Below are 83,092 nucleotides of genomic sequence, written 5' to 3'. Positions count from 1 at the left end.
TGAACGCAGTGAGCGGGCTGCCCGCAGGGCGAGCGAAGCGAGTCAATCCCCCCCTCACCGCCATATTTAAAGAAGAGCTCGTACGAAAGTACGGGCTTTTTTTTCGTATATTGCACACACCGGGGGGATGAGAAGCCCCGACCGGGGTCGACAACTGGCGACAGCCAGTTGGACAGACCGTGAACGCAGTGAGCGGGCTGCCCGCAGGGCGAGCGAAGCGAGTCAATCCCCCCCTCACCGCCATATTTAAAGAAGAGCCCGTACGAAAGTACGGGCTTTTTTTTCGTATATTGCACACACCGGGGGGATGAGAAGCCCCGACCGGGATGCTTAGTTAATGCACCGGTTCACTCTTTGTCGCCGCGACTAATGGGCGAATTTTGTCACGAGTCTCCCAGACCGGAGGAATTTCCTCCAATTTAGTGACAGAAGCTCGTACAAAAGGCACCCGTGCAAGAGTCATAATTGTATCCAACCAACGGTCACGAATAATGCGATCCGCCCTTTCATGACTCGGGTCATCCAGCTCAATAACACAGACTATTTTATTGTTCTTCTTTGAAACCAGAACATAATCCATTGCCATGCCATTATAAATTGCAAAGAAACGCTTTCTTTCTTCTTCGCTAAACTCAGGTTGTTCTGGAAAGTTGATCAAGCGCCCCAGAGAGACCTGGCAATGGATATGACAATAATGTCCAAACCATTTTTCCAGATTATCGAAATACATTTTTTCACAACGCGTGATTAACCACTCTTTTCTTTCCAATAAAATACCTTCGGCAACCATTCCCTGAAATAACTCATCTCGCTCTTGCCAACGAGAGTCACGATAGGTTTTCTGCGGTATATAGCTCCTTGTCGACGCCTTAGCGGCAGGGGAAGTTGCAGATGAAGGGACGGGTTGCGATTTAGCGATGATTACCGATGAGGCAACTTTTCGGAGTGTCAATTTTCTGGCAACAGCAAAACCGGCGATAAATGCAATTGTCAAACAAGTTACAAAAGCCATAAAGCTCATAATTAATTTTCACCTATCCATGTTGATTATATTTCATTACCAATGTTACTCGCTGCAGCGTGTTACATGCCAACAATGCAACGATCAATATATAGTTAGTATCATGTTTTGATTATTACAACCATCCCTATTTAGCCATTGCGGCTTGCCTTCCACAAAAAAATAACAACACACAATATTAGCAAAGAATTAATTAAGATTAACCTTACATTTATAATATTATCCCTAAAGAATAAATCAGAGGAATATATTCGGTGTTAAACAGTCAGTCAAAGTATAGCCCATTGTTGATTAAACCTCATAAGCAAAATTGGCACCAGATCTCCTGTACAGGTTGAATGGCCGAAAAAAGATAGGCAGATGCTCATTTTTTTGGCTTCTGGAAGAAAAACTCTCCGCGCTGGCAGTATTACACTGGTCTGATGCTATGACGAAAAATGCCTGGTAAGAGTATCTAAACCAGACTCCAGTTCAGCTTATCAACACGCTCAAAGTCGCCCCCCTGAACGCTAACCTGAAGTGAAAATCTGTTGAAATAAAACAAAGCCCGGTTCGCCCGGGCTCTGCACCGATAATACACTTAACTGTATGCATGCAGCGTACGTTGGCAAAGTGCCGAACGTACGCAATCCTCTTTTCCGAACCGGACGATCCCAACCATTTCATCTTCTTCGAAACGTTCCAGCGCGTCACTTAATCCGGAGCACACGCCGCGAGGCAAATCGCATTGCGTGATATCACCGTTGACGATAACCGTCACGTTCTCCCCGAGGCGGGTTAAAAACATTTTCATTTGCGCGGCAGTCACATTCTGCGCCTCGTCAAGAATGACGACTGCATTTTCAAAGGTACGTCCACGCATATAGGCGAACGGCGCAATTTCCACCTTCCCTATTTCCGGTCGCAGGCAGTACTGCATAAAGGAAGCCCCTAAGCGCCGGACCAGCACGTCGTAGACCGGGCGAAAATAGGGAGCAAACTTTTCTGCGATATCTCCAGGTAAGAAGCCAAGATCTTCATCGGCTTGCAGAACTGGACGGGTGACGATAATCCTGTCGACATCCTTATGTATCAGGGCTTCTGCCGCTTTTGCTGCGCTGATCCAGGTTTTTCCGCACCCGGCTTCGCCCGTGGCGAATATCAGCTGCTTACTCTCAATAGCCTTCAGATAGTGCAATTGCGCTTCATTTCGCGCGAGGATGGGCGAAGTATCGCGACTGTCGCGGGCCATACCAATGGCTTCTACGCCGCCCATCTGCACAAGCGAGGTGACCGATTCTTCTTCACGCTGCTTATGGCTGCGCGAATCCCGTCTCAGCACACGTTTTGCCTCGCGACGAGCTTTGATCACTGCTTTTTGTCTTCCCATGGAGAGCACCTTGAGTTGTTTGTATTCATCACACGCGCCGTTGGCAGCGCGATTATGCGCACGAACATCAGAGGGTTGGCTTCCTTGTAAGCCATAGTTTGCTTTTGGATAAAATGCCGAAAAACGGCTACGCGCACCGTTTACGGCCTCGGTAACACATGAAAAGAAAGGATGAGGTTGAAAATGCAAAGTGACGAGATGACTACCGGAGGAGAAAACTCCGCGAGTGGTGGCGCGTTGATTATCTAAAACATGTCCAGTACAGGACGTTACCATCCGCGATCTCCATAGTGACTGACTATCACTGCCGGGAACTTCCGCTGCTACTTAATAAGTACAACAGATCTCGCATTTATTGCAACAATATATTTACTTATATTTAACTATAAAACACCATTTCAGTGACATTAGTTTCTACTGGAAAGATGACAGAGTGATGACAGATATGAAAAAAGCTGTGTGCTTTCAGCAGGATTTGCATCAGGCATCAGTGCACGATCGCCGTATGCGGCGTGAACGCCTTATCCGCCTACCGAACCCGCACCGATTGTAGGCATAAGAAGACGCGCAAGCATCGCATCAGGCATCTGCGCAAGAACGCCTTATCCGTCTAAAAACATTAAACCCGCAATAACGCGCTTCCGAGATAATCGTTCGCGTCCTTCACTCCCGGCAGCGCAAAAAAATAACCGCCGCCGATAGGTTTAACGTATTCCTCCAGCGCTTCGCCATTGAGCCTTTTTTGTACTGTCAGGAAGCCTTTTTCCAGATCGTGTTGGTAACAGACAAACAGTAGCCCCATATCCAGTTGCCCGGAGTTGGTGACGCCCAGTGAATAACTGTAGCCACGACGCAGCATCAGGCTGGACTCACTCTCCGCCGTGCGGGGATTCGCCAGCCGGATATGGCTGTCCAGCGCAATCACCTTCCCTTCCGGATCGCTGGCGTAATCGGGAACATCATGCTCATGCTGCATTCCCAGCGGCGCACCGGTTTGCTTATCACGACCAAAAATCGTCTGCTGTTCTTTCAGCGGAGTTCTGTCCCAAAATTCCACTCGAAACTGAATCAAGCGTACTGCCTGATAGCTGCCACCGATTGTCCACGCTGGCTCCTGCTGATCTGCCGTTACCCACACCACTTTTTGCATCAACTTATCATTCTGGCTATCGGGATTGGCAGTGCCGTCTTTGAAACCCAGCAAATTAATCGGCGTCTCTTTGCCTTTACTACGCGCCGCGTGATCGGAAATAAACCCTTCCCGCTTCCAGCGCACGCTGAGCAAATCCGGCGTATGTTTGATGATATCGCGCAGTGCATGGATCACCGTGTCCTGGGTGTTGGCGCAAATTTGTAGCAACACATCACCATGACATAACGCCGCATCCAGCGAGTCGTTGGGAAAACGCGTCATCTTCTGCAACTTTTTCGGCATCTGTGGCGCAAGGCCAAAGCGCTCATCAAACAATGAGTGACCCACCGATAACGTGATGGTGAGATTATCGGGCGCAATGTAGCCGCCAAGAATGCCGGAATCGAGTGGTGGCAGGCGCGGATTTGGCGTTTCTGGTGCCGCTCCGCCCTGAGTCAGAAAAGCAAAACGCTGAGTCAACAAGCGAAACAACCGTTCAAGATCGGCTTTATCGCTGGCAAGCACATCAAACGCCACCAGCATCATTGCGGCCTGTTGTGGCGTCAGGATCCCTGCCTGATGCTCACCATAAAACGGCTGTTTCTCATTGCGTGCATCCGGTGAAAGCGTACCCGGCGCACTTTGCGTTTTTTGTGCATGAGCGACCGGACAACTTCCCGCCAGCGCCAGCGCACCAATGCCTTTCAGTAAACGTCGGCGTGACGGTTCATTCACGCCGTTTTTATCTTCATACTGCATAATGCTTAATCCAATCCCAGCACACCGCGAAGTTGCGCCAGATCTTCCGCCAGCGCAGTAATCGGTCCTTTCAGTGCATTCCGGTCGGCATCGGTCAATTTGTCGTAGGTTTCAAAACCGTCTTTAGTACGGTATTTCGCCAGAATGGTATCGACCTTTTTAAAGTTGGCATCGACTTTTGCCAACAGTTCCGGGTTGGCTTTTTGCAGTTGTGGACGCAGCAGATCGACAATTTTCTGCGAGCCTTCAACGTTAGCCTGGAAATCCCACAGATCGGTGTGGCTGTAGCGATCTTCTTCACCGCTGATTTTGCTGGCTGCCACTTCCTCAATCAGTCCGGCTGCACCGCCGACCACTTTTGAAGGTGGGAAAGCCAGTTCACTGATGCGTTTTTGCAAATCGACCACATCGGTATAAAGCTGGTCAGCGTACTGATCCATGCCTTTGGTGGTGTTGTCGCCAAACAATGCTTTTTCCAGACGGTGGAAACCGGTGAATTTTGGATCAGCGGCTTTTTGCTCGTAATCATCTTCACGGGCGTCAATGCTGCCATCCAGATCGGAGAATAGTTCAGCAATCGGTTCAATGCGCTCATAGTGCTGGCGCGTCGGCGCATACAGTGCTTTCGCTTTTTCGATATCGCCTGCTTTAATCGCGTCGGTAAAGGCTTTGGTGTCGGTCACCAGCTGCGTGGTTTCCGCCATGACATACGCTTTATATGCAGTAATTGCACCACCAAGACTTAACAGCGCATCACTTTGCGCCGCATCCGCCGTTGCCTCACCTTTGACGATCAACTTCCCTTTCGGGTTAATCAGCAGACCGCAGGTCATATCGTATTCGCCAGGCTGTAAATTCGCCGTCATTTTCTGGCTAAAACCAGGGGCGATATTTTCCCGCTCTTCCACCACCATCACGCCTTTGAGGATCTCCCACTCCAGCGCCTTCTGGCTATGGTTCTGAATAATGAACTGTGTTTTCCCGGCGTTAACCGTAATGGTCATCGGTTCGCACTGCTTATCCGTCACGGTCACTTTGACCTGCGTCACATCAGCGGCGTTAGCCATAAAAGCAGAAGAAAACAGCGCAGCCACGCTCAACTGCAATGCGTTACGGCGGAAGTTAATGGTCATGACGAGACTATCCCTTTAAAGTATGTTGTAACTAAGCAAGAGTTTGCGTCGTATTTGTTACGCGGAGCGAGACGCTGTCGCCCCTGCGCGTGGTGGCAGAGCAAATGCCACCAGCGCCGGGATGAGATAAATAAACCAGACGGCGACTTCGCTGACGCTCGGCGCTTCCTGATAGCCAAAAAACCCTTCCATCAGCGTGCCAAACAGCGAGTGAGTTGAGAGCACCGCACTCATATCGAAGGCGATTTCCTGAAAGTGGTTCCACAATCCGGCTTCATGAAATGCGCGAATGGCACCAGCTGCCAGCCCTGCGGCGACGAAGAGAATAAACAGGCTGGTCCATTTAAAAAATGCACCAAGATTGAGGCGAATACCGCCCCAGTAGAGCAAGAAGCCTAGCACCACGGCAGTAGCAAGACCGAGCATTGCACCCAGCGGCGGCCAGATCCCGACATCTTGTTGAAATGCCGCCAGCAGGAAAAAGACCGACTCCAGCCCTTCCCTTGCAACGGCAAAAAAGACCATCATCACCAGCGCCCAGCCATGATGATTTCCACGCTGCAATGCGCTATCGACTGCCTGCTCCAGTTGTACTTTGACGTTGCGCGACACTTTGCGCATCCAGAAAACCATCCAGGTAAGGATCACCACGGCGATCACCGCCACGATACCTTCAAACAGTTCCTGCTCTTTTTGCGGAAATTCGCCGGTGGTTTCGTTAATGAAGATCCCCAAGCCCAGGCACAACGCAGCGGCAAGCAACACGCCAATCCACATCACACCAATCCATCGGCCTCGCTGGGTACGCTTAAGATAGCTGGCAATCAAACTGACAATCAGCGCGGCTTCAAGTCCTTCGCGCAACATAATGAGAAACGGAACAAACATGCCACCCACCCTTAAACGTTTTTCTGAGTCAATCTATGCAAAGAAAAGTAAATCGCAGTGATAGCGATTATCATTACGGTAAAGAAAAATACAAGCGGAATGTTTATAAAATGATGTTGAAATGTAAACAAAGAGAGGTAATGTCAGGGGATATAAACGATTATTCCAGGTACAAAGATGGGATTGTTTACAACGAGCCATGTGTTCTTGCCGGATGCCGCGTAAACGCCGTATCCAGCCGACAAAACCGTCCTGACTCAATACATCAAAACTTCCATGTAAAACTGATAAGCGGGTGTATCAAGCAATTTCGTCCATCCTCGATTATCAAATCTAACTTTTTGCCCGGAACATAAGAACAGCGCGGGTGTTGGTGGCGTCAAAATCGCTGAAACGTTCCCCGAAGGCCGGGGCAGCAGGGGGCGGCGGCGATTGGCCGCCCCCTGCGCGCTCCCTGCACCATTCAATTTATATGGCGAGGCACATTAAGGGAGCGCAACCCGCTGCTGAAGCCAAACAAAACCGCCGCAGGCTAAGTCCCTTAGCTTTCCTGCAACCGTGACGGCGGAGCCGAATGATAGTGCGCATCGGCCTCGGCAAAGCGTTTTTGCATCGCCGCTGACGGCGCTTTACCCAGCAAACTAAACACTACAATCCCGATACTGCCGAAGATGAAGCCCGGAATAATTTCGTAGAGTCCCAGCCAGCCGAACTGCTTCCAGACGATAACCGTCAGCGCACCGATGATCATCCCCGCCAGCGCACCGTTGCGCGTCATGCGTGACCACATCACCGAGAACAGCACCACCGGACCAAACGCCGCGCCAAAGCCTGCCCACGCGTAGCTCACTAAGCCCAGCACGCGGTTTTCCGGGTTTGCCGCCAGCGCAATCGCCACCAGCGCCACCACCAGCACCATCACACGCCCTACCCACACCAGCTCTTTCTGGCTGGCATGTTTACGCAGAAACGCTTTGTATAAATCTTCGGTAATCGCACTGGAGCACACCAGCAGCTGGCAACTTAAGGTTGACATTACCGCCGCCAGAATTGCCGACAGCAGAATCCCGGCAATCCACGGGTTAAACAGAATTTGCGCCAGTTCGATAAACACGCGCTCAGCATTCTGGTTTACCGCACCTGCTACCGCCGGGTGCTCATTAAAGTAAGCAATACCAAAGAAGCCGACAGCTACCGCCCCTGCCAGGCAGAGGATCATCCAGGTCATACTGATACGACGCGCATGGACAATGCTGTGGTGAGAGTCTGCCGCCATAAAACGCGCCAGGATGTGCGGCTGCCCGAAGTAACCCAGCCCCCAACCCATCAGTGAGATAATGGCGACAAAGTTCAGCCCTTTGAGCATATCAACGTTTTCGATGCTCTTTTGTTTGATCACTTCCAGCGAGTCACCAAAGCCACCGACACTGATAATGACGATAACCGGCGTCAGGATCAGGGCAAAAATCATCAGGCTGGCCTGTACAGTGTCAGTCCAGCTCACCGCGAGGAAACCGCCAATAAAGGTGTAAAGGATCGTCGCCGCAGCTCCCGCCCACAGAGCCGTTTCGTAGCTCATGCCAAAGGTACTTTCAAACAGACGCGCGCCTGCCACAATGCCCGAAGCGCAATAAATGGTGAAGAACAGCAAAATCACCAGCGCGGAGATAATGCGCAAAATGCGGCTTTTATCTTCAAAGCGCCCGGTGAAATAATCCGGCAATGTTAAGGCGTTATTGTTGTATTCGGTATGCACACGCAACCGCCCCGCCACCAGCTTCCAGTTGATCCACGCGCCTAATGTCAGGCCAATGGCGATCCAACTTTCGGAAATCCCGGAAAGAAAAACCGCGCCCGGCAACCCCATTAACAGCCAGCCGCTCATATCCGACGCACCCGCCGATAATGCCGTCACGAATGGCCCAAGGCTACGACCGCCCAGAATATAGTCGTCAAAGTTTTTCGTTGATCGCCAGGCGATAAACCCAATCAATATCATGCCAAAGATATAGACACAAAATGTCACCAACATCGGTGTGCTAATAGCCATCTAAAGTCTCCAAAAAATTATTATCGGCAATGTCGAAACTTGCCGTTATATCTGCCACCGGAACGGGGTAACAGAGTTTATGTTTTACCAGGGCGACCGTATCCTGCCGGAAGCGCTGGTTATTCACAATCGATTTAACACACCATTTACATTAAATTTTAGTGCTCAGCGACACTATTTTTCATCAGGTTGCACTCTCTCACATTTTTTGCGGTTGCACCTTTCAAAAATGTTAACTGCCGCAGAGAAAAAGTCTGAGTTATTTTTTTAATCCCTGTCATATCGATTTCTTTTATTAACATTTCATTCATTTTTAAGCTTGCTACGCATGTCACATTTAACATGGTTGCACAAAGTTGCAACATCATGGATATTTCACGATAACGTTAAGTTGCACCTTTCAGAACAACAGGAGTAATGGCATGGGAACCACCACCATGGGGGTTAAGCTGGACGACGCGACGCGTGAGCGTATTAAGTCTGCCGCGACACGTATCGATCGCACGCCACACTGGTTAATTAAGCAGGCGATTTTTTCTTATCTCGAACAACTGGAAAACAGCGATACTCTGCCGGAGCTACCTGCGCTGCTTTCTGGCGCTGCCAATGAGAGCGATGAAGCACCGACTCCGGCAGAGGAACCACACCAGCCATTCCTCGACTTTGCCGAGCAAATTTTGCCCCAGTCGGTTTCCCGCGCCGCGATCACAGCGGCCTATCGCCGCCCGGAAACCGAAGCGGTTTCTATGCTGCTGGAACAAGCCCGCCTGCCGCAGCCAGTTGCTGAACAGGCGCACAAACTGGCGTATCAACTGGCCGATAAACTGCGTAATCAAAAAAACGCCAGTGGTCGCGCAGGTATGGTTCAGGGGTTATTGCAGGAGTTTTCGTTGTCATCGCAGGAAGGCGTGGCGCTGATGTGTCTGGCGGAAGCGTTGTTGCGTATTCCCGACAAAGCCACCCGTGATGCGTTAATTCGCGACAAAATCAGCAACGGTAACTGGCAATCACACATTGGTCGTAGCCCGTCTTTGTTTGTTAATGCCGCCACCTGGGGGCTGCTGTTTACTGGCAAACTGGTTTCCACCCATAACGAAGCCAGCCTCTCCCGCTCGCTGAACCGCATTATCGGTAAAAGCGGTGAACCGCTGATCCGCAAAGGTGTGGATATGGCGATGCGCCTGATGGGCGAGCAGTTCGTCACTGGCGAAACCATCGCGGAAGCGTTAGCCAATGCCCGCAAGCTGGAAGAGAAAGGTTTCCGTTACTCTTACGATATGCTTGGCGAAGCTGCACTGACTGCCGCAGATGCACAAGCGTATATGGTTTCCTATCAGCAGGCGATTCACGCCATTGGTAAAGCGTCCAATGGTCGTGGCATCTATGAAGGTCCGGGCATTTCAATCAAGCTGTCGGCGCTGCATCCGCGTTACAGCCGCGCCCAGTATGACCGGGTAATGGAAGAGCTTTACCCACGTCTGAAATCACTCACCCTGCTGGCGCGTCAGTACGATATTGGTATCAACATTGACGCCGAAGAGGCCGATCGTCTGGAGATCTCCCTCGATCTGCTGGAAAAACTCTGTTTCGAGCCTGAGCTGGCAGGCTGGAACGGTATCGGTTTTGTTATTCAGGCTTATCAAAAACGCTGCCCACTGGTGATTGATTACCTGATTGATCTCGCCACCCGCAGCCGTCGCCGTCTGATGATTCGCCTGGTGAAAGGCGCGTACTGGGATAGTGAAATCAAGCGTGCGCAGATGGACGGCCTTGAAGGCTATCCGGTTTATACCCGCAAGGTGTATACCGACGTTTCATATCTCGCCTGTGCGAAAAAGCTGCTGGCGGTGCCGAATCTAATCTACCCGCAGTTCGCGACGCACAACGCCCATACGCTGGCAGCGATTTATCAACTGGCAGGTCAGAACTACTATCCGGGTCAGTACGAGTTCCAGTGCCTGCATGGTATGGGCGAGCCACTGTATGAGCAGGTCACCGGGAAAGTTGCCGACGGCAAACTTAACCGTCCGTGTCGTATTTATGCTCCGGTCGGTACCCATGAAACGCTGTTGGCGTATCTGGTGCGTCGCCTGCTGGAAAACGGTGCTAACACCTCGTTTGTTAACCGTATTGCCGACACCTCTTTGCCACTGGATGAACTGGTCGCCGATCCGGTCACTGCTGTAGAAAAACTGGCGCAACAGGAAGGGCAAACTGGATTACCGCATCCGAAAATTCCCCTGCCGCGCGATCTTTACGGTCACGGGCGCGACAACTCGGCAGGGCTGGATCTCGCTAACGAACACCGGCTGGCCTCGCTCTCTTCTGCCCTGCTCAATAGTGCACTGCAAAAATGGCAGGCCTTGCCAATGCTGGAACAACCGGTAGCGGCAGGTGAGATGTCGCCCGTTATTAACCCTGCGGAACCGAAAGATATTGTGGGCTTTGTGCGTGAAGCCACGCCGCGTGAGGTAGAACAGGCGCTGGAAAGTGCGGTTAATAACGCGCCAATCTGGTTTGCCACTCCTCCGGTTGAACGCGCGGCGATTTTGCATCGCGCTGCCGTGCTAATGGAAAGCCAGATGCAGCAACTGATTGGTATTCTGGTGCGTGAAGCCGGAAAAACCTTCAGTAACGCCATTGCCGAAGTGCGCGAAGCGGTCGATTTTCTCCACTACTATGCCGGACAGGTGCGGGATGATTTCGCTAACGAAACCCACCGTCCATTAGGGCCTGTGGTGTGTATCAGTCCGTGGAACTTCCCGCTGGCTATTTTCACCGGGCAGATTGCTGCCGCACTGGCGGCAGGTAACAGCGTGCTGGCAAAACCGGCAGAACAAACGCCGCTGATTGCCGCGCAAGGGATCGCCATTTTGCTGGAAGCGGGTGTACCGCCAGGCGTGGTGCAGTTGCTGCCAGGTCAGGGGGAAACCGTGGGCGCGCAACTGACGGGTGATGATCGCGTACGCGGGGTGATGTTTACCGGTTCAACCGAAGTCGCTACGTTACTGCAGCGCAATATCGCCAGCCGCCTGGACGCTCAGGGTCGCCCTATTCCGCTCATCGCTGAAACCGGCGGCATGAACGCGATGATTGTCGATTCTTCAGCACTGACCGAACAGGTCGTCGTGGATGTACTGGCCTCGGCGTTCGACAGTGCGGGTCAGCGTTGTTCGGCGCTGCGCGTGCTGTGCCTGCAAGATGAGATTGCCGACCACACGTTGAAAATGCTGCGCGGCGCAATGGCCGAATGCCGGATGGGTAATCCGGGTCGCCTGACCACCGATATCGGTCCGGTGATTGATAGCGAAGCGAAAGCCAATATTGAGCGCCATATTCAGACCATGCGTAGCAAAGGCCGTCCGGTGTTCCAGGCGGTGCGGGAAAACAGCGAAGATGCCCGTGAATGGCAAAGCGGCACCTTTGTCGCCCCGACGCTGATCGAACTGGATGACTTTGCCGAATTGCAAAAAGAGGTCTTTGGTCCGGTGCTGCATGTGGTGCGTTACAACCGTAACCAGCTACCAGAGCTGATCGAGCAGATTAACGCTTCCGGCTATGGTCTGACGCTTGGTGTCCATACGCGTATTGATGAAACCATCGCCCAGGTCACTGGCTCGGCCCATGTTGGTAACCTGTATGTTAACCGTAATATGGTGGGCGCAGTGGTGGGTGTGCAGCCATTCGGCGGCGAAGGGTTGTCCGGTACCGGGCCGAAAGCAGGCGGTCCGCTCTATCTCTACCGTCTGCTGGCGAATCGCCCGGAAAGTGCGCTGGCAGTGACGCTCGCGCGTCAGGATGCAGAGTATCCGGTCGATGCACAGTTGAAAGCCGCATTGACTCAGCCGCTAAATGCACTGCGGGAATGGGCAGCAAATCGTCCAGAATTGCAGGCGTTATGTACGCAATATGGCGAGCTGGCGCAGGCAGGAACACAACGATTGCTGCCGGGGCCGACGGGTGAACGCAACACCTGGACGCTGCTGCCGCGTGAGCGCGTGTTGTGTATTGCCGATGATGAGCAGGATGCGCTGACTCAGCTCGCCGCCGTGCTGGCGGTGGGCAGCCAGGTACTGTGGCCGGATGACGCGCTGCATCGTCAGCTAGTAAAGGCATTGCCATCGGCAGTCAGCGAACGTATTCAACTGGCGAAAGCGGAAAATATAACCGCTCAACCCTTTGATGCGGTGATCTTCCACGGTGATTCGGATCAGCTTCGCGCATTGTGTGAAGCCGTTGCTGCGCGGGATGGCGCAATTGTTTCGGTGCAGGGTTTTGCCCGTGGCGAAAGCAATATCCTTCTGGAACGGCTGTATATCGAACGTTCGCTGAGTGTGAATACCGCTGCCGCTGGCGGTAACGCCAGTTTAATGACGATCGGTTAAACAGGTAGCCGGAGGATGTTACAACCTCCTCCGGCATCTTTAACGTGGTCGAATCCCCTCAATAATAATCCGCTGCACGTTTTCAACCGTTTGATTGAAAAATACCTCATCGCGCAACGTCGCGCCTGTCACCGCCTCCACCTGAGGGGCAAAATCGGCGTAATGTTGAGTGGAAGCCCAAATCATAAAAATCAAATGCTGCGGATCAATCGGCGCGAGTTTGCCGCTTTTGACCCAACCGGCAATCAGCGCCGATTTCTCATCAATTAATGCCTTCAAATCGCCCGTCAGTTCATCCATTAACAGCGGCGCGCCTGCCAGCATCTCCATACAGAACAGGCGCGAAGCCTGCGGATAATCGCGGGAGACTTCCAGCTTCAGACGGATGTACTCTTTGATCGCCGCCAGCGGGGCGAAATCTTCTCGAAACGCTTTTAACGGTGCCAGCCAGATATCGAGAATCTGCCGCAGCACGGCAATATACAGCGCCTCTTTTGACGGAAAGTAATACAGCAGATTGGTTTTTGAAACACCCGCCAACTCTGCGATCTGCTCCAGCCTTGTGCCGTGAAAACCGAATTGTGAAAAAGTGTCCAGTGCTGCGCTAAGAATCGCTTTTTTCTTCGCGCTTACTGCGCGCGAACGTTTACCCGTTGTTTTCACTGCGCCTTGCGTCATGCGCTCTCCCCTCTTGTAGATTGGCAACAGGATAGCAAAACCCCCGCCCGGCCTCGACCTTCTGCACTCTCATCGCGCACAGATGCATGTTTTATGTGCAACTGTTTTGACCGTTTAGTCCACTTTTTACCAGATATTTTAGATAACGCATTGTTAACATATTAACAACATTAACTTTTTAAAAACTGGCATCCGCTTTGCAAACAAGCCAATACGCGGCTGAAAAGGATATGCAGGATGCAGCGCCCCGTCTGACTTTCACTTTACGAGACGAAGAGAGGTTGATGATGAAAATTGGCGTATTCGTACCTATTGGCAACAACGGCTGGCTCATTTCGACCCACGCGCCGCAGTACATGCCGACCTTTGAACTGAATAAAGCCATTGTGCAAAAAGCGGAGCACTACCATTTCGATTTCGCCCTGTCGATGATCAAACTGCGTGGCTTTGGCGGCAAAACTGAGTTCTGGGATCACAACCTTGAGTCGTTCACCTTGATGGCGGGGCTGGCGGCCGTGACCTCGCGCATTCAGATTTACGCCACTGCTGCCACCTTAACGTTACCTCCGGCAATCGTCGCCCGTATGGCCGCAACCATCGACTCCATCTCTGGCGGGCGTTTTGGCGTCAACCTCGTGACTGGCTGGCAAAAGCCCGAGTATGAGCAGATGGGTATCTGGCCTGGCGATGACTATTTCTCCCGTCGTTACGACTATCTCACCGAATATGTTCAGGTGCTGCGCGACCTGTGGGGCACGGGGAAAAGCGATTTTAAAGGCGATTTTTTCACCATGAATGATTGTCGCGTCAGTCCGCAACCGAGTGTCCCCATGAAAGTGATCTGCGCCGGGCAAAGCGACGCTGGCATGGCGTTCTCCGCTCAGTATGCCGATTTCAACTTCTGTTTCGGCAAAGGCGTAAATACACCCACGGCTTTCGCCCCGACCGCTGTGCGGATGAAACAGGCCGCAGAGCAAACCGGGCGCGACGTTGGCTCTTATGTGTTGTTTATGGTGATTGCCGATGAAACCGACGATGCCGCTCGCGCCAAATGGGAACACTACAAAGCGGGCGCGGATGAAGAGGCGTTAAGCTGGCTAACCGAACAAAGTCAGAAAGATACCCGCTCCGGTACTGACACCAACGTCCGTCAGATGGCCGATCCCACTTCGGCGGTAAACATCAATATGGGGACATTAGTCGGTTCTTACGCCAGTGTCGCGCGCATGTTAGATGAAGTCGCAAGCGTGCCTGGTGCCGAAGGCGTGCTGTTGACCTTCGATGATTTTCTGTCGGGAATCGAAACCTTCGGCGAGCGCATTCAACCACTGATGCAGTGCCGCGCCCATCTCCCTGCGCTGACTCAGGAGGTGGCATGATGACAACCTTAACCGCTCGACCGGAAGCCATTACCTTCGATCCGCAGCAAAGTGCGCTGATCGTGGTGGATATGCAAAACGCTTATGCCACGCCAGGCGGCTACTTAGATCTCGCCGGGTTTGATGTCTCAACCACTCGCCCGGTCATTGCCAACATTCAAACCGCCGTGACCGCAGCGCGAGCGGCAGGGATGCTGATCATCTGGTTTCAAAATGGCTGGGATGAACAGTATGTCGAAGCTGGCGGACCCGGCTCACCGAATTTTCATAAATCGAACGCCCTGAAAACCATGCGTAAGCAGCCGCAGCTGCAGGGGAAATTGCTGGCGAAAGGCTCCTGGGATTATCAACTGGTGGATGAACTGGTGCCGCAGCCTGGCGATATTGTGCTGCCGAAGCCGCGCTACAGCGGTTTCTTCAATACACCGCTGGACAGCATTTTGCGCAGCCGTGGAATACGCCATCTGGTTTTCACCGGTATCGCTACCAACGTCTGCGTCGAATCGACGCTACGCGATGGCTTTTTTCTGGAGTATTTCGGCGTGGTGCTGGAAGACGCAACACACCAGGCGGGGCCTGAATTTGCACAGAAAGCCGCGTTGTTCAATATCGAAACCTTTTTTGGCTGGGTCAGCGACGTCGAAACATTCTGCGACGCGCTTTCTCCCACGTCCTTTGCTCATATCGCTTAAGGAGTTTAACGATGCCAAAATCCGTAATTATTCCCGCTGGCAGCAGCGCACCGCTGGCCCCCTTCGTTCCCGGCACGCTGGCTGATGGCGTGGTGTATGTCTCCGGTACGCTGGCTTTTGATCAACATAATAACGTGCTGTTTGCCGATGACCCAAAGGCGCAAACCCGCCACGTTCTGGAAACTATCCGCAAGGTGATCGAGACGGCGGGTGGCACGATGGCGGATGTGACCTTCAACAGCATCTTTATTACCGACTGGAAAAATTACGCCGCGATTAACGAAATCTACGCCGAGTTTTTTCCGGGTGATAAACCGGCGCGATTCTGCATTCAGTGCGGACTGGTAAAACCTGACGCGCTGGTGGAAATCGCCACAATTGCGCATATCGCCAAGTGAGGCCGCGATGAAACTTTCACTCTCACCTCCCCCTTATGCTGATGCGCCCGTAGTGGTGTTGATTTCGGGTCTTGGCGGTAGCGGCAGTTACTGGTTACCGCAACTGGCGGTGCTGGAGCAGGAGTATCAGGTAGTCTGTTACGACCAGCGCGGCACCGGCAATAATCCCGACACGCTGGCAGAAGATTACAGTATCGCCCAGATGGCAGCGGAACTGCATCAGGCGCTGGTAGCCGCAGGGATTGAGCATTACGCGGTGGTCGGCCATGCGCTCGGTGCGCTGGTGGGAATGCAGCTGGCGCTGGATTATCCCGCGTCGGTAACTGTGCTGATCAGCGTTAACGGCTGGCTACGAATAAACGCCCATACGCGCCGCTGTTTTCAGGTTCGCGAACGATTACTGTATAGCGGCGGCGCGCAGGCATGGGTGGAAGCGCAGCCGTTGTTCCTCTATCCCGCCGACTGGATGGCGGCCCGCGTACCTCGCCTGGAGGCAGAAGACGCGCTGGCACTGGCACATTTTCAGGGCAAAAATAATTTACTGCGTCGACTTAACGCCCTCAAACGCGCTGACTTTAGTCACCATGCGGATCGCATCCGCTGCCCGGTGCAAATCATCTGCGCCAGTGATGATCTGCTGGTGCCAACAGCATGTTCCAGTGAACTTCATGCCGCCCTGCCCGATAGCCAGAAAATGGTGATGCGCTATGGCGGACACGCCTGCAACGTGACCGACCCCGAAACGTTTAATGCTCTTTTACTCAACGGGCTTGCCAGCCTGTTACATCACCGCGAAGCCGCCCTGTAAGGAATTGCTATGAACGAAGCCGTTAGCCCAGGTGCGCTTAGCACCCTGTTCACCGATGCCCGCACTCACAACGGCTGGCGGGAGACACCCGTCAGCGATGAGACGTTACGGGAGCTTTATGCCCTGATGAAATGGGGGCCGACATCAGCTAACTGTTCTCCGGCACGGATCGTGTTTATCCGCACTGCAGAAGGAAAAGAACGTCTGCGCCCGGCGCTTTCCATCGGCAATCTACAAAAAACCCTGACCGCGCCCGTCACCGCTATCGTTGCCTGGGACAGTGAATTTTATGAACGGTTACCACAACTGTTTCCTCACGGCGATGCCCGCAGTTGGTTTACCTCCAGCCCACAACTTGCGGAAGAAACAGCGTTTCGCAACAGTTCCATGCAGGCGGCCTATCTGATCGTCGCCTGCCGTGCGCTGGGACTGGATACCGGCCCGATGTCGGGTTTTGACCGTCAACACGTTGACGACGCCTTTTTTGCGGGCAGCACGCTGAAGAGCAATCTGCTGATTAATATCGGCTATGGCGATAGAAGCAAACTTTTTGCGCGCCTGCCACGTCTGTCCTTTGAAGAAGCCTGCGGGCTGTTGTAAGGAGCAAACTATGAACATTGTCGATCAACAAACTTTTCGCGATGCGATGTCCTGCATGGGCGCGGCGGTCAATATCATCACCACGGACGGTCCAGCCGGGCGCGCCGGGTTCACCGCCAGCGCCGTCTGCAGCGTGACCGATACGCCGCCCACATTACTGGTGTGCCTGAATCGTGGGGCGTCCGTCTGGCCGGTATTCAATGAAAATCGAACGCTGTGTGTAAATACACTTAGCGCCGGGCAGGAGCCGCTTTCCAACCTTTTTGGCGGCAAAACGCCCATGGAACACCGCTTTGCCGCCGCCCGCTGGCAGACAGGTGTGACCGGATGCCCGCAACTGGAAGAGGCACTGGTTTCGTTTGACTGCCGTATCAGCCAGGTGGTGAGCGTCGGCACCCACGACATTTTGTTTTGCGCCATCGAAGCTATTCATCGTCACGCCACACCCTACGGGCTGGTGTGGTTCGATCGCAGTTATCACGCGCTGATGCGCCCTGCTTGTTAACCTCCTTAAGGAGACAGCTGATGGCAATGTTCGGTTTTCCTCACTGGCAGTTAAAATCGACCTCTACAGAGAGCGGCGTGGTCGCGCCGGATGAACGATTGCCGTTTGCTCAGACGGCAATAATGGGCGTTCAACACGCGGTGGCGATGTTTGGCGCGACGGTGTTAATGCCGATTCTGATGGGGCTGGATCCCAATCTTTCCATTTTAATGTCGGGGATCGGCACGTTACTGTTTTTCTTTATTACCGGCGGGCGCGTCCCCAGTTATCTCGGCTCCAGCGCGGCTTTTGTCGGCGTGGTGATTGCCGCGACGGGCTTTAACGGTCAGGGCATTAACCCGAATATCAGCATTGCGCTGGGCGGGATTATCGCCTGTGGGCTGGTTTATACCGTCATTGGCCTGGTGGTGATGAAAATTGGTACACGCTGGATTGAACGACTAATGCCGCCGGTGGTGACGGGTGCGGTGGTGATGGCGATTGGCCTGAACTTAGCGCCTATCGCAGTGAAAAGTGTATCGGCTTCGGCCTTTGATAGCTGGATGGCGGTAATGACGGTGCTGTGTATTGGGCTGGTGGCGGTGTTTACCCGTGGCATGATCCAGCGGTTATTGATTCTCGTAGGTTTAATTGTCGCCTGTCTGCTGTATGGCGTGATGACCAACGTTTTAGGGCTGGGAAAAGCCGTCGATTTTACTCTCGTCAGCCATGCTGCCTGGTTCGGTTTGCCACATTTTTCCACTCCTGCTTTTAATAGTCAGGCAATGATGCTGATTGCGCCCGTGGCGGTGATTCTGGTGGCGGAAAACTTAGGTCATCTCAAGGCGGTCGCCGGGATGACCGGACGCAATATGGACCCGTATATGGGGCGGGCATTCGTCGGTGATGGGCTGGCGACGATGCTTTCTGGTTCTGTCGGTGGCAGCGGCGTAACCACCTACGCCGAGAATATCGGTGTAATGGCCGTGACAAAAGTCTACTCGACGCTGGTGTTTGTCGCTGCTGCCGTCATCGCCATGCTGTTGGGCTTTTCACCGAAATTTGGCGCGCTGATTCATACCATTCCGGCCGCGGTGATTGGTGGTGCATCAATTGTTGTGTTCGGGCTGATTGCCGTCGCAGGCGCAAGGATATGGGTACAAAACCGTGTCGATTTAAGCCAGAACGGTAATTTGATTATGGTCGCAGTAACCTTAGTGCTGGGCGCGGGTGATTTTGCTCTCACGCTGGGCGGTTTTACGTTGGGAGGGATTGGTACAGCAACCTTTGGCGCGATTTTACTCAATGCGTTGTTAAGCAGAAAGTTGGTTGACGTTCCACCGCCAGAAGTTGTTCATCAGGAGCCATAAACAGAAAACCGCCGGGATTACCGGCGGTGATGACTTTTTGACGAGCCTAAGAAAAAAATGCATTCGTCATTGATTAGCCCGGCTAGTTGTCGCTTTTGCCGTGACTGCTCTTGCCACCTTTTTTACCTGCTTCAGATGCGCGCTGCGGGTCATTCTTGAAATTACCCCCGCTGTGCTGTCCACCTTTTTTACCTGCTTCTGATGCTCTTTCGCGGTCTTCTGCAAAATTGCCGGAACCGCCTCGATGGTTTGCCATTACTGACCTCCGTCTGGGTATAGACATCATATTGCATAGAATTAACGCGGCGTATGGCGGCTGCCATATTTTCGCTACGTGGGACTAAGCTTAGTGAACTGACGCGGGCAGACCCGCGTTTGGTAATATCCTGCAACAGCTTCTTAGCGAGAATAGATATCATCTCAAATAATTATCCATAAGCCGCTCTTATGATTAAAAAACGCGATGAGATAAAAATGTGTCATTTTGCGACAAAATTACGTGCTTGTGAAAGTTGTTATAAATCAAATAAGTGGTTGTGAAATTTGCACTCTGAAAAGGACGTCTTATCTTTAAATAAGTGGTAGCGAATCGCTACGGAATAGAGATAACACGAGGAGTGGTTAGAAATGGCTAAAGTTCTGGTGCTTTATTATTCCATGTACGGACATATTGAAACGATGGCACGCGCAGTCGCTGAGGGTGCAAGCAAAGTCGATGGCGCAGAAGTTGTCGTTAAGCGTGTACCGGAAACCATGCCGCCGCAATTATTTGAAAAAGCAGGCGGTAAAACGCAAACTGCACCGGTTGCAACCCCGCAAGAACTGGCCGATTACGACGCCATTATTTTTGGTACACCTACCCGCTTTGGCAACATGTCCGGTCAAATGCGTACCTTCCTCGACCAGACGGGCGGCCTGTGGGCTTCCGGCGCACTATACGGAAAACTGGCGAGCGTCTTTAGTTCCACCGGTACTGGCGGCGGTCAGGAACAAACTATTACTTCAACCTGGACGACCCTTGCGCATCACGGCATGGTAATTGTCCCCATTGGCTACGCAGCGCAGGAATTATTTGACGTTTCACAGGTTCGCGGCGGTACGCCGTACGGCGCAACCACCATCGCAGGCGGTGACGGCTCACGCCAGCCAAGCCAGGAAGAACTGTCTATTGCTCGTTATCAAGGGGAATATGTCGCAGGTCTGGCAGTTAAACTTAACGGCTAATCTTCAACAGGAGGATACGCATGCCAACTCAAGAAGCGAAAGCTCATCACGTCGGTGAATGGGCATCTCTGCGCAATACGTCGCCGGAAATAGCCGAGGCCATTTTCGAAGTCGCCGGGTACGACGAAAAAATGGCGGAAAAGATTTGGGAAGAAGGTAGCGATGAAGTGTTAGTCAAAGCCTTTGCTAAGACCGATAAAGATTCGCTTTTTTGGGGCGAACAGACCATCGAACGTAAAAACGTTTAACCAGCGACTCCCCCGCTTCTCGCGGGGGAGTTTTCTGTTATTTCACCGCTTCATTCAACACGCTATCAAATTTATCCATCGGGCAGAAACCGTTGGCATCTATCGGGCAACCGCTTAATTCCAGCGTCACACGCTGAGCAGGTGCCTGCAGGGTTAACGCATCGGCATTACGTAACTGTTCCGCACTCTGATACACATATTCAATTTTCATCAAATCGCGATTGGCTTTGCTGTCATGCCAACGCTGGAAAACGATTTTGCCGCCAATCGGCGTGCGTTCGTTCTGGTCATGCAACTGATACGGTTTGAAATCCAGCGCCGTTAACAGAGAGGCAATGTTGGAGTCGTGCCCAACCAACACTGTAATTTTCGGTGCGCTGGTGCGATCGGTGACCAGAGCTTTGTCGATATAACTGACCAGCGGTTTCGCAACATTGCGCGCCACTTCCGGTGAGGTAAACAGGCTGTCCTGGTAGCCGTTTTTAAGCTTCGACAACACCTTCCACTGCTGGTCAGATTTGATTTCTCCCCAGGCCACCTGATCCATCGGAAAACCTTCGTAATATTGCAAAGTAAACGCATCTACCAGCGAGTTGCCGACTTTCAGCGGCCCGGAAACACCTGGTTCTTGTTGATACTTGGCGCTAAAGGTATTTTTGCCATCCACCAGCGAACACTGTTGTTTCTCTTTACAGGCAGGGGAATCTTTATAGTTAACGATTTTTTCCAGTAGCTGGTAGCTGTCGGTAAGCTGGAGTTTGCTGAGCTCTTTCTCCATTGCCGCCACCGCCTGTTCACTGAATGCGGCGGAATCATCGGTGATCACCGGGTTAAAGGTTGGGTCCATAGTGCCCATTTTTTCCTGGTGATGCACAGGAATATCACACCCCGGGAATGCGCCGGTAATAAAGAACTGTGCGGTCGCAACGGTACGTTGCAGACTATTGGCATAGGCATAAACGGTGTACGGCGGTGGGCATTCCCCCGATTTCACCATCCCCTGCTCTGCCAGCCATTCACGCATGTAATGGCCCATATACACTTCGAGCACGCCACCTTTGGTGGTGAGTTGCCCACCGGGGACGTCCCATTCTGGCCATTTATTCGGCGTCGACTGCTCCAGCACACTGCCATTGTTCGCCAGCGGCGCACGTAAGTTATGGCGGCTCATCATGAGCACTTGCTGTAGCTGATAGCCTTCCGGTACGGTTTGTGCCTGAGCGTTTGAAGCGAGTAAAACTATCCCTGCCACAGCTGCGGCGATTAGCGTTTTGTTCATTCCTGGCACCTCTTTTGTTATCAATCACTAAAGAGTGTGACAGAAATATGACTTTTTTCCGGGAACAGGTTCGCAAAATGGCTTGTTGAACGCCTGTTTTTCTATATACATCTTCAAAAACAGGCAAGGTTTGACGCAAACTATGCCTGATTAGCCCCTGCCTCGCGTACGCCGCTGATAATTGCACCTGTGGCTAAACAGAATATCTGCGGCGTTACCAATACAGAGACAATATTTACCAATAAAAAAGTGTGAGACTAATAACAATGGTTTTTAGCATATGCCTTTGCCATTAAATTGCATAACGATTTAAATAGTCGAGTTGCGCATTCATTTCCTTATTTTTTAACTTGTAAGCCTGAGCAAAAAGTTCAGGAGGGAGGTAAACATCATAATGATTGCCAGTGTTTATTAAATAACCATACTCAAGATCTTCATCTGTTGAAAAGGATTCATTCCCTAAGGAGATTGATGCCACATTACTATTAACAATAAATAATGAGCAAATGCTATCTGAAAGAGCAGTGAGGAAATTTTTCACCTCATTAATCCTCTTCTCTGGGTCGGTGTCTAAAACAAGGCGTGCCTTGTTATCATTAAATATAAACTCGGGTAAATGCAGTATGCATTTTTTGTCATTCAAGCAACTATCAATAAATTATTTTTTAAAAAACAGAAAGTTCCATGACATAAGACTACCCTCCCCCTGAATTTTGTTGTCAGATTGTAGATCAACGCCAAATAACGTCTTTACATCTTCCCTGAGATTATAGAATGCCGTATCAACAAGAGCCTCGATCGTTTGTTTATCAACAATTTTAATAAACTCTTCGTATACTTGCTTTTGCGTCTTATGGCTGCCCAGCGCCCATGAATACTCATGTTCTTTTAAAACCAGTATGGCCCTTAACAGACAATAGCCATCGCCATCTACTGGAGCGTATTTTAATCCATAAGTTTTATTAATTTCACTCTGAATAAAAGATATACCAGACAAATCAATACCAGTATCTAAATCAGATATTCCCGGCGTATTTATCCATTCTGGCTGGATACTCATATTTTCATCATCTAAACAATACTCAGAAAAAACATCATCACACGCATTAATGTTTTCAATATATTCCATAAAGCCATACCAATAATAACCTTTAAAATCTGTGATAGACTCTGAACCTCTGCCCGGCAAGGACACTCTAACAATATCAATATCTCGAACATATTGTATAGTATATGTAATACCTTCTGAAACCCCTGAATAAGTTTCTGTATCATTAGTACGCAATGTTCTCAAAAATAATGATAAATCATTATCATTCTGCATTTCCTCAAATTCTTTTTCTAGTGAATCGCATTCCAGGCATGGAATGTAGTCTTCAGCTTTTTGACGTCTGATTTCTTTATACAACCGCATAAAACACACCAGTGTGTTTTCAAAAAGCGTGATTGAATATTTTTGATTTTTTTTCGTGCTCATTTTTTATATTGTTCCAGGCTTGTTTCAAATAATTATTTGCAGTGCAACTAATTCCATGTATATTACTACTCATATATAGCGCCTATAAAATTTAATAAATAATGACGCCCCAGTTAAACTTAAAGTGCCTGGTTCCACTATCAAAAATCGCTCACCCTTTTTCACCTGTTTAAAATATGTTCAGCACCCCACCTTGAGGCGACCTCCTCTCCGCGATGATTTCAATAACATATTCTGTGTTGGCATATGAAATTTTGAGGATTACCCTACACTTATAGGAGTTACCTTACAGGGGTTCCTTCAATTTGTGTTGATTTACGCGAGATAACGCTATGGAATTAAAGGATTATTACGCCATCATGGGCGTGAAACCGACGGACGATCTCAAGACAATCAAGACCGCCTATCGTCGACTGGCCCGCAAATACCATCCTGATGTCAGCAAAGAACCGGATGCCGAAGCCCGCTTCAAAGAGGTCGCTGAAGCCTGGGAAGTGTTAAGTGATGAACAACGTCGCGCTGAGTATGATCAGATGTGGCAACATCGCAACGATCCGCAATTTAACCGTCAGTTCCATCATAGCGACGGTCAGAGTTTTAACGCCGAAGATTTTGACGATATCTTCTCGTCAATTTTCGGTCAGCATGCCCGCCAGAGCCGTCAACGCCCCGCCACACGCGGCCACGATATTGAAATCGAAGTGGCGGTATTCCTCGAAGAAACGCTTACTGAGCATAAGCGTACCATCAGCTATAACCTGCCGGTTTATAACGCCTTTGGCATGATCGAACAGGAAATTCCGAAAACGCTGAATGTCAAGATCCCGGCGGGCGTCGGCAATGGTCAACGCATCCGTCTGAAAGGCCAGGGGACGCCGGGCGAAAACGGCGGTCCAAATGGCGATTTGTGGCTGGTGATTCATATTGCGCCACATCCGCTGTTCGATATTGTCGGCCAGGATCTGGAAATTGTGGTGCCGGTTAGCCCGTGGGAAGCGGCGCTGGGTGCTAAAGTCACCGTTCCAACACTGAAAGAAAGCATTTTGCTGACTATCCCGCCAGGCAGCCAGGCCGGGCAACGATTGCGCGTTAAAGGCAAAGGTCTGGTGAGCAAAAAACAGACCGGCGATCTGTATGCGGTACTGAAAATCGTGATGCCGCCGAAACCGGATGAAAACACTGCCGCGCTGTGGCAGCAACTGGCAGACGCCCAGTCGTCTTTTGATCCACGTAAAGATTGGGGGAAAGCATAATGGCTAATGTTACGGTGACTTTTACTATTACCGAATTTTGCCTGCATACCGGCATCTCTGAAGAGGAGTTGAATGAAATTGTCGGTTTGGGGGTGGTTGAACCGCGTGAGATCCAGGAAACAACCTGGGTATTTGACGACCATGCCGCCATCGTGGTGCAACGCGCAGTACGCCTGCGTCATGAACTGGCTCTGGACTGGCCTGGGATCGCGGTGGCGCTGACGTTAATGGATGATATTGCGCACCTGAAGCAGGAAAACCGCCTGCTGCGCCAGCGACTTTCCCGGTTTGTAGCTCATCCGTGATGTGTGTTTGCCGGATGTGATGACGCATCCGGCAACTGCCCCATAATGCCTGATGCGACGCTAAACGCGTCTTTTCAGGCGCACAAACGACGTTATCTGTTTTGGTGGTCGCTCTCCACTAACACCAGCAATAACTGGCTTAGTGCCGCGTAAAAACCAAAGCTGTCATACTGACGACAACGCACAACAAACTCTGGTAACCATTGCCACAGCGCCGTCAGTGTTTTTTGCCGCAAACTGTCGATTCTTCGCGCAGGAACGGTCCCCTCTCCCAGCGAAAAATGCAGATGGCTGAGCAATTCGAGATAGATCGCCAGATGATCTGCCGGTTCGTTGAAATTGCCGCTGGTTTCCATCCCTGCCTCAACTAACAAGCGTTTAATCTCTTGCTCGTCCTGTTTGTAGGCCGATGCATACGGCAGCGCCGCTTGTTTGTCGGTCATCAGAAACAGGCCGCAAAAGTCAGCGGCCAGTTCCAGACGGGCATCGTCACGTACTGTCAGCGTGGCAATACAGTTTTCCAGCTCATTCACCGCCGCAGCCAGCGGCGGTTCGCTTTTCAGCAACGAAAACCATTCAGCCATCTGCGCACTGGCGATTTGCGTCAGTTGTTCATCGTCCAGTTCACGGGAGAACAACTGCGCCAGCCAGGCGTAAACACAGGCAATCTGTTGTGCTGTCAGCGTGGTCATGATTTCACCTGCGACGCGGGAACATATTCGCACTGCGCCACCATCTCCACAGGGCCGTTAAACGCCGTCACCTGCTCCACTGCTCCATTGTACTTCTCAATTTCCACCAGCGTAGTGTGCGCACTGGTCGCCTGCGCCAGCTGCGAAGTACCGATGTCGATGGTCAGCACGTTGGGGTTACCGTATTTGCACAGCGCACCAGGCTCGCCGCCTTTATCTGGATCGTACCATGCCCCTTCGTGAATTCGTGCCACGCCGGGTGCATAGCGGTCAGAAACTACTGCCCCTGCCAACACCTGACCGCGAGCGTTAAAGACGCGTACCACATCACCGTTACGAATACCGCGCGCGCTGGCATCCTGCGGGTTAATGAACACTGGCTCTTTACCCGCTACCGTATATTGCTGACGCAGAGTTTCCGACTCACATAACTGCGAGTGAAGTCGGAAATCCGGATGCACAGATTGCAGATGCAACGGATACTTCTGCGAGCCGGGCCCACCGTGGGAGCGTTCGATTTTCTCAAACCACATCGGATGCCCCTGACAATCGTCGTAGTTCATATCGGCGATGGTTTTCGAGTAGATCTCAATCAGGCCACTCGGCGTGCCCAGCGGTTCGAGATCCGGATCTTCGCGGAATGCCTGGTGGCGAACAAACATCTGCGGATGGTCAAACTCGACGTACTCTTTGTTATTCCAGAAGTCATCAAACGCTGGCAGATGAACGCCGCGTCCTTTGCCTTGTTGTACACCTTCCTGCCAGATGCGTTTCAGCCAGCCCATTTCGTCCAGCCCTTCGGTAAAGGCTTCTTCGCGATTAAAGCGACGGCACAGCTCGCGGAAAATATCAAAGTCGTTGCGCGCCTCGAACTGCGGCGGCACCACCTGTTTCATGGCGATAATGCCACGGTTGGAGTGGTTGCCGTACTGGTCGAGATCGTTACGCTCAAACTGCGTGGTCGCAGGCAGCACGATATCGGCAAAGCGGCAGGTTGAGGTCCACTGGTTATCTATGGCGATAACCGTTTCCAGCTTGCGCCAGCCTTCAATAATACGGTTGATCTGCTGATGGCGATGGAATGGGTTAGTTCCGGCAAAAATACACATTTTCAGCGGCGGCAGTTTTACCGATTTACCGTTCCAGTTGATCACTTTCCCCGGTTCGAGGATCGCATCGATAAAACGGGCAATCGGAATGGTGCTGCTGTAGCCTTTGTAATCACTGTTGTCGTGAACAGGCGGAATCGACGTAGAGCCGGAGAAACCACTCAGAATAACGCCTTTACGCCCCGGCGTGCCTGCGCCGTTATAGTGCCAGCCAAAACCAAAGCCACCACCTGGCAGGCCAATTTGCCCCAGCATCGCCGCCAGAACCACAATCATCCACGCCCACTGTTCACCGTGCTGCATACGCTGCACGCACCAGCCAGCAATAATTTGCGTTCTGTTCGCCGCCATCTGCCGCGCCAGCCCACGAATGGTTTCGGCATCAATGCCGGTCAGTTTTTCAGCCCATGCGGCATCTTTCGGCTGACCGTCTTTCTCACCCAGCAGGTACGGCAGGAACTGCTCAAAACCCACACAGTAGTTAGCGAGGAAGTTTTTGTCGTACAGGTTTTCACTGTACAGCGTATACGCCAGCGCCAGTTGCAGCGGCACATCAGTTTGCGGGTTAACCGCAATGTGCTTCACATGCTCGCGCCCCAGATACTCATGGGTGGATGTGACAACCGGATCGATGCTGATGACCTCAATTTCACCGGCGGCGACTTTCGCTTTTAGCTGCGCGTAATATTCATAAACATCGTGATCCGGGCACCACCAGTTCGCTTGCTGGTTTTTCAGCAAATCAGAGCCCCACAGCACAATGGTTTTGCTGTTCTGCAATACCAGCGGCCAGGAGGTTTGCTGTTCATACACTTCCATTGAGCCAACCACGCGCGGCAGGATCACCTGCGCAGCACCGGTAGAGTAATCTCCGCCCGTACCAACGCTATTACCATGCAAGGCAATAGCTTTCGCCAGCATCCCCGAAGCGTTATGGAACATCCCCGTCGATTGCCAACCACTGGCGGTCAGCAAGGCACTCGGCCCGTGAGTTTTCTGCACGCGTTCCAGTTCTTCATAGAACATGTCGAGGGCTTCATCCCAGCTCACGCGCACAAAACGGTTATCACCGCGCTGGGAGGTATCGCTGAGATGGCGCTTACGCAGCCAGTCCACGCGTACCATCGGATAACGAATACGCGCCGCGTTGTGTACGTGATCCGGCAATCCGGCAATCATTTTCGACGGATATTTATCCAGTTCGAACGGTTTTGCCGCCACAAAGCGACCATCCTTCACCGTCGCGCGGATAGCCCCCCAGTGCGACCCGGTAAGAATGCCCTCTTTCGAGATGACAGCGTCAGTCGCCGCTTGCGCCGCAGTCGCACGGCGCGGCGTTAACAATGACGGCCCCAGCATCCCGGCGACGGTTAAGCCGCCGAGTTGTGCCAGAAAACGCCGACGTGATGCCTGAAAGAGATCGTTATTGTTCATTATTTTTCTTCCTTCTTATCGCCGTGAGCCTTACCTGCGGTGTCAGACGCATTCATTTGCAGATATTTCAACAAGGTGCGTTCTTCACGTTTATCGAGACTGGTAAAGCCAATCATGCCGTTGAGCGTGCCGATCCAACCGTTAGCGTCAAAGTGGGCGATTTCCGGTGCGCCGTGGCACTGGTTACAGGTGCCGTTGTACAACGAATCCGCATAAGCCCAGATCGGTTTGATATCGTTCACCATGTCGCCTTTCTTCATCCACGCAGTGGCCTGCAACTTGCTCCACTCGGTATTGGTGTCGGCAACGGTGGTTTTCTCCAGCGTTTTTACCTGCTGCTGCACATCACCACGAATCGAGGCAACAAAGATGCGTTTACCTGGGAATTGGGTGAGCACACGCTGACGTCCGGCGCTTTCCGTCCAGCCGGTAATTTCAATTTGCAGCCAGTCGCCGTCACGTTTAAGGACTTTCACTTCCGAAGCAGGCAGCAGAGAACCAGAGGCTTCTTTATCGCCTTTCGCCGCATAAATTGGCTTAATATCAATAGAGTACAGCGTGTCACCACTGTCATTAGCACTGGCGCGCAGCTCATCGAACTGCTTACGGAAGCCGCTACTCATATCCGGTAACTGGTGGGCAATACCTTTATGACAGTCGATGCAGGATTGATTATCTTTCGCTGCCACCTTCATCTGACGTGCCGCTTCAGGATGCTGCTTCGCATGATCCATCGCATCGTAGTTATGGCAGGAGCGGCAGGTTGCCGAGTTGTTTTCTTTCATTCGCGCCCATTCACGCTCGGCAAGTTCCGCGCGTTTGGCTTCGAATTTTTCAGGTGTATCAATGGAGTGAGCAATAAAGGTCTGGTAGATATCATTGCTCGCTTCCAGTTTGCGCTTCACCATGCCTGGAATATCCGGCGGGATATGACAGTCATGGCATTCAGCTCGCACGCCGGAGGCGTTCTGGAAATGCACCGACTGTTTATATTCTTCATACACCGGTTGCATACTGTGGCAACTGACACAAAATTCGGTTGTGCTGGTGACTTTGATCCCAACGTGTGGCAATACAATCAGCGCAATGCCAATCACAATCCCAATTGCGACCAGCGCCAGTACCGACCAACGAGCACTGGGTCGGCGTAGCGCGTTCCAGAGTTTCCGCATAATAGCCCCTGTAAAATTATGGTTTAGTGAAGCGATCTTAATGAGCAAATATGAACAGCGGCACTGGTCAGGATGAACGGCTTACGGCAGAATATGAACAGATATGAACAGAATGAGTAAAACCCTCTGATGCCACATCACATTGTTATTGTTGAAGATGAGCCGGTTACCCAGGCGCGATTACAATCTTACTTCACTCAGGAGGGGTATACCGTTTCCGTTACAGCGAGCGGTGCCGGGCTGCGGGAAATTATGCAGAATCAGCCGGTAGATTTAATTCTGCTGGATATCAACTTACCCGATGAAAATGGCCTGATGTTAACCCGCGCCCTGCGAGAACGCTCAACGGTGGGGATTATTCTGGTTACCGGACGCAGCGATCGGATTGACCGTATTGTTGGGCTGGAAATGGGCGCAGACGATTACGTCACCAAACCGCTGGAACTGCGCGAACTGGTAGTACGGGTGAAAAATCTGCTCTGGCGAATCGACCTCGCGCGACAAGCTCAACCGCACACTCAGGACAACTGCTATCGCTTTGCCGGTTATTGCCTGAATGTGTCGCGCCATACGCTGGAGCGGGATGGCGAGCCGATTAAACTGACCCGCGCAGAGTATGAAATGTTGGTGGCATTTGTGACGAATCCGGGCGAAATTCTCAGCCGTGAACGTCTGCTACGTATGCTTTCTGCGCGTCGGGTGGAAAACCCTGACCTGCGCACCGTCGATGTGTTAATTCGTCGTTTACGTCATAAACTCAGCGCGGATTTACTGGTGACGCAACATGGTGAAGGTTATTTCTTAGCCGCTGATGTGTGCTGATAAAAATAGACCGGACGAAATCCCCCCGGTGACAGCGAGCGGCGGATATGTTCTCGGTCGGCATTTTTCGGCGTCAGAACTAAAATCGGTGGGCTGACATTATCAGACACCGATTGCCCCTGTAATTGCCTGATGGCCTGCTCAACTGCCAGTTCCCCCTGCCAGACCATTTGATCGCTGGCAGCCATAATCACTCTTCCCCGCTTCAGCCCGCGATACACCTGATGTGAAAGATAAAACGACACCACGGTAAGCGGCGTTTTCAGGTTACGCCCTTCCCCCATTGCCGCCTCTGCCGCAATGGCCGTTCCGGCAACGACGTCGATTTCTGGATGGCGTTCCAGCATCTCCTGCAACAGGTTACGCTGGATTTCAATATCGTTATCACCAAGCGCAATATCAACAATACGCACCGGGCTTCCGGCAATGGCTGCGCGAAAACCCTCGACCATCTCCTTACTGCCCCCGGCGTTATCGGGTCCGGGCATCAACAGCACATTCAGTGGTTTACCGTGCGCCCATTGCACCAGATATCGCCCCGGTTGATAGCCCATCTGAAACCAGGGCACACCAACGCGGCTTTTCACCTGGGGAGCATCAATAGCATTTACCAGTTCGATCACCGGCAGACTTGCTACCTGCTTTTGCAGGTCGGGAAATGAGGTCGTGCTACTACCGAGCAAAATGGCCTCTGCGCCCCACTGTTTACACTGGTCGATTTGTGCTTGCTGGGTAGCCAACTGGCTGTAGCCGCCTGCCTCCAGCACTTTTAAATCCACACCGTAGCGGCGAGCAGCCTCCTGCATACCATAGTTCAACGATAACCAATATGAATCTTTCAGGCTGGGATAAAGCGCGCACAGTTTCCATGCGCGTTTGGCTTTAAGCGGCGTAGAGGCTTGCACCGTGAAATGCTGCGCATCATGCCAGCGCAACAGGTTATCAGCCGAAAATGCCGGCAACATGAAAAGGGAAAGAAGTAAAAATAGCAGTACGCGCATGATAGCCTCATCAATAATAAGGCTTTATGCTAGATGCATTCCGCTTTGCGACTCAACCTTTTTCACCTAAAGTGCACCGACCGTGAATTTAACCCTGACCCGAAGACTCTGGATGGGCTTTGCCCTGATGGCGCTGTTAACCCTGACCAGTACCCTGGTGGGATGGTACAACCTGCGCTTTATCAGCCAGGTGGAAAAAGACAATACTCAGGCATTGATTCCTACCATGAATATGGCGCGCCAGTTGAGCGAAGCCAGCGCCTGGGAACTTTTCGCCGCGCAGAACCTGACCAGTGCCGATAACGAAAAGATGTGGCAGGCGCAGGGGCGAATGCTCACCGCACAAAGCCTGAAGATTAATGCGTTGCTGCAAGCGTTACGGGAACAAGGTTTTGATACCACCGCTATTGAACAACAGGAGCAGGAGATCTCCCGTTCGTTACGTCAGCAAGGGGAACTGGTGGGGCAGCGTTTGCAACTGCGCCAGCAACAACAGCAACTCAGTCAGCAGATAGTCGCTGCCGCCGATGAGATCGCACGCCTGGCGCAAGGTCAGGCGAATAATGCGGCAACCTCCGCCGGAGCGACCCAGGCCGGGATTTACGATTTGATCGAACAAGATCAGCGTCAGGCCGCAGAAAGTGCACTCGATCGGCTGATTGATATCGATCTTGAGTATGTTAACCAGATGAATGAACTGCGCCTTAGCGCCCTGCGGGTGCAGCAAATGGTGATGAATCTGGGGCTGGAGCAGATCCAGAAAAATGCGCCAACGCTGGAAAAGCAGCTCAATAATGCGGTGAAAATTCTGCAACGTCGGCAAATACGCATTGAAGATCCGGGTGTTCGTGCGCAGGTCGCAACAACGTTAACTACCGTTAGCCAATATAGCGATCTGTTGGCGCTGTTCCAGCAGGACAGTGAAATCAGCAATCACCTGCAAACTCTCGCCCAAAATAATATCGCCCAGTTCGCGCAGTTTAGTAGCGAAGTCAGTCAGCTGGTCGACACCATTGAGCTGCGCAATCAGCATGGACTGGCACATCTGGAAAAAGCCAGTGCACGCGGGCAATACAGCCTGTTATTGCTGGGGATGGTTTCACTTTGCGCACTGATTCTGATCCTCTGGCGCGTGGTTTATCGCTCAGTCACGCGTCCACTTGCCGAACAAACGCAGGCGCTGCAACGGCTGCTGGACGGTGATATTGACTCCCCTTTCCCGGAAACCGCTGGCGTACGGGAGCTGGATACCATCGGGCGGCTGATGGATGCGTTTCGCAGCAATGTTCATGCACTGAATCGCCACCGCGAACAGCTGGCGGCGCAGGTCAAAGCGCGTACAGCTGAATTGCAGGAACTGGTGATAGAACACCGACAGGCACGGGCGGAAGCAGAAAAAGCCAGCCAGGCAAAATCGGCGTTTCTGGCGGCGATGAGCCATGAGATCCGCACACCGCTGTACGGTATTCTCGGCACCGCACAGCTACTGGCAGATAACCCCGCACTTAACGCCCAGCGTGATGATTTGCGGGCAATTACCGACTCCGGCGAATCGTTGCTGACCATCCTCAACGATATTCTCGATTATTCCGCTATCGAAGCAGGTGGCAAGAATGTTTCGGTCAGCGATGAGCCCTTTGAACCGCGCCCGCTGCTGGAAAGTACCCTGCAATTAATGAGCGGACGGGTGAAAGGTCGCCCGATTCGCCTGGCAACGGCAATTGCCGATGATATGCCGTGCGCGTTAATGGGCGATCCACGACGTATTCGTCAGGTTATAACCAACCTGTTGAGCAACGCCCTGCGTTTTACTGACGAAGGGTACATTATCCTGCGTAGTCGCACTGATGGCGAGCAATGGCTGGTCGAAGTGGAAGACAGCGGCTGCGGTATTGATCCCGCGAAACTGGCAGAAATCTTCCAGCCATTTGTGCAGGTAAGCGGCAAACGCGGCGGCACCGGGCTGGGGCTGACTATCAGTAGCCGTCTGGCCCAGGCGATGGGCGGCGAACTGAGCGCCACCAGCACGCCGGAGGTTGGAAGCTGTTTTTGTTTACGCTTGCCGTTACGTGTTGCCACGGCACCCGTGCCAAAAACAGTCAATCAGGCGGTGCGTCTTGACGGTTTACGTTTGCTGTTAATTGAAGATAACCCGCTAACCCAGCGAATTACCGTTGAGATGCTGAACACCAGTGGTGCGCAGGTTGTTGCTGTTGGCAATGCCGCGCAGGCTTTAGAGACACTGCAAAATAGCGAACCGTTTGCTGCCGCACTGGTGGATTTTGATCTGCCGGATGTCGACGGCATTACGCTTGCCCGACAACTGGCACAGCAATATCCGTCGCTGGTTTTGATTGGCTTTAGCGCCCATGTCATTGACGAAACGCTGCGCCAGCGTACCAGTTCATTATTCCGCGGGATTATCCCTAAACCGGTGCCGCGTGAAGTGCTCGGTCAGTTACTGGCGCACTATCTCCAACTGCAAGTCAATAACGATCAATCGCTGGATGTATCGCAACTCAATGAAGATGCTCAGTTAATGGGGACGGAGAAGATCCACGAATGGCTGGTATTATTTACACAACATGCCCTGCCGCTTCTCGATGAAATCGACATTGCCCGCGCCAGTCAGGATAGCGAGAAAATAAAGCGTGCCGCGCATCAGCTAAAAAGCAGTTGCTCGAGTTTGGGAATGCGTATCGCCAGCCAGCTATGCGCACAACTGGAGCAGCAGCCATTATCTGCCCCCCTTCCACACGAAGAAATTACACGCAGTGTTGCCGATCTGGAAGCATGGTTGAATAAGAAAGACCTGAACGCGATTTGAATCAATATCAGCCAGTTAAGAACAACTAGAATAGTGGCATTTGGTATGCAACTTAACGGACTGGCAAAATCATGGCAGAGAAAAAAAGAACCCGCTGGCAGCGGCGGCCAGGCACGACGGGCGGCAAATTACCGTGGAATGACTGGCGCAATGCCACGACCTGGCGTAAAGCGACGCAATTATTACTGTTGGCAATGAATATTTATATTGCCATCACGTTCTGGTATTGGGTGCGCTATTACGAAACGGCAAGTAGCACGACATTTGTCGCCAGACCGGGAGGTATCGAAGGCTGGCTACCGATTGCCGGGCTGATGAATCTGAAATATAGCCTTGTAACAGGTCAGTTACCGTCCGTCCACGCCGCCGCGATGCTGTTATTGGTCGCTTTTATCGTCATCAGTCTATTACTCAAAAAGGCCTTTTGCTCATGGTTATGCCCGGTTGGTACGCTTTCTGAATTAATCGGCGATCTCGGTAACAAACTGTTTGGTCGGCAATGTGTCCTTCCCCGCTGGCTGGATATTCCTCTGCGCGGCGTGAAGTATTTGCTGTTGAGTTTTTTTCTCTATATCGCGTTATTGATGCCCGCTCAGGCGATTCACTATTTTATGTTGTCGCCCTACAGCGTGGTGATGGACGTTAAAATGCTCGATTTCTTTCGTCATATGGGGACCGCGACATTAATCAGCGTGACCGTTTTGCTGATTGCCAGCCTGTTTATTCGCCATGCCTGGTGTCGTTATCTTTGCCCATATGGCGCGCTGATGGGCGTGGTTTCGCTATTGTCGCCGTTTAAGATTCGTCGCAATGCCGAAAGTTGTATCGACTGTGGCAAATGCGCAAAAAATTGCCCATCACGGATCCCGGTCGATAAATTAATTCAGGTACGAACAGTGGAATGTACCGGCTGTATGACTTGCGTAGAGTCATGTCCGGTAGCCTCAACATTGACCTTTTCACTGCAAAAACCTGCGGCAAATAAAAAAGCCTTTGCGTTGTCTGGCTGGTTAATGACGCTACTGGTTCTGGGGATTATGTTTGCGGTGATTGGTTACGCAATGTATGCGGGAGTATGGCAAAGCCCGGTACCGGATGAATTGTACCGACGCTTAATTCCACAAGCGCCAATGATTGGTCACTAAATTAGCAACAAGCGGAACATCACCTCGCACGGGTGATGTTCACAAAATCACATTATTTTGATTTTGACATCATAACTTTCAAGCCCGGTCATTTTTTCTCGTGCGGTGAAGCGAATTTCAGAGACTTCTTTCCCTGTATTCTTGTTCAGCTCGGCGATTTTTTGCGCGATAAAGTCGGCGATTTCCGTTTCGGCTTGTTTTTTTAACTCTTCAATATTCACTGTTAACCTCTTCTGGTCTTGAAAGACAGCAACACGCCAGTAAGGTGTTGGTTCCCGGTACCCTGGTCAGGTAAGAAATGTTATAAGCCATCTCCCCGAAAGATTCAATAATCAACAGGTTATCGCTTACTATACATACAGCGTTGAAGAAAAATAAGGCAGATATAAAAAAGGCTCCACGAGGGAGCCTGATATTATTTTGTGAAATCCAGCGGCGCATGGTCCGTGCGTATTTGCAGCGCGACGTTATCAAAGGTGATCATCGTCGATTTACAAAAAATACACTTAGCGCCCAAAGGGTTTCGCTCCGTCACATCGAATGCCGATGTACGGTACTGTGAACCATGACAACATGGACAGCGGAAATGGAGATGTTGAGTAATAACGGCAACCTTAGAGCGTAACAACGTTCGCTGCCGCGGGGCCACGTTGCCCCTGCTCAATAGAAAATTCAACTTTCTGATTTTCGTTCAGCGTGCGGAATTCATTGCTCTGGATGGCAGTGAAATGGACGAAAACGTCTTTGCTGCCATCATCAGGAGTGATAAAGCCAAAACCTTTATCTGCGTTAAACCATTTTACTAAACCAGTCATTTTATTAGACATATTTTACTTCCTTCATTTTGGGCCTTTCGGCAAACAGGGCTTTAATACAGAAACTACTTAGTGTTCAGGAGAGAGACTCAAAAGAAGGGGATAATGCCTGATAATGAGAACTGCTTTAGTAAACTACTTTGTATGCTGTCTGTCTTTCAAACCGACGCAGCTATTAACGCATGATAATTGAGATTAAGCAAATTTTATTTTAGCCGTCCGGCGGTCTTAAATATCGCTGGCTTTATTTTATTAACCCCGTATAGTGCAGCGCAGTATTTTCAGTAAGGAATTTGTTTGTCCCGTAAAATGACAGGAATTGTCAAAACCTTTGATCGCAAAAGCGGCAAAGGATTCATTATCCCCTCCGACGGTCGTAAAGAAGTTCAGGTCCATATTTCCGCATTCACTCCCCGCGACGCAGAAGTGCTTATACCAGGATTACGTGTGGAATTTTGCCGCGTAAATGGCCTGCGAGGACCAACAGCGGCAAATGTTTATCTCTCTTAATATGACGCTGCTTGTTTAAAGCTGACTGGTTTTATTGGAATAGTGCAATAGTCAACATCATACATTATAACATCAGTTACTTTTCCACAAAGAAACTAATCCATTTAAGCGAATATCTCTGCACCTAATAGTTATAAATGCCATTTAACAGCCAGTTATAGTACCACTTGAAACTATATTACCAACAATAATTAATAGCTTTCGTAACAATTTCCTTATCTTTAATTTGTATTTTGCTAAGATTTATCTTATGCTCACAAGTCGTATTTCCAGAGGGGGATAGTTAACAATCTTATATTTCCCTCTGCGCGCCTTTCCTACCCGCAGTATATAGTGCAAGCGGTATGAGGAAAGGGAGATTTCACAAGGATGTTATACTCAAAGTAGACAATCCTGATCTCAAGCGTACGTATTGTCCATGCGATGAATAAAGGAAAAGTTATGAAACACAAGCTTTCTGCAATCCTTATGGCCTTCATGTTGACGACGCCAGCTGCGTTTGCTGCCCCTGAAGCAACAAACGGGACCGAGGCAACGACGGGTACTACTGGCACCACAACGACCACTACCGGCGCAACCACGACTGCTACTACCACTGGTGGCGTGGCTGCTGGCGCTGTCGGCACGGCGACAGTTGTCGGTGTGGCAACGGCTGTTGGTGTGGCGACGTTGGCAGTTGTTGCAGCAAATGACAGTGGCGATGGCGGTTCTCATAACACCTCAACCACCACGTCCACTACACGCTAATACTGCTTTAACGCGTCGAAATTAAAGTTAAATGATACCCGGTTGCGATATTCGTACCGGGCTTTAGAGATTTGCATTTTTTTAATTAACCTTTCAAGGATTAAAGGTGCGCCCTCTTATTTTATCGATTTTCGCACTATTTCTTGCGGGATGTACGCACAGCCAGCAAAGTATGGTCGATACATTTCGCGCCAGCCTTTTCGATAATCAGGATATCACCGTAGCGGATCAGCAGATCCAGGCGTTGCCTTATTCCACGATGTATTTACGCCTTAATGAAGGGCAACGAATCTTTGTGGTACTGGGATATATAGAACAAGAACAAAGCAAATGGTTATCCCAGGATAACGCCATGCTGGTTACCCACAATGGACGTCTTTTAAAAACCGTCAAACTTAATAATAATCTGCTGGAAGTGACAAATTCCGGGCAGGACCCTCTGCGTAACGCGCTGGCAATAAAAGATGGCAGCCGCTGGACGCGCGATATTCTCTGGAGTGAAGACAACCATTTTCGCTCTGCGACCCTGAGTTCTACTTTTTCCTTTGCTGGATTAGAGACGCTGAATATTGCGGGTCGCAATGTGCTGTGTAATGTCTGGCAGGAAGAGGTGACTTCCACGCGGCCAGAAAAACAGTGGCAAAACACATTCTGGGTCGATTCGGCTACTGGCCAGGTTCGTCAAAGTCGGCAAATGTTAGGCGCAGGGGTTATTCCCGTAGAAATGACGTTTCTTAAACCCGCACCATGAATAAATTACAGTCGTATTTCATTGCCAGCGTACTTTACGTAATGACACCCCATGCCTTTGCGCAAGGAACGGTGACTATTTATCTGCCTGGCGAACAACAGACACTTTCCGTTGGCCCCGTGGAAAATGTTGTCCAGTTGGTGACACAACCGCAACTGCGCGATCGCCTCTGGTGGCCTGGTGCCTTGCTGACCGACTCTGCGGCGAAAGCTAAAGCGCTTAAAGACTACCAACATGTCATGGCACAGCTTGCTTCCTGGGAAGCAGAAGCTGACGACGATGTGGCGGCAACGATTAAATCCGTGCGCCAGCAGTTACTCAATCTCAATATCACTGGTCGCTTACCGGTCAAACTGGACCCTGATTTTGTTCGAGTGGATGAGAACAGCAATCCCCCGTTGGTCGGGGACTATACGCTCTATACCGTACAGCGTCCGGTGACTATTACTCTGCTGGGTGCGGTTTCTGGGGCTGGGCAATTGCCCTGGCAGGCAGGCCGTAGCGTTACCGATTATCTGCAAGATCACCCCCGCCTTGCAGGCGCGGACAAGAATAACGTTATGGTGATTACGCCTGAGGGTGAGACTGTCGTCGCCCCTGTTGCCCTGTGGAATAAAAGACATGTGGAACCACCGCCTGGCAGCCAGCTTTGGTTGGGCTTTTCTGCGCATGTACTGCCCGAAAAATATGCTGATTTAAATGACCAGATTGTGTCTGTTTTAACGCAACGTGTTCCTGACTGATGAAGAAGAATTCTTATCTTTTAAGCTGCCTGGCCATTGCCGTCTCCAGTGCCTGTCATGCTGAAGTATTAACCTACCCGGATCCGCTGGGTTCGTCGCAATCAGACTTTGGCGGCACAGGATTGTTGCAGATGCCAAATGCGCGCATCGCACCGGAAGGTGAATTCAGCGTCAACTACCGGGATAACGATCAATACCGGTTCTACTCCACCTCCGTGGCGCTGTTCCCATGGCTGGAAGGCACCATTCGTTATACGGATGTGCGCACACGCAAATATAGCCAGTGGGAAGATTTCAGCGGCGATCAGTCATACAAAGACAAATCATTCGATTTTAAACTTCGCCTGTGGGAAGAAGGTTACTGGCTACCGCAAGTGGCGTTTGGTAAACGTGATATTGCTGGTACGGGTCTGTTTGACGGTGAGTATCTGGTGGCCAGCAAGCAAGCGGGGCCATTTGATTTCACCCTCGGGATGGCATGGGGCTACGCCGGTAATGCGGGCAATATTACCAACCCGTTTTGCCGGGTGAGCGATAAATATTGTCATCGCGCAGAGTCTCACGATGCGGGCGATATCAGCTTTAGCGATATCTTTCGTGGCCCGGCTTCCATCTTTGGCGGCATTGAGTATCAAACGCCGTGGAATCCCCTGCGTCTGAAACTCGAATACGATGGCAACAATTACCAGAATGATTTCGCTGGCAAACTGCCTCAGGCAAGCCATTTCAACGTCGGCGCAGTTTATCGCGCTGCCAGCTGGGCAGATCTCAACCTGAGTTATGAACGCGGTAACACGTTGATGTTTGGCTTCACGTTACGGACCAATTTCAACGATCTGCGCCCTGCCCTGCGCGATACGCCAAAACCGGCATATCAACCTGCGCCTGAATCTGAAGGATTGCAGTACACCACAGTAGCGAACCAACTTACCGCGCTGAAGTACAACGCAGGTTTTGAAGCACCGGAAATTCAGCTGCGCGATAAGACGCTGTATATGTCTGGTCAACAATACAAATACCGTGATTCTCGCGAAGCGGTCGATCGTGCCAACCGGATTCTGGTGAATAACCTGCCGCAAGGCGTTGAGAAGATTAGCGTGACGCAAAAGCGCGAGCATATGGCGATGGTGACTACCGAAACCGACGTAGCCAGCCTGCGCAAACAGCTGGCTGGTACAGCGCCTGGTCAATCAGAGCAACTTCAACAACAACGTGTTGAAGCAGAAGATCTTTCTGCCTTTGGTCGGGGCTACCGTATTCGTGAAGATCGCTTTAGCTACTCTTTCAACCCAACACTTTCACAGTCGCTGGGCGGCCCGGAAGATTTCTATATGTTCCAGCTGGGGCTGATGTCCAGTGCCCGCTACTGGTTTACCGACCACCTGCTGCTTGATGGCGGTATTTTCACCAATATTTACAACAACTACGACAAGTTTAAGTCTTCGCTGTTGCCCGCGGACTCTACCCTGCCCCGCGTGCGCACGCATATCCGTGACTACGTTCGCAATGACGTTTATCTCAACAACTTGCAGGCGAACTATTTTGCTGACTTAGGCAATGGTTTCTATGGCCAGGTGTATGGCGGTTATCTGGAAACGATGTATGCCGGTGTCGGTTCCGAGCTGCTTTATCGCCCGCTAGATGCCAGCTGGGCGCTGGGTGTGGACGTTAACTACGTGAAGCAGCGTGACTGGGACAACATGATGCGTTTCACCGATTATTCCACGCCAACAGGTTTCGTGACGGCTTACTGGAACCCGCCGACGCTCAATGGCGTACTGATGAAACTTAGCGTTGGGCAATATCTGGCAAAAGATAAAGGCGCAACGATCGACGTCGCCAAACGCTTTGACAGCGGCGTGGCGGTAGGGGTATGGGCGGCAATCAGTAACGTATCTAAAGATGACTACGGCGAAGGCGGCTTTAGTAAAGGTTTTTATATCTCGATTCCATTCGACTTGATGACCATTGGACCTAACCGCAACCGCGCGGTGGTTTCGTGGACACCATTGACGCGTGATGGTGGACAAATGCTGTCACGCAAATACCAGCTCTATCCAATGACGGCAGAGCGAGAAGTACCGGTTGGACAATAACCTGACGTAATTCATAACATTACATTGACTGATAAATATAAACCAATGAAAAAGAACATTTTTAAGTTTTCGGTACTGACATTGGCTGTTCTGTCTTTGACAGCATGTACCCTTGTTCCTGGTCAGAATTTATCGACCAGTAACAAGGATGTCATTGAACTACCTGACAATCAGTATGACCTGGACAAAATGGTCAATATCTATCCCGTCACGCCAGGATTGATTGATCAGTTGCGCGCCAAACCGATTATGTCGCAGGCTAACCCGGAGCTGGAGCAGCAAATCGCAAACTATGAATATCGTATCGGCATTGGGGATGTGTTGATGGTTACGGTCTGGGATCACCCGGAACTAACCACCCCCGCAGGGCAATACCGTAGCGCCAGTGATACCGGCAACTGGGTTAACGCCGATGGTGCGATTTTCTACCCCTATATTGGTCGCCTGAAAGTGGCCGGGAAAACACTTACCCAGGTACGCAACGAGATTACAGCGCGTCTGGATTCAGTCATTGAAAGCCCGCAAGTCGATGTCAGCGTCGCGGCGTTCCGCTCGCAAAAAGCGTACGTCACCGGCGAAGTCAGCAAATCGGGTCAGCAGCCGATTACCAATATTCCTCTGACCATCATGGATGCGATTAACGCCGCGGGCGGTCTGACCGCAGATGCAGACTGGCGCAACGTGGTGCTCACCCAGAATGGCGTAAAGACCAAAGTGAACCTCTATGCGCTGATGCAGCGTGGCGACTTGCGCCAGAACAAACTGCTGCACCCGGGCGATATTTTATTTATTCCGCGCAACGATGATCTGAAAGTCTTCGTGATGGGTGAAGTGGGTAAACAGAGCACGCTGAAAATGGACCGCAGCGGTATGACCCTGGCGGAAGCGCTGGGTAACGCTGAGGGTATGAATCAGGATGTCGCTGATGCGACGGGGATTTTTGTTATTCGTGCAACGCAAAACAAGCAGAATGGCAAAATCGCCAATATTTATCAGCTGAATGCGAAGGACGCATCGGCAATGATACTCGGAACGGAATTCCAGCTTGAACCTTACGACATTGTTTATGTCACTACTGCGCCGCTGGCTCGTTGGAACCGTGTGATTTCTCTGCTGGTACCGACGATTTCCGGGGTGCATGACCTGACAGAGACTTCACGGTGGATTCAAACATGGCCCAACTAAAATTTAACTCAATCCTGGTGGTTTGTACCGGCAACATTTGCCGTTCGCCCATTGGCGAGCGCTTGCTGCGTAAACGTCTGCCAGGCGTAAAAGTCAAATCGGCAGGTGTTCATGGTCTGGTAAAACACCCTGCAGATGCGACAGCAGCAGATGTTGCCGCTAATCATGGCGTATCTCTTGAAGGACATGCCGGACGTAAGCTCACTGCTGAGATGGCACGAAATTACGATCTGATTCTGGCAATGGAGTCAGAGCATATTGCTCAGGTTACCGCAATCGCTCCCGAGGTCCGCGGGAAGACAATGCTGTTTGGGCAATGGCTGGAACAGAAAGAGATCCCGGATCCCTATCGTAAAAGTCAGGACGCATTTGAACATGTCTACGGTATGTTGGAGCGCGCCAGTCAGGAATGGGCGAAGCGCCTCAGCCGGTAATTTGAGTTTATAAAATACGATGACAACTAAAAATATGAATACGCCACCAGGCAGCACTCAGGAAAATGAGATCGATCTGCTTCGTCTGGTCGGCGAGTTATGGGATCACCGTAAGTTTATTATCAGCGTGACCGCGTTATTCACGCTGATCGCTGTCGCTTACTCGCTGTTAAGTACACCAATTTATCAGGCAGATACTCTGGTCCAGGTTGAGCAAAAACAGGGCAACGCCATTCTCAGCGGCCTGAGCGATATGATCCCTAACTCATCGCCCGAGTCTGCACCGGAGATCCAACTGCTGCAATCGCGCATGATTCTCGGTAAAACCATTGCTGAACTGAATCTGCGCGACATAGTTGAGCAGAAGTATTTTCCGATTGTGGGTCGCGGCTGGGCGAGATTAACCAAAGAAAAACCAGGTGAGCTGGCGATCAGCTGGATGCATATTCCACAACTGAATGGTCAGGATCAGCAACTGACACTCACGGTTGGGGAAAACGGCCACTATACACTGGAAGGTGAAGAGTTCACCGTCAATGGTATGGTCGGCCAGCGTCTGGAAAAAGATGGCGTTGCGCTGACTATCGCGGACATTAAGGCCAAACCAGGAACACAGTTTGTCCTGAGCCAGCGTACCGAACTGGAAGCGATTAACGCATTGCAGGAAACCTTTACCGTTAGCGAACGCAGTAAAGAAAGCGGGATGCTGGAACTTACCATGACTGGTGATGATCCCCAGTTGATTACTCGTATTCTGAACAGCATCGCTAACAACTATTTGCAACAGAATATCGCTCGCCAGGCGGCGCAGGATTCACAAAGCCTTGAATTCTTACAGCGCCAGTTACCTGAAGTGCGCAGCGAGCTGGACCAGGCGGAAGAAAAACTCAACGTTTATCGCCAGCAGCGCGATTCGGTTGACCTTAACCTGGAAGCCAAAGCCGTTCTTGAGCAGATTGTGAACGTTGATAATCAACTCAATGAGCTGACCTTCCGCGAGGCAGAGATCTCCCAGCTGTATAAGAAAGATCACCCAACTTATCGTGCGCTGCTGGAAAAACGCCAGACGCTGGAGCAAGAACGCAAACGCCTGAATAAGCGGGTATCGGCAATGCCTTCCACCCAACAGGAAGTGTTGCGTTTAAGTCGTGACGTAGAAGCGGGCCGTGCGGTATATCTGCAATTACTTAACCGCCAGCAGGAGTTGAGTATTTCGAAATCCAGTGCCATTGGTAACGTGCGGATTATCGACCCGGCAGTCACTCAGCCGCAGCCAGTGAAACCGAAAAAAGCGTTGAATGTGGTGCTTGGTTTTATTCTTGGCCTGTTTATTTCTGTGGGTGCCGTGCTGGCGCGTGCGATGTTGCGTCGTGGTGTAGAAGCCCCGGAACAACTGGAAGAGCACGGCATCAGCGTTTATGCCACTATCCCAATGTCCGAGTGGCTGGATAAACGCACCCGTCTGCGTAAGAAAAATTTATTTTCTAATCAGCAGCGCCATCGTACTAAAAATATCCCCTTCCTGGCGGTGGATAACCCGGCGGATTCTGCTGTGGAAGCCGTACGTGCGCTACGAACCAGTCTGCATTTCGCTATGATGGAGACGGAGAATAACATTCTGATGATCACCGGTGCGACGCCAGACAGTGGTAAAACGTTTGTCAGTTCAACTCTGGCAGCGGTGATCGCCCAGTCCGATCAAAAAGTGTTATTTATTGATGCCGACTTACGCCGTGGTTATTCGCATAACCTGTTTACCGTGAGTAATGAACATGGCTTGTCGGAATATCTGGCAGGTAAAGATGAGCTCAACAAAGTGATCCAGCATTTTGGCAAAGGAGGCTTTGATGTGATTACTCGCGGTCAGGTGCCACCTAACCCGTCTGAACTGCTGATGCGCGATCGGATGCGTCAATTACTGGAATGGGCGAACGACCATTACGATCTGGTGATTGTCGATACGCCGCCGATGCTGGCGGTGAGTGATGCCGCGGTCGTGGGGCGTTCTGTTGGCACCAGCCTGCTGGTTGCGCGTTTTGGCTTGAACACCGCCAAAGAGGTGAGTTTGTCAATGCAGCGTCTGGAACAGGCAGGCGTCAATATTAAAGGCGCTATCCTCAATGGTGTGATTAAACGCGCCAGCACCGCTTACAGTTACGGCTATAACTATTACGGTTATAGTTACTCCGAGAAAGAGTAAAACTGAAAGTGGCCGGATGCGGCGTGAACGCCTTTTCCGGTCTACGCATTAGACAGTTCTTCGTTTGTCATCAGCCTCAGAGCATTCAGGTAACTGAATGCTCTTTTTTATGCATTACAAACTGCACGCCGGTATGCGTGCTTCATTCACGATTTGCGTAAAACCTGCCAACGAACACATGCCCTGCGCATTTCGCTCTTCACATCCTGCCAGGGTCAGTTTCACCTCTCCGGGCGGCGTATTTAATGACAGCGGCGTTTTATCACGCATCTGCTGTAAAGTCTGGAAGACCAGCGAAACCTGAATCCACTGGCTGTTATCGCTTAGCCGACGCCAGCGTTCAAACACCAGTTCACCACCTGGCGGCGTGTTATCCGGCTGACCGGGAAGCGTCCAGTTGAGCTCCAGTGCGCCGCCGAGATTTGCCAGATTAGTATCGTGTCCGGCGATAAACAGCACTGAAGTGGGTAATGTCACACCATACGCCTGTTTTTGCGGTGGATGGGGCGTCAACGCTGCCATGATCAAATCCAATAACGGGGTGGCGCGGCTGCGGGCAACCTCTGGCGTGCGTTGTAGCAAATAAAATTGCGCGTTATGCAAACTTAGCAAGGTGTTCCACTGGTGTGAATCGGTGATCCTTCCCCACCCCGGCTCCGGCATTCCCTGTGCTTGTTGCAGGAGAAATATCTCCGTCAGCATTGATGCGAGGCTTACCGCACCGGTTAATGAGACATTGTCGGCGCTCACCTTGAGTTCCGATGGTAATGCCTGCGTTAATGAACAGCTTTCGTCCTGTTTCTCACGTTTAAGGCACAAGTTTGATTGCGGAAAATTAAGCACCCGTTCCAGTTCGCGAAACGCCGTTTGCCGATGCCCGGTAAAGTCAGCAATTGACCCTCCTGCCCTGCTGAGGATCGCGTCAGTCACGTTCGCGTTATCCAGTTGGCAAACGCCAGTTTTTAGAGGATTAAATAACGGATCGGGACTGGACGTATCTGCCTGGGTATGTACGGTTATTGCACAGTCAGGTGCCAGCCCGGCGGCGAAGGCTTCGCCTGTTTTACGGGTACGCTCGTCGACATCAGCAATAATCGCGACCTGACCAGACTGCGGGCAGCCCTTTTTCGCCAGCAATCCGTCGGCTACCAGACGCTGGCGTTGGTAATGTCCGAGATAGGCGATTAGCTCACCACCGCGCGGTGTCAGCCAACCCAGTTTTACCGGCCAGGTTGGCCATGCGTCTGGGGTGACATCCTGCATCAGTTGCGTGGCCTTGGTTGGAGCACGCACACCATGACGACTGACAATCACCACACTTTCCAGCTTCAGCTCCGGCTCACTCTGAGCGAATGCAGATTGCGGGGTTAACGGAATCAGAAGAGATAAAAATGGGATTAAGATCGCTTTCATCGATATGTTTCCGCTTTTCATATCTGACATTATTGATTGCCTGATGCGATGCTAATGCGCCGCATCAGGCCTACGTTCGTTAACTTTTCAGACGCGGGTCCAGCCATACCAACACAAGGGTGGAGAGCGAACACATCAACAAAATGCCGACGAACCAAAGTAAATACCACATTGTTCCTGCTCCTTAGTACAACTCGTTTTCGTTACGGCGGAGAGTTTCTGTTGTCATGCGTCCCCACATTTTGTAGTAGCTCCAGAGAGTGTAGAGCAACACAATGGGCAAAAATATCAGCACGATTACCAACATAATGCTCAGCGTCAGCTGACTGGAAGTGCTGTCCCACAACGTCAGGCTGGAGATTGGACTCACGCTTGACGGCATGACAAAGGGGAACAGCGTGATGCCTGCCGTGAAAATCACGCCAAATTGCATCAATGACGCCATTAAAAATCCCCAACCCGGGCGACCACGATAAATCGCCATCACCGTCAGCAATGGGCAGAAGAACCCCAGCAGCGGGAAGATCCACAAAACGGGCGATTCGACGAAATTATTCATCCAGGCACCAGGTAGCACTGCCACCAGTTTCATTAACGGATTGGAAGGACCGTTAGCATCCTGGGCGAGCAGTACAAAGCCATCAATACCGACCCACAGCCAGTAACCCGCCAGCAAAAAGCACAGCATCACCAACAGTGCAGCGCGTTTGGTGGCCAGCTGTGAACGCAGATGAATCACACCAACAGTTTTCAGTTGTAACCAGACGCCACCTTGCAAAATCACCATCCCAAGGCTGAGCAATCCGCACAATAAAGGGAATGGCGTCAGCAGTTGCCAGAAGCTGCCAAGATACTCCACGCGTAATTGCGGTGTGAAGGCAAACGGCACGCCGAGCAACAAGTTGCCGAAGGCGATACCGAAGACTACCGGCGGCACCAGACTGCCGATGACCAGACCGGCGTCCCACATTTTACGCCAGCGTGCATCGGCGATTTTTCCGCGATAATCAAAGGCCAGCGGGCGGAAGAACAGTGAGCACAGCACCAGGATCATCGCCACATAAAAGCCGGAAAACGCCGCTGCATACACTCTGGGCCAGGCGGCAAATAATGCCCCACCAGCGAGGATCAACCAGACCTGGTTGCCTTCCCAGTGTGCACCAACGCTGTTTATCACTATCCGGCGTTCATCATCATTACGCGCCACCAGCGGCAGCAGACAGCCGATCCCCATGTCAAATCCGTCGGAGATCATAAAGACCACCAGGATCACGCCAATCAGCAGCCACCAGATGAAGCGCAATGTTTCATAATCAAACATGATTTTCTCCTTTACCCCTGTTGCTGCGTCGGTTGTTCACTCTGCATCGCGCTCGGCCCCAGACGGGCATATTTCTGCATCAGGTAGACTTCGGCGATTAAGAACAGGGTGTAAAGCCCTACGATCATGATCAGTGAGAAAGCCAGTTGTCCTGTGGTTAAAGCGGAGTGCGCGGAGTATGTCGGTAAGATGTCCTGTATCGCCCACGGCTGACGACCAAACTCGGTCATAAACCACCCGGCTTCAATCGCAATCCACGGCAACGGCAAACTCCAGAGCGCCATTTTCAGCACCCAGCGATGCTGGTCGATTTTGCCACGCAGCGTCTGGACAAGCGCAATCAGCATCACCAGTAGCAGCAGGGAACCACAGCCCACCATGATGCGGAAACTCCAGAATACCGGCGCAACCTGAGGTATCGCGCCACGCATCGCCGCCTGGTACTGTGCGGCTGTGACATGATTCATATCCGGCGCATAGCGGGAGAGCAACATGCCGTAGCCCAGGTCACCTTCCAGTTCCCGGAATGCCTGCAACACATGCGGCTCACGATTGCCTTGCGATATTTCCTGCATTAACAGCCAGGCCATACGTCCGCGTTGCAAGCGTGGGTAGGTTTCAGCCATCAAATTCTTCAGACCCGGCACGGGTTTATCTAATGAGTGAGTGGCGAGGATCCCTAGCAGCGCGGGAATTTTGATGGCAAAGGCGTTACGCTCTTGATCCTGTTCCGGCCAGGCAACCACATGGAACGGTGCAGGTGCAGGTTCCGTTTGCCACTCCCCTTCCATCGCCGCCAGTTTTACCGGTTGTACTTGCGCGACTTCATACGCAGAACTGTCTCCGAGTTGCAGGGTACCGATAATCGCCAGAGTACCGAAGACGGAACCGATGGCAAACGAACGTAATGCGACATCGCGCTCCCGTCCGCGCAGTAAATACCAGGCGCTGATCGCCATAATAAACATGGCCCCGGTCACGTAGCCCGCCATTACGGTGTGCACAAATTTCACCTGGCTGACCGGGTTAAAGACCAGCTCGCTGAAGCTGGTCATCTCCATACGCAGGGTGTCGATATCAAAATGCGCACCGGTCGGGTATTGCATCCAACCGTTGGCATTCAATATCCACAATGCAGAGAGATTTGAACCGAACGCCACCAGCCACGTCACCAGCAGGTGCTGGTATTTATTCAGCCGCTGCCAGCCGAAGAAGAACAGCCCGACAAAGGTGGATTCGAGGAAGAAGGCCATTAATGCTTCCATCGCCAGTGGTGCGCCAAAAATATCGCCCACATAGTTGGAATAGAATGACCAGTTAGTACCAAACTGAAACTCCATGGTCAGGCCGGTAGCCACGCCAAGAGCAAAATTGATACCGAAGAGCTTACCCCAGAAGCGCGTCATATCGCGGTAGATTGTTTTGCCGGTGACCACGTAAATGGTTTCCATGATAGCCAGCAAAAAAATCAGCCCCAGGGTAAGGGGTACAAATAAAAAGTGATACAGCGCGGTCAGAGCAAACTGCCAGCGCGATAAATCAATGACATCCCACATGCGCACTCCTGTAGGCGAAGAGAGAAAAATAACCCGATAATGGTAGATCTCCCTCTTTATCCTGAAACTCTACGACCAGAGGTATTCGCCGATTGCGATATTCATAAGACTGAAAGCGATACTTACCGTCTTTTTACGTCGGTGCAGCTTCCGCCAGCCACTGACATACCTCGCTAAGCCGCTGCGCAGAGTCGACCAAATCTTCTGGCGCTGCCAGCACCACTTCCGGTATTGGGCAGATTTCATAACTTTCCAGTAACGGGCCTTTTAAGGTGTCCGTACAGCGTAAATGCCAGACATGGCGTAACCCCGTGGCGTTGATATAGCTCTCGCCATAGCCAATGGTACGAATCTGAATATTTCCCGGCCCACAGAGACGTGAGAGAAAAAGCCGATCAGCCTCGCTGATGGGTAATTGCGTCAGATTAATGCTGTGCGGCTGCGCGTCGGGGTTACGTACATGTGCCAGTAACTCATGCGCCAACGGTAGGCCATTCATCAGGCCATCAATGGGCGGCGGTAACAGCGAATCTGTCGGCAAGAGATTTTGCGTTGCCGCCTGCCACAACGCCAGCGGCGCGCAGCCAGCCTCCAGTTTGTCCTCCAGCAACTTTTCGCCGCGACGTCTGCGCACCCGCCATAATCCGCAGAAGATCGCCTCCTGTATTTCACTTTCACTGTCGTCAGCCTGCTGAATGCGCACTGACACTTCCCCTTCCCCGAGAAGCGTATTGATAAAGTGACGATCGTCGGCGTTGAGATTTAACAGATCGACTGCCAGCACCTCGCCCAACGGCGGTTGGCGTTCGCTTAGTTGATGTTGTAACTCGTTTAACAGCGCAATCACCTGCGGGCTGTGAGCACATTGCTCCAGGGCCGCCATACTCGGTTCATCATTCACCTGACAGGTGATCGGCAGTGGATTCATGCTGAAACTGTCATCGTTCGGTTGCGTTCCTGGCCCCAGCAGATGGAAAAAAGTTTCGCTCATGAGGCACGCTCCTGCTGCGATTCGACAAGCCCGCGCATCAGGTTTATCAGTTCCGCCCACGGGTGAATACCATTCAGCACGCCGCGATAGTTTCCGCCGGTAAACACTAAAGTGGCAGGAAAGCGAAAGACGCCAAAGCGATCGCCGATGGCTTCGCTCTGCTCAAGGTCAGCAATCGCCACCTGCCATGTATAGTCGGGAAACTCGCGCAGTAATTCGCCAATCATTACCGGATTATCGCTGACCTCTGGCGTGCGTTTCGGGTCACTGCTTAATAACACCACGCCGTCTGGCGCTTGCGTAAGCCAGTCGTCAAGACGGGATTCACTGACTGGCGTCCAGCCGCGCGCCAGCATTCGTTGCCACAACGCATCAAATGGCGTGTCGTTGCTCATCCCTGCTCCTCCTGTGTCATCCGGTACTGGCGCAAGCGAACGCCTTCGTAATTTTCCATCGACAGACAGTCATAATTGAGACAGCGCGATTCATTAGCCGGTTGCGGCACAATTCCCCACGCAGCCAGCTGCGCCAGCGCCGCCTGTTCCGCAGCGGGCAGTTGCTCCCGTGCCAGTTCGCTCAGGCTACCGCCGTAGTCGTCGAGCATTGCGGGTTGCAGACCGACGAGGGCAATATGTGCTGGCAGATGTCCGCGGATATCCGCCAGCGCCAACACTTCGGAGAAACTGTTCTGATGCAGGCTCATTTTCTTCGCGCTGAGATAAGCCGGAATGCGTTCTCCGGCATAGGTTCGCAGCGTTCCAGGTTCCAGCCCGTAGTCAATGGCATCGAGAATCAACAGATGGCTGGCGCTTTCGACATACCCCAGCAAGTTCAGTCCCTGAGTACCGCCATCGACAATCTCCACATACTCGGGCCAGTGGTAATGGGCATACAGCCGTTCCGCCACCCGCACGCCGAAGCCTTCATCGGCCCACAGCAGGTTGCCCAGCCCCATGACCACCACGCGTTGCTCGCTCATGAACGCTCCTTGTTACTTATTTTGCCAAATTTGTGGCTACGGTAGCCGTTGACCATGGTGGAGATCACCGTGTCGTCGGACATGATGTCTTCACGCAGTGCCATGTAGACATGACCGATCACAAACGCGCCAATCAGCCACATCCCCAGCCGATGCCAGCTGTGAATGTCCATTGAGTTGCCACCCGTCCAGTAGAAAAATTCCACCACATAACGGAACGGCGCAAAAATAGCGTACTGGCTGTGTTCGCTGTACAGCGCAAAACCAGTGATGATCATAAAGACCGACATCAGGAAATAGCCGAACATCGCCGCCTGGGCGATGGGATTATGGCCTATATCGGCACTCGGACGTTTTGCCAGAAACAGATACCAGCGGATTTCATACCACACGCCCTGCCACCAGCTTTTACGCCATACCGGCACGATAAACAGCTCGCGGGAGTATCGATTGCCAACAAAAGCCCAGTAGATCCGCATCAGCAAAACCACGGTAAAAACCATCCCGGCGCTGAAGTGAATTAACCTGATGTAGCCCATATAGAACAGATACGTCGCCTCACCGCTGACGGAAGGTAGCGGCTTGCCGATAAAGTATCCGGTGACCATCAACACCGCCATGCATAACACCGTCAACCAGTGCCAGATGCGGACTGGCGCTTCAAAGACATAGTGGCTGACAACGTTGTCGCTTTTCTGTTGCATGATGATTCTCCTTCGCTGTTAACGCACCTGCACGGAGATCAGCTCGCTACCGTCGTCGCCCAGCACGTGTGTTGAACAGGCGAGGCACGGGTCAAAGCTGTGCAGAGTACGCAGGATCTCCAGCGGTTGCTCGGGGATCGCCATTTTGGTGTTCATCAGCGCCGCTTCATAAGCGCCAATCTGCCCTTTGGGATCGCGCGGGCTGGCGTTCCAGGTGGTCGGCACCACGCACTGGTAGAGATCAATCTTGCCATCGCGAATGGCGGCCCAGTGGCCTAACGCCCCGCGCGGCGCTTCGGTAAAACCGACACCACGGCACTCTGTCGGCCAGGTTGCAGGTTCCCATTTTTCCGTGGAAGCAGTGGCGAGATTGCCGTTTTTCAGGTTGGTCATCAGCTTGTCGAAGAAATACTGCAACTTACCTGCGGCCCACTGCGCTTCGTGCGCGCGGCACAAAATGCGGCCTAACGTTGACTGGATACCGGAAAGCGGCAGGTTCAACGCCGACATCATGCGATCGACCGACTCAACGGTCGCAGCATCGCCTTTGTGATAAGCGATTAACGTGCGTGCCAGCGGCCCCACTTCCATCGCGTTACCGCGCCAGCGTGGCGCTTTGATCCACGAGTAGCGTTCCTGTTCATTCAGCTGCTGAATGTTGGTATCGCTGCCTTTGACATCGCCGGGGTTGTACCACGGGTCGGTAATGCCATCGAATGGATGACGCCCGACCTGATCGTTGGGATAACGATACCAGGCGTGATCGACAAACTCCTGCACCTGCTGCGGATCAACCAAATCCACTGGCAGCACATTGTTGAAGTCGCCGTTAATCACCGCGCCGCCAGGCATCAGCAGACTTTTCTCACCAAAGTCGTTGGCAATATCCGGGAATGCGCCGTAGCTGAGGACACATTTATCAGAAAGACCCGTGCCGATTTCGCTCCACGGTTTGTTGAACTGACCGATGGCTAAGGCGTCGGGGATCATCACGTTGTTAATGAAGTCTGCCGTGCGGGTGATAATCGACTGCACCAGGTTCAGGCGTTCCATATTGACCGCCCCGACCGCGCCGCTTTCGTCAATGTTAATGGCGCAAGGCATCCCGCCGACAATCCAGTTTGGATGCGGGTTTTTACCGCCAAAGACCGCGTGGATTTTCACAATTTCACGCTGGAAATCGAGAGCTTCGAGATAGTGGGCAAAGCCCATCAGGTTAGCTTCTGGCGGCAGTTTGTACTGCGGGTGCCCCCAGTAGCCATTGCGGAAGATCCCCAACTGCCCGCCTTCAACAAATTTTTTCAGGCGGTTTTGTACGTCGAAGAAATAGCCAGGGGATGATTTCGGCCAAGAGGAGAGACTTTGCGCCAGTTCGGAGGTTTTCCGCGGGTCGGCTTTCAGCGCATCTAACACATCGATCCAGTCCATCCCGGCAAGCTGATAGAAGTGCACCAGATGATCGTGGCACCAGAGCGTTGCCAGCATAATGTTGCGGATGATATTGGCGTTGTCCGGCACTTTAATACCGATAGCATCTTCGATGGCGTAAACCGAAGCCAGGGCGTGTACGCCAGTACAGACGCCGCAGATACGTTCAACGAACGCCCACGCATCGCGCGGGTCGCGCCCTTGCAGAATGATCTCCAGCCCGCGAAACATGGTGCCGCAGGAGACGGCATTGGTGATCACATTCTGATCGTTAATATTCACTTCGCAGCGCATGTGGCCTTCGATGCGCGTAATCGGGTCGACCACCAGGCGGCGTCCGGCATTATTGATGGTGTATCCCTGAGTTTCGTACTGAGTGCTCATGCCTGTTTATCCTCATTGCCTGGCTGATGTTCGGTTTCTGTAGGTTGCTGGTTATGACGTCTGCGCTGGTCAACGGCGCTGGCGACTGCGTGCACACCAACAGCCGCTGCCACCACGCCAAGCGCGGTTAAACCGACGGTATCGGCGGTGGAATGAGTACCCATTTGCGGAATATCGACCACGCGGCTGTAGAACGAACCGCGATCCCAGAAACCATTTTCCGCACAGCCCAGGCAGCCGTGACCAGACTGGATTGGGAAAGAAACGCCATCATTCCAGCGTGTGGAGGAACAGGCGTTATAGGTGGTAGGCCCTTTGCAGCCCATTTTGTACAGGCAGTAACCTTTGCGGGCAGCGTCATCATCCCAACTCTGGACGAACTCTCCGGCGTCGAAGTGGGCGCGGCGATAGCATTTATCGTGGATTCGCTGACCATAGAACATCAGCGGACGGCCCATTCTGTCGACATCTGGCAAGCGATCAAAGGTCACCATGTAAGTAATGATGGCGCTCATCACATCCGGGATCGGCGGGCAGCCAGGTACTTTGATAATGGGTTTGTCGGTGATGACTTTGTCGATAGGCGTTGCCTGCGTCGGATTGGGCCGCGCGGCCTGCACGCAGCCCCAGGACGCGCAGGTTCCCCAGGCGATAATCGCGCTGGCTCCGGCAGCGGCACGTTTGAGTTTCTCAATAAACGGTCGACCGCTGCTGATACAGAACATCCCCTGCTCGCCCAGCGGCGGATTACCTTCTACTGCGAGGATATATTTGCCATTGTATTGCGTGATGATGTCTTCGAAGACTTCTTCCGCCTGGGTTCCGGCGGCAGCCATCAAAGTATCGTCATAATCGAGGGAAATCAGGGAAAGGATGACGTCCTTCGCCAGTGGGTGAGCGGAGCGGATAAAAGATTCGGTACAGCAGGTGCATTCCAGACCGTGGATCCATACCACCGGAATGCGGGGTTTGTTCTCCAGCGCCCAGGCAATCTTTGGTGCCATTCCCGCGCCTAATCCCAGCGACGTGGCAGCCAGACTACAATATTTGAGAAAGCTGCGCCGGGTAACGCCCTGACGCCGCATGGCCTGGTAAAATGTTTCCTCGTTATTCATATCGCACGTCTCTTCTCCTTGCGACACCGGCAGGACACCGGGCGCTTATGGTCGGCAAGCGACGTCCCTGTAGCAAGGCAAACCATCGCTTCACGTGAGATGCTGAAAACGAAAGCTCATCCTTCTGCACTGGCACACGTCGCCAGAAAGTATTGTTAATAAAGCGTAGTGAAACTTTTGCACAAAACAATACAAACTGTGTGGATTTATCTTTTAGCGATAAAAATGGACCTATTTTTCTTTTGGCCGGGCGGTGGGGATGTTTAGCCGGTTGCTAAACGAGTAAAAGAGAAGGAATTCATGGTGATGAAATGATCAATCTGCTGTTATTTCACGCTATCAATGCACTTTTGGCTGTTTTTCAGGCAAACAAACAAATTAGGGGTTTACACGCCGCATCGGGATGTTTATAGTGCGCGTCATTCCGGAAGTGTGGCCGAGCGGTTGAAGGCACCGGTCTTGAAAACCGGCGACCCGAAAGGGTTCCAGAGTTCGAATCTCTGCGCTTCCGCCAAATAAGATAAGGGGTTAGCTAAATGCTAACCCCTTTTTCTTTTGCCTGTCGAAATTCTCAGGGCGTTATATTTGCTTAATGACCTGATAATCCGCTGTTAAACCTGTTCCAGATCAAATGCGTAAAGATGGGTAAAACTTCTGGGTGCCCTTACGCATTATCATTATGCTGCTTAATTAATTACATCTGTCATAGAGAGTGACTCAATGGATCGTATTGTTAGTTCTTCACATGACCGTACATCACTGCTTAGCACCCATAAGGTGCTGCGTAATACCTATTTTCTGCTGAGCCTGACGCTGGCCTTTTCGGCGATTACCGCAACTGCCAGTACGGTGCTGATGCTGCCATCTCCGGGTCTGATTCTGACGCTGGTGGGTATGTATGGTTTGATGTTCCTGACCTATAAAACGGCGAATAAGCCGACCGGGATTATCTCCGCATTCGCCTTTACCGGTTTTCTGGGTTATATCCTCGGACCTATTCTGAACACCTATCTGTCTGCCGGAATGGGTGACGTAATCGCTATGGCACTGGGCGGAACGGCGTTAGTGTTCTTCTGCTGCTCTGCATATGTGCTGACCACCCGCAAAGATATGTCGTTCCTCGGCGGTATGCTGATGGCGGGTATTGTGGTGGTGCTGATTGGTATGGTTGCTAATATCTTCCTGCAACTGCCTGCTCTGCATCTGGCGATCAGCGCGGTCTTCATTCTGATCTCCTCTGGCGCTATCTTGTTTGAAACCAGCAACATCATTCATGGCGGTGAGACGAACTATATTCGTGCCACGGTTAGCCTGTATGTTTCGCTGTACAACATCTTCGTCAGCCTGCTGAGCATTCTGGGCTTCGCTAGCCGCGATTAATCTCACCCGCTAACACTTTCATAGCCTCGCTTTATGCGGGGCTTTGTTTTTTGTTACACTGCCGCCAGTCTGATTAAGGTAGTAATAATTATGCTGATCTTCGAAGGTAAAGAGATAGAAACGGATACCGAAGGCTATCTCAAAGAAAGCAGCCAGTGGAGTGAGCCGCTGGCTGTGGTGATTGCAGAGAACGAAGGGATTTCGCTGTCGCCAGAACACTGGGAAGTGGTGCGTTTTGTGCGTGATTTCTATCTGGAATTCAATACTTCTCCGGCGATTCGTATGCTGGTAAAAGCGATGGCGAATAAATTTGGCGAAGAAAAAGGTAACAGCCGCTATTTATATCGACTGTTTCCGAAAGGTCCGGCTAAGCAAGCCACCAAAATTGCTGGCCTGCCAAAACCGGTAAAATGTATTTAACGGATACGAAAATCGGCTAATTCCCCCGAGGGATGATGCGGCTCGCTAAGCACCCGTTCCACACGCGCAGAACGCGGGCCGCCACTCTTTAACCACTGCATTAATTTTTCCACCTGCCCTTCTTCACCGCAGGCAACCACTTCCACGCTGCCATCGTCAAGATTTTTGGCGTACCCGGTTAAACCCAGTCTTTTCGCTTCATACTGTGTGGTGTAGCGAAATCCTACGCCCTGAACTCGCCCGTAAACCCAGGCAATTATGCAGACTTTCGACATTGCTGCTCTCCTTATCCTTAATGGACGCGTTGCAAATCCATGGAAAACTCCGGACAATGACGCCCATTTCTTTGCATCGACAGAAAAGTAAATTATGAGTGTACGTTTAGTGTTAGCCAAAGGGCGCGAAAAATCATTACTTCGTCGCCATCCGTGGGTCTTTTCCGGGGCCGTTGCCCGCATGGAAGGTAAAGCCAGCCTCGGTGAAACCATCGATATTGTTGATCATCAGGGAAAATGGTTAGCACGCGGCGCTTATTCACCAGCTTCGCAAATCCGGGCGCGCGTCTGGACGTTTGACCCGTCTGAGTCTATCGACATTGCTTTTTTTTCCCGCCGTTTGCAACAAGCACAAAAATGGCGTGACTGGCTGGCGCAAAAAGATGGCCTCGACAGCTATCGTTTAATCGCCGGAGAATCTGATGGCCTGCCGGGTATTACTATCGATCGTTTCGGTAATTTTCTGGTGCTGCAACTGCTGAGTGCTGGCGCAGAATATCAGCGCGCGGCATTAATTAGTGCCCTGCAAACGCTGTACCCGGAATGTGCGATTTACGATCGCAGCGATGTTGCGGTACGTAAAAAAGAAGGGATGGAGCTGACCCAGGGCCTCGTCACCGGCGAGTTGCCACCTGCCCTGCTGCCGATTGAAGAACACGGCATGAAACTGCTGGTGGATATTCAGCACGGACACAAAACGGGCTACTACCTGGACCAGCGTGATAGCCGCCTGGCTACCCGCCGCTACGTTGAAAATAAACGTGTGCTGAACTGTTTCTCCTATACCGGTGGTTTCGCCGTATCGGCACTGATGGGCGGTTGCAGCCAGGTTGTCAGCGTTGATACCTCCCAGGAAGCGCTGGATATTGCACGGCAGAACGTTGAGCTGAACAAACTGGATCTGAGCAAGGCTGAGTTTGTCCGTGATGATGTCTTTAAATTGCTGCGTACTTATCGCGATCGCGGTGAAAAATTTGACGTTATCGTGATGGACCCGCCGAAGTTTGTTGAGAATAAAAGCCAGTTGATGGGCGCGTGTCGTGGCTATAAAGATATCAACATGCTGGCGATTCAGTTGCTGAATGAAGGCGGTATTCTCCTGACTTTCTCCTGTTCCGGTCTGATGACCAGCGATTTATTTCAGAAAATCATCGCGGATGCCGCAATTGATGCCGGCCGTGATGTACAATTTATAGAGCAGTTCCGTCAGGCAGCCGATCATCCGGTGATCGCTACCTACCCGGAAGGGCTATATCTGAAAGGGTTTGCCTGTCGCGTCATGTAACTTGAAATGTGGAATTTTACCCTTATATCAAAGGTAAAGATTTCCCGGGAGGTGACTATGATTGCCAGCAAATTCGGTATCGGCCAGCAGGTCCGCCATTCCCTGTTAGGTTATCTCGGAGTGGTCGTGGATATCGACCCGGTTTATTCGCTCTCTGAACCGTCGCCTGATGAGCTGGCGGTGAATGACGAGCTTCGCGCCGCTCCGTGGTATCACGTGGTGATGGAGGACGATAACGGCCTACCGGTTCATACCTACCTGGCTGAAGCCCAGCTAAGTAGCGAATTGCAGGATGAACATCCTGAACAGCCATCCATGGATGAGCTGGCGCAGACCATCCGCAAACAACTCCAGGCCCCGCGTCTGCGTAACTAATCCCTGAACGAATCCCCGGAAGGTTTTTGCCTTCCGGGGATTTTTTATTTGGCCAGGCCCAGGCGAGGGATCTCAATAGCCGGGCAGCGATCCATCACCACATTTAACCCGGCATCCCGTGCCAGTACTGCCGCTTGCTCATTAATCACCCCCAGTTGCATCCAGAGGGTTTTCGCGCCAATGGCAATAGCTTCCTGTGCCACGCCCCACGCCGCTTCTGAATTACGGAAAACATCGACCATATCGACCTTTTCCGGAACGTCTGCCAGCGTGCCATACCCCTGCTGGCCCAGCAGCGTTTTGCCGGCAACTTTTGGCGAAACCGGAATGACGTGATACCCCTGGTCGAGTAGATATTTCATCACGCGATAGCTGGGACGATCGGGTTTGTCGCTTGCCCCCACCAGCGCAATGGTGTGAGTGGACGTTAAAATGCCTGCAATATCGGTTTCTTTCATTATTTCCTCCAGACTGTTTAACAAAGTGTACGACAAAGCCGACATGCCAACCATGCAGCTAATACGAATGAATGAGAGCAAAAGCGGGAAATATGTCTATATGTTAGTAAGTATGATTAAAGAAAAATTTTGACACATTATTATTCGGGCGGTCTTTTGACAGGAGCTACCTATGAAAACCGGCATCGTGACCACCTTGATTGCATTATGTTTGCCGGTATCCGTTTTTGCCACCACGCTGCGGCTTTCAACCGATGTCGATCTTCTGGTACTCGACGGCAAGAAGGTTTCCAGCTCTCTGCTGCGCGGTGCGGACAGCATTGAACTGGATAATGGACCGCATCAGTTAGTGTTTCGCGTTGAGAAGACGATTCATCTTTCCAATAGTGAAGAACGGCTGTATATCTCCCCACCGCTGGTGGTCAGTTTTAATACCCAGCTCATCAACCAGGTCAATTTTCGCCTGCCTCGCCTGGAGAATGAGCGGGAAGCTAACCATTTTGATGCCGCGCCGCGCCTTGAATTGTTGGATGGCGATGCGACGCCGATTCCGGTAAAGCTGGATATTCTCGCCATTACCTCAACGGCAAAAACGATTGATTATGAGGTCGAGGTTGAACGCTATAACAAATCCGCGAAACGCGCTTCACTACCGCAATTTGCCACGATGATGGCAGATGACAGTACGCTGCTCTCGGGTGTTTCCGAGCTGGATGCTATTCCACCGCAGTCTCAGGTGCTCACAGAACAACGGCTGAAGTATTGGTTTAAACTGGCTGACCCACAAACGCGAAATACTTTCCTGCAGTGGGCGGAAAAACAACCATCTTCCTGAGATTTTTGTGCCTGTGCGCAGGCTTTTTCGGTCTTTATCTTGCAGCGATAAGTGCTTACAGTAATCTGTAGGAAAGTTAACTACGGATGTACATTATGGAACTGACGACTCGCACTTTACCTGCGCGGAAACATATTGCGCTGGTGGCACACGATCACTGCAAACAAATGCTGATGAGCTGGGTGGAACGGCATCAACCGTTACTGGAACAACACGTACTGTATGCAACAGGCACTACCGGTAACTTAATTTCCCGCGCGACCGGCATGAACGTCAACGCGATGTTGAGTGGCCCAATGGGGGGTGACCAGCAGGTTGGCGCATTGATCTCAGAAGGGAAAATTGATGTATTGATTTTCTTCTGGGATCCACTAAATGCCGTGCCGCACGATCCTGACGTGAAAGCCTTGCTGCGTCTGGCGACGGTATGGAACATTCCGGTCGCCACCAACGTGGCAACGGCAGACTTCATAATCCAGTCGCCGCATTTCAACGACGCGGTCGATATTCTGATCCCCGATTATCAGCGTTATCTCGCGGACCGTCTGAAGTAATATTGCACAGGTGGCAAACGCCACCTGTTTCTTACGGTTTTCTCGCCACCGGCACATCCAGATTTTTCAGTATTTCCACAAAGGGAGAGGGATTCTCTTTGTTAAACAGTGCCCATACCCGATGGCGTGCCCGGGTCAGCGCCACGTACATTAACCGCCGTTCTTCAGCGTCCGGGAAATCCTCAACCGGTGGCAGTAGCGCCTCTTCCATAATCGACTCCCGCGCCGCAGCCGGAAAACCATCACTTCCCTCCTGCAAGCCAACGATGATGACGTAATCCGCCTGTTGCCCTTTGCTGGCATGAATGGTCATAAAGTCGATTTGCAACTTCGGCCAGCGTGTTGCCGCTTTTTCCAGGCTGGCAGGCCTCATGTGATGGTAACGCGCCAGGATAAGAATGCGCTCTTCCGGTTTGGCATAACCAGAGAGCTTATCCAGCAAAGCGTCAAGTTGACTCTCATCCAATAACGTGACGGCTTTTTCGTCTCCATTGGTTAAGCTGTTTAGCGGCTTTTTCAACTGGCCTGGGTTCTGCTGAATAAACCGGTTTGCCACCTCACCGATACGACTGTTAAAACGGTAAGTCGTGTCTAAATCACAGCGATCGCCTTCACCAAAGTTTTCATGGAAAGCGGTGGTGAGCGACATTTGCGCACCGCTGAATCGGTAAATCGCCTGCCAGTCATCACCAACGGCGAACAACGTCGTCTGACTGTTTTGCTTGCGTAATGCCGCTAACAACGCTGCCCGCTGCGGCGAGATATCCTGAAATTCATCAACCAGAATATGCTTCCACGGGCTGATAAAGCGACCTTTCTCCAGAATCACAATCGCCTGATGAATAAGGCCCGAAAAATCGACAGCGTTTTCTGCCTTCAGCGCACCTTTCCAGGCTTTTAATAACGGGGCCATCAACTTGATACGTTTACTGAACAGATCGCGAATCTCTTCGGGTGCACTGGCAATCATTTCTGCCTGTGCACCACCGTGCATCCGCATCAGACTTACCCAACGATCGAGGCGTGAGGCAAGACGACGCTGTAATTTTTCATCATCCCAGAAGTTACCTTCTGGCACTGACCACTGCATTTCTTCCGTCAGCCATTGCCGCCAGCCCTTCGCCTGCGCTTTCTTTTCGCTGCATTGCTTGCGCCACTCAGCAATAAAGAGTTCATGACGGGCAGCGGTATCATTTTCCAGTTTGCTGACTATCGGAACTTTTTTGCTGCCCTGCTGAATAATATGCAGCGCCAGCGCATGAAACGTGCGTGCGGTAATGTCTTCGGTATGTAGCCGTTCGCGAATACGCTCGTCCATCTCTTCAGCGGCTTTGCGACCAAACGCCAGCAATAAAATTTGCTCAGGGGACGCTTCACCACGCGCCAGCAACCAGCCTGCACGGGCCACCAGCACCGACGTTTTTCCGCTTCCTGCACCTGCCAGCACTAACAGAGAATGCTCGCCATTAACGACTGCCCGGGCCTGCGCCGGATTCAGCGGTGAAGACTCGACCTGGCGGAAAAAATCCGCATACTCGGTAAGCATGGCTTCGGTATACGCCTGGTTATGCTGCAACCGAGCGCTTTCAATATCTTTCAACCAGGCCTGACATTTACGCCACGCCTCACGGCAGTTATCGAATTCTTCCAGTCGGTTAACCGGCAACGGCAACGCCGACATAGCCTGGCGGATTTGTTGCTGAACGCCAGAGGTTTGCTCACGCGTCAGCCATTTATTTTCTCCAGTGCGCGTGGCAATCAAATCCAGTTGCTGGCGTAAAACACCAGACGCAATTTCGCTCATCTCGCCACTCCACCGCCGCCAGTGAGCATCAAGATGATGGTAAAAACGCTGCGTCTCGCCCCATTCGGTGCCGTGCAGACGCACCACTTTTTCGTCCGGCAGTACAAATTCCAGCTCGCCCCATACCAGACCGCGCTTACAGTGAATCGCCAGTAATTGATTGAAAGGAATAAGGTATTCGTGGCGATCGCCGGAGACTTTAATCCCGGCATTGAGGATCACCGCCCGATCGTAAGGGTGCTGTGCCAGACGTTTTCCAAGCGTTGTCGCTTTCAGTTCCATGACTCTGTAGATCCACACGAAATTATTTCTTATCAGTGTAACCGTCAGAGAAAACGTGCTCCAGCCCAAAAAAACGTTACAATTGCCGCCCATTACTGAAAACCACAGTAAAGCGAGGTTTTATGCGTACCGTTTTGAACATTCTGAACTTTGTGCTTGGCGGATTTGCCACCACTCTGGGCTGGCTGTTGGCGACTCTGGTCAGTATTGTGCTGATTTTTACCTTACCGCTGACACGATCCTGCTGGGAGATCACTAAACTGTCTCTGGTGCCTTATGGCAATGAAGCTATTCATGTCGATGAACTGAACCCGGCTGGCAAAAATGTGCTGCTGAATACTGGCGGTACGGTATTGAATATTTTCTGGCTGATTTTCTTTGGCTGGTGGTTATGCCTGATGCACATTGCAACGGGCATCGCACAATGTATTTCAATCATTGGCATTCCTGTCGGCATTGCGAACTTTAAAATTGCCGCTATTGCACTATGGCCGGTTGGTCGTCGCGTGGTATCGGTAGAAACAGCGCAAGCTGCGCGTGAAGCCAATGCACGTCGTCGTTTTGAATAATCCACTAATATGGCCTTTATGCTAAGTCCTTTGCTCAAACGCTATACCTGGAACAGCGCCTGGCTGTATTACGCGCGTATTTTTATTGCGCTTTGTGGAACCACAGCGTTTCCGTGGTGGCTGGGTGATGTAAAACTGACGATTCCGCTAACGCTGGGGATGGTGGCAGCGGCGCTGACCGATCTCGATGACCGACTGGCGGGACGTTTGCGTAACCTCATCATTACGCTGTTCTGCTTTTTTATCGCCTCGGCCTCAGTAGAATTGCTGTTTCCCTGGCCCTGGCTATTTGCGATTGGCTTAACGCTCTCTACCAGCGGCTTCATTTTGCTCGGCGGTCTGGGTCAACGCTATGCAACAATTGCCTTCGGTGCATTGCTGATCGCCATTTACACTATGTTGGGAACATCACTGTATGAGCACTGGTATCAGCAGCCGATGTATCTGCTGGCCGGTGCCGTCTGGTACAACGTCCTGACACTTATTGGTCATCTGCTGTTCCCGGTCCGCCCGCTGCAGGACAACCTGGCGCGTTGCTATGAACAACTGGCGCGTTATCTTGAGCTCAAGTCGCGCATGTTTGATCCTGATATTGAAGATGAAAGCCAGGCACCGCTGTACGATTTGGCTCTCGCCAACGGACAACTGATGGCGACATTGAATCAGACGAAACTCTCGCTGCTGACCCGCTTACGTGGCGATCGTGGTCAACGGGGAACGCGTCGCACGCTGCATTATTACTTTGTCGCGCAGGATATTCACGAGCGTGCCAGCTCTTCTCATATTCAGTATCAAACATTGCGTGAACATTTTCGCCACAGCGACGTGCTGTTCCGTTTTCAGCGGCTGATGTCGATGCAGGGCCAGGCGTGCCAGCAACTGTCACGCTGTATTTTGCTGCGTCAGCCTTATCAACATGATCCGCATTTTGAGCGCGCTTTTACGCATATTGATGCTGCGCTGGAGCGGATGCGCGATAACGGCGCACCCGCCGATTTACTCAAAACACTGGGATTTTTGCTGAACAATTTACGCGCCATTGATGCCCAACTGGCAACAATTGAATCAGAACAGGCCCAGGCACTACCCCATAATAATGACGAAAATGAGCTCGCTGATGACAGCCCGCACGGGTTGAGTGATATCTGGCTGCGTCTTAGCCGTCACTTCACGCCGGAATCCGCCCTCTTCCGTCATGCGGTAAGAATGTCGCTGGTGTTGTGCTTCGGCTACGCCATCATTCAAATAACCGGAATGCATCACGGGTATTGGATCTTGCTGACAAGTTTGTTTGTCTGCCAGCCAAACTATAACGCCACGCGCCACCGCCTGAAGTTAAGGATTATTGGTACGCTGGTAGGTATCGCCATTGGCATTCCTGTGCTGTGGTTTGTGCCATCACTGGAAGGGCAGCTGGTGCTGCTGGTTATTACCGGCGTGCTCTTTTTTGCCTTCCGTAACGTGCAATACGCTCATGCAACGATGTTCATCACACTTTTGGTGCTACTGTGTTTTAACTTACTGGGTGAAGGTTTTGAAGTAGCGTTACCTCGCGTAATCGATACGCTGATTGGTTGTGCCATTGCGTGGGCGGCAGTGAGCTACATCTGGCCTGACTGGCAGTTTCGCAATCTGCCGCGCATGCTCGAACGCGCCACAGAGGCCAACTGTCGGTATCTCGATGCCATACTGGAGCAATACCATCAGGGGCGTGATAACCGTCTGGCGTATCGTATTGCCCGCCGCGATGCACACAACCGTGATGCTGAGCTGGCGTCGGTGGTATCAAATATGTCCAGCGAGCCGAACGTTACCCCGCAAATTCGCGAAGCCGCGTTTCGGTTGCTGTGCCTTAACCATACGTTTACCAGCTATATCTCAGCCCTCGGTGCTCACCGGGAGCAGTTAACTAATCCTGAAATTCTGGCGTTTCTTGATGACGCAGTTTGCTATGTTGATGACGCGTTACATCATCAACCTGCTGATGAAGAACGCGTCAATGAGGCATTAGCTAGCCTGAAACAGCGGATGCAGCAACTTGAACCACGGGCAGACAGCAAAGAACCTCTGGTCGTACAACAAGTTGGATTATTGATTGCATTACTGCCTGAGATTGGTCGTCTGCAACGCCAGATTACTCAAGTTCCGCAGGAAACTCCTGTTTCGGCGTAAGAGAGTCAGCCCATTCTGCAAGCTCCTGGCGGCGTGCCACCGGGAGCGCAGCTTCATGAATGCCGATAATGGCACCTTCAAGCATAAACAGAATCTTTTCTGTCACCAGACTGTTTTGCTGCCGCAGTCGCAACCAACACATTTTTGCCCCAAGTATACGTAACGCCCGTACATCCTTAATCCCCACCTCCCCGAGAATCGCTTCCAGATGAAAAGACATATTGGGCAAATCTTTCAGTCTTTCCCGGGTATTGCGCGTGCTTTTCTCTTTCAGCGCTGCATCGAGAGAATATTTCGACAGACGCACCAGCTTCAGTTGATTTCGCCATAGACTTTCATCAACCCGATAGTAATTGAGGGTAACGGATCGGCCACACTTTTTATATGTCAGCCAGACAGGCGGATGTTTTACACAGTACTGTGCACTTTGCTCACAAGCCCGAAGATACAACTCACCATCAGAAACCATCGCAAACACCGTGTCGTCAACGGTCAGGCTGTAACTGCCAAACAATGATCGGTATTCAATTGTGCCCAACGTTGCCAGGTATTCTTGTGATTTATAGATCCGCTTATAGGAGAGGCTTTTCATAAAATTCCTTTTAAAATCATAACATAAAAGAATGATTCACATTAACGGATCCGTTAACTACGAAAATAGGCAACTTATTCTTAAGGGGCAAGATTAATTTATGTTTTCCCGTCACCAACGACAAAATTTGCGAGGCTCTTTCCGAAAATAGGGTTGATCTTTGTTGTCACTGGATGTACTGTATATCCATACAGTAACTCACAGGGGCTGGATTGATTATGTACACTTCAGGCTATGCACATCGTTCTTCGTCGTTCTCATCCGCAGCAAGTAAAATTGCGCGTGTCTCTACGGAAAACACTACAGCCGGGCTTATCAGTGAAGTTGTCTATCGCGAAGATCAGCCCATGATGACGCAACTTCTACTGTTGCCATTGTTACAGCAACTCGGTCAGCAATCGCGCTGGCAACTCTGGTTAACACCGCAACAAAAACTGAGTCGGGAATGGGTTCAGGCATCTGGGCTACCCTTAACGAAAGTAATGCAGATTAGCCAGCTCTCCCCTTGCCACACTGTGGAGTCAATGGTTCGCGCTTTACGCACGGGCAATTACAGTGTGGTGATCGGTTGGTTGGCAGATGATTTGACTGAAGAAGAGCATGCTGAACTTGTTGATGCGGCAAATGAAGGTAACGCTATGGGGTTTATTATGCGTCCGGTAAGCGCATCCTCTCACGCCACGAGACAACTTTCCGGGCTAAAAATTCACTCTAATTTGTATCATTAAGTAAATTTAGGATTAATCCTGGAACTTTTTTTGTCGCCCAGCCAATGCTTTCAGTCGTGACTAATTTTCCTTGCGGAGGCTTGTCTGAAGCGGTTTCCGCGATTTTCTTCTGTAAATTGTCGCTGACAAAAAAGATTAAACATACCTTATACAAGACTTTTTTTTCATATGCCTGACGGAGTTCACACTTGTAAGTTTTCAACTACGTTGTAGACTTTACATCGCCAGGGGTGCTCGGCATAAGCCGAAGATATCGGTAGAGTTAATATTGAGCAGATCCCCCGGTGAAGGATTTAACCGTGTTATCTCGTTGGAGATATTCATGGCGTATTTTGGATGATAACGAGGCGCAAAAAATGAAAAAGACAGCTATCGCGATTGCAGTGGCACTGGCTGGTTTCGCTACCGTAGCGCAGGCCGCTCCGAAAGATAACACCTGGTACACTGGTGCTAAACTGGGCTGGTCCCAGTACCATGACACTGGTTTTATTCCTAACAATGGTCCGACCCACGAAAACCAACTGGGTGCAGGTGCTTTTGGTGGTTACCAGGTTAACCCGTATGTTGGTTTTGAAATGGGTTACGACTGGTTAGGTCGTATGCCGTACAAAGGCGACAACATCAACGGTGCATACAAAGCTCAGGGCGTTCAACTGACTGCTAAACTGGGTTACCCAATCACTGACGATCTGGACGTATACACTCGTCTGGGTGGTATGGTATGGCGTGCAGACACCAAGGCTAACGTACCTGGTGGCGCATCCTTTAAAGACCACGACACTGGCGTTTCTCCGGTTTTCGCAGGTGGTGTTGAGTACGCGATCACTCCTGAAATCGCTACCCGTCTGGAATACCAGTGGACCAACAACATCGGTGACGCAAACACCATCGGTACTCGTCCGGACAACGGTCTGCTGAGCCTGGGTGTTTCCTACCGTTTCGGTCAGGGCGAAGCAGCTCCGGTAGTTGCTCCGGCTCCAGCTCCGGCACCGGAAGTACAGACCAAGCACTTCACTCTGAAGTCTGACGTTCTGTTCAACTTCAACAAAGCAACCCTGAAACCGGAAGGTCAGGCTGCTCTGGATCAGCTGTACAGCCAGCTGAGCAACCTGGATCCGAAAGACGGTTCCGTAGTTGTTCTGGGTTACACTGACCGCATCGGTTCTGACGCTTACAACCAGGGTCTGTCCGAGCGCCGTGCTCAGTCTGTTGTTGATTACCTGATCTCCAAAGGTATCCCGGCAGACAAGATCTCCGCACGTGGTATGGGCGAATCCAACCCGGTTACTGGCAACACCTGTGACAACGTGAAACAGCGTGCTGCACTGATCGACTGCCTGGCTCCGGATCGTCGCGTAGAGATCGAAGTTAAAGGCATCAAAGACGTTGTAACTCAGCCGCAGGCTTAAGTTCTCGTCTGGTAGAAAAACCCCGCAGCTGCGGGGTTTTTTTCGCCTTTAGTAAATTGAACTGACTTCGTCAGTTATTCCTTACCCAGCAATGCCTGCAGATCATGCTTCAAAGAAGACATTTTATTCGCGTATTTCTCTTTGTTTTCCGCATCTTCAATCAGCTGAACAATCGTTTCAGAAAGCGTTTTACCGCGACGCTGCGCAAGACCAGCCAGACGTTGCCAGACAATAAATTCCAGATCGATCGATTTTTTGCGCGTATGCTGGTGTTCCGCATTAAAATGGCGCTTCCGTCTGGCCCGAATGGTTTGCTTCATGCGATTGACCAGTTCCGGATTCATATGCTTGTCAATCCAGCCATTTACCAGCACGGGTTCATTTTCCAGCGAGAGCAACACATCGACGGCTTCCTGGGCGGCACTGGCTTCTATGTAACGGGTGATTAACTCCCCTTCGCGATGCTTCTTCACCAGATACTTCCATTTCCAACCGCTTTCAAGATTTTCAAGTTGTTGATATTTCATAGCGATCTCAATGTTACCGTGTAACTCTTTACAGAATATCAGCTTTTTAGGCCAGTGAAGAAAAGAATCTCCATCCTGTGAGCTTTAACGCCCATGCCAGGAGTATTGTCGGTGCTTTCTACGTGTGCTGTAGTGCCGGTTACGGTATAATCGCGGCTTTGACAACAGACTAAAAAACATCAACTTTGACCATTACGAAACTTGCATGGCGTGACCTGGTTCCTGATACCGATAGCTATCAGGAAATATTTGCTCAGCCACATTTGATTGACGAAAACGATCCTTTATTCAGTGATACTCAACCGCGACTGCAATTCGCACTGGAGCAGTTGCTGCATACGCGAGCATCCTCCTCTTTTATGCTGGCGAAGGCCCCGGAAGAGTCTGAGTATCTGAATCTTATTGCCAATGCCGCGCGTACGCTACAAAGCGATGCAGGCCAACTGGTGGGCGGTCACTATGAGGTTTCCGGCCACTCCATCCGCTTACGTCACGCAGTGAGTGCAGATGATAATTTTGCGACTTTAACGCAAGTTGTCGCTGCCGACTGGGTAGAAGCGGAGCAACTCTTTGGCTGCCTGCGCCAGTTTAATGGCGACATTACCCTGCAGCCTGGTCTGGTGCATCAGGCAAATGGCGGTATTCTCATCATCTCTTTGCGTACACTGCTGGCGCAACCTCTGCTGTGGATGCGGCTGAAAAATATCGTTAACCGCGAGCGTTTTGACTGGGTTGCGTTTGATGAGTCGCGCCCTCTCCCCGTCTCTGTGCCTTCGATGCCATTGAAGCTGAAAGTCATTCTGGTAGGCGAACGCGAATCATTGGCTGATTTCCAGGAGATGGAGCCAGAGCTTTCAGAGCAGGCTATTTATAGCGAATTTGAAGATACTCTGCAGATTGTCGATGCAGAGTCAGTAACCCAGTGGTGTCGCTGGGTGACATTTACCGCCAGACATAATCACTTACCTGCACCGGGAGCGGATGCCTGGCCGGTACTTATCCGCGAAGCAGCACGCTACACCGGTGAACAAGAAACACTTCCGCTTAGCCCGCAGTGGATCCTCCGCCAGTGTAAAGAGGTCGCCTCCCTGTGTGATGGCGACACCTTCTCCGGCGAGCAGCTAAACTTAATGCTGCAGCAGCGTGAATGGCGCGAAGGTTTCCTCGCTGAACGTATGCAGGATGAGATCCTTCAGGAGCAAATCCTGATTGAAACCGAAGGCGAACGCATCGGGCAAATTAACGCCCTTTCGGTCATTGAATTTCCGGGTCATCCACGCGCTTTTGGCGAACCTTCTCGCATTAGCTGCGTTGTGCATATTGGCGATGGTGAATTCACCGACATCGAACGCAAAGCGGAGCTTGGCGGCAATATCCATGCGAAAGGGATGATGATCATGCAAGCGTTCCTGATGTCGGAACTACAGCTTGAGCAACAGATCCCCTTCTCAGCATCGCTGACATTTGAGCAGTCATACAGTGAAGTTGATGGAGATAGTGCCTCGATGGCTGAACTCTGCGCCCTGATAAGCGCCCTCGCCGATGTGCCGGTGAATCAGAGTATCGCTATCACAGGTTCAGTCGATCAGTTCGGTCGCGCCCAGCCGGTCGGTGGTTTAAATGAGAAAATCGAAGGCTTCTTTGCTATTTGCCAGCAACGTGAGTTAACCGGGAAACAAGGTGTCATTATCCCCACAGCTAACGTTCGCCATTTAAGTCTTCACAGTGAACTGGTGAAAGCGGTAGAAGAAGGCAAATTCACCATCTGGGCAGTAGACGATGTGACTGACGCACTGCCGTTATTATTAAATCTGGTGTGGGATGGCGAAGGCCAAACGACGCTGATGCAAACCATCCAGGAACGTATCGCGCAAGCATCGCAACAGGAAGGACGTCACCGTTTTCCATGGCCATTACGTTGGCTGAACTGGTTTATTCCGAACTGATCGGACTTGTTCAGCGTACACGTGTTAGCTATCCTGCGTGCTTCAATAAAATAAGGCTTACAGAGAACATGGTAGATAAACGCGAATCCTATACAAAAGAAGACCTTCTTGCCTCTGGTCGCGGTGAACTGTTTGGCGCTAAAGGCCCGCAATTGCCAGCACCGAACATGCTGATGATGGACCGTGTGGTCAAAATGACCGAAACGGGTGGTAACTTCGACAAAGGGTATGTTGAAGCAGAACTGGATATCAATCCGGATCTGTGGTTCTTCGGATGCCACTTTATTGGCGATCCGGTTATGCCGGGATGCCTGGGCCTGGACGCAATGTGGCAGCTGGTAGGGTTCTACCTCGGCTGGCTGGGCGGCGAAGGTAAAGGCCGCGCGCTGGGCGTTGGCGAAGTGAAATTCACTGGTCAGGTACTGCCGACAGCGAAAAAAGTGACCTACCGTATTCACTTTAAACGCATTGTTAACCGTCGTCTGATTATGGGCCTGGCGGATGGCGAAGTGCTGGTTGATGGTCGTCTTATCTATACCGCCAGCGACCTGAAAGTCGGTCTGTTCCAGGATACGTCTGCCTTCTGATTATAATCAGACAGAGTATCAAAAGGCGAAACCTCCGCAATGCGGAGGTTTCTTTTTAAAGAGACAGAATCAGGCCATTACTACCCTGTCCGCCATGGCTTCTCGCCAGCCTCCCAGCCATTGTGACCTTTGATTCAGCGTCTGATAGGGACACATTTCTTTTGAGCGTCCGGCGATGCCGGCCTGATAACCACGTTGATGTGCCCGTTCCAGGCGATCTCGTTTTTGTCTCTTCATGCCTCGTTTCCCTCATACTGGTTTCTGGTGGAAAAGAAAACAGTGATTACTAAATGTGCAATCACAGTTAAGCAATACCGCGAATCATAACTGCCGTCAATGCGCAAAATTCACGCCACTGTCATATTTGTGAGCTACACGGGCATGTCGGTTGTACAAAAAATGTGAAGAGGAACAAATTTTTCCGCACGTTAGAAACAAAAAAACCGCCTCAGGCAACATACCGGAGACGGTTATATTTACAAATCTTTATAATTAAGGTAGACGCTTTATCTCTTGTGCAATAGAAGCGGCTTCCTGACTCCAGACACCGGCCAGCACTTTAACCATCTCATCGTAACCATCCTGAGTTTGCACTCCTTCCAGACGGAACGGACGTTTGATCAGTTGTCCCTGGTGGTTCAACAGCCACTCACCACTGACAATGACCTTGCCATCATAGCGACCGTTAAACTCCGTTACGGTAACATTGAGCGTGTCCTGGGCGCTTCCCAGAGGCTGGGAGGCAACCACCCAGCCGGGCAGTTGCGTACTCAGGTTGGCAACCAGGGTGTTGCGCAACTGTTGATCCAACGGGCTGGCCCACAAGTTGTTGTTGGCAATCACATACTTCACATCACTGGTTTGATAAACCACACCATTCCCCGCCAGATAGTCAGGAACAGTGACCTGCTCTACCCATAACAGACGATTGCCCTGGCTGGCGGTACTTTGTGTACCGCTCTGCACCACAGGTAACTGGTAATAGTTTTTATTAATTTCGCCGGAGCTGCATCCGACCAGCCACAGTGCTGCAATCGTCACTAGCCACTTTTTCATTGTTTCGCCCTCTTCGGCTCTGGATCTTTTTTGTCCTTCGCTTCAAATACCAGCGCGTTACTCTTCTCATTGAGCGTTTTCAGCACCGGTTGCAGTTCTCGCAACACCTGATCAAGGCGCTGCATATCCGCCACCATCTTGTTGTAGGCTGCGGAGCCAGGCTGGAAGCCCTGCATGCTGCGATTCAATTCACGCAACGTTGACTGCATATCCGTCGGCAACTGCTGCATCGACTGGCTAGCGAGGATCTTGTTCATGCTATCCAGCGTCGTTTGCAGGTTTTTCATTGTGCGCTGACTTTCAGAAAGCGTACTGGTTGCCTGTTCAATCATCGGATTCAATGGCAGTTTGTTGATCTTATCCAACGCTTCCATCAGTCGTTGCTGGATTTGCGCCAGGCCGCCGCTAACGGTCGGGATAATCTGATAACCATTAAATTCACGAATACCGGTTATTGCAGGCGTATTTGGATAGAAATCGAGATCAACATACAGTGCACCAGTGACCAGGTTTCCGGTTTTCAGCGATCCGCGTAAACCACGTTTCAACAATTCGCCAAGGTGCTCAACAACATCCGCATTTTCGCCAAGCTGCATTTTCAGCCGCTCTGGCTCGATACGAATCAGTACCGGAATACGGTAATCATCGTTAAATGTCTGACGCATATTCGGCGCAAAGAATGGCACTTTGCTTACGGTACCCAGGCGAATACCCCGGAACTCTACCGGAGCTCCCGGTTGCAGACCGCGTACCGAATCTTTAAAGAACATCAGATAATCAATGTGATCGGTGTACAACGAATCCTGAATGCTCTTCTGATCATCATACAAAACGAAAGCTGTTTTAGGTGCCACTGGCTGCCCTAAATCCAGACCTTCCGGCACATCAAAGCTGACACCGCCACTCAGCAGCGTTGTCAATGAGCCCATCTCCACACGCATCCCTGCTGACGTCAGATCAACCGCAATGCCACTATCTTTCCAGAAGCGAACATTGTTGGTCACCAGTCGGTCATAAGGTGCATTGATGAACAGTTGATAGCTGATATTGCGTTTTTGTGTATCGAAGGTGCTGGTTTCAACCGAACCTACCCGATAGCCACGGAACAGCACCGGATCTCCTGGCGAGAGCTGCCCGGCTTTTTTGCTATCGAGAATCACACGGATACCTTTCGCATCAGGCGGGGCCAACGGTGGCGAGTCCAGCAAATCGTATTTATCCATTTTGCTGCCTTTCGCGCCTGGCTGCAGTTCGATATAAACTCCAGACAGCAGCGTTCCCAGGCCGCTAATCCCTTCGCGACCAATCTGCGGTTTCACCACCCAAAAGACGGTGTCTTTATGCAGCAATTTTTCCATACCGGAATTCAGCCGCGCTTTGATTTCAACGTGCGTCAAATCATCAGCCAGTGTGGCGCTTTCAACCACGCCGACGTCAACGCTACGGCTTTTAATGGTGGTTTTGCCACCTTCAATTCCTTCCGCATTCGCGGTGATCAGGGTCACTTCCGGTCCCTGATGGCTGTAATGATAAAAAAGAACCCAGGCCCCAATGAGCGCCGTGACGATAGGAAATATCCACACGGGAGACCAGTTCTTCACTTTCTGGATTTTGGCTTCCCCATTATTAGATTCCATACTGTCAGGACTCCTCATGCTCTGATTCAGGTTGACGATCCCACGACAAACGCGGGTCAAACGTCATAGCAGAAAACATTGTCATTATGACGACTAAAGCAAACATTAATGCACCCATTGCCGGATAAATACTCATTAAACCTCCCATACGCACCAGCGCCGAGAGCACCGCGATAACGAAAACGTCAATCATCGACCAGCGGCCTACAAACTCAACAACTTCATAAATCAAATGCATTCTTTCACTGTCGCGCTTGCCATGCCCTTTGGCATCCCAACACAGCCACGCGATGGCGATCATCTTTAACGTTGGCACCATAATACTGGCCAGAAAGATCACCGCAGCGACGGGATAAGAGCCTTCGCTCCATAACAGAATGACCCCAGCGAGAATCGTCGACGGCATCTTCGAGCCTAATAAATCCGTCACCATGATGGGCAAAATATTAGCCGGAAGATACAGCATGATGGACGTTACAAGCAGCGCGAGTGTCCACTGCAGGCTGTTTCTACGCCGAACGTACCCTTTGGTACTACAACGCGGGCACACGGGTTCATCAGCAGGAAGGATTGCCGTACAACAGGAGCACGAACGCAGCCCCTGACGTATCCCCGTGACGCCTGGTTTTAGCGGCTGGCGCAGTTCTGGCATCGGGGCGATGTCGTCCCATAACCAGCGACGATCAACGCACTGAAAAGCGCGCAGTTGCAGGACACAAAATAAACACCAGGGGAGAAAGCTGCTGCCTACCCCAATGCTGCCGTAAGCCATCAGTTTAACGAAACTGACCAGCACACCAGCGAGGAAAATCTCCGCCATTCCCCAGGTTTTGAGTTGAAAAAGCACCCGTGCCAGTTGCTCTTTTAAACGGACCGGTAATTCCGCGCGATTCACCAGTAACAGAATGGTTATCAGACAAAACGCGGGAACCAGTTGCACAAACAACAGGAAAAAGGTGCCGAGGCTGGCGTAGTCCTCAGAAAAAAGCACGCCGGGAATTTCCAGTAATGTAATTTCACTGGTAACTCCTGCAACGTTCATATTCACAAAAGGAAACAAGTTGGACAGCAACAGCATGAACAGTGCAGCCAACGCATAGGCGGTAGGACGCTGCCGAGGGGCATCCCACGCCACGGTTAACGTTGTGCCACACCGGGGACATGCCGCTTTCTGACCATGCTCAAGGCGCGGTAACGCCACCAGCATGTCACACTGCGAGCACAGGATGTGCTTCGCGGCATGATGATGTTCGCACATTGGTACTCCTTAATGATGCGCTATTTTACAGATGACTAACAAAGTGTTGGTTTTCATGCCTGATAAACCCAGTTCATCAGGCAATTTTACCGTTGTCAGCTGTCTCTGTTTAAATCGACTATTTTGCGATCAGCCACCATTTTTTAACGCTTCAAGATACTCCCAGCGTTCAAAGGCTTGCTCCAGCTCCTGCTCTGCAGCAGCCATATCGGCGAGCACTTTTTGTGTCTGCTCATGCGGCTGACTGAAGAAGGAAGCATCCGCCACTTGCGTCTGTAAAGCTTCCAGCTTCGCCTCCAGATCTTCAAGCAATTGCGGTAGCTGCTCCAGTTCGCGCTGCAATTTATAGCTTAGTTTGCTACTGCTGCGTTTTACAGTTTCTGCTTTTGGCACGGCGGCTTCTTCGCTTTTTTTCACCGCAGGCTGTTTGAGCGCCACATACTGTTCTTGCTGACCACGGGCATCATGATAACCGCCAACATAACGACCAATTTTACCGCCGCCTTCGAAGATCCAGCATTCTGTAACGGTGTTATCGACAAACTGACGATCGTGGCTAACCAGCAATACCGTGCCCTGATAGCTGTCGATCAGTTCTTCCAGCAGTTCCAGCGTTTCGACATCAAGATCGTTGGTCGGTTCGTCAAGAATCAATAAGTTGCTTGGTTTGAGGAACAAACGCGCCAGTAGCAAGCGGTTCCGCTCACCGCCAGAAAGCGCACGTACCGGCGTCATCGCCCGTTTCGGATGGAACAGAAAGTCCTGCAAATAGCCCAATACGTGGCGTGGCTTGCCATTAACCATCACCTCTTGCTTACCTTCGGCAAGGTTATCCATCACCGTTTTATCGGGATCCAGTTCCGCGCGGTGCTGATCGAAATAAGCCACTTCCAGTTTGGTGCCAACGTGAATACGCCCGCTGTCCGCTTGAAGCTGACCGAGCATCAGTTTCAGCAGCGTGGTTTTGCCGCACCCATTCGGACCAATCAGGGCAATTTTGTCGCCACGTAGAACCTGGGCCGAAAAATCTTTCACCAGTTGCTTACCGTCAACCTGGTAGCAAACGTCTTCCATTTCGAAAACGATCTTACCGGAGCGGCTGGCCTCTTCCACCTGCATCTTTGCGGTACCCATCACTTCGCGACGTTCACCACGCTCGCGACGCATTGCTTTCAGGGCGCGTACGCGGCCTTCATTACGGGTACGGCGTGCTTTGATCCCCTGGCGGATCCACACCTCTTCCTGCGCCAGTTTGCGATCGAACTCGGCATTTTGTAGTTCTTCCACGCGCAGGGCTTCTTCTTTTTCCTGCAGGTACTGGTCGTAATTCCCCGGATAGGTCACCAGCTTGCCGCGATCGAGATCAACAATGCGCGTCGCCATATTGCGGATAAACGAACGGTCGTGGGAGATGAAAATAATCGTCCCATTGAAGGTTTTAAGGAACCCTTCCAGCCAGTCGATGGTTTCGATATCCAGGTGGTTAGTCGGTTCGTCGAGCAGCAAAACGCGCGGATTGCTCACCAGCGCGCGTCCTAATGCCGCTTTACGCAACCAGCCGCCGGAAAGCGACGACAGCGCAACATTAGGATCTAACCCCAGTTGCGCCAGCACTTCGTTGATGCGGTTTTCCAGCTGCCACAGGTTGTGGTGATCCAGCTGTTCCTGAACCTTCGCCAGTTCGTTGAGATTTTTCTCGCTCGGGTCGTTCATCACCAGGCGCGAAATATCGTGATAGCGTTTCAGGTATTCCGCTTGTTCTTCAATGCCTTCGGCAACGAAATCATAAACGCTGCCCTCAACGTTACGCGGCGGATCCTGTTGCAGACGAGCCACGATCAAATCTTGCTCGTAAATAATGCGCCCGTCATCCAGCCCCTGTTCACGGTTGAGGATCTTCATTAACGTCGATTTGCCCGCGCCGTTACGGCCTACCAGACAAACACGTTCGTTATCTTCGATATGCAGTTCTGCGTTATCGAGAAGCGGCGCGTCGCTGAACGACAGCCATGCACCATGCATACTGATTAATGACATTACTATTCCTTTCAGGCTGCGGTAATCAGCCAGCAGTTGTGGATCTGGCGGTTACGGGCGAAATCCTGGGAGAGCGTTTTTTGCGTAATTTCTTGTGCTTTCAGTCCCAGTTTTGCCAGCCCGTCGAGATCCATACGGAAGCCACGTTTGTTGTTCGAGAACATGATCGTCCCACCTGCACGCAGCAGACGTTTCAAATCTTTCATCAGCGCCAGATGATCGCGCTGAACATCAAACGCATCTTCCATTCGTTTTGAGTTAGAGAAGGTTGGCGGATCGATAAAGATCAGATCGAACTGTTCATTTGCCTCACGCAGCCACGCCAGGCAATCGGCCTGAATCAGGCGATGCGCACGCCCGGTTAGGCCATTCAGACGCAGGTTGCGTTCTGCCCACTCCAGATAAGTACGCGACATATCCACGGTGGTGGTGCTGCGTGCACCGCCTAATCCCGCATGCACGGTGGCGCTGCCGGTATAAGAGAACAGGTTGAGGAAATCTTTGCCTTTGCTCATCTGGCCGAGCATACGACGGGCGATACGGTGATCGAGGAACAGACCGGTATCGAGGTAATCCGTCAGATTCACCCACAAGTGAGCGTTATATTCGGTAACTTCCAGAAACTCGCCCTTCTCGCCCAGTTTCTGGTACTGATTTTTGCCCTTCTGACGTTCACGGGTTTTCAGCACCAGTTTGTTTGGCGCAATCCCCAGTACCGAAATGGTTGCAGCGATAATATCGAACAGACGCTGACGCGCTTTGTGAGCATCAATAGTTTTTGGCGGTGCATACTCCTGCACCACCACCCAGTCGGCATAACGGTCAACGGCAACGTTATATTCCGGCAGATCGGCGTCATACAGGCGGTAACATTCAATTCCTTCCTGACGAGCCCACTTCTCGAATTTTTTGAGGTTCTTACGCAGGCGGTTGGCGTAGTCTTCCGCTACCATCGCCGGTTTGCTGTCTGGAGTGCTTTCGGCAACGTGGTAATTTTTCTGTACGCAGTCCAGCGGGCCGTTTTTCGCCTTGTACTGTTTGTCTGCACGCAGCTGCAAGCAGCTTAGCAGATCCGGCGAGGCACTAAACAAAGAGAGATTCCAGCCACCAAACTGGTTTTTCATGATCCGACCCAGCAGGCTATGCAGCGCAATCAGCGCCGGTTCGCTGTCCAGACGTTCCCCGTATGGCGGGTTGCTCAACACTGTGCCGTACGGCCCTTTCGGCAGCGGATTGGTCAGTTGCGCGACATCTTTCACCTCAAAGGTGATCAGTTCACCAATCCCCGCAAGACGGGCGTTAGTGCGCGCACGTTGAATCACCCGTGCGTCGCTGTCCGAACCGTAAAAATGAGAGCTATACTCAGCCAGGCCTTTACGGGCACGAGTTTGCGCTTCCGCTTTCACTTCCTGCCAGATAGCTTCATCATGCTGCGCCCAGCCGCTAAAGCCCCAACGCCCACGGTGCAAGCCTGGTGCGCGATCGGTCGCCAGCATCGCCGCTTCAATCAGCAACGTACCGGAACCACACATCGGATCGAGCAGCGGTGTTCCTGGCTGCCAGCCGGATCGCATCACAATAGCGGCTGCCAGGGTTTCTTTGATCGGCGCAATACCAGCACGATCGCGATAGCCACGCAGATGTAAACCATCACCACTCAGATCAAGAGCGATACTGGCGGTTTCTTTATGCAGCCAGACGTTAACGCGGATATCCGGCGCATCGCGATCAACATTTGGACGCGGCAGATTTTTCCGCGTGAAAGCATCGACGATCGCGTCTTTCACTTTCATCGCGCCGTACTGACTGTTGCGGATGGTGTCATTCAAACCACTGAAGTGGACAGCGAAGGTCGCGCCAGGATTAAACATCTCTGTCCAGTTGATCGCCTGAACACCGAGATAGAGGTCTAAATCGCTGTAAACCTTACACTCGCCCAGCGGCAACATAATACGCGAGGCCAGGCGGCTCCACATCAGGCTCTGGTAAACAAGCCGTGTGTCGCCCTTGAAATGGACCCCACCCTGAACCACCTGGCATTCAACGGCCCCCAGGTTTTCCAGTTCAGTTTTTAACAGCTCTTCCAGCCCACGGGCCGTACTGGCAAACAGAGAATTCATATCGTCACTTTTACTCTAAGAGCCTACCGCAGTAGGCGTAATTGTTGCAGTCAGTCTGAACATGGACAGCGCGGAGAAACCGGAGCGTACACAAGTACGTGAGGATTTCGAGCACAACCCAGGGCCAAACTGACAAATAAAATAGCCTAATGGGACAGGCGCTAAGAAAATTGTTGCGCATTATAGCTAATAAGCGCGTCATGTCATAAAGTTGAGGGCTTATTTTCATTTGAGGACCGCACCGTGGCGACATTAACCCGGCTTTTTATTCATCCTGTTAAATCGATGCGCGGCATTGGTCTTACACATGCTCTGGCAGATGACAGTGGTCTGGCCTTCGATCGCATCTTTATGATTACGGAACCTGATGGTACGTTTATTACCGCTCGCCAGTTTCCCCAGATGGTACGGTTTACTCCTTCACCTGTGCATGATGGCTTGCATCTCACCGCACCAGATGGCAGTAGCGCATATGTCCGTTTTGCTGATTTCGCCACACAAGACGCACCAACCGAAGTTTGGGGCACACATTTTACCGCGCGAATTGCGCCAGACGCGATCAACAAATGGTTAAGTGGATTTTTCTCCCGCGAAGTGCAATTACGCTGGGTGGGGCCACAAATGACCCGGCGCGTGAAACGCCACAACACTGTCCCCCTGTCATTTGCTGATGGCTATCCTTACCTTCTTGCTAACGAAGCCTCGTTACGTGATCTCCAACAACGTTGTCCGGCCAGTGTAAAAATGGAGCAATTCCGCCCCAATCTGGTGGTTTCCGGCGCGTCAGCCTGGGAAGAAGATCGCTGGAAAGTGATTCGCATTGGTGATGTGGTGTTTGATGTGGTTAAACCTTGTAGCCGCTGTATTTTCACCACCGTCAGCCCAGAAAAAGGGCAAAAACATCCGGCAGGCGAACCATTAAAAACATTGCAATCTTTCCGCACTGCCCAGGATAACGGCGATGTCGATTTTGGTCAGAATTTAATTGCCCGTAATAGCGGCGTGATTCGCGTTGGCGATGAGGTGGAAATTCTGGCAACGGCTCCGGCAAAAATTTACGGCGCAGCTGCCGCTGATGATACCGCCAACATCACGCAACAACCGGACGCCAATGTAGATATTGACTGGCAGGGACAGGCATTTCGTGGAAATAACCAACAAGTGTTGCTGGAGCAATTAGAAAATCAGGGAATTCGTATCCCTTATTCTTGCCGCGCGGGCATTTGTGGAAGTTGCCGTGTTCAGCTTTTAGAAGGCGAAGTCACGCCGCTGAAAAAATCAGCAATGGGCGATGATGGCACCATTCTTTGCTGTAGCTGTGTACCGAAGACTGCCCTTAAGCTGACGCGTTAGACTGCCTGTTCAAGGCTGAAGCTGTCAACATTAACCTGCGGTTTCAGCCTGTCGTTCATGATTTTAATGGCGTCGCCCAACTGCATCGCGCGACCCGCAATAACAACGCAGGGTTGCGCCAGCAGACATAGCGCGGCATTCTCGCCAGATTCAACGACCAGTAAATTCACTTGCTCGTTAGTGTCGCTCAACCAAACGCAGGCCGCATCGCCCTGCATGGGCACCCACATTTCACCATGGGAGACAAAATGCCAGCTTTTCGGCATTTGCGGTTTGAGATAACGAATTGCTACCAGTGCATTCAGCACCAGTTCGGCTTTTTGTTCTTTGGATAACGGCAGATCACGGCATTTTTCTTCAAAAGAAAAATAGAGTGCTGCATCATCAACACAAAAACCGGAGGGATTAAAGGCATCTGGTGTGAGCATTTTACGAGCAAAACGCGAGCGAAATAACATACCATTGGCTAAATCGAGCATCATTCGATCGTGCTCTTCATCATAATACCAGCGCCAGTTATCGTCAGGTTTAATTCGCATGCGGATTCTCCCACCTAAATCATTCTGCGCAACATTGTCCTTTGCCGCTTCGTTTATTGCCCTAAATAAGAAAAGACTAAAATGTATAAATAAGCAACAGGTAAGGAATATAAAACAACCAGGGCTGGAAATAAAGCCCCGGTTGTCTCATAACGTTAAAAAGGAGAAATTAATCAGATATTGCTAACGATTTCTTTAATCAAAGGCGGTCCTTTGAAAATAAATCCCGAATAAATTTGCACCAGCGTTGCACCCGCAGCAATCTTTTCACGCGCAGCGATAACCGAATCGATGCCTCCAACACCGATGATCGGTAAGCGACCGTTTAATTCCTGTGACAAGCGGCGAATAATTTCTGTGCTTTTTAACTGAAGCGGACGACCACTTAAGCCACCGGTTTGATCGCAATTTTTCATTCCCTGAACCAGAGAACGATCGAGTGTGGTATTGGTTGCAATAACGCCATCAATATTATGGCGAACTAAGCTGTCAGCAACCTGGATCAATTCTTCTTCAGAAAGATCCGGCGCGATCTTCACTGCGATCGGCACATATTTTTGATGGATTTTTTGCAGATCGTTTTGTTTATTTTTGATCGCGATTAATAAGTCATCCAGCGCTTCACCATATTGCAGAGTGCGTAATCCCGGTGTATTCGGCGAGGAAATATTGATGGCGATATAACCAGCATAAGGATAAATTTTATCCATACAAATCAGGTAGTCATCTTTGCCCTGCTCCACCGGCGTATCTTTATTTTTGCCGATGTTAATACCCAGGACGCCGTCATAATGGGCTTTTTTTACATTCTCAATAAGATTATCCACCCCGAGATTGTTAAAGCCCATTCGATTGATCAGACCTTCGGCATCAACCAGGCGGAAAAGACGCGGCTTGTCATTTCCAGGTTGTGGACGCGGCGTTACAGTGCCGATCTCAATCGAGCCAAACCCCATTGCACCAAGGGCATCGATGCACTCCCCGTCTTTATCAAGACCGGCTGCCAGACCAAGCGGATTTTTAAACGTCAGGCCCATGCAGTTAACAGGTTTCGCAGGCACTTTCTGCCGCACCAGTGCTTCAAACGGCGTTCCTGTAATACGGCGTAATTGCTGAAAAGTAAACTCATGAGCGCGCTCTGGATCGAGCTGGAAAAGGGCTTTACGAACGAAGGGGTAGTACATGAACTCTCCTGGATTCCCGGTGTGCAAACCGGGGGCGTATTATGTGCGAGTTCGGACCAAAAGGGAATTGACCTGCGGCAAAAAAAACGCAAACGTTTTCCGAACCTGTTTCAGGGCAGATTTTGCTCCTTCTTTGCACTCAACCCGCCGTAATCATTTATCGCCCGCCAGGCGACATGACACGGTGCGATTGCCTGACACCAGCTTGTCTGACGCTGGCTTTTAGGTGGCACAACTCCCGCATTACTTAACGCTTTACCATTTACGCTCACCTGAATCAGGTTAATGTAGTAAGGCGTTGGGTTAGTGAGTTGCACACCCTGCGAATTCCGTGTCCAGCGTAATTGTTGATAAGCTTCCAGCGGGTCGCCCGGCAAACCTTCGGGTCGCCAGAACAGTTTAAATACCGAGCGCATCGCCACTTTTACGCTCTGATTTTCAACTTTGCCGGATGGCACGCTGGCAATGCTTAACTCAAATAGCGTTTCGCGATCCACTGGCAAGATGTCGCTTTCCGTTCTCAGCAAGCGCAACGTGCCCGTAGTACCGGGCTTCAGGAGAATAAGCGGTGGAGCGGCCAGTAATGGTGCTGGCACTGTCGACACTTCCCCCCCGGCCCAACGCGTTGGGCGATTGATTTTACTGTTAATAAGCCAGGATTCCTGACTGGTATTAGTCAGTAAAATAGCTATCGATTCTTTGTCTGCCGGAAAGATAAATCGCGTTCCGCCGACCACCACTCCTGCCTGCAATTCACCCGCCACCAGCAGCGATAAAACGGCAAAAATCAAGAGCGCCAATCTGTTCCACGTATTAGTCATAATGAAGTACAAATGTCGCGCTGGCATTCACTTTACCCGACTGCACATCACTATTGACAGGTCGTAATTGCGCATAAAAAGTTAATGGCACCTTACCGCTGTGTAGGCTGTAGTCTTTACTCGCCTGGTTAAGCGGAATCAATATCTTCGCATCATCCAGAATCGCAATTGCCAGCCCGCTGGCTGCATCCATACCACTTTCAATGGACAGCATTTCGCTCTGCACTCCGTCGGGGGTTCCTGAAAAGGTGACGTCGGTGATGCTGCCAACTTACTGATTTAGTGTATGATGGTGTTTTTGAGGTGCTCCAGTGGCTTCTGTTTCTATCAGCTGTCCCTCCTGTTCAGCTACTGACGGGGTGGTGCGTAACGGCAAAAGCACC

Annotated in this window: 79 protein-coding genes, 1 tRNA gene and 2 pseudogenes; 38 read left to right on the top strand and 44 right to left on the bottom strand. The window is 51.4% G+C overall.

The window, feature by feature from the left end; all coding sequences use genetic code 11:
• Window positions 1–334 precede the first annotated feature (334 nt).
• The 7 genes from ACJHXA_RS00410 to ACJHXA_RS00380 form a co-directional block, all read right to left on the bottom strand.
• Window positions 335–1,021, bottom strand: a complete 687-nt coding sequence (locus ACJHXA_RS00410) for a DUF2726 domain-containing protein (protein WP_000009226.1) — start codon at window positions 1,019–1,021, stop codon at window positions 335–337.
• A 580-nt stretch (window positions 1,022–1,601) separates the two neighbouring features.
• Window positions 1,602–2,390, bottom strand: coding sequence for a phosphate starvation-inducible protein PhoH (gene phoH, locus ACJHXA_RS00405; protein WP_000533522.1), 789 nt, complete (start codon window positions 2,388–2,390; stop codon window positions 1,602–1,604).
• Between the two features lie 619 nt (window positions 2,391–3,009).
• Complete coding sequence (efeB, locus tag ACJHXA_RS00400) at window positions 3,010–4,281, bottom strand: iron uptake transporter deferrochelatase/peroxidase subunit (protein WP_001199164.1); 1,272 nt, start codon at window positions 4,279–4,281, stop codon at window positions 3,010–3,012.
• Between the two features lie 5 nt (window positions 4,282–4,286).
• Window positions 4,287–5,414 carry an iron uptake system protein EfeO gene (gene efeO, locus ACJHXA_RS00395; protein ID WP_000154410.1) on the bottom strand — a complete coding sequence of 376 codons (1,128 nt, stop codon included), beginning with the start codon at window positions 5,412–5,414 and terminating at the stop codon, window positions 4,287–4,289.
• Between the two features lie 57 nt (window positions 5,415–5,471).
• Window positions 5,472–6,302: an iron uptake transporter permease EfeU gene (efeU, locus tag ACJHXA_RS00390; protein ID WP_000497941.1), complete on the bottom strand. Its 831-nt coding sequence runs from the start codon at window positions 6,300–6,302 to the stop codon at window positions 5,472–5,474.
• Between the two features lie 541 nt (window positions 6,303–6,843).
• On the bottom strand, window positions 6,844–8,352 hold the full coding sequence (gene putP / locus ACJHXA_RS00385; protein WP_001018486.1) for a sodium/proline symporter PutP: 1,509 nt from the start codon (window positions 8,350–8,352) through the stop codon (window positions 6,844–6,846).
• A gap of 158 nt (window positions 8,353–8,510) precedes the next feature.
• Window positions 8,511–8,720 (bottom strand): hypothetical protein, encoded by a 210-nt coding sequence (locus ACJHXA_RS00380; RefSeq protein WP_000979516.1) that lies wholly within the window; start codon window positions 8,718–8,720, stop codon window positions 8,511–8,513.
• Between the two features lie 54 nt (window positions 8,721–8,774).
• On the opposite strand from ACJHXA_RS00380, the gene putA reads away from it, so the two are divergent.
• The gene (gene putA / locus ACJHXA_RS00375; RefSeq protein ID WP_001299828.1) at window positions 8,775–12,737 is read left to right on the top strand and encodes a trifunctional transcriptional regulator/proline dehydrogenase/L-glutamate gamma-semialdehyde dehydrogenase; all 3,963 of its coding nucleotides are present in this window, start codon (window positions 8,775–8,777) and stop codon (window positions 12,735–12,737) included.
• Window positions 12,738–12,776: 39 nt separating this feature from the next.
• Here putA and rutR read toward each other — a convergent pair whose 3' ends face one another.
• Entirely contained in the window at window positions 12,777–13,415 is a 639-nt protein-coding gene (rutR, locus tag ACJHXA_RS00370) for an HTH-type transcriptional regulator RutR (RefSeq protein WP_000191701.1), read from the bottom strand.
• A gap of 287 nt (window positions 13,416–13,702) precedes the next feature.
• Between rutR and rutA the strand changes: the two genes are divergently transcribed.
• The 7 genes from rutA to rutG are packed head-to-tail and all read left to right on the top strand — an operon-like array spanning window position 13,703 to window position 19,146.
• Complete coding sequence (gene rutA, locus ACJHXA_RS00365) at window positions 13,703–14,794, top strand: pyrimidine utilization protein A (protein WP_001352489.1); 1,092 nt, start codon at window positions 13,703–13,705, stop codon at window positions 14,792–14,794.
• On the top strand, window positions 14,794–15,486 hold the full coding sequence (rutB, locus tag ACJHXA_RS00360) for a peroxyureidoacrylate/ureidoacrylate amidohydrolase RutB (RefSeq protein ID WP_001307100.1): 693 nt from the start codon (window positions 14,794–14,796) through the stop codon (window positions 15,484–15,486). Before rutA ends, rutB begins: the two co-directional genes overlap by 1 nt.
• Before the next feature lie 11 nt (window positions 15,487–15,497).
• The gene (gene rutC / locus ACJHXA_RS00355; protein WP_001126780.1) at window positions 15,498–15,884 is read left to right on the top strand and encodes a 3-aminoacrylate deaminase; all 387 of its coding nucleotides are present in this window, start codon (window positions 15,498–15,500) and stop codon (window positions 15,882–15,884) included.
• 7 nt (window positions 15,885–15,891) lie between these two features.
• Window positions 15,892–16,692 carry a pyrimidine utilization protein D gene (rutD, locus tag ACJHXA_RS00350; RefSeq protein ID WP_001349436.1) on the top strand — a complete coding sequence of 267 codons (801 nt, stop codon included), beginning with the start codon at window positions 15,892–15,894 and terminating at the stop codon, window positions 16,690–16,692.
• A 9-nt stretch (window positions 16,693–16,701) separates the two neighbouring features.
• On the top strand, window positions 16,702–17,292 hold the full coding sequence (locus ACJHXA_RS00345; RefSeq protein WP_001001182.1) for a malonic semialdehyde reductase: 591 nt from the start codon (window positions 16,702–16,704) through the stop codon (window positions 17,290–17,292).
• A 10-nt stretch (window positions 17,293–17,302) separates the two neighbouring features.
• The gene (gene rutF, locus ACJHXA_RS00340; protein ID WP_001028095.1) at window positions 17,303–17,797 is read left to right on the top strand and encodes an NADH-dependent FMN reductase RutF; all 495 of its coding nucleotides are present in this window, start codon (window positions 17,303–17,305) and stop codon (window positions 17,795–17,797) included.
• A 20-nt stretch (window positions 17,798–17,817) separates the two neighbouring features.
• A complete protein-coding gene (rutG, locus tag ACJHXA_RS00335) occupies window positions 17,818–19,146 on the top strand; it encodes a pyrimidine utilization transport protein G (RefSeq protein ID WP_001349437.1) in 1,329 nt (442 codons plus the stop codon).
• An 82-nt stretch (window positions 19,147–19,228) separates the two neighbouring features.
• On the opposite strand, the gene ACJHXA_RS00330 is transcribed toward rutG, so the two are convergent.
• Window positions 19,229–19,402, bottom strand: coding sequence for a general stress protein (locus tag ACJHXA_RS00330; protein WP_001273658.1), 174 nt, complete (start codon window positions 19,400–19,402; stop codon window positions 19,229–19,231).
• 371 nt (window positions 19,403–19,773) lie between these two features.
• Here ACJHXA_RS00330 and wrbA point away from each other — a divergent pair, with 371 nt between their 5' ends.
• Entirely contained in the window at window positions 19,774–20,370 is a 597-nt protein-coding gene (gene wrbA, locus ACJHXA_RS00325) for an NAD(P)H:quinone oxidoreductase (RefSeq protein ID WP_001151437.1), read from the top strand.
• 20 nt (window positions 20,371–20,390) lie between these two features.
• On the top strand, window positions 20,391–20,618 hold the full coding sequence (locus tag ACJHXA_RS00320; protein ID WP_001143120.1) for a YccJ family protein: 228 nt from the start codon (window positions 20,391–20,393) through the stop codon (window positions 20,616–20,618).
• A gap of 37 nt (window positions 20,619–20,655) precedes the next feature.
• Here ACJHXA_RS00320 and agp read toward each other — a convergent pair whose 3' ends face one another.
• Entirely contained in the window at window positions 20,656–21,897 is a 1,242-nt protein-coding gene (gene agp, locus ACJHXA_RS00315; RefSeq protein WP_001044280.1) for a bifunctional glucose-1-phosphatase/inositol phosphatase, read from the bottom strand.
• A gap of 292 nt (window positions 21,898–22,189) precedes the next feature.
• Window positions 22,190–23,447: pseudogene (locus tag ACJHXA_RS00310) on the bottom strand (YccE family protein).
• Window positions 23,448–23,706: 259 nt separating this feature from the next.
• On the opposite strand from ACJHXA_RS00310, the gene cbpA reads away from it, so the two are divergent.
• Complete coding sequence (gene cbpA / locus ACJHXA_RS00305) at window positions 23,707–24,627, top strand: curved DNA-binding protein (RefSeq protein ID WP_000420631.1); 921 nt, start codon at window positions 23,707–23,709, stop codon at window positions 24,625–24,627.
• Window positions 24,627–24,932, top strand: a complete 306-nt coding sequence (gene cbpM / locus ACJHXA_RS00300; protein WP_000024560.1) for a chaperone modulator CbpM — start codon at window positions 24,627–24,629, stop codon at window positions 24,930–24,932. Before cbpA ends, cbpM begins: the two co-directional genes overlap by 1 nt.
• A gap of 92 nt (window positions 24,933–25,024) precedes the next feature.
• Here cbpM and torD read toward each other — a convergent pair whose 3' ends face one another.
• The 3 genes from torD to torC are packed head-to-tail and all read right to left on the bottom strand — an operon-like array spanning window position 25,025 to window position 29,339.
• The gene (torD, locus tag ACJHXA_RS00295) at window positions 25,025–25,624 is read right to left on the bottom strand and encodes a molecular chaperone TorD (RefSeq protein ID WP_000209869.1); all 600 of its coding nucleotides are present in this window, start codon (window positions 25,622–25,624) and stop codon (window positions 25,025–25,027) included.
• Window positions 25,621–28,167, bottom strand: coding sequence for a trimethylamine-N-oxide reductase TorA (gene torA / locus ACJHXA_RS00290; RefSeq protein WP_001062101.1), 2,547 nt, complete (start codon window positions 28,165–28,167; stop codon window positions 25,621–25,623). The genes torD and torA overlap by 4 nt, the downstream gene beginning before the upstream one ends.
• A complete protein-coding gene (gene torC, locus ACJHXA_RS00285; RefSeq protein WP_001230242.1) occupies window positions 28,167–29,339 on the bottom strand; it encodes a pentaheme c-type cytochrome TorC in 1,173 nt (390 codons plus the stop codon). Before torC ends, torA begins: the two co-directional genes overlap by 1 nt.
• A gap of 129 nt (window positions 29,340–29,468) precedes the next feature.
• Between torC and torR the strand changes: the two genes are divergently transcribed.
• Window positions 29,469–30,161, top strand: a complete 693-nt coding sequence (gene torR, locus ACJHXA_RS00280; protein WP_001120112.1) for a two-component system response regulator TorR — start codon at window positions 29,469–29,471, stop codon at window positions 30,159–30,161.
• Here the strand turns inward: torR and torT are convergent.
• Window positions 30,134–31,162, bottom strand: coding sequence for a TMAO reductase system periplasmic protein TorT (torT, locus tag ACJHXA_RS00275; RefSeq protein WP_001264933.1), 1,029 nt, complete (start codon window positions 31,160–31,162; stop codon window positions 30,134–30,136). The two genes, torR and torT, sit on opposite strands and share 28 nt — an antisense overlap.
• 82 nt (window positions 31,163–31,244) lie before the next feature.
• On the opposite strand from torT, the gene torS reads away from it, so the two are divergent.
• Entirely contained in the window at window positions 31,245–33,989 is a 2,745-nt protein-coding gene (gene torS / locus ACJHXA_RS00270; RefSeq protein ID WP_001316983.1) for a TMAO reductase system sensor histidine kinase/response regulator TorS, read from the top strand.
• A 71-nt stretch (window positions 33,990–34,060) separates the two neighbouring features.
• Entirely contained in the window at window positions 34,061–35,134 is a 1,074-nt protein-coding gene (locus ACJHXA_RS00265) for a 4Fe-4S binding protein (protein WP_000818479.1), read from the top strand.
• 47 nt (window positions 35,135–35,181) lie between these two features.
• On the opposite strand, the gene ACJHXA_RS00260 is transcribed toward ACJHXA_RS00265, so the two are convergent.
• From ACJHXA_RS00260 to cspG, 4 genes are read right to left on the bottom strand one after another with little or no spacing between them, the layout of a single operon-like run.
• Window positions 35,182–35,355, bottom strand: coding sequence for a GnsA/GnsB family addiction module toxin (locus tag ACJHXA_RS00260; protein ID WP_001019197.1), 174 nt, complete (start codon window positions 35,353–35,355; stop codon window positions 35,182–35,184).
• Entirely contained in the window at window positions 35,345–35,575 is a 231-nt protein-coding gene (gene ymcE, locus ACJHXA_RS00255) for a protein YmcE (protein WP_001316982.1), read from the bottom strand. The genes ACJHXA_RS00260 and ymcE overlap by 11 nt, the downstream gene beginning before the upstream one ends.
• Window positions 35,550–35,738 (bottom strand): cold-shock protein, encoded by a 189-nt coding sequence (locus ACJHXA_RS00250; protein ID WP_071524879.1) that lies wholly within the window; start codon window positions 35,736–35,738, stop codon window positions 35,550–35,552. Before ACJHXA_RS00250 ends, ymcE begins: the two co-directional genes overlap by 26 nt.
• Before the next feature lie 10 nt (window positions 35,739–35,748).
• Complete coding sequence (gene cspG / locus ACJHXA_RS00245) at window positions 35,749–35,961, bottom strand: cold shock protein CspG (RefSeq protein ID WP_000066490.1); 213 nt, start codon at window positions 35,959–35,961, stop codon at window positions 35,749–35,751.
• A gap of 285 nt (window positions 35,962–36,246) precedes the next feature.
• On the opposite strand from cspG, the gene cspH reads away from it, so the two are divergent.
• From cspH to etk, 8 genes are all read left to right on the top strand, one after another.
• Window positions 36,247–36,459 carry a cold shock-like protein CspH gene (gene cspH, locus ACJHXA_RS00240; RefSeq protein ID WP_000087763.1) on the top strand — a complete coding sequence of 71 codons (213 nt, stop codon included), beginning with the start codon at window positions 36,247–36,249 and terminating at the stop codon, window positions 36,457–36,459.
• A gap of 441 nt (window positions 36,460–36,900) precedes the next feature.
• On the top strand, window positions 36,901–37,206 hold the full coding sequence (locus tag ACJHXA_RS00235; protein ID WP_001295358.1) for a threonine-rich inner membrane protein GfcA: 306 nt from the start codon (window positions 36,901–36,903) through the stop codon (window positions 37,204–37,206).
• A 106-nt stretch (window positions 37,207–37,312) separates the two neighbouring features.
• On the top strand, window positions 37,313–37,957 hold the full coding sequence (gene gfcB / locus ACJHXA_RS00230) for a lipoprotein GfcB (protein ID WP_001247610.1): 645 nt from the start codon (window positions 37,313–37,315) through the stop codon (window positions 37,955–37,957).
• Window positions 37,954–38,700, top strand: coding sequence for a capsule biosynthesis GfcC family protein (locus ACJHXA_RS00225; protein ID WP_001038079.1), 747 nt, complete (start codon window positions 37,954–37,956; stop codon window positions 38,698–38,700). Before gfcB ends, ACJHXA_RS00225 begins: the two co-directional genes overlap by 4 nt.
• Complete coding sequence (locus ACJHXA_RS00220; protein ID WP_000742348.1) at window positions 38,700–40,796, top strand: YjbH domain-containing protein; 2,097 nt, start codon at window positions 38,700–38,702, stop codon at window positions 40,794–40,796. The genes ACJHXA_RS00225 and ACJHXA_RS00220 overlap by 1 nt, the downstream gene beginning before the upstream one ends.
• Before the next feature lie 45 nt (window positions 40,797–40,841).
• On the top strand, window positions 40,842–41,981 hold the full coding sequence (locus ACJHXA_RS00215) for a polysaccharide export protein (protein ID WP_001295357.1): 1,140 nt from the start codon (window positions 40,842–40,844) through the stop codon (window positions 41,979–41,981).
• Complete coding sequence (gene etp, locus ACJHXA_RS00210) at window positions 41,969–42,415, top strand: protein-tyrosine-phosphatase Etp (RefSeq protein WP_000057871.1); 447 nt, start codon at window positions 41,969–41,971, stop codon at window positions 42,413–42,415. The genes ACJHXA_RS00215 and etp overlap by 13 nt, the downstream gene beginning before the upstream one ends.
• Before the next feature lie 19 nt (window positions 42,416–42,434).
• Entirely contained in the window at window positions 42,435–44,615 is a 2,181-nt protein-coding gene (gene etk / locus ACJHXA_RS00205; protein WP_000208650.1) for a tyrosine-protein kinase, read from the top strand.
• Between the two features lie 114 nt (window positions 44,616–44,729).
• Here etk and appA read toward each other — a convergent pair whose 3' ends face one another.
• The 10 genes from appA to hyaA all read right to left on the bottom strand — a co-directional run bounded on the left by appA (window position 44,730) and on the right by hyaA (window position 54,506).
• Complete coding sequence (gene appA, locus ACJHXA_RS00200; protein ID WP_001297112.1) at window positions 44,730–46,028, bottom strand: bifunctional acid phosphatase/4-phytase; 1,299 nt, start codon at window positions 46,026–46,028, stop codon at window positions 44,730–44,732.
• 79 nt (window positions 46,029–46,107) lie between these two features.
• On the bottom strand, window positions 46,108–46,200 hold the full coding sequence (gene cbdX / locus ACJHXA_RS00195) for a cytochrome bd-II oxidase subunit CbdX (RefSeq protein ID WP_000270305.1): 93 nt from the start codon (window positions 46,198–46,200) through the stop codon (window positions 46,108–46,110).
• A 12-nt stretch (window positions 46,201–46,212) separates the two neighbouring features.
• Window positions 46,213–47,349 carry a cytochrome d ubiquinol oxidase subunit II gene (appB, locus tag ACJHXA_RS00190; RefSeq protein ID WP_000460803.1) on the bottom strand — a complete coding sequence of 379 codons (1,137 nt, stop codon included), beginning with the start codon at window positions 47,347–47,349 and terminating at the stop codon, window positions 46,213–46,215.
• An 11-nt stretch (window positions 47,350–47,360) separates the two neighbouring features.
• Complete coding sequence (appC, locus tag ACJHXA_RS00185) at window positions 47,361–48,905, bottom strand: cytochrome bd-II oxidase subunit 1 (RefSeq protein WP_000263563.1); 1,545 nt, start codon at window positions 48,903–48,905, stop codon at window positions 47,361–47,363.
• A 133-nt stretch (window positions 48,906–49,038) separates the two neighbouring features.
• A complete protein-coding gene (locus tag ACJHXA_RS00180) occupies window positions 49,039–49,896 on the bottom strand; it encodes a hydrogenase expression/formation protein (protein ID WP_000004899.1) in 858 nt (285 codons plus the stop codon).
• Window positions 49,893–50,291, bottom strand: a complete 399-nt coding sequence (hyaE, locus tag ACJHXA_RS00175; RefSeq protein WP_000063980.1) for a hydrogenase-1 operon protein HyaE — start codon at window positions 50,289–50,291, stop codon at window positions 49,893–49,895. Before hyaE ends, ACJHXA_RS00180 begins: the two co-directional genes overlap by 4 nt.
• Complete coding sequence (hyaD, locus tag ACJHXA_RS00170) at window positions 50,288–50,875, bottom strand: hydrogenase 1 maturation protease (RefSeq protein WP_000003671.1); 588 nt, start codon at window positions 50,873–50,875, stop codon at window positions 50,288–50,290. The genes hyaE and hyaD overlap by 4 nt, the downstream gene beginning before the upstream one ends.
• Window positions 50,872–51,579, bottom strand: a complete 708-nt coding sequence (gene hyaC / locus ACJHXA_RS00165) for a Ni/Fe-hydrogenase b-type cytochrome subunit (RefSeq protein WP_001186424.1) — start codon at window positions 51,577–51,579, stop codon at window positions 50,872–50,874. The genes hyaD and hyaC overlap by 4 nt, the downstream gene beginning before the upstream one ends.
• An 18-nt stretch (window positions 51,580–51,597) precedes the next feature.
• Window positions 51,598–53,391, bottom strand: coding sequence for a Ni/Fe-hydrogenase large subunit (gene hyaB / locus ACJHXA_RS00160; protein WP_000107384.1), 1,794 nt, complete (start codon window positions 53,389–53,391; stop codon window positions 51,598–51,600).
• Window positions 53,388–54,506: a hydrogenase 1 small subunit gene (gene hyaA / locus ACJHXA_RS00155; protein WP_001058323.1), complete on the bottom strand. Its 1,119-nt coding sequence runs from the start codon at window positions 54,504–54,506 to the stop codon at window positions 53,388–53,390. The genes hyaB and hyaA overlap by 4 nt, the downstream gene beginning before the upstream one ends.
• A gap of 426 nt (window positions 54,507–54,932) precedes the next feature.
• Here hyaA and ACJHXA_RS00150 point away from each other — a divergent pair.
• From ACJHXA_RS00150 to tusE, 3 genes are all read left to right on the top strand, one after another.
• A tRNA-Ser gene (locus ACJHXA_RS00150) sits at window positions 54,933–55,020 on the top strand.
• Window positions 55,021–55,226: 206 nt separating this feature from the next.
• The gene (gene yccA / locus ACJHXA_RS00145) at window positions 55,227–55,886 is read left to right on the top strand and encodes an FtsH protease modulator YccA (protein ID WP_000375136.1); all 660 of its coding nucleotides are present in this window, start codon (window positions 55,227–55,229) and stop codon (window positions 55,884–55,886) included.
• Between the two features lie 90 nt (window positions 55,887–55,976).
• The gene (gene tusE, locus ACJHXA_RS00140; protein ID WP_000904442.1) at window positions 55,977–56,306 is read left to right on the top strand and encodes a sulfurtransferase TusE; all 330 of its coding nucleotides are present in this window, start codon (window positions 55,977–55,979) and stop codon (window positions 56,304–56,306) included.
• Here tusE and yccX read toward each other — a convergent pair.
• Window positions 56,303–56,581, bottom strand: coding sequence for an acylphosphatase (yccX, locus tag ACJHXA_RS00135; protein WP_000048250.1), 279 nt, complete (start codon window positions 56,579–56,581; stop codon window positions 56,303–56,305). The two genes, tusE and yccX, sit on opposite strands and share 4 nt — an antisense overlap.
• A 94-nt stretch (window positions 56,582–56,675) precedes the next feature.
• Here yccX and rlmI point away from each other — a divergent pair, with 94 nt between their 5' ends.
• Both rlmI and hspQ read left to right on the top strand, forming a co-directional pair.
• The gene (rlmI, locus tag ACJHXA_RS00130) at window positions 56,676–57,866 is read left to right on the top strand and encodes a 23S rRNA (cytosine(1962)-C(5))-methyltransferase RlmI (RefSeq protein ID WP_000116288.1); all 1,191 of its coding nucleotides are present in this window, start codon (window positions 56,676–56,678) and stop codon (window positions 57,864–57,866) included.
• Between the two features lie 57 nt (window positions 57,867–57,923).
• Entirely contained in the window at window positions 57,924–58,241 is a 318-nt protein-coding gene (hspQ, locus tag ACJHXA_RS00125; RefSeq protein WP_001295356.1) for a heat shock protein HspQ, read from the top strand.
• A 44-nt stretch (window positions 58,242–58,285) separates the two neighbouring features.
• Here hspQ and ACJHXA_RS00120 read toward each other — a convergent pair whose 3' ends face one another.
• The gene (locus ACJHXA_RS00120) at window positions 58,286–58,699 is read right to left on the bottom strand and encodes a CoA-binding protein (RefSeq protein WP_000665217.1); all 414 of its coding nucleotides are present in this window, start codon (window positions 58,697–58,699) and stop codon (window positions 58,286–58,288) included.
• A gap of 172 nt (window positions 58,700–58,871) precedes the next feature.
• Between ACJHXA_RS00120 and ACJHXA_RS00115 the strand changes: the two genes are divergently transcribed.
• On the top strand, window positions 58,872–59,534 hold the full coding sequence (locus tag ACJHXA_RS00115; protein ID WP_000847791.1) for a DUF2057 family protein: 663 nt from the start codon (window positions 58,872–58,874) through the stop codon (window positions 59,532–59,534).
• 95 nt (window positions 59,535–59,629) lie between these two features.
• Window positions 59,630–60,088 carry a methylglyoxal synthase gene (gene mgsA / locus ACJHXA_RS00110; RefSeq protein WP_000424181.1) on the top strand — a complete coding sequence of 153 codons (459 nt, stop codon included), beginning with the start codon at window positions 59,630–59,632 and terminating at the stop codon, window positions 60,086–60,088.
• A 31-nt stretch (window positions 60,089–60,119) separates the two neighbouring features.
• Here mgsA and helD read toward each other — a convergent pair whose 3' ends face one another.
• A complete protein-coding gene (helD, locus tag ACJHXA_RS00105; protein WP_001315388.1) occupies window positions 60,120–62,174 on the bottom strand; it encodes a DNA helicase IV in 2,055 nt (684 codons plus the stop codon).
• 122 nt (window positions 62,175–62,296) lie between these two features.
• Here helD and ACJHXA_RS00100 point away from each other — a divergent pair, with 122 nt between their 5' ends.
• Entirely contained in the window at window positions 62,297–62,743 is a 447-nt protein-coding gene (locus ACJHXA_RS00100; RefSeq protein ID WP_001261235.1) for a YccF domain-containing protein, read from the top strand.
• Between the two features lie 9 nt (window positions 62,744–62,752).
• A complete protein-coding gene (yccS, locus tag ACJHXA_RS00095; RefSeq protein WP_000875044.1) occupies window positions 62,753–64,915 on the top strand; it encodes a YccS family putative transporter in 2,163 nt (720 codons plus the stop codon).
• Here yccS and sxy read toward each other — a convergent pair.
• Complete coding sequence (gene sxy, locus ACJHXA_RS00090; RefSeq protein WP_000839153.1) at window positions 64,878–65,507, bottom strand: CRP-S regulon transcriptional coactivator Sxy; 630 nt, start codon at window positions 65,505–65,507, stop codon at window positions 64,878–64,880. The genes yccS and sxy overlap by 38 nt on opposite strands.
• A gap of 218 nt (window positions 65,508–65,725) precedes the next feature.
• Here sxy and sulA point away from each other — a divergent pair, with 218 nt between their 5' ends.
• Together sulA and ompA are read left to right on the top strand one after the other, a co-directional pair.
• Window positions 65,726–66,235 carry an SOS-induced cell division inhibitor SulA gene (gene sulA / locus ACJHXA_RS00085; protein WP_000288710.1) on the top strand — a complete coding sequence of 170 codons (510 nt, stop codon included), beginning with the start codon at window positions 65,726–65,728 and terminating at the stop codon, window positions 66,233–66,235.
• A gap of 356 nt (window positions 66,236–66,591) precedes the next feature.
• Window positions 66,592–67,644: a porin OmpA gene (ompA, locus tag ACJHXA_RS00080; RefSeq protein WP_000750419.1), complete on the top strand. Its 1,053-nt coding sequence runs from the start codon at window positions 66,592–66,594 to the stop codon at window positions 67,642–67,644.
• A gap of 74 nt (window positions 67,645–67,718) precedes the next feature.
• Here ompA and matP read toward each other — a convergent pair whose 3' ends face one another.
• Entirely contained in the window at window positions 67,719–68,171 is a 453-nt protein-coding gene (matP, locus tag ACJHXA_RS00075; protein WP_000877158.1) for a macrodomain Ter protein MatP, read from the bottom strand.
• A 185-nt stretch (window positions 68,172–68,356) separates the two neighbouring features.
• Here matP and ACJHXA_RS00070 point away from each other — a divergent pair, with 185 nt between their 5' ends.
• Together ACJHXA_RS00070 and fabA are read left to right on the top strand one after the other, a co-directional pair.
• The gene (locus tag ACJHXA_RS00070; protein WP_000156526.1) at window positions 68,357–70,117 is read left to right on the top strand and encodes a Lon protease family protein; all 1,761 of its coding nucleotides are present in this window, start codon (window positions 68,357–68,359) and stop codon (window positions 70,115–70,117) included.
• A gap of 68 nt (window positions 70,118–70,185) precedes the next feature.
• Window positions 70,186–70,704: a bifunctional 3-hydroxydecanoyl-ACP dehydratase/trans-2-decenoyl-ACP isomerase gene (fabA, locus tag ACJHXA_RS00065; RefSeq protein WP_000227927.1), complete on the top strand. Its 519-nt coding sequence runs from the start codon at window positions 70,186–70,188 to the stop codon at window positions 70,702–70,704.
• Between the two features lie 69 nt (window positions 70,705–70,773).
• Here fabA and rmf read toward each other — a convergent pair whose 3' ends face one another.
• The 6 genes from rmf to rlmKL form a co-directional block, all read right to left on the bottom strand.
• The gene (rmf, locus tag ACJHXA_RS00060) at window positions 70,774–70,941 is read right to left on the bottom strand and encodes a ribosome modulation factor (RefSeq protein ID WP_000828648.1); all 168 of its coding nucleotides are present in this window, start codon (window positions 70,939–70,941) and stop codon (window positions 70,774–70,776) included.
• Window positions 70,942–71,196: 255 nt separating this feature from the next.
• A complete protein-coding gene (pqiC, locus tag ACJHXA_RS00055) occupies window positions 71,197–71,760 on the bottom strand; it encodes a membrane integrity-associated transporter subunit PqiC (RefSeq protein WP_000759129.1) in 564 nt (187 codons plus the stop codon).
• On the bottom strand, window positions 71,757–73,397 hold the full coding sequence (gene pqiB / locus ACJHXA_RS00050; RefSeq protein WP_000445533.1) for an intermembrane transport protein PqiB: 1,641 nt from the start codon (window positions 73,395–73,397) through the stop codon (window positions 71,757–71,759). Before pqiB ends, pqiC begins: the two co-directional genes overlap by 4 nt.
• A gap of 4 nt (window positions 73,398–73,401) precedes the next feature.
• Window positions 73,402–74,655, bottom strand: coding sequence for a membrane integrity-associated transporter subunit PqiA (pqiA, locus tag ACJHXA_RS00045; RefSeq protein ID WP_000333176.1), 1,254 nt, complete (start codon window positions 74,653–74,655; stop codon window positions 73,402–73,404).
• A 129-nt stretch (window positions 74,656–74,784) separates the two neighbouring features.
• On the bottom strand, window positions 74,785–76,692 hold the full coding sequence (locus tag ACJHXA_RS00040; protein WP_000053120.1) for an ABC transporter ATP-binding protein: 1,908 nt from the start codon (window positions 76,690–76,692) through the stop codon (window positions 74,785–74,787).
• Between the two features lie 11 nt (window positions 76,693–76,703).
• Entirely contained in the window at window positions 76,704–78,812 is a 2,109-nt protein-coding gene (gene rlmKL / locus ACJHXA_RS00035) for a bifunctional 23S rRNA (guanine(2069)-N(7))-methyltransferase RlmK/23S rRNA (guanine(2445)-N(2))-methyltransferase RlmL (protein WP_001086527.1), read from the bottom strand.
• Window positions 78,813–79,055: 243 nt separating this feature from the next.
• Between rlmKL and ycbX the strand changes: the two genes are divergently transcribed.
• The gene (gene ycbX / locus ACJHXA_RS00030) at window positions 79,056–80,165 is read left to right on the top strand and encodes a 6-N-hydroxylaminopurine resistance protein YcbX (protein WP_000224254.1); all 1,110 of its coding nucleotides are present in this window, start codon (window positions 79,056–79,058) and stop codon (window positions 80,163–80,165) included.
• On the opposite strand, the gene zapC is transcribed toward ycbX, so the two are convergent.
• The 4 genes and pseudogenes from zapC to ACJHXA_RS00010 form a co-directional block, all read right to left on the bottom strand.
• The gene (gene zapC / locus ACJHXA_RS00025; RefSeq protein WP_001220659.1) at window positions 80,162–80,704 is read right to left on the bottom strand and encodes a cell division protein ZapC; all 543 of its coding nucleotides are present in this window, start codon (window positions 80,702–80,704) and stop codon (window positions 80,162–80,164) included. The genes ycbX and zapC overlap by 4 nt on opposite strands.
• Before the next feature lie 173 nt (window positions 80,705–80,877).
• Window positions 80,878–81,888, bottom strand: a complete 1,011-nt coding sequence (gene pyrD / locus ACJHXA_RS00020; protein ID WP_001315385.1) for a quinone-dependent dihydroorotate dehydrogenase — start codon at window positions 81,886–81,888, stop codon at window positions 80,878–80,880.
• A gap of 110 nt (window positions 81,889–81,998) precedes the next feature.
• Entirely contained in the window at window positions 81,999–82,736 is a 738-nt protein-coding gene (locus ACJHXA_RS00015) for a fimbrial chaperone (RefSeq protein ID WP_001111448.1), read from the bottom strand.
• Window positions 82,702–82,974, bottom strand: a pseudogene (locus ACJHXA_RS00010) (fimbrial protein); the annotation flags it as partial. The pseudogene ACJHXA_RS00010 and the gene ACJHXA_RS00015, both read right to left, overlap by 35 nt.
• 46 nt (window positions 82,975–83,020) lie before the next feature.
• On the opposite strand from ACJHXA_RS00010, the gene ACJHXA_RS00005 reads away from it, so the two are divergent.
• Window positions 83,021–83,092: IS1 family transposase (locus tag ACJHXA_RS00005; RefSeq protein WP_001568368.1), on the top strand; the 72-nt coding region annotated here is incomplete at its 3' end.

It is taken from the genome of Escherichia sp. WS33 (genome assembly GCF_046486385.1).
Taxonomy (GTDB): Bacteria; Pseudomonadota; Gammaproteobacteria; order Enterobacterales; family Enterobacteriaceae; genus ECMA0423.
Note: the sequence above shows the minus strand (reverse complement) of the source record. Positions and strands in the feature narration are given on the sequence as shown.

Coding starts and splice junctions, on each gene's coding strand:
- ACJHXA_RS00410 (WP_000009226.1), bottom strand. CDS start 1,021: ATGAGCTTTATGGCTTTTGTAACTTGTTTGACAATTGCATTTATCGCC.
- phoH (WP_000533522.1), bottom strand. CDS start 2,390: ATGGGAAGACAAAAAGCAGTGATCAAAGCTCGTCGCGAGGCAAAACGT.
- efeB (WP_001199164.1), bottom strand. CDS start 4,281: ATGCAGTATGAAGATAAAAACGGCGTGAATGAACCGTCACGCCGACGT.
- efeO (WP_000154410.1), bottom strand. CDS start 5,414: ATGACCATTAACTTCCGCCGTAACGCATTGCAGTTGAGCGTGGCTGCG.
- efeU (WP_000497941.1), bottom strand. CDS start 6,302: ATGTTTGTTCCGTTTCTCATTATGTTGCGCGAAGGACTTGAAGCCGCG.
- putP (WP_001018486.1), bottom strand. CDS start 8,352: ATGGCTATTAGCACACCGATGTTGGTGACATTTTGTGTCTATATCTTT.
- ACJHXA_RS00380 (WP_000979516.1), bottom strand. CDS start 8,720: ATGATGTTGCAACTTTGTGCAACCATGTTAAATGTGACATGCGTAGCA.
- putA (WP_001299828.1), top strand. CDS start 8,775: ATGGGAACCACCACCATGGGGGTTAAGCTGGACGACGCGACGCGTGAG.
- rutR (WP_000191701.1), bottom strand. CDS start 13,415: ATGACGCAAGGCGCAGTGAAAACAACGGGTAAACGTTCGCGCGCAGTA.
- rutA (WP_001352489.1), top strand. CDS start 13,703: ATGAAAATTGGCGTATTCGTACCTATTGGCAACAACGGCTGGCTCATT.
- rutB (WP_001307100.1), top strand. CDS start 14,794: ATGACAACCTTAACCGCTCGACCGGAAGCCATTACCTTCGATCCGCAG.
- rutC (WP_001126780.1), top strand. CDS start 15,498: ATGCCAAAATCCGTAATTATTCCCGCTGGCAGCAGCGCACCGCTGGCC.
- rutD (WP_001349436.1), top strand. CDS start 15,892: ATGAAACTTTCACTCTCACCTCCCCCTTATGCTGATGCGCCCGTAGTG.
- ACJHXA_RS00345 (WP_001001182.1), top strand. CDS start 16,702: ATGAACGAAGCCGTTAGCCCAGGTGCGCTTAGCACCCTGTTCACCGAT.
- rutF (WP_001028095.1), top strand. CDS start 17,303: ATGAACATTGTCGATCAACAAACTTTTCGCGATGCGATGTCCTGCATG.
- rutG (WP_001349437.1), top strand. CDS start 17,818: ATGGCAATGTTCGGTTTTCCTCACTGGCAGTTAAAATCGACCTCTACA.
- ACJHXA_RS00330 (WP_001273658.1), bottom strand. CDS start 19,402: ATGGCAAACCATCGAGGCGGTTCCGGCAATTTTGCAGAAGACCGCGAA.
- wrbA (WP_001151437.1), top strand. CDS start 19,774: ATGGCTAAAGTTCTGGTGCTTTATTATTCCATGTACGGACATATTGAA.
- ACJHXA_RS00320 (WP_001143120.1), top strand. CDS start 20,391: ATGCCAACTCAAGAAGCGAAAGCTCATCACGTCGGTGAATGGGCATCT.
- agp (WP_001044280.1), bottom strand. CDS start 21,897: ATGAACAAAACGCTAATCGCCGCAGCTGTGGCAGGGATAGTTTTACTC.
- cbpA (WP_000420631.1), top strand. CDS start 23,707: ATGGAATTAAAGGATTATTACGCCATCATGGGCGTGAAACCGACGGAC.
- cbpM (WP_000024560.1), top strand. CDS start 24,627: ATGGCTAATGTTACGGTGACTTTTACTATTACCGAATTTTGCCTGCAT.
- torD (WP_000209869.1), bottom strand. CDS start 25,624: ATGACCACGCTGACAGCACAACAGATTGCCTGTGTTTACGCCTGGCTG.
- torA (WP_001062101.1), bottom strand. CDS start 28,167: ATGAACAATAACGATCTCTTTCAGGCATCACGTCGGCGTTTTCTGGCA.
- torC (WP_001230242.1), bottom strand. CDS start 29,339: ATGCGGAAACTCTGGAACGCGCTACGCCGACCCAGTGCTCGTTGGTCG.
- torR (WP_001120112.1), top strand. CDS start 29,469: ATGCCACATCACATTGTTATTGTTGAAGATGAGCCGGTTACCCAGGCG.
- torT (WP_001264933.1), bottom strand. CDS start 31,162: ATGCGCGTACTGCTATTTTTACTTCTTTCCCTTTTCATGTTGCCGGCA.
- ACJHXA_RS00265 (WP_000818479.1), top strand. CDS start 34,061: ATGGCAGAGAAAAAAAGAACCCGCTGGCAGCGGCGGCCAGGCACGACG.
- ymcE (WP_001316982.1), bottom strand. CDS start 35,575: ATGCGCCGCTGGATTTCACAAAATAATATCAGGCTCCCTCGTGGAGCC.
- cspG (WP_000066490.1), bottom strand. CDS start 35,961: ATGTCTAATAAAATGACTGGTTTAGTAAAATGGTTTAACGCAGATAAA.
- ACJHXA_RS00235 (WP_001295358.1), top strand. CDS start 36,901: ATGAAACACAAGCTTTCTGCAATCCTTATGGCCTTCATGTTGACGACG.
- ACJHXA_RS00225 (WP_001038079.1), top strand. CDS start 37,954: ATGAATAAATTACAGTCGTATTTCATTGCCAGCGTACTTTACGTAATG.
- ACJHXA_RS00220 (WP_000742348.1), top strand. CDS start 38,700: ATGAAGAAGAATTCTTATCTTTTAAGCTGCCTGGCCATTGCCGTCTCC.
- ACJHXA_RS00215 (WP_001295357.1), top strand. CDS start 40,842: ATGAAAAAGAACATTTTTAAGTTTTCGGTACTGACATTGGCTGTTCTG.
- etp (WP_000057871.1), top strand. CDS start 41,969: ATGGCCCAACTAAAATTTAACTCAATCCTGGTGGTTTGTACCGGCAAC.
- etk (WP_000208650.1), top strand. CDS start 42,435: ATGACAACTAAAAATATGAATACGCCACCAGGCAGCACTCAGGAAAAT.
- appA (WP_001297112.1), bottom strand. CDS start 46,028: ATGAAAGCGATCTTAATCCCATTTTTATCTCTTCTGATTCCGTTAACC.
- cbdX (WP_000270305.1), bottom strand. CDS start 46,200: ATGTGGTATTTACTTTGGTTCGTCGGCATTTTGTTGATGTGTTCGCTC.
- appB (WP_000460803.1), bottom strand. CDS start 47,349: ATGTTTGATTATGAAACATTGCGCTTCATCTGGTGGCTGCTGATTGGC.
- appC (WP_000263563.1), bottom strand. CDS start 48,905: ATGTGGGATGTCATTGATTTATCGCGCTGGCAGTTTGCTCTGACCGCG.
- ACJHXA_RS00180 (WP_000004899.1), bottom strand. CDS start 49,896: ATGAGCGAAACTTTTTTCCATCTGCTGGGGCCAGGAACGCAACCGAAC.
- hyaE (WP_000063980.1), bottom strand. CDS start 50,291: ATGAGCAACGACACGCCATTTGATGCGTTGTGGCAACGAATGCTGGCG.
- hyaD (WP_000003671.1), bottom strand. CDS start 50,875: ATGAGCGAGCAACGCGTGGTGGTCATGGGGCTGGGCAACCTGCTGTGG.
- hyaC (WP_001186424.1), bottom strand. CDS start 51,579: ATGCAACAGAAAAGCGACAACGTTGTCAGCCACTATGTCTTTGAAGCG.
- hyaB (WP_000107384.1), bottom strand. CDS start 53,391: ATGAGCACTCAGTACGAAACTCAGGGATACACCATCAATAATGCCGGA.
- hyaA (WP_001058323.1), bottom strand. CDS start 54,506: ATGAATAACGAGGAAACATTTTACCAGGCCATGCGGCGTCAGGGCGTT.
- yccA (WP_000375136.1), top strand. CDS start 55,227: ATGGATCGTATTGTTAGTTCTTCACATGACCGTACATCACTGCTTAGC.
- tusE (WP_000904442.1), top strand. CDS start 55,977: ATGCTGATCTTCGAAGGTAAAGAGATAGAAACGGATACCGAAGGCTAT.
- yccX (WP_000048250.1), bottom strand. CDS start 56,581: ATGTCGAAAGTCTGCATAATTGCCTGGGTTTACGGGCGAGTTCAGGGC.
- rlmI (WP_000116288.1), top strand. CDS start 56,676: ATGAGTGTACGTTTAGTGTTAGCCAAAGGGCGCGAAAAATCATTACTT.
- hspQ (WP_001295356.1), top strand. CDS start 57,924: ATGATTGCCAGCAAATTCGGTATCGGCCAGCAGGTCCGCCATTCCCTG.
- ACJHXA_RS00120 (WP_000665217.1), bottom strand. CDS start 58,699: ATGAAAGAAACCGATATTGCAGGCATTTTAACGTCCACTCACACCATT.
- ACJHXA_RS00115 (WP_000847791.1), top strand. CDS start 58,872: ATGAAAACCGGCATCGTGACCACCTTGATTGCATTATGTTTGCCGGTA.
- mgsA (WP_000424181.1), top strand. CDS start 59,630: ATGGAACTGACGACTCGCACTTTACCTGCGCGGAAACATATTGCGCTG.
- helD (WP_001315388.1), bottom strand. CDS start 62,174: ATGGAACTGAAAGCGACAACGCTTGGAAAACGTCTGGCACAGCACCCT.
- ACJHXA_RS00100 (WP_001261235.1), top strand. CDS start 62,297: ATGCGTACCGTTTTGAACATTCTGAACTTTGTGCTTGGCGGATTTGCC.
- yccS (WP_000875044.1), top strand. CDS start 62,753: ATGGCCTTTATGCTAAGTCCTTTGCTCAAACGCTATACCTGGAACAGC.
- sxy (WP_000839153.1), bottom strand. CDS start 65,507: ATGAAAAGCCTCTCCTATAAGCGGATCTATAAATCACAAGAATACCTG.
- sulA (WP_000288710.1), top strand. CDS start 65,726: ATGTACACTTCAGGCTATGCACATCGTTCTTCGTCGTTCTCATCCGCA.
- ompA (WP_000750419.1), top strand. CDS start 66,592: ATGAAAAAGACAGCTATCGCGATTGCAGTGGCACTGGCTGGTTTCGCT.
- matP (WP_000877158.1), bottom strand. CDS start 68,171: ATGAAATATCAACAACTTGAAAATCTTGAAAGCGGTTGGAAATGGAAG.
- fabA (WP_000227927.1), top strand. CDS start 70,186: ATGGTAGATAAACGCGAATCCTATACAAAAGAAGACCTTCTTGCCTCT.
- rmf (WP_000828648.1), bottom strand. CDS start 70,941: ATGAAGAGACAAAAACGAGATCGCCTGGAACGGGCACATCAACGTGGT.
- pqiC (WP_000759129.1), bottom strand. CDS start 71,760: ATGAAAAAGTGGCTAGTGACGATTGCAGCACTGTGGCTGGTCGGATGC.
- pqiB (WP_000445533.1), bottom strand. CDS start 73,397: ATGGAATCTAATAATGGGGAAGCCAAAATCCAGAAAGTGAAGAACTGG.
- pqiA (WP_000333176.1), bottom strand. CDS start 74,655: ATGTGCGAACATCATCATGCCGCGAAGCACATCCTGTGCTCGCAGTGT.
- ACJHXA_RS00040 (WP_000053120.1), bottom strand. CDS start 76,692: ATGTCATTAATCAGTATGCATGGTGCATGGCTGTCGTTCAGCGACGCG.
- rlmKL (WP_001086527.1), bottom strand. CDS start 78,812: ATGAATTCTCTGTTTGCCAGTACGGCCCGTGGGCTGGAAGAGCTGTTA.
- zapC (WP_001220659.1), bottom strand. CDS start 80,704: ATGCGAATTAAACCTGACGATAACTGGCGCTGGTATTATGATGAAGAG.
- pyrD (WP_001315385.1), bottom strand. CDS start 81,888: ATGTACTACCCCTTCGTTCGTAAAGCCCTTTTCCAGCTCGATCCAGAG.
- ACJHXA_RS00015 (WP_001111448.1), bottom strand. CDS start 82,736: ATGCCAGCGCGACATTTGTACTTCATTATGACTAATACGTGGAACAGA.